This window comes from Paenibacillus sp. Y660, from assembly GCF_057221575.1.
In genome coordinates this window covers 115,344-205,727 of sequence record NZ_JBXBBJ010000008.1, presented here as the reverse complement: position 1 = coordinate 205,727, position 90,384 = coordinate 115,344, and the positions used below count along the sequence as shown (strand labels likewise).

The following is a 90,384-nucleotide window of genomic DNA, read 5'->3' as shown; positions in this document are numbered from 1 at the left end:
GATAAACTTCACCATAAAGGTGCTCCTCTCTTTTGGGTGATGTGTTCTAGACAAACACCATTCTACCAAAGATCAGGGCACTTTTTTACGTTTTTATAAGATTTCACTTTCGAAATTCAGGTTGAAAAAATTTATCTGAATTGAGTACTAGGATGTACAGAAAATGTATGGAAAATCATGATACAATGCTAAGGGATACTAATAAACTCACAATTTAGCGAAAAAATAGAAAACCACTCGAAGAATGAAGCTTCAAGCCCCCTCGCTAGGTCGGCACTTTTCTCGTAAAGCTGCCATGCATACATAGATGATCTTTTCCTTAACAGCATGCCGATCATGACATTTTATCCATATTACTGCGAAAGGAATGATTCAACGTCGCTAATCCGATACATGAAAGACATTACTGTACCCACCCGATAGACCAAACCAAGATGGAGGATTCCAAGAAATGAAAAAAAGAACAATCGCATTAATCATTGCATTTCTGCTGATTTTTCAGCATGTGAATTTCGCTGGTGTTTTGAGAACGGTAGAAGCTGCAGGAATTACTGGTAATATTATTACAAAAATGACGTTGACAGACAAGGATACGCCTAGTACCGTCATCGCCTCCGTATATGATTCCGTTTATTACGTGAATCCTGATATCCGCGTCGAATTGGACCAATTTCTGACTTTGAATTACGAGTGGGAGCTTCCTGCAAACCACACCTATGTGAACGGAGATACGTACACCTTCCAGCTTCCCCCTCAATTTGTACTGCACGGCGGGGATATTCCTGTAAGAGCTTTGGACGGTACGCCTTCCGTCGGAACTTATCAGGTTACGAATGGAACGGTAAAGCTAACCTTTAATGAAGAAATCGAGGGATCACCGGTAAGCGGAACGCTTAGCTTCTGGAACTACTTCACAGAGCAAAGCATTAACAATAAAACAGAAGTCCCTATTCAATTCAATATCGGGAACAGCATCACAATACCTATTGCGCCTAAGCCAGGAACCGCCCCAATCAACAAATCGGGTACTGCGGACAAGTCTTTCAATGCAGAAAATATCAAATGGACCATTGATGTAAATAAAGATTTGAAAAAAGTGAATGATGCCGTAGTCACAGACCTCATACCTGCGGGTTTAACTTATACACCTGGTACGTTGAAGGTATACAAAATGGATACGGATACGAACGGCGTTTTGTCCAATCCCGTTGCTGTTGCGCCTTTGATAACGACTCCAGCTGCTCCAGACTATGAAATGAAGGTCGAATTAGGACATATCGCTTCCTCTTATCGCATTGAGTATGAAACGGAAATTACAGATATTTCAAAAGCAAATTTTACGAATACCGCAATTTTAAAAGGCAGCAATATCAGCAATGTCTCCGATTCTGATACCATAACGAATACGCGCGGCAAGCTGATCGAAAAATCAGCAGCCTACAACGAATCCGCTCAGCTCATTGATTGGGAAATTAAATACAATTTCGGCGAGGATACGATCGCCAATGCTACCTTGACCGATATGTTCACCAAACCACATGAGCTTGTGCCAGGCTCTATTAAAGTGTTCCCTATAGCAGATCCTGTTTCAGGCACAGCGGGTGCTGAAATTGCAGCCACTAACTATTCATTAGACTACAATGTTAGCGGCCATCCTAACTATACGACCAGCAAGAGCGGCTTTAAACTGACTTTTACGAATCCTAATCCCATTACAGGCGCTTACAAAATCAAGTACCAAACTCGTCCGGCTTCGAACCTTTATGAAGATACGACGATTAATAACTCGGTGTTTTCTGACAATAAACAGAGTTCAGCCAACAAGCCAATCAAGCAGCACTTTATGCGTAAAACAAATTCCAATGCTAATTACGCAGCCAGAACGATCGACTGGAAAGTAGAGATTAACGCTGACAAATACAATCTGCATGATCTAAAATTCGAAGATACTTTTGCTAACTTATTAGGCTTAAAGCTTGTTCCTGGCAGTTTGGTCGTGAAGCAAAACGGCGTTACAGTCAGCAGCTCTGTTTATACGCTGACCTACAATCCGGTTGGGGATACAGCAACTACCAAGGGCTTCAGCCTTGAATTCCCAGATGGAAATGCTTCTTATACGATCACGTATAAGACTCTTTACGACTATATAGACACGTCTTATTTTGCCAATGCAAGCTTTTCTTTCACGAACAACGGCAAAGTGTTCTGGGCAGAGACTCCTGGCGGAACCATTTTACAGAAGACCGCCTCTTCAACCTTTACTCCCAACAAGTTTACACAGGATAATGGCTTCAAAACAGGGAGCTACGACGCAGCCAACAAGGAACTCACATGGAATATCGGTGTAAACTACAATAGCAAAACGATAGCTGACGCTAAAATAGTAGACCAACTGCAGTCCGTCCAAAACTATGTAGCTGGCTCTGTTGAAGTTCGAAGGCTCGTCATCAACAGTGATGGAACGACTGCCCCAGGCGCTATCGTGCCTGCAGGAGAATACAGCGTAACGAATCCAGACGCATCCAATTCGAAAACGCTGACCGTCGCTTTTAACCATACGATTACCGAGCCTTACCACATTACGTTCAAAACGAGTCTAGCGAACGAGTTCATTGACGATGCAAAAATGAATAATGATGCTCGCTTCAGCGGTACAGGGTTTAATGAAAAGATACTGCACGCTGAAGTTACTATCCCTAAAGCGGGCGAATATGTTGCCAAAACTGGCGTTCAAAGCGACGATTCGATTAATTGGACGATTTATATCAACCGCGGCCAATCAACCGTTTCCGGAGCCAAAATTAATGATACGCCAGGCAAAAAGCAAACGCTGGTCAAAGAGTCCTTTAAGCTTTATAACACTTCCGTAAGTTCAAACGGCACAGTTAGCAAGCTGGGACCAGTAAATACGACTGAATATGAGCTCGAGTTTAAGGTAAATACGAATCCAGCCATTATTAGCGATGAAACCTTTGAGCTGCGCTTTTTAAATACGATTACGAAGCCTTACATTCTTGAATATCAATCGATTATTGATGCCAAAGATGGCGAGAAGGTAACGAATACGGTTGATTTTACAGGAAATGGTGTAGGAACAAAGACGATCGACAATCCGACTGAGGTCAAGATCGCTTTGTCAGGCGGTGAAGGCAGCGGCAGCATCTATTTAGGATCTTTGAAGGTAGAAAAAGTTGATGCTGATGACTTGAGCCTTAAATTATTAGGTGCAGCCTTTGAGCTGACTCGCAATTCCAATGGCAAAAAAATGACCGGAATCCCGAACGGGACTGGCGGAATCGATTATAACGGCCTTCGGTATGGCAAATATACGCTAAAAGAGACGAGCGCGCCTGCTGGATATAATATTGAAGGTAACGGTATCTACGAGATAACGATTAATTCATCCACTCCGTTGCCTATGCCAATTAAAAATAAAAAGAAAACAGGAAACCTGGAAGTTACCAAGGTAGACAAAGACAATAACGCTATCGTTCTTGAAGGCGCTGTGTTCGAGCTATTCAATAGTGCGAATGTAAGCTTTGGACAAAAAACGACAGCCGCAAACGGCAAAATTACGTTTTCAGATCTTCCTTACGGAAGTTATGCGCTGAAGGAAATCTCAGCCCCTGCTGGCTACAGCATAGAGGGCAGCGGTCAAGTAAACGTAACGATCAATGCTGCCGCTGTTCCGCAAAAGGTTGAAAATAATAAGCTCCCTGTCATTTTACTTGGCAGCTTGGAAGTGACAAAGGTAGACAGTGCCAATACGGCTGCCGTTCTAGCTGGAGCCAAATTCGAGCTATTCAATAGCGCGAACGTTAGCCTTGGACAACAAACAACAGCCGCTAACGGCAAAATAGCTTTCACCGATCTCCCGTATGGCAATTATGTGTTGAAGGAAATTACAGCGCCTGCTGGCTACAGCATTAACGGCAGCGGCGAGGTTGCGATTACGATTCAATCAACAATCGCAAATCAGATTACCGTAAAAAATAGTAAATCGATAGTGCCCGTTGTGACGCCAAGCCCTACGCCCACTCCAGAGCCTACTATTGAACCGACAGTGACTCCTGTAGTGACGCCTGCAGTGACGCCTGCAGTGACGCCTGCAGTACCGTCTCCTACACCAACTGCTGCTGTTGCACCGTCACCTGCTGCATCGCCTGTTGTATCGGCTGCGCCGGCACCGACTGCTTCGACTGAAAAGGAAGCAACAGAGGTCGACAAGCCAATTGAAGGCGAAGTAGAAATTCCTGAGGACGGCACTCCGGTTGGCGGGGTTAAACCGGAACATGGAACGGTTACGATCACTGCCGACGGCAAATGGGTCTACACGCCCGATCCAGGCTACGTCGGCAAAGATAAGTTCTCAATCATCGTCATCGATAAAGATGGCAACGAGGAAGAAATTTTCTTTGAAATCGATGTTGAGGAGCCGCCAAAAGGTGGAGTTATCACATCGCCTGACGTAACGGTATTGCCTAAGACAGGTGAAAACAGCTATCTGCTGATGCAGCTTCTCGGCTTTTCCATGATTGCTGCAGGTCTCGCAACACTCGTTGTCAAAAGAAGAAGAAGACGCTAAAGACTATAAAAAAAGGTGGATCAGGATAAATTCCTGATCCACCTTTTTGCCTTTCCAATACCGCTATTCAGCTCTCTACTCGCTCCAGCTGAACATCGCGTCGATTCGACGTGCGTGAGCTCCGAAGCAGCCCCAGCAGCGAAGCCGGCCCGGAAGCCGCATAATAATTAGCCTGCTCATCAGGCGCGAGAATAACGCCCAGCTGATGATGCTCGCCTTCAAATCGCGCTCGCTGCACAAATTTTAATTCTCCATCTAAATTCAATACTTCCAGCTTGCAAAATGCAGAGTTTTGGACAAGCGCCTCATAAAGGTCTTCCTTCGTTCTAACCCGCACGCCATTAACTTTGTGCAGCACCTCGCCTGTAAGGAGTCCCATAGCCGCTGCCGGCGTTCCAGGCACAATGCCCAGAATGCGCAAGCCGCGCGAGTCATGGACGTACAGAGGTGATTGTGCAGCTTCTACAGTCCTGCTGCGCCATATGATGGCTTCATGAAACAATAAGGAGACCAGTGCCGCCAGCGGCAGCAGCATAGGCTGCCACCAGGCTAGAATAGCTGCACCCGCCAAGCAGATGCTGTACAAGAGCAGCCCTTTGGCTGCGTGCTTTGCTTTGTCTTTGGGCAATAATGATCGCGTCATTTCGGTAAAGCCGATAATCATGGGCAATGCGACAAATGTCCAGCCCTGCGACCAATCCGTCCCAAATAGCGGCGTCCATGGCAATGCAGACGTTGATGCGCCGGCTCCGGCGCTCGGTACGAGCATCAGAAGCGGTACTGGCCAAAAGCCCTGCAGCATATAGCCGCCGACCAGCTTGCCTCTCTTCCCTTCCAGAAATAACGGCGTAGACAACCGATCACCTTGCCAGCGTACGAGTACGGCTTCAGCCAGATGTAATAGTGCGACCAACACGAGCAGCCCTGCGGCATCGATGCTTGCCAGCGACGCTGCCGCGGATCCAATAAAGTCTGACCTCTCCGAGAGCGATGTCCAACCGAGCGCCCATTGAAGAAGCGTAATAACGCCAGCGCTATAAGCGAAGCATAAGTACCGAATTTTTGCGAGCATAAGAATGACAGCAACCGCCCATAGCCATATGACTGATTCGCCCGTTAACGACACGCCGACAAACGCCCCTGCGACCGACACTGCTATGCCAATCAACAATCCCGCCAGCAGAGCTTTAAAAACAAGACTTATCCAATTATGCAGCTTGACCGCAAACAATTGCCGCTCCATCCGTATTTGCCTCGTATACTGTAAAACAATAAATAAAACCGCAATATAATAAAATGGCTGTGCAACCAATTGGACAGCCGCTTTTCCGAGAATTGCCAGCAACTCCATCGCCGTTTCCAAAGCCAACACTCCTTTGCTCGTTCCACATGTCCTAATATGCGTAAAAAAATAAAAGGCCGACTCCGTTAAACAGAGTCAACCTCTTATTCATTCGACATGCTCGCATTATTTCCTGCCTACCGCCTTAATTGCTTCATGAAGCTGCGTATCGTTTTTCTCATCTTGAATCCATTTAACGACCGCTTTCTCAAGAGCTTCCCCGGTCTGCTTGTCGACCTGTCCCGTAGCCGGCAAGCTATGCTCCGTTTGGAATTTCTTAACGGCTATTGTTGTCTCCGTTCCGAAATAGCCATCCTCGCGTTTTGGCTCATAACCAAGCCCATGCAGCATAATTTGTACGCTTCGCACCTGCTCGCCAAGCATATCCTGCTTCAGCGTCTCAGGCAGCGTTAATCTGGCTACCGTGTAGAGATCTGGCGGCAGTACGGCGATATCCGGCTTAATGCCGTTTTCGTGAATCCAATTGCCCTTCGGCGTCAGCCATTTGGCAATCGTCATTTTCACCAAGCTGCCGTCACCTAATGCCTTGTTGTAGCTCACTTGAACGGTACCCTTGCCGAAGGAGGTTTCGCCAACGAGCTTCGCTCCCGCGCTCTCCTGCAAAGCGCCCGCCAATATTTCTGACGCGCTTGCGCTGCCGTTGTTCATGAGCACCGCAATCGGGTAGCTTTTGCTTTGACCTTTTGACAGCGTCTTCTCCCGGTTTCCGTTCCGGTCTTCTACCTGTACAACCGTCTCGCCTTTGACCAAAAAGGTTTGCGCAATCTCAACGACAACTGGCAGCACGCCGCCCGGGTTGTTGCGCACATCCAGCACAAGCCCCTTCATCCCTTGCTCCTCAAGCTTAGCGAGCTCTTCCTTAAAGCGCTCAGCCGTATGCAAAGAGAATTGTCTGATTTCTATGACGCCTGTCCCGTCAGGACGCAGGCTGCCGTATACCGTTTCCACATCAATATCATCGCGGATGAGCACAAGCTGAATCGGCTCAGAGAAGCCGGCACGCTGCACCTGAATTTTGGCTTTCGTCCCTTTGGGACCGCGGATTTTAGCTACCGCATCCTGCAAATTCAGCCCGTCCAGCTTCGCTCCGTTTACGGATAGCAGCACGTCTTTAGCGAGCAGGCCCGAGCGCTCAGCCGGCGAGCCCTTAATCGGAGATACGACGACGATACGTCCATTCTCAAGCGTTACCTCTGCGCCTATGCCCGTGAACGAGCCTTCAATCGATTCCGAAAAATGCTGCGCTACGTCCTTCTCCATATAGACGGAGTAAGGATCATCCAGCGAAGACATCATTCCGCTTACCGCGCCATCGAGCAGCTCGAGGCGATCGACCTTTTGATAATATTTTGTTTCAATTAATTCCAGTACCGCATTGATCTTCGTCAGCTCATCCTCTTTCAGCCTAAAACGCTCACCCTCATCGGCTGCCGAGGATGTGAGTGCAGGCTTTGACGGCTCGTCCGGCTTAATCATTTGGTCCGCGATCGTCAGCGTAACGAGTACGGATGCAATCATCGTCAGCATAACGAACGCGAACACCGTGCGTCCTTTGAAATGCACCTGTCTACACCACCTTCTCATCTTACACGGTCTTAAATTCAAGACCATTCTAGTATATGACATTTCACTTACAATTATTTGTATTTTAGGGTAAAGATGATCTTCTGCCAATTTGCAGGATATTATAGTTCAAACAAGGCAGCCACATGGGCTGCCTTTGGATGTCCTGGTATGAGTGAAGGATTGCTTATCTTATTTTAAATAGCTGCTTGGGTTAACTGGCGTTTCGTTTTTACGCACTTCAAAATGCAAATGCGGTCCTGTCGAGTTTCCTGTGCTGCCGACCTCGGCGATTTTTTCGCCTTTCTTGACCTTATCGCCTTTGTCGACCTTGATTCCACCATTCCGAATATGTCCGTATAGCGTCCATAATCCATTGCCGTGATCAATAATGACGCAGTTGCCATAGCTGCTCCACGATTGTGCAACGAGAACGACACCGTCCTCAGCCGCATAAATATCAGTGCCTTGCGGCGCGGCAAAATCAATTCCCGTATGGGTATGTCTCTTCCCAGAAATCGGATGGACACGCGTGCCGAAGTTGGAGCTTATCCGGTAGCTGTCCCTGATCGGCATGCCGAGCTTGCCCCCCGAATACGGGTTCGCAATTCTATTCTTCTCCGCATTCAGCTTGGAAACCTTGGCAGCAAGCGCCATAAGCAGATCCTCCTGCTCCTTGCTGATTCCCTCAAGCTCCTCGAGCTCGCTGTCGATTTCCTGAAGTTTGTTGTCAAGCTGTTTAATATTGCTCTTATAGCTTGCAATCATGACTTCCTTCTCTTGTTCCTTCTTCACAAGATGAGCTTCGTATAGCTTCAGCTTCTCATAAATCGCTTTCACTTCGGCAAACTGCTTCTCTACCTGTACTTTTTTGAGAGCGACAAGCTCCTTCTCTTCCCTCTGTTCTGCCAAAATATCGCGATCCTGCGACAGAATCGATTGGAGCGCATCAAAGCGGTCGATAAAATCAGTAAAGCTCGTCGCGCTGAGCAGTACGTCCATATAGGAAACAAATCCGTTCGTATACATAAGACGCATGCGGGACTGCAGAAGCTCATCGCGCGTTATCACACGCTCCTCTGCCTGATCCAGCTCAAGGCCCGTCTGGAGCAGCTCCTCTTCCTTCGCATCGCTCTGCGCTTGCATTTTCGTTTTGTTGATGACGACATTATCGATTTCAGCCATTAAGTTAGCGATTGACGCTTCCGCTTCCGTTTTCTTGCCCTCGATATCAACCTTCTCGCTCTTGGCATTAGATGCCTGTCGTTGTGCGCTAGCCGCCTCTTGCTCCGCTTGGGCTGCACGTCTCTCCGCTGCTCTCATTTCCGCTTTCGCTGCTGAAATCTGTTTCTTGATATCGCTAAGTGAAGCAGCTTCTCCTCCTGTTGGCTGCAACACAAATACAGTGAGCATCATCGTAACTGTGAATAGTAACCATTTTCTCTTCTTCACGTTCAATTCCACCTACACTTTCAAATACTTTCGTATCGAAATCGTGCTGCCCCAAATGCCGAGCAATGTGCCGAGCCCTATGAGCAGCGTGGCGGTCAGCAGGCCAGACTCCTCTATCGTGACGAGCTTTATCATCATGAGTGACAGTTCCATTTCCGTAAACTTTACGAGCTGTGAATAGCCAACCAAGACGGCTACCGTAGTAATGACCGAGCTGATGATGCCAATTAAGGCGCCTTCGATAAAAAACGGCCAGCGAATGAAGGAATTAGTTGCGCCGACCAGCTTCATAATGCCGATTTCCCGACGTCTTGCAATAATCGTCATTTTGATCGTATTGGAAATGAGGAACATAGCTGTTACTGACAAACCGACAACAACGACGATGCCTATGTAACGGACCGCATTTGTAATTTTGAACAGCGTTTCTACCGTGCCTTGTCCGTATTTGACTTTGGCAATCGGGATAAGCTCGTCTGCTTTATTGATCGCATCGATTTGCTTGGCTGCCGCCTCGATCGACTGCGGATCGTAAACCTCTACCGTAAAGGAATCCGGCAGTGGATTTTTTTCCTTCTCATAACCGTCAAGCAAATCCTTGTTTTCGTCGCCTAGGTTTTTGCGAAGCAGCTCAAGACCTTCTGCTTTGGACACAAACGTTACTTTGCTTACCTCGGTAAGATTGCCGATTTTATTTTGCAGCTCCGTAATCTTCGCTTTATCGACATTAAGCTGCAGGAATACGCGAATTTGCACCTGACTCTCGATCTGCGAAGCCATACTGTTCACGTTCAAGGCAAGCAATAAAAATATGCCAAGGATGAACAAGGAAATAAAAATGGAGCTCATTGAAGCAAATGACATCCAGCCATTTCGAATGATGTTTTTGGCGCCTTCCCGGAGATGACGGAGTATGGTTCTAAGCTTCATAACCGTACTCCCCTCTAGCCTCGTCGCGTACGATATTGCCGTCTTCGATAGCAATGACGCGCTTGCGCATGGAGTTGACGATATCTTTGTTATGAGTAGCCATTACGATTGTTGCGCCGCGGAAATTAATTTCTTCAAGGAGATTCATAATGCCCTGTGACGTTTCCGGGTCGAGATTGCCCGTAGGCTCGTCCGCTACGATAACCGAAGGGTTATTCACGATCGCCCGTGCGATCGATACCCGCTGCTGCTCGCCGCCCGATAGCTGGGCCGGCAGGCTTGCGTGCTTATGCTTCAGACCGACGAGATCGAGCACCTCCATCGTTCGCTTCTTGATCACGCGAGTCGGTGCTTCAATAACTTCCATGGCGAATGCGACATTTTCATATACCGTTAATTTGGGTAATAGTCTAAAGTCCTGAAAAATAACGCCTATATTACGTCTTACAAATGGAATTTTGCGCGGCTTCAGCTTGCCTATGTTAAATCCGTTAACTGAGATCTGTCCTTTGGTCGGTACTTCCTCGCGATAAATTAATTTCATGAATGTCGATTTACCTGCACCCGATGGTCCTACTAGATAAACAAATTCATTGCGATCTATACGAACAGAGACGCCTCTTAACGCATGCGTTCCGTCGATGTACGTTTTCCATATGTCTTGCATCTCAATCACATTATCACATCCTGTTAATAGTCAGTAGTACTATTTCGACAGTTTGTGCTGAATTCCTTCATAAGGGGATGGCTTTCCTCATTTTTCACAAATCTCATAAAAACCCAATTGTCGAATCGAGCTCATCCCGCGCAATAGACAAAATTACAGCATATGCAGCATATACATGTAAGACTGCCCTTGTTTAAACACGCAGGAAGGAGTGATTCGTATCGTAAAACGTATACATGTTGGTATCATCGTTATTGCTTCATTGCTTCTCGTTGCAGCAGTAGGCTGGGGCTTTGTCATGAATTACGCGCTGCAAAAGACCGTTCCAGGCGAGGTGGATGCTGGCGGCATCCCGATCGGTGGAATGCCAGTGGACGATGCTCTGAAGCTGCTTGAGAACTATGAGAAGTCTCTGCTTCAGCGGACGATTGCAATTCATGCCACGGCTGCAAATGGCGACAGCAAGCAATGGACCGTTGCCGAGCTTGGCTACAAGGCTGAATTCACGGGCGCTCGCGATGCTTTATTAAAGCTGGGCGACGGTGATATATGGGATCGTGCCGTTTATCGGTATCATTTCGCCAAAAAATACGAGCTGACGCAGGGCTGGAACCGCGATGTATTTGACGCCGCCGTTCGCAAGCAGTGGAGCTGGATAGAGAAAAGCGAAACCAAAAATGCAACCCGCACCATTACAAATGAAGACGAGGTTGTATATGAGCCCCATATCGACGCCTATCGTTTGGAAATTGGAAAACTACTCGATGAGGTTGATGACTTTATCGTGCTGAAAAAAGATCAGATTGGCGCAGCTGTCGAACCTGCTTTCGAAGCAGAGCTTCCGATTGCGGCCATTCATCCCGAGCTAACGCTGGAGAAGCTGAAGGACGAGGGGATCGAACGTAAAATTGCAGCGTTTTCCACCGATTTCAAAACGAGTGCCGAGGGCCGCGCCTATAATGTAACGGTAACCGCCGAGGCTTTGAATGACTGGGAGCTTGCGCCGGGCGAAGTATTCGACTACGGCAAGCTTATCGCAAGGGCCGAAGAGCTGTACGACTATCGCGAAGCACCGGTTATTTTGAACGGAAAGCTCGTGCCAGGCATCGGAGGCGGGATTTGCCAAGTATCGAGCACCCTTTATAACGCTATATTGCGAGCAGGATTAGAAATCGTGGAACGGCGCAATCATTCTCTGCCCGTCGCTTATTTGCCTATAGGCCAGGATGCTACTTATGCGGGAGGCGCTATTAACTTCCGTTTTAAAAATACGACAGGCAAGCATCTCATCATTCGCACCGTCGTCGAGGATCGCAAGCTCACTGTCAAGCTATTCGGTACGATGAAGGCGAATGAACGCTACGACATCGAGTCCGTAACGCTCAAGACGATTGCTCCATCTGTGCAGGAGAAAAGCAACGCCCGTTTATCTCCTGGCCAGAAGGTTACGGTGGAGAAAGGGAAGGAAGGCTTCGTGGTAGATACGTTCCGTACGCTTGTGCGTGACGGAAAAGAAGTGAAGCGTGACCGCATATCGCGCGATACGTACAAGGCGCAGCCTACAGTAATCGAGGTTGGTCCGATGAAGGGCGCAGGCGGCCCGTCGGCAACGCCAACTCCTGCGCCAGACACAACTGAGCCGCTGCTGGAGGATGGGGTTTAAGGGGACCTACGCTGCAGTTTCTACAACAGAAACAGCTTATTCTCGCCCAACCTTCGTCTACGCTGCAGTTTATGCATCAGAATCATCCTAGTTAGCTCATTTTGCAGAGTTTCCGAGCTAATCTGCTGCATTACTACAACGCAGCTTCCCCATACTCCGATCATGTGAGGTTTCTGTTGCACAAACTGCAGTAGAATTCCATCTCAGTTAGACACAGCTGCTAGAACCCAACTCCGCCAAACAAAAAAGCAGCTCAGCTGACTGCCTCCCCAAAGGCATCGCTGAGCTGCTTTTATAAAGCCCATAATAGGCTAGCTTTACTTATCTGCTGCGCTCTAGATACTCGGTTACCCAAGCAGCTGTTTGCTCAAGCGCTAGTTCGGCGCGGCCTATAGCGTCCTGCACCTGCGTTTTTGCCGTACCGCCGTAGACGTTACGCGCATTAACGACCTGCTCTGGCTGAAGCACCGCATAGATGCGATCGTCGAACAGCGTCGAGAACTGCTTGAACTCCTCAAGCGTCAGATCCAGCAGGTATTTGTTTTGCTCGATGCAATACAATACCGTTTTGCCGATAACCTCATGCGCTTGGCGGAAAGGCAAGCCTTTGCCGACTAGGAAATCCGCAATATCCGTTGCGTTCGAGAAATCCTGGTTAACCGCTTGACGCATACGGTCTTTGTTCACCTTCATCGTTGCGATCATCGGAGCGAACAATTGAAGCGCGCCTTGCAGCGTCTTCACCGTGTCGAACATGCCTTCTTTGTCTTCCTGCATGTCCTTGTTATAAGCAAGCGGCAGCGATTTGAGAACGGTCAGCAAGCCGACAAGATCGCCGTATACCCGTCCGGTTTTGCCGCGTACAAGCTCCGGCACATCCGGGTTTTTCTTTTGAGGCATAATGCTGCTGCCCGTACAGAACGCATCGTCCAGCTCAACGAAATGGAATTCCGTGCTCGACCATAGAATAAGCTCCTCGCTAAGGCGCGACAGATGCATCATGATTATCGATGCGTCAGCCAGAAACTCAACGATGAAGTCACGGTCGCTTACAGCATCCAGACTATTCTCGTAGACGCGGTCAAATTTCAATTGGCTTGCTACAAAATGACGGTCGATCGGGAACGTCGTTCCCGCCAGAGCGCCCGCTCCAAGCGGAAGCACGTTAATGCGCTTGTAGCTGTCCTGCAGACGCTCGATATCACGCCCGAACATCGACACATACGCCATCAAATGATGCGCGAACAGGATCGGCTGCGCGCGCTGCATATGCGTATAGCCCGGCACAATCGTATCGATATTCGCTTTAGCCTGCTCGATTAGCGCGGATTGCAGCTTGTACAGCATATCCACGAACTCAACAACGCGCTTGCGAAGCCACAAATGCATGTCCGTCGCAACTTGGTCGTTCCGGCTGCGGCCGGTATGCAGCTTGCCGCCTACCGATCCAACATCGTCGATCAGCGTCTTCTCGATATTCATATGAATATCCTCGTCGCCGATCGAGAATTCGATATCGTCGCGCTTGATGCGCTGAAGGACGCGGTGCAGGCCGTCTTTAATTTTCTCCACGTCGTCCGCCGGAAGAATGCCTTGCTTGCCGAGCATCGTGACATGCGCCAGGCTGCCTTGGATATCCTCTTCAGCAAGCTCCTTGTCGAACATGATCGAAGCCGTATATTCCTCTACCAATTGGTCCGTTTTTTTCGTAAAACGACCGCCCCATAATTTACTCACTGGTTCGTTACACTCCCTTGTAAACCTTATTTATTGCTGACAGCAGAGGACACTTTCAGACGCAAAGCGTTCAGACGAATGAAGCCTGTCGCATCGCCTTGATCGTACGCTTTGGATGGATCAGCTTCCATCGTTGCAATGTCTGGATTGTACAAGCTGACAGGGCTTTGCACGCCTGCTCCGATAACATTTCCTTTGTACAGCTTCAAGCGAACGACGCCGCTCACGTTCTTTTGCGATTCCGTAACGAGTGCCTGCAGCGCAAGACGCTCCGGCGCGAACCAGAAGCCGTTGTATACGAGCTGGCTGTATTTGGCAATCAACGAATCACGAAGGTGCATAACCTCGCGGTCCATAGTCAAAGATTCCATTTTGCGGTGAGCGGTGAACAGGATCGTTCCGCCCGGAGTTTCGTACACGCCGCGGCTCTTCATGCCGACGAAGCGGTTCTCTACCATATCTACGCGTCCGATGCCGTGCTTGCCGCCAAGCTCGTTTAGCGTATCCATCACTTCTAGCGGGCTAAGCTCTTTGCCGTTAATAGCCGTACAGTTTCCTTCTGCAAAAGTCAGCTCCACATATTCTGCTTTATCCGGTGCATTCTCAGGAGATACGCTCAGCACATACATGCTCTCGTTCTCTTCGGAGCTTGGATCGAACCAAGGATCCTCCAGCATGCCGCTCTCAAAGCTGATATGCAGCAGGTTGCGGTCAGTCGAATATGGCTTAGCTGCAGAAGCGGTTACCGGGATGTTGTGCTTCTCCGCGTAAGCGATCATTTCTGCGCGGCCCGGGAATTCCTCACGGAAAGCTTCAAGGCGCCAAGGCGCGATAACGCCGATCTCAGGAGCCAGAGCAGCAGCAGTCAGCTCGAAGCGAACTTGGTCGTTTCCTTTGCCTGTTGCGCCATGCGCAATATAAGCCGCCCCTTCCGCACGAGCGATATCAACCATACGTTTCGCGATAAGCGGACGTGCGATCGAAGTGCCGAGCAGGTATTGGCCTTCATAAAGCGTTCCTGCTTGGAACATCGGATAGATAAAGTCTTTAGCGAACTCATCGCGAAGATCGTCGATGTACACTTTGGAAGCGCCTGTCGCCAGTGCTTTTTCTTCCAAGCCGTCCAGCTCATCCTTTTGTCCGATATCCGCTGTGAAAGCGATAATTTCTGCGTCATATGTTTCTTTCAACCATTTGAGAATAACCGAAGTATCCAAGCCGCCGGAGTAGGCGAGTACGATTTTTTCTTTTGCCATAGTAGTGTTTACTCCCCTTCGAATGAATTCATATTGTTGGAGCGATCAAGCTAGGACATAATAGCTGCCATAATCGCTTTTTGCGCATGAAGACGGTTTTCAGCCTGGTCGAAAATAATCGATTGGCCGCCGTCGATAACTCCCTCGCTCACTTCTTCGCCGCGATGCGCCGGCAAGCAGTGCATGAAGAGATGATCCTTCTTCGCGTAGCTCACCAAAGCCTCGTTTACCTGGTAAGCGGCAAAAGCAACCTCGCGATCCTTCTGCTCCGCTTCCTGCCCCATGCTCGCCCACACGTCCGTGTATATGATATCGGCATCGGCAATCGCTTCCTTCGGATCGCGGCAAATATGAATTTGCGAGCCTGTCTCAGCAGCATGATCCTTCGTTTGCTTGATAATATCCGCATCCGGCTCGTAGCCCTCAGGCGTTGCCACGGACATATGCAGACCAAGCTTAGCCGCGCCCATAAGCAGGGAATGCGTCATATTGTTGCCGTCGCCGATATAGGCAATTTTCAACCCTTCCAAGCGGCCCTTGTGCTCAAGAATCGTTTGATAATCCGCTAGCGCTTGGCAAGGATGCGACAAATCCGTCAATCCGTTGATGACCGGAATCGTAGCTCCGCGAGCCAGTTCAACCACTTTGCGGTGAGCGAATGTGCGAATCATAATACCGTCCAGATAGCGGGACAGCGTCTGAGCTGTATCCCAGATCGTCTCGCCGCGGCCAATTTGCAGGTCGTTTCCGCTGAGGAAAAGTCCTTGCCCGCCAAGCTGATACATCCCAACTTCAAACGAAACACGCGTGCGTGTAGAGGATTTTTCGAAAATCATGCCAAGCGTCTTTCCTTTTAGCACATGGTGCGTTTCGCCTGCTTTTTGCTTTTGTTTAAGATCAATTGCGAGGTCGATCAAGTAGCGGATTTCCTCCGGCTTGAAATCAACCAGCATTAGAAAGTCGCGCCCCTTCAAGCTTTGCGCCAATTCCTCATTTACAGTTCCTTGCATGGTGAAGCCCTCCTTCAGGTTAAGCAATTTGCTTTTCTTATGTTGTTAAACGATAGGCCGCTTCGCTTCCAGCAAATCTGCTAAGATGGCTACAGCCGTATCGATTTCTTCATCCGTGACGAGTAAATTAGGCAATAGGCGAATAACGTTCGGACCTGCCGAGATCGCAATCAATCCGCGCTCCTGCGCCTGGTTCAAAATATCCGCAATCGGCTCCGCGCATACAATACCTACGAGCAGGCCAAGACCGCGCACCTCATGGACAAAAGCATTGCCAGCCAGCTTCTCGCGAAGCTGCGCCATCAAATACTCGCCCTTTTGCGCCGCGCGCTCAGACAAACCTTCCCCTACGATCGTCTCAAGCGTCGCTTTGACGACTGCTGTCGCAATCGGCGTTCCGCCGAACGTCGAGCCATGGCTGCCTGCCGTGAAGCCTTCGCGCAGCTTTTCCTTCGCCGCCATCGCCCCGACCGGGAACCCGCTGCCGAGACCTTTTGCCATCGTGAAAATATCCGGCTCAATGCCGTAATGCTCATAAGCGAACAGCTTGCCCGTACGGCCCATGCCCGTTTGAATCTCATCCACAATAAGCAGGATGCCTTGCTTCCCGCATAATGCGACAAGCTCTTTCATGTAGGCAGGGTCAACCGGATGAATGCCGCCTTCCGCCTGCACCATCTCCAGCATAATTGCTGCAGTCTGGTCCGAAACCGCCGCCTCAAGCGCAGCGAGATCGTTTAATGGTATCGTTTTGAACCCTTCAGGCAGCGGCGCAAAACCTTCCTTCACCTTCGCTTGGCCCGTCGCCGTAAGCGTCGCAAGCGTGCGTCCATGGAATGATTGCTCGAATGTAACAATTTCAAAACGGCCGTTGTTCAGCACCTTCTGATTATAACGGCGTGCCAGCTTAATAGCCGCTTCGTTCGCCTCGGCGCCTGAGTTGCAGAAGAACACAGCATCCGCGCAGCTATTATCCGTGATGAGCTTGCCTGCTTCCGCCTGGTTTGGAATATGGAACAGGTTCGATACATGCCACAGCTCATCCAACTGCTTGATTAGCGCTGCTTTGATCTGTTTTGGTGCATGACCGAGATTCGTAACGGCAATGCCGCTCATAAAATCAAGGTATTTATTTCCTTTGTCATCCCATAGCCAGCTGCCTTCGCCCTTTACCAAAGCCATCGGATATCTTGCATAGGTTGGAAACAACGACTGGTCAACAGCTGCTGCTGTATTTGTCTCGCTCATCTTTCCTTACACCCGCCCTTCATTCGTCTGAACAATACGCGTGCCTACTCCGCCTTCTCGGACAGCTCTCGTCAGCACGCCTGGCTCCTCGCCGCTTACGATAACAACCTCGCGCACGCGGCCTTGAATACACTGAATAGCTGCACGCACTTTTGGAATCATGCCGCCGTAAATTTCACCGCTTGCTATCATCTCTTCGATCTCGGCTACGGTTACGACCGGAAGCACCTGCTTCTGTCCATCCACCGTTTTCAAAATGCCCGGCACGTCCGTGACGACGATCATTTGCTCTACGCCAAGGTGTGACGCAACCGCGCCTGCTGCCGTATCCGCATTTATGTTGTAGCGCTGGCCTGCACCATCAATCCCGATTGGAGCAATGACTGGAATGTAGCCCATGCCCATCACGCCTTCGATAACCTTTGCATTCACATCGATGACATCGCCTACAAAGCCGATCTCCGCCGCGTTCGCAACAGGCTGAGCCTGTATGAGCATGCCGTCTACACCGGATAGACCAAGCGCCTTCGCGCCGTTGATCTGAATTTTACGAACGATTTCTTTATTGATCCGGCCCGCAAGCACCATCTCAACAACATCAAGCACCGCTTCACTCGTTACGCGCAGGCCATTTACGAAACCTGTCTCGATGCCAAGCTTGCCGAGCGTATCCGATATGGCAGGACCGCCGCCATGCACGATAACCGGGAGGACGCCCGCTTGCTGCAGCTCGCGCAGCTCTTCAAAAAAACGGCTCGGAAGCGCCGCCAGCGTGCTGCCTCCGCATTTCATTACAAATCGTTGCTCCGTCACTGTACCATACCCTCCAAGCGTGTACTTTCCTTACGTCCGATACGCCGCATTGATGCGGACATAATCATAGGTTAGATCACAGCCCCATGCCGTCGCTGTTCCTTCGCCATTATGTAGATCAACACGAATCACTACCGTATCGCCCTTCAAATATTCCAAGGCAACCTCTTCGTCGAACACGACTGGACGAGATTGCTCCAATGTCAAAATATCGCCTAGACGGATATCAACCGTTTCAGGGTTAACCGGCTGGCCTGCACGGCCCACCGCCGCAATAATGCGGCCCCAGTTCGCATCCGCTCCGAACACGGCCGATTTCACGAGCGACGATCCGATAACCGTCTTCGCAATCGCTTGTGCTGAATCGTCGCTTACCGCTCCGTTCACCTGTACCTCAACAAGCTTCGTCGCGCCTTCGCCATCACGGGCAATTGCCTTCGCCAGCACCTCGCATACATGACGTATCGCTGCCGCGAATGCTGCCCAGCCCTCATGCGCTTCTGTCAGCTCGGTATTGCCAGCAAGGCCGCTCGCCATCGCTACAAGCATGTCATTCGTACTCGTATCGCCGTCAACCGTAATCATATTGAACGTCAAATCCGTCGATTGGCGCAGCAATTGCTGAAGCGCCTCGCTGCCGATTGCCGCATCCGTCGTAACGAATCCGAGCATCGTGGCCATATTCGGATGAATCATGCCGGAACCCTTTGCCGCACCTGCCACATACACGGTTTTGCCATCCAGCGCAAGCTCAACGCATACCATCTTTTGCACCAAATCCGTCGTCAGGATCGCTTGGCAGAAGTCGTCCGCGCCTGCGCGATTGCCGGCAAGCTTAGCCGGAAGGCCGTCGATGCCCGTACGTACTTTGTCCATTTTGAGCAGCTCGCCGATAACGCCAGTTGATGCAACCGCTACTTGATTCGCAGCTACGCCGATCGACTCCGCAAATCTAGCGCTCATTTCATATGCGTCTGCTTCGCCTTGCTTGCCTGTACAGGCATTCGCGTTGCCGCTGTTTACCAGCACTGCGCGCAGCAAGCCGTCCGATCCGATGCTCTCGCGCGTTACTTGCAGAGGCGCAGCCTGAAATACATTAGTCGTATACACACCTGCTGCAACTGCTGGAACTTCACATACGATTGCGCCTAGATCGTGACGTGTCGTTTTTTTGAGACCGCAGTGCAATCCACCTGCTTTAAAGCCTTGGGGCGTTGTTATCGAGCCGTCCGCGACGACCGAGAACAAGGCTGCTGTATGATCCTGTCCCATCGTAAAATCGTATCTCCTTCACCTGTATGAGTATGAATAATCATTTCAAAAGATATATTTCGTTATTTACGGGTAAACGGGAACGAATTGCAGACCAAACGTCTCATCCCAGCCCATCATAAGGTTCAAGTTTTGAATCGCTTGCCCCGCCGCGCCTTTAACCAGATTGTCGATAACCGATACAATCGTTACACGGCCCGTGCGCTCATCAACCGCAAAGCCGATATCGCAGTAGTTGGAGCCCCATACTTCCTTCGTAGACGGCCATTGTCCTTCCGAGCGAATACGTACAAACTTGCGGCCTTCATAATAGGAGCGATATAGATCGATGAAATCGTTTGTGCTCCGCTCGCCTTGAACGGTCGCGTACATGGTCGACATAATGCCCCGCGTCATCGGTACAAGATGAGTCGTAAACGTCGTCACGACAGGCTTGCCTACCGCAGCAGACAGCACCATTTCGATTTCTGGAATATGCTGATGCTGATTCAGCTTATAAGCTCTCAAGTTTTCATTAAGCTCAGAATAATGAGTGCCCAGCGATGCGCCGCGTCCTGCACCGGAGACGCCCGATTTCGCATCGATAATAATGGTCGCCGGATCGATCCAGCCCTCTTTTACCGCCGGAACAAGTCCAAGCAGCGTCGCAGTCGGGTAGCAGCCTGGATTCGAAACAAGTGGAGCATCCAGCACCTGATCCCCATATATTTCCGCCAGTCCAAACACCGCTTGCTTCAAATAGGTCTCATCCGCAGCCGGCTTCTTATACCACTGCTCGTAAAGCGCTGGCGATTTCAAACGGAAATCTCCGGACAAATCGATGATTTTCAAGCCCGCCTCAAGCAAGGACGGAACCAGCTTTGCAGCCACTCCAGCAGGGGTAGCAAGAAATACAACATCTGCCTTCGCTTTAATCGCAGCTGGATCGACATCATCGAGCAGCTCCTCGCGAATGCCCGTCAAATGCGGATAACCTTCTGTAATCGGCGTACCTGCGCTGGATGACGAGATGACCGATGTCACCTCTGCCAGCGGATGGGATGCAAGCAGTCGAATGAGCTCTACACCGCCGTAGCCGGTTGAACCGATAATCGCTATTTTCACCTTTGTGCTCATATTAATCTCTCCCCGAAACTAGATGCTGCGCACGGTTTTCGCCTTGCTCGGACATGCATGCTGCAGCTTTATCTATTGTTCTTTCCGCATGCGGAAAGGTTGTCTTCTTCCTCAACTAATAATTGTACAACATTCGGCAGTTGATGGAAATACGCACATTGTTTCGTATTATTATACATTCGAATTCATAATAATACAACGAACAATTAAAGCGATTATATGAACAAAAATGCCCAACTCCAAGAGGCGGAATGCTGTACAACTTAACGCGCTTTATGTAAAAAAATAAGAGTTATGAACTTGCTGCATCAGCTGTTCATAGACTCTTATGCGGTGATGGAGCATCATCCATCAGCTCTCCAGCTTAAACCCCTGCCCCAGCACCTCTGCTGTATTGCTAATGATAACAAAAGCGCCGGGATCAATCGCCCGTACGAGCTGCTTCAGCTTCGACACCTCATTCTGCCCAACGACGACCATAAGCACCGTACGCCCTGCTCCCGTATAGCCGCCGTGGCCATCGAGCCGTGTCAAGCCCCGATCCAAATCATTTAATATCGATTCAGCGACAGCCTCAGATTGATCGCTTATAATAAAGGCCACTTTAGATAGCTGAAGACCGCTTTGCACAAAATCAATCGTCTTGCTCGTTGCAAACAACCCAATCAGCGCGTACAGCGCTACCTCGGGGGAAATAATGATACCCGCTGCCGCGATGACACATCCGTCAAAGCAGACAATAGCAATGCTTAGCGGAAGTCCGGTATAGCGATGCAAAATTTGAGCTGCCAAATCAAGCCCCCCGGTAGACGCTCCTCCTCGGAACACAAGGCCGAGGCCAAGCCCGACTCCAATACCGCCGTAAATAGCCGCCAGAAGCGGATTATCAGTTGGCGAGGGCCAACCGTCCGTTAAAAGTACAAACAGCGGCAGTATGACCGAGCCCAGCGCTGTTTTTACCGCAAACTTTTTACCGAGCAGCCATAAGCCAGCGATAAACAACGGAATATTGATTGCCCATTGCGTTAGCGCCGGCGTAATGCCTGTCATTCTTTGTACGAGAATAGACACACCGGATATTCCGCCTGAAGCAATTCCATTTGGCACCATGAACATATTGAAGCTTATCGCCACAATAACAGAGCCGATCAGAAGCTGGACAATGCTCCAGACCGACTGTGCCCGTGGATTTAAGGCTCGTCCTCCTCTTCTCCGTTTCACCGTGCCCTCACTGACCGCGCCTTCACTCATGCCTTCAATCTCCTTGCAAGCTGATTTTTCGCAAAAAGAAGAGCTCCACACTTTAGCCGTGTTGGAACTCTTCCCTATTTCTATTTATTAATCATGACGAATCTGGTGACGCAAATACCCGTCGATAAAAGCGTCGATATCGCCATCCATAACCGCGCCGACATTTCCGGTCTCCACCGATGTACGGTGATCCTTCACCATGCTGTAAGGATGGAATACGTAGGAGCGAATCTGGCTGCCCCAAGCAATCTCGGATTGCTCGCCGCGAATTTCCGCCAAATGCTTGATCTGCTCCTCGATCTTCCGCTCATACAGCTTTGAACGAAGCATCTTCATTGCCTTCTCCCGGTTCTGGATTTGCGAACGCTCCTGCTGGCAGGCGACTACAATCCCTGATGGAATATGCGTAATACGGATAGCTGATTCCGTCTTGTTGACGTGCTGACCACCCGCTCCGCTAGCCCGGTACGTATCCACTTTCAAATCCTCAGAGCGAATCTCAATCTCGATGCTATCGTCGATTTCCGGAACAACGTCACAGGAAGCAAACGACGTATGGCGACGGCCCGCCGAATCGAACGGTGAAATACGAACGAGCCGGTGCACGCCCTTCTCCGCTTTCAAATAGCCGTAAGCATTAAAGCCTTTGACCAAAATCGTCACGCTCTTAATGCCCGCCTCATCGCCAGGCAAGTAATCCAGCAGCTCCACCTTGAAGCCGCTCTTCTCTGCCCAGCGCGTATACATCCTGTACAGCATGAGGCCCCAGTCCTGCGACTCGGTGCCGCCGGCGCCGGGATGCAGCTCGAGAATGGCGTTCAGCTTATCGTAAGGCTGATTTAGGAGCAGTTGCAGCTCAAAATCGCTCACTTTCCGCATCAGCTTCTCTACGCCGCTCACGACATCCGCTGCAAGCGACTCGTCGCTCTCGTCTTCCGCCAGCTCCAGCATCATCTGCAGCTCTTCCTGCTCGTTGTTCAGTCCATCGTAATGATCGACGACCGACTTCACCGCATTGAGCTCGGAAATGACGCTTTGCGCTTTTTCATTGTCATCCCAAAAATCAGGCAGCGTCATCTTCTCTTCGAAATTCGCAATGATCTCCTGCTTAAGATCTAAGTCAAAGAGACCCCCTGAGCTCTTGGAGCCGCTTGGCCATTTCACGCAGGTCTTGTTTAACCGTAATGTCTATCATAGCTTCAGCTTCACCTCAAAATATTACTTCAATGCCTTACCGTATGCTGCGTCGATTAACGCCGTTCCTTACTTGCCGTGGCATTGCTTATACTTTTTGCCGCTGCCGCAAGGACATGCATCGTTGCGGCCAACACGCTCCTCGCGCTTAGCTGGACGCTTCTCAACCGCTTCTCCGCCGCCGCTTGTTGTGGTCGTTTGGCCTTGAGCTACCTCTTGACGCTCCAGGTTGCTCTCCACACGCGCCTTCATAATATATTTTGCAACTTCCTCTTGAATGCTCTCGATCATTTCCTTGAACATCTCGAAGCCTTCAAATTGATATTCGCGAAGCGGGTCTGTACCGCCGTATGCGCGCAAATGGATACCTTGTCGAAGCTGATCCATCGCATCGATGTGGTCCATCCACTTGCTGTCTACCGCACGAAGCACTACAACCTTCTCGAACTCGCGCATCGTATCCGCACCAAGCTCTTCCTCGCGCTCATCGTAAGAAGCAACGACCTCATTATAAATATAGTCGATGATCTCTTCCTTCTCTTTGCCCCAAATTTCTTCTTTGGACAAGGAGCCTTCTTGCAGGAAGTTTGCTTGCGCGTAATCAACGACTGCTTGAAGATCCCACTCTTCCGGAATATCCTCCGAGCAATGCGCTTCAACGATACGCTCAATAACCGGCTTGATCATATCCATAACTTCCTGGCGAATATTCTCAGAGCCCAAAATATCGCGGCGCTGCTTATAAATGACTTCACGCTGCTGGTTCATTACGTCATCATATTGCAAAACGACTTTCCGAATGTCGAAGTTGTTGCCCTCAACACGCTTCTGAGCCGATTCAATCGCTCTTGAAATCATCCGACTCTCGATCGGCTGATCCTCGTCTAGTCCTAGCTTATCCATCATGCCCATAATATTTTCAGAACCGAAGCGACGCATCAGCTCATCCTCTAGCGACAAATAAAACTGTGAGGAGCCCGGATCGCCTTGACGTCCAGCACGTCCGCGCAGCTGATTATCGATACGACGGCTTTCATGACGCTCCGTGCCAATAATATGCAGGCCGCCAAGTCCAGCAACAGAATCGCCCAGCAAAATATCGGTACCACGACCAGCCATATTCGTTGCAATCGTCACAGAGCCCGCTTGTCCAGCGCGTGAAATAATTTCCGCTTCCTCCGCATGAAACTTCGCGTTGAGTACCTTATGCGTCACGCCTCTGCGTTTAAGCATTTCCGATAGCTTCTCGGAATTCTCGATGGAAATCGTACCGACGAGCACCGGTTGGTTTTTGCTATGGCGTTCAACGATTTCTTCAACGACTGCCTTGAATTTGCCGAGCTCGGATTTGTAGACAACATCGGCAATATCCTTACGAATCATCGAGCGGTTTGTCGGCACTTGAATAACATCAAGCCCGTAAATACGCTTGAACTCTTCTTCCTCCGTCTTCGCCGTACCCGTCATACCTGCAAGCTTGCGATACATACGGAAATAGTTTTGGAACGTAATCGTCGCAAGAGTCATGCTCTCGTTCTGAACCTCAAGCTGCTCCTTCGCTTCAATTGCTTGGTGCAAGCCGTCGCTATAACGGCGTCCCGACATAAGACGACCCGTGAATTCATCGACAATTACAACCTCATCTTCCTCAACGACATAATCCACATCGCGCTTCATAATGAAGTTAGCTTTCAGCGCTTGTTGAATATGGTGGTTAAGCGTCACATTCGCATGGTCGAATAGATTCTCGATATGGAAAGCCTTCTCCGTCTTCTCTACGCCTGACTCCGTCAGCATAACGCTGCGCAGCTTAATATCAATCGTGAAATCCTCTTCAGGCTTCAAGCGGCTGATAAAGCGATCTGCTGCAAAATAAAGCTCTGTCGATTTCGCGGCTTGTCCGGAAATAATAAGCGGCGTCCGCGCTTCATCGACCAGAATCGAATCCACCTCATCAATGATTGCAAAATAAAGCGGGCGCTGCACCATTTGTTCCTTGTAAAGCACCATATTGTCACGCAAATAATCGAAGCCGAATTCATTATTTGTACCGTACGTAATATCGCAAGCGTAAGCCGCTTGCTTCTCATCATGCGACAAGCCATGCAGGTTACAGCCAACAGTCATGCCTAGGAAGCCATAAAGCTGACCCATCAGCTCGCTATCACGCTGTGCCAGGTAGTTATTGACCGTAATGACATGTACGCCTTTGCCTAGCAAAGCATTCAAATAAACCGGAAGCGTCGCAACGAGCGTCTTGCCTTCACCCGTTCTCATCTCCGCAATCTTGCCTTCATGCAGCACCATGCCGCCGAGAAGCTGTACGTCAAAATGACGCATGCCAAGCGTACGCTTGGATGCTTCCCTTACGGTTGCAAAAGCTTCAGGAAGAATTTCATCGAGCGTTGCTCCCTTTTCAATTCTCGCTCTGAATTCCTCCGTTTTCGCGCGCAGAGCTTCATCGGATAAAGCTGTAAATTTCGACTCTATTGCGTTTACTTCATCTACCGTCCGTTGGAGCCGTTTTACCTCGCGCTCGTTATGGTCACCAAATATCTTTTTCACTAGTCCGAGCATGGAATTCCCCTTTCGTAATGACGCCTCTTTGCATTAAATTGTATCAGTTTGTCGACACCGCCGCAACGAAGATGATTGGAAAAGAAAAAGCCTCTCTCCAAAAAGGAGAAAAGGCTCTTCGATCTAAGTATAATTGCTGCTAGCCCTGCTCGATCAAGCCATACTTTCCGTCGCTTCGTCTGTACACAACACTTACCTCTTTGTTGTCTACATTCGAGAATACGAAGAAGCTATGCCCGACCATATTCATTTGCAAGATCGCTTCTTCAACGTCCATCGGCTTCAGATCGAAGCGCTTGGTACGTACAAGCTCCAGATCGTCTTCTTCCTCCAGAACGCCCACTGCTGAGCCTTCTTCCCTGAATAAGGCGCGTAAGCCGCTACCTTGGCGGAACTTGCGATTAACTTTCGTTTTATGTTTACGTATTTGTCGTTCGAGTTTGTCTGCTACAACATCAATTGATGCGTACATGTCCTCGCTTTTCTCCTCGGCTCTCAGCAAAACGCCGGTGAGTGGAATAGTTACCTCAACTGCATGTTTTCCTTTGGTGACGGATAGTGTTACATTAATATCGGAGGTGATTGGTGCTTCGAAATATTTTTCCAATCGGCTGAGTTTCTTTTCGACGTAGTCTCTCAATGCGTCTGTCACTTGAAAGTGTTGACCTCGAATGTTGTATTTCATGGGGAACTCCTCCTTTACGTGGTCTTATTATAACATATGTAAGCGATCGAATCAAAATAGTTTTTGTTTTATTTAGAATTTTCAGATAATTAGTGCGATAGAACTAATAGTTTTGTCACAACAAAAAAAAGCCCCGGCTAGCCGGAGCTTTGTGTAATTTGCTTGTTTAGTGATCCAAATTATAGTTGGGCTGGATCAGCCGAATAATTACAGTTTGACTACGTTTGCAGCCTGTGGACCGCGAGCGCCTTCTACAATATCGAATTCGACGGATTGGCCTTCTTCAAGTGTTTTGAAACCTTCAGTTTGGATAGCGGAGAAATGAACAAATACGTCGCCGCCTTGCTCAGTCTCGATAAATCCATAACCTTTTTCCGCGTTAAACCATTTAACTTTACCTTGCATGTGCAAACATTCCCTTCATCTTCAAATACTGTGAGGCATCGCTTTGTATAACCCACAATTTGACTATAACACCCACTTAACGGAATTGTCAAACAATTTATTGTAAGCGAATTCATTTGAGGTTGGATGGGGGATTCCGCTTATTTACTGATGATAATTGTTAGCGTTTTCATCCCTATCGCATTTAACGCTTGGTGTCGAAAAAGAGACTATCGTCCCCATATGAGTTTGATTCATACATCGACTTGGAGCGCTTGCCTTTATTAATTTTCTCGATCTCCTGAGACGCTTGATTGCGTAGCTCCGTCATTCTGCCGGTAATGACGGTATCCATCTCTGCAATATGCAACACTTGAGGACGCATGAGAGCAGCTTCTTCAGGTGAAGGTGTTAGCTGCTGTAGCTCAGCAAAAATTGCATCCCTCTCCTGCATATAGGCTTCTACATCCTCAAGCTCACAAGTTTGAATCTGTGCAATAAGGTCAGACGACAGTAGAATGAGTTGCTTTAAGTGTGCTTCCACTAGATTGTCCCGCTAACTGATTGGTTTGTTTGGCAGCTTGAATCCATGTTTCCTTTAGATCAATAAGATGAGCTAATATTTCCTCGGCTGGTTCTATTTTTTTCTTCACATTTGCCTCAATAATGCGGGTATTGAAATATTCGTACAAGCTAAGCAAGTTGTTGGAAATAGTGGAGCTGCGATCTATTGTAATAATAAATTCATTGATGATTTCTTGAACTTTTATAAAGCTCGAGTTTGCATCTTGATAGTTTTTTTCCTTTATTGCTTCAATACCCTGACGGCAGTAGCGAATTGCACCATCATAAAGCATAACAAGCAGTTGCGCGGGTGAAGCCGTTTGGATTGTTGTTTCTAAATATTTATTGCGTTGCTGTAATTGCATGTTAAAGCCTCCTAGGAACTAGATTGCTTGGAAAGCCATGCACTCTGTGAGTTCATTTTGCTGAGATAGGTTTCCATCGCTGTGAACTGCTTATAGTAACGTTTTTCCAGATCATCTAAACGTTCAGCCAGGCTGGACAACTGCTTTTTTAAACGAATATTTTCTTTACCCATTAAATAAGTGGTTTCGACTGACTTTGTCGAGCCTGCTTTTTCTGTTATTTGATTGACGAGTGCAGAAGCTTTATCGTACAATCTGGTCGCAATACCGTCAGTTTCACTGGTTGCTCCGTTTTTGGTAAACAAAGCCATTACCTCATCCGGTTTATCTGTCAGTGCCTGTTTCAATTTTGTCTCGTCGATATACAACTTTCCTCGATCGGAGTAAGAACCCGTAATCGTAGAACTTTTAATATTAATATTCGATATACCAATTTCGCTAAGACTTTTCAATTGTCCCAATGCAAGTCCGCTAACAGAATCGGATAATGCACGGCGAAATGAAACGAGTCCACTAGTTAATATACCATCGTTCGCAAGCATGCCGTTTCTAGCATTCTCTTCCCACTTCTTAATCTCTTCCTCGTCCAGTTCTTTGCGTTCCGTCTCAGTAAGCGGTTGAAAGTCCCGATCTCGTTTTTCTATTACTTCTTTATTTACTTCATCAATAAGGGTATTATATTTTTCCACAAATGATTTAATCTTCTCAACGACAGTGTCGACATCCTGAGACACACCAATATTAACAGTAGTTCCACTTGCTTGCTTCGCGTTAAAAGTCATACCTAAAATTGAAAATGTGTTGGATTCGTATTCCGTTTCAATGCCATTAAAGAGAACCTTAGCATTTTCACCCTTCACACTCGTAATGGAATTATTAACTGTCATTGCATCGAGGCCAAGGGCATTTACTACAGCATTGCCTTGATCATCCGAGTAAAGGACTGTCTTGCTTGTATCTCTGTTATATACAGACAATTTCCCGCTGCTGTTTAAGTAGACATTAATTCCTTTGCCATTCAAATCATTATTCATTTGATCGACCAAATCTCCAACGGTCGTGGTATTCGTAACATTAAAGTCATAATCAATATTATCGTATTGAACCTTGAAAATTGCCGTACCAACCAGGGCGCCATTTACTAAATCATTTTTAGATGCAAAACTTTGAGCTCCATCCTTGGATTCTATACCGAGAATATTGTTTATACTTTCACCATTCACTAATTCCAAATTAATTTTAGAAGTCTCTCCCGTTTTCGAGGAGTTGAAAAACAGTCTATCCATTGTTGCATCATAGGAGGCTTTTATTCCTGTAGACGCGGATTCATTATTAATAGCCAAAACAAGCTGTTCAATCGTATCGGTAGTTTTTATAGCTATTGATTTCATACCCTTTTCCCCTGTGATTTTCAACTGGGTATCGGCGACTAAGCCTAAACTTCCAATCGTCTTAGCACTGCTAGAAGCGCCTGTCAAATCCCCTGAGGTTAAAGAAGCGGATTTCGCCAACTTCTCTATGTTGAGCGAATATTGTCCTTCATTTGCCGCTGCAGAACCTGTTACCGAAACGATGCTCTCTTGCGATGATGATACCTTCTTCGCTAAATAACTGGCCTCAAGCTTCATGTCAAAAGCTGTGTTGCGAAACTCCAATATTTTGTTATTCATGGTGCGGTAATCATCGCGTTTCCATTCAAGTATTTGTTTCTTTTGCGCCAGCTTATCCATAGGAATTCGCTGCGCCTTCATAAGCGATTTAATAATCTCATCCGTATCCATACCTGAAGCAAGACCACTTACACGCATGATTCACACTCCCTTCCTGAACTGGAAATTACCCTTTTTCATCAATTAATATCCCGGCCATCTCCCATAGTTTAGCAACAAAATCTAATGATTTCTCAGGCGGGATTTCACGGATGATCTCTCCTGATTCACTATCGAGAACTTTGACGGCGATCAGTTTCGTTTTCTCGTGTATCGAAAATTCTAGACTTGTCGATTTACCCTGCATTGCTTTAATAGCCCGCTCTATCGCTTTTACGATTTGTTCATCACTGACCGTATAGTTATCTCCACGCAGCTCTGCCTTCTTAAGTGCATCTACCTTCGTGAAAGTAGATATGGATTGTAGAGAATGAGGCACCGATACAGGAACAGGATCCGCGACTGGTTCAAAAGCTTTGCTTCCTGAAGCAACACGATCGACAGCTCCACTCATTCCTGGGCCTGCAGACGTTGTATTGATGTTCATCAAAAATCAACCTCCAACATGTCTTTTACTTTATATATCGGTTATTTACAACCAATTGATTAGAAAAAAAGAAAAGAGACCCTAGAAATTCCAGGGTCTCTCCTTGGTTGTTTAAGATTAACGAAGCAATTGCAGAACGCCTTGCGGCTGTTGGTTCGCTTGAGCCAGCATCGCTTGGGAAGCTTGAGCAAGGATGGAGTTTTTTGTTTGCTCCATCATTTCTTTCGCCATGTCTACATCGCGAACACGGGATTCAGCAGCAGTCAGGTTCTCAGCAGCTGTGCTGATGTTGTTGATTGTGTGGTCTAGACGGTTTTGGTATGCACCCAATTTTGAACGTTGAGCGGATACAGTATCAATAGCATTTTGGATCGTAGTCATAGCTGCAGCAGCTAGAACTGAAGTGGATACGTTAACTCCAGTAGTGTTCAAAGATGTAGCAGAGCTATCAACTTTGGAAATGGAAATACCAAGTTGTTGAGCACCTTGATCTTCAGAACCAATTTGGATTTTAACAGCAGCAGCAGCACCAGTAATTACTGTACCAGCTGCACCACCACCCGCTACGGAAGCTGCAACGCCAGCAGCCGTTTGCGAACCGTTAACAGCAACTTTGATGCCAAACTTATCAAAGTTTAGTACTCCAGCTGCACCATCTGCAACGTTAGTTACTGTTTGAGTACCTGTAGATCCAGTTGTGTCAGTCAACGTGTAGCTGCCTGCACCCGAAGTTGTAATTGTGTACGTGTTACTTCCTTTTGCACCGCTGATATCAATGGAAGTTACGCCAGCACTACCTACAGCAAGACCCGATGTTCCAAGCTGAACCCCAAAGTTACCAGACAAAAGTGTTTGTCCATTGAATTTGGTTGAAGTTGAAATACGGTCGATCTCACTGTTCAATTGTGTGATTTCATCGCCAATCGCTGTTCTATCTGTAGCGGATAAAGTTCCGTTAGCGCCTTGAGTTGCAAGTTCATTCATACGTTGCAAGATTGAATGTGTTTCATTCAATGCACCTTCAGCTGTTTGGATCAACGAGATGCCGTCTTGTGCGTTACGAGTTGCTTGCTCCAAACCGCGGATTTGTCCACGCATTTTTTCGGAGATTGCTAGTCCGGCAGCGTCATCGCCAGCACGGTTAATGCGAAGGCCTGAAGAAAGCTTCTCAATAGACTTGCTTTGGTTAGCTGTGTTAGTAGACAACTGACGGTGAGTGTTAAGTGCTGCAATATTATGATTAATACGCATTGATAATTCCTCCCTGAATTTTCGAATTTCCGCATCCTTGCGGAAGCTTACGGATGTAGGTCGGCCGCCCTATCTTCCGTGCTACTATTTATATCGGCATTTCATTCCATTTGTTTATAGTTCTTTTTAAAATTATTTTTAAATAATTAGGCTTCCTAGAAACCTTCTATGGTGATTGTATGCTTCGTACCCATAAAGAAAACAATCCTTCTACGAATTTATCTCTCAGCTATTTGCTATTTTACGAAATAAGTTCAGAACAGTATCTCTAGTAAGCAGGAAACCGAAAGAGAAGAAGGTTTTTGTCGTTATTAAGCTTTCAATCGGCAGAAGGACTATGCAGAACGAAACTTTCGCTTATGCTAAAGAGTCTCATATCCTTCTATCGTTCGTTAACGAAATTAATAATAAAAAAGAAAGCCTTAAAAGGCTTTCTCAACAATGTGATTATTTCTTAAATAATTTTGATACTTCATCAATTGCGATTGTTTTGGTCGCCGCTGCTCTGTTTTCCTCTTGAATTGCCATGTAAATTTCTTTCCGGTGTATATCCACTTCCCTCGGCGCCTTAATACCTAATTTGATTGTATCGCCTTCAACGCCGATTACGACAATCTCAACTTTTCCACCGATCATGATCGATTCGTTAACTTTTCGGGATAGAACTAACACTGCATACACTCCTTAGGCTCGAATAAGCGGGGCGCGCGAGCTGAAATGGTTCTCGTGAAGGATAAGCTGCTTCCCAATTTTTTTATTTTTGTTGAGAACAAGCGGAGCCATCAAATTAATTGTTGCTTGCAAAGGTTCTGAATGAATCGTAATAATTGACCATATCTCTATATCCGATTCTTCCTGAATGAATAGCTCTTGCTTTGAAGCTTCAGATAATTCCCACTCATATTCCGGATATATGAAGAATGGACTGACTATTACAAGTGAGACCTCTTCATCCTCAACGGATTTCATATGCTTCATCGGCAGCTCTCCTTCGATCTCAGAGAACTCGAACTGATGTAAATGCTCGAAGCCAGGTATGCCATTTTCGAAATGATACACGGTCGATTCGGTACTCAAAATAAAACCTCCTTATAATATAACCCTTTTCTCAAAAATAAAACTATAGACCACGTATACCAGATTGGTTATACAAATGGTCTATAGTCTTATCTGACTAGAATCCCTCTATTACATTAGCTCATCAATTTGAGGCGGCAGAATTTCCACCTTTGGATATTGGCTCATATAGATATCAAGCTTTCCACGTTCATAATGATGGGTAGGCCGATTTACTTCCACATTCATGTTGATTCGGCCTGGTGTTGTTTCGATTGACAACTCACCTGGTACGTAGGTGATATCAACATTATCATAAGAGGCTTCCCCGCGGAAATCAAATTCAGAGTACGTACGCTGCCAATCACCAGCCATTTCTGCAATGGGATTGCCGCCTAAATGAATGTCCGCCATACGATTTCCATTCTCGACGATTCGTGCGAGTCCGCGAAGCGCCATTTCAGAAGACATGGAATAAATTTTACTCATTGTCTTCAAATTACTCCCTAACGCGAGCGCATCCCATGCGAGATCCTGATTAATATCAAGCTGTCCTCTCGAATTGGTAATATGCTGCTCAGGCTTAATCTGTTCCATTTCCATAGCAGCTTTGGGCTGACGCTGCTCCTGTTTTCCGATATCTGCGTCTATATGTATTTTTGCGTGCTGCAGCCGAATTTGAATTTGTGGAATTTTCATTCTGCCCGCTCCTATCTCAAGAAATCAACGAGACTCGGACGAATAATTTGCGCACCTACTGACAAAGACGCTTGGTAAACATTTTCTTCCGTTTTCATGTTCGTGATGACTTTAGACATATCAGCGTCTTCTGTCTTCGATTTAACGGTTTGAAGATTAATATCGATATCCTTTAATCGGTTTTGAATGAGTTCTACACGATTCATCTTCGCACCTACTTCCGCGCGCTTCGTTAACATTGTGTTCATTCGGGTATCCACTTGCCCAATTAAATCAGATACCCCTTCTTTATCACCTGATGTTAATGTATCGTAAGCACGCCGCAAAAGCTGAAATATGTTGTCGCTTCCCGTATCGCTTTCACCGCTTATAGGACCGCCGAACACTTCATTCCCCGTAATGTTGACCGCCATACTCATCCCGGAAGACAATTCATATCTAACAGAACCAGTATCTGAGGCGACATGATATGCCTTAAGCTGTGGTGGAGTAGCTAGAGGATTAGCCGCTTCTTCTAGTGTCATCGTCGGATAAGGCTGCTTTACCGTTTTTTCGCCATTAAATATGTATTTACCGTTAAATTGGCTATTTCCAATTCCAACCAATTGGTTGTACAACTGAGAAATTTCAGTTTTTATCGCATCCAAGTTCGTTTGCTCCAAAGTTCCATTAGAACCCTGCACAAGTAACTCTTTGACACGCTGCATAACATCGCCAGCTTGGCCGATTGTTGTATCCGTATACTCCAGCATCGATATTGCTGAGCTTACGTTGTCTAAATACTGGTCATTGGAATCCAACTCACTTCGGTAACGAAGCGCAAAAGTAATGCCGACTGGATCATCTGAGGGCTTATTTATCCTCATACCTGTAGAGAGCTGGTTTTGCATATTATTCATGCGTCCCAAATTATTCGTTATATTACGCAGCATCTGCGTATTTACCATCGATTGTGTCACACGGAATGACATAACCTGTCACCTCCACATTATTATTGGTTAAAGACCTACGCGGCCCATACCATTTATTACTTTATCCAAAATTTCATCAATCATAGTCATATTTCTTGCGGCTGCGTTATAGGCGTGCTGAAATTTAATCATGTTGGACATTTCCTCATCAAGCGATACACCGCTAACGGACTGTCTTCGTGATTCCACTTGCTCGACTATAATTTGCTGATTTGATTGCATCCGCTTCGCCTCGGCTGTCTGGACACCAAGCTGTCCAACAACAGAACGGAAATATGAGTCAATTGTATTCAAGTTCTCGTCCGCTCCGGAATCAAAATCAAATCGAATGTCTCTCATTTGTGAAAACAGCACAGATAACGAATTGTTACCACTAATTACTGATTCTGAACCGTCCGCATTTATATTAACGCGCATTGAAGTAGCGATTAAGTTAGAATTAGCCACAATAGCTGGGTTTAGAGTAATGTTACTTGCCGTCAATCCACTTGTTTCACCTGCATTATCAGTGAAGAAAGGCAAACCACGATCTTGACCAGCCAATGAATAACCTAGTTGATGCAAGCCATTTAAGCCATTGACCGTTACGGTTAAATCTTCAGCAAGTGTACGATTTCCTGCAACTGTAGAATAGGTCACTCCGTTTAAAATCGTGCCATTTGGCAAAACCGATCCTTTTGGCAGCGTAACCTCAAACTCGCCATTTGCCATCGTTTGAACCATTTTATTAAGCTCGCTTATGTAGCCTTCAACGAATTTATCTCTGGATTGAATTGTACCGTAAATGGTTCCGCTATTCAGTTCACCTGTATCAAATGCGGTTTGCATAGCTTCCATATCTAATACATTCGAGGTTGTTCCTTGAACAAGCTCCGTATTGCCCATCGTAATCCTATACCCATTCGCTTGTTCCTCTACACGAATATTTACTAGTCCGGAAAGTTGATCCGTAAGCAGGTCCCGTTGGTCACGCATATCATTGGCATTGTCGCCAAGACCCTCGATCCTGCGAATCTCGCTATTTAATTGAGCAATGCTTTTAGTAATCGAATTGACGGTACTCAGATTGATCTCGGTATTTTCAGTCAAATCGCCTTTCAGATCACTAAGCTGCTTGGACGTATAATTAAAAGCGTCAACCATTGCCATCGTCTGCTCCATAACGACTTTCCGACCGTCAGCGTTTTCTGGGTTTTTGCTCAAATCGGACCAAGAATTCCAGAAATTCGAGATAACCGTCCTTAAGCCTGTGTCGCTCGGCTCATTCACGATGCCTTCCAGCTTTTCCAGCGTATCCAGCTGCACGGTGAAATTGCCGTGCGATTTATATTCGTTGCGGTACTGATTGTCGAGAAATTTCTCTCTTATGCGTGTAATCGAGCTTGCTTCTACACCTGTACCGAGCTGGCCTGCTGCCTCTGATTTAGAGAATCCAACCGCATCTATCGGTCTTGAAGCGGTCATATTCACGATCTGACGCGAGTAACCCTTCGTATTAGCATTCGCAATATTATGTCCAGTCGTATTTAGAGCGGACTGTGTCGTGAACAAGCTGCGCCTTGCTGTTTCTAAGCCATGAAATGTCGATCCCATTCGTAGATTGTCCTCTCTTGTTACGTCTTTATATTAAAGCGTCCATTACGATTATAGGCCATTCCTTGTACAGCGCGATGATAGGTCGCTTCGTCCTCGGTCGGTCCGAGCAGCAAATCCTGAGTGAAATGCAAATGCTCCAAAGTCATCCTGACAAGCTGCTGATTAAATTCATTGATGTCTTGGAGCTGCTTTAGCGCTGCCGATAATTGCTGCCACATGGCCTGCAGCTGCTGCTTCTCATTGGCATGATAGACAGCCTGGATGAGCTTCTCCATTTTGAAGGAACGATGGCTTGTCAGCTTTTGATCCAGCATATATTTTCCGATCAGAAAGATTCGCCGTTGCTCAAGTTCCAGTATACGCTGGAGACTCTTCTTTTCTTTGCTCGAAATGTACGAAAGGGTCTCCACATTGTTTACGGTAATTGCCGTTGTCTTCGCATTTCCGTATTCAATAAGCTGCTGGTGCTCATCTAATAGCTCTTGCAAAATCACTAATATCTGCTGGATGTACTCGTTCATTTAGAGGACTACTCCTTCAAGTAAGGAAGCAACTTCTCGGCAATTTTGCCGGCTTCCACATGATACGTGCCCGATGCTACCGAACGTTTAAGCTGCTCGATATGCTCTGTTCTGTCCGCTCCGCTCGTTTTGCTTGTTGTCAGCATCTCCTTGGCAGCCGCAGAAATCTGGACCTCGTCCTTCTTCTTTGTCTTGCCTTCTGCACTCACTCTTGCTTCATTTTGCTTATGGTACGAATTAAGCGCGCCAATACGATTCGTCTCGTTTATTTTCATTTTTATCCACCTCATTATTTACGGAAACTAAAAAAGCCGATTACCTTTACAAGTATTATCGGCTTCAGTCAAGTGAAATTTTATAGTCATGGGAAGATTAGCATGAATTCATTTATTTATCCTTATATCTGTCTAGTCCTCTGTATGCAGCATTTGAATTATGAGCGTTTTTCATTTCATCCTTCTTCGTCAAGTCTTCCAACATTTGCTTCTTATCCTTTTCTAAGCGCTGGCGGCAGCTATCGCAAAGGTTTTGATCGCGAATCAGCGTTCCGCATGACTCACACGGATAGGACATATTCGGAGCATTCACGATAGAAATGCGGCCTTCACGGATAAATTTCGTAATTTGTTTAACTGAAACTCCAGTTGCATCTGAAACCTCAGTTATGATTGAACCCCTATACTCACGCAAATAGTTTGAACAAAGCTCGTACTCTTTATCAATTTCACGCATGCACGATGGACATACATCTCTAAAATTTTTGGCAAAAAGCTTACCGCAGCGAGGACAATTATCTAAGTTCATCGCTTTAAGCCCCCCTTTTTTTGTAAAAATAATCAGATGATTAACTTTATTCTAAACGAAAGCGTTAACTTTTTCACTATGAATCTATTTTTCCGCCTTATGAATATTGGATTACTTAGGAACGAGCCCAGGTCAAAATATAAATTTCCAGAGGCCGCTGCGATTTTCGATGCAATTCTTGTGAGCAGGCCTCTGCCGTACTTCCCGTCGTATATATGTCATCAATAAGCAGAATGCGAATTGTTTCTCGAGCGGGCTGAACTTTACTCGCTTTACTGGCGGAGTTGCGTGTTTTTGATTGAAGAATGCGAAGCTCGCTTTCGTTTACGTCAAAAAGCGACCTAGTATCGCGCATTCGCTCCGAACGCGTCTTAAAGCTTTGCTTCTCCGAATGGCGGGAACGGATGAGCAGGCTCATAAGCGGCAGACGATAGCGCTGCGCTAAATGGCTTGCCAGCTGCTCCGCTTGATTGAAGCCCCTATCGCTTGCCCTCTCCGGGCTGATAGGGACATATGTGACCGCATCCCAGTAATCGGCTATCTTCCCTTTCGACTTAGAGAGGTTGCCGCTTGTAGCGTTGTACCGCTGGCGCCGGGCAATCACGCAAGTCATGGTATCAAGGACAGGCAGAAGCATGTCGCCAAGCAAAGGCGCAAGCCGCTCGTTTCCACGGTATTTGTACAAAGCGAGCATCGACCGCATTGCTGGATTGTAGGAGACCGCGCTGCGGTTGCATACGAATGCCCGTTGCGGACTGCGTATGCAGTCCTCGCATGCGATGCCGCGTCCGCATCTGGGACAGGCGATGCGGGTGAGCCATGGAATGGCGGAGAGGCATCCTCCGCAAAGCGATTTTCGAAGCCGGGGCGTCAGCTTCGATTGGTTGATGCTGCCCGCGCTGCGAGCCTCGGTTTGCGGTTTGCCGCATAGAAGGCATGCGGTGGAACGGGGAGCGAGCAGCTGCGCGCTAGTGGCGAAGGCGGATTGAAGACGCTGGAGCCATGCTTGAGGCGAGTAAGTCACTTTGACGAGCCTCCTTTGCTGGCGGGGAGCAAGTAGCCTTCCTTGCGGGCCATGCGGTTCATCTTTTGAATGTGGCGCACTGCCGCTAGCTGCGAGCGGTTGCGCTCACGGCTGCAGAAATAGACGCGGCCAAACGGGTCATCTGCAGACCGTCCTGCCCTGCCCGCCATTTGAACCAAGGAAGCCTCGTCAAAAAGCCGTCCGTCCGCATCTAAAATATAGACGTCGCTTCTCGGAATCGTGACCCCTCGCTCTAATATCGTGGTCGTGACCAGCACGCGAATTTCCCTTGCGCGAAAACGCTGCACCTTCTCCGTCCGCCCACCGTCCTGAGAGGAAGTTGCCGCTACTGCTGAAAGCTGAAGAACAGCCCTAAGCAAAGCAGCCATAGGCTCGGTCTGTGCAATTTGCTGCACGAATACAAACAGCTGGGCATCTCGCTGAATTGAGGCCTGCATAGCGGCCAACAGCTTGGATGGCAGCTTCCGCTGGTGAAGCATTTGTTTCACAGCTGGCGTTTGATGCATTTGCGGTACAGGCAGCGGATGACGATGGTAGCGCACGGGCACTCTCGCATGCGGAAGCTTGCCGCGCTTCGCCGCTCGCTGCAGCTCGCTCGGCGGCGTAGCAGAGAGCAGCAGCCGGGCAGCGCCAGGCGCGCAGCTTTTATCTGCGGCATAATGAAGAATAGGATCGCCGGCGTAGGGAAACGCATCAAGCTCGTCTACGACGACTAAGTCAAAGCCTTGATAGAAACGCAGCAGTTGATGTGTCGTGGCAAGCGTGATGTCGCCGCTCTCCCAGCGCTGCTCGCTGCCGCCGTATAAGGTGACAACCGAAGCTGCCGGGAACGCTTTGCGGATACGCGGATCTAGTTCAATGACAACATCGCGGCGCGGCGTTGCGATAAGTGCCCTTCCGCCTCGAAGCAGCACCGATTCCACCAGCGGGAAAATCATTTCGGTCTTGCCCGCTCCCGTAACCGCCCAAAGTAAAAAATCTCTCGTTTGCTTGGGTACACCCTTTGATAATTGAGGAGATTCCATCGTCTCATACTCTTCAACGAAACGGAGCGCCTTCGCAGCAGCAGCGGCCTGTGCCGGGCTAAGGCTCCATTTCTTAAGCCGCTGTTCTAACGGCAGCTGCATGAGCGGCCGCCGATCCGTCTTCATTCCAAGCAAAGCAGAATGCTGCATAGTAACGAGCAGCTCGCATTCCCGGCTCCGCCCCATCCCAATGCACGCCGTACAATAGGCGCACAACCGCCCGCACGCCGCACATGCCGTGCGGTGCATATGCGCCTCGCCGCTCCCGCAGCGCAAACAGCTGCGCTCGCGCCTGCGGCGCCCCAAAGCGTCCAATCGCCCGCCATCCCCGGCGGCGATCGCTCCGCTCAGGCGCACCCGCCCGAGCAGCGCGGCAAGCTGGAGCACTCCGCTCCAGCTCACCGCGGCGCCGGGCCCGCCCGCGCCAGCTAACAGGGCGTGCGCCTCGCTTCGCAATAGCGCACGTCCCTGCATCATGCCTGCGGCAAGCTTCGCCCCTGCCGCAATCTCTCCCAGCTCCGCATCGCCAAGCGCTCGCTCCGCTTCTCCGCCTTGCTTGCGCACCGCTGCACGCGACATACTCGCGCTCAGCTCTCCGCTTTTCACCTGCTCAATCGTCCCCCCTCCATCGCCGCCTACACTAGCTCCCTCTCCCTCACTCCACTTTCCATGTCGCCGTGCTCCAACACACTCCCAACGCTCCGCCAAACCCAGCAAGTTCTCTACCTTCAATGCCGATTTCCGTTTGCTTCTACTACCCAAATGCCACCACCGCCGGCTGCCTGCAGCCTTTCCGTCATTCAGCCCGCAACGCTTAGCCTCCGCTACACAAGAAAGCAACAGCTCTAACGCTTCGAACGATCTCGCTTGATATCCCATTTCATTGCAGCTGATAGTCAAGTCATCCTTTTTCTCTATTCTACGCCTCAGCCCATCCTCCCAAAGCCGAGCAGCGAGGCAAGCATCGCCAAGCGGCAGCAGCTCTTTTAAAAGCCAGCCCGAATCCGCAATTTTTCCGTTAAGCCGCCCTGCCTTGCCAAACTCCCCATTCATCCAGAATTGCTTGTCCACCTCTGGATGAATCGTTGCCGACGCCTGCCAATGCCCGTTAACCTCCACAACATACACTTGAGCCTTCATCCGCTTTCGCTCCCTTCCCCGCATTTCAATATCCATCGCGCTATCGCGCGTTGCCATAACGCCCGGACAAAAAAAAAAAGCACACCCAACAACGCAGCCGCGTCATTGAGTGTGCTTCACTCCGGATATTCAATTACGGAAAATTATATACTAAAATGGCATTTTCGACAAATCCGACGGGTTTTGCAAATCAACCAGCACCGCATGATCGGAATGCGACACGATTCCTTCTGCCTGAAGCAGCCACAGCAGCTGGGTTCCATCTACTCCACTCGTTTGTGAGCGCTTACTATCCTCGATTTCTGTTTGAGGCGCATTTTCTTTAGGGTGTACCCTAACCTCGTTGCCACCTCTAGCCAAACGTTCTACAATCGCAATCATCTCGTCTGTGACACCACGATCGATAATTGTCAGGCGAACATCTTTGCCCATTCTCCGCGAGAAAGAAAACAATGAACGCACATACCATTCCATATTTTTTTGCCGAACGTCCGCAACGAGTACATAATGCTTGCTCGATTGCTGCCTTCCGCGCCAAATTCGAAACGCCAGATGCACCGACAATGCAGCAAAAGCATAACAGCCAATCACTAAAAGTAGAAGCTCAAACATAGCGGCCACCTCCTCTTTGTGACACTATATGCCAAGAAGAGCCCACTGGTTCCGACAGCCGGGGACAAGATGACAAAATGTGCGACATGTCCAAAGACAGCCGTTTTCAACCTGTAATTAATAGTCAATTTACGACAAAGAAACACCCTTGAGCAATTCACTGTATGTGTTATCATCTTATTACATCCTGCATATATACGATATTCAAGCATAGATTACAGGGAGAAGATGGGCTCTGCAAAGCGTCAAAGCTAGGGAAGCGATGAAGTATAATCTGCATATGGACACTTGGATTATATGGAGCCAATAGTGTAACCGGCCCTCTTAGAACCACTACATACTCTAAGAGGAGAGTGAAAGATGCATTATGTGAAAAAGCAGTTTACTTTGAGCCTGGTCGTCTTATTATTTTTTTCGCTTACGCTTGGCTCCTTCGTCATGGCTGAGGGCCAAAGCAACGGTGACGCAGCTGCAGCCGTAACTGGTATTGAAAACAGCTGCCAGAGTTATTCAAACAGCAAAGCAGATGTCATAGCCAATCATTCCAGCATCACAGTCAATAGCAATGACACGGCAACAGCAACCTTTACGACCATAGTGGATTGTGTGAGAGTCAGTTTTTCCTCTTATGAAGGTGCAGCTGACTGGGTACCCGGTCCCAATGACACGACGATACCTTACCATAAGCAGAAGCATTTTAGCGGCCAATCCATTCCCGTTGATAAAGCGGGAACCTATTCCGCCACAATTGATATCCCGAAATGTCTGCCTTATCAATTGGATATATACAGCGGCAACGAGCTCTTCGATCTAGGCACAGGCGCTCATGGCGACAAAATTTTAGGCTGGAAGCTAAAGCTTAACAACACATGCACTGTGCCGTCTGCGACACCATCACCATCTCCTACACCTGAGATTACACCTACTCCAACACCGTCAGCATCCCCAACACCTGAGATTACACCTACTCCAACACCGTCAGCATCCCCAACACCTGAGATTACGCCTACTCCAACACCGTCAGCATCCCCAACACCTGAGATTACGCCTACTCCAACACCGTCAGCATCCCCAACACCTGAGATTACGCCTACTACACCGCCGTCAGCATCCCCAACACCTGAGACTACGCCTACTACACCACCGTCAACATCACCTACACCTGAGACTACGCCTACTACACCGCCGTCGGCATCCCCAACACCTGAGACTACGCCTACTACTCCGCCATCAGCATCACCGACACCTGAGACTACGCCTACTACACCGCCGTCAGCATCCCCAACACCTGAGACTACGCCTACTACACCGCCGTCAGCATCCCCAACACCTGAGACTACGCCTACTACTCCTCCATCAGCATCACCGACACCTGAGACTACGCCTTATACAACACCAGCATCGTCTCCAACACCTGTAAGTACGCCAACTTCAACTCCTGCAGCCTCGACGTCACCTGCTCCCACTCCATCACCAGAGATTACTACAATTGTTGAAATAGTCGATGAGGAGCCGCCAATAGGCGGTATTGAAGATAATCAAAATGGCGAGCCGCCTGCTGATACCGCTATCGATGTGGCCGAGGATCAAGTTCCGCTTGCCACGCTTCCAAAAACAGGCGATTCCAGTCCTGTTCCTTATTACCTCATAGGCGCCTTTGCCCTTTCAGCCGGCTTCCTCTCGCTTCGTAAGAAACGGCAAGGAAGATAAACGGCAGAATTAAAGCAACCGATCATTTTATCTTTATCTCCGGAGCAGCCTTAAAAAGGCAGCTTCGGAGTTTTTTATTTCACCTTTAGACGCGCATCAAAAAAATCCCGTATCATCCGATACGGGATTTTTGATGTTACCATATTAAAGCGTGACCCAACCATATTTGATCGATTGAATAACAGCCTGCGTACGATCATCAACTTCCATTTTTTGCAAAATACTGCTGACATGGTTTTTAACGGTTTTTTCGCTGATAAACAGAAATTCACCAATGAGCTTATTGCTCTTGCCCTCAGCCATAAGTCTCAGCACCTCTGCCTCACGCCGCGTAAGAGGGCTCTCATCGCCTGCAACGAACTTAACGCCCGGCTCTTGAGCAGCTGCTGCTCCTGAAACGATTCCCATCTCGTCCAAATAAGTCATGCGGCGTAGCTGGTTAATCAGCTTGCCTGTCACTTTAGGATGGATATAAGCATGGCCTTGAACGACAGAGCGAATAGCGTTAATTAGCGATTCCGCCTCCATGTCCTTCAGCAGGTAGCCGGTAGCCCCTTTGCGAAGCGTTTCAAATACATAGCTCTCATCGTCGTGGATAGATAGAATGATAACCTTTACGTCAGGGAACAAGCTTTTTAAACGCTCTGTCGCAACGACACCATTCTCGATTGGCATATTAATATCCATCAGAACAATTTCTGGAATCGTATGATTGCAAAACTCCATTACTTGAATGCCGTCTCCGCATTCGCCAATGACTTCAAGATCGTCTTCCATATTCAGAATCCGCTTAAGTCCTTCACGAAACAGCTGGTGGTCATCCGCAAGTAAAATTTTGATTGTATTTGCACTGCTTGCAGGTTTCTGGATCATCATCTTACTCCTTTCTAGATTCGGCTGTCGTTGGTATATCTATCATAATTTTCGTCCCTCTACCGGGATTTGAGTCTATATCCATCCTTCCCTCGATCAGCTCAATTCGTTCTCTCATCCCCACCAATCCAAAGTGTGCGTTATGGCCAGCATCCTGCTCAATTAATTCGCTATGAAAACCAACGCCATTGTCCTGAATAACGATAGAAATTTGTTGTGGCTGATAGTTAATTTCGAGCAAAACATGAGAAGCACTCGCATGCTTCAAAGCGTTGGTGAATGCTTCCTGAACCAAGCGGTATATAGCCGCTTCCATTGCAGAGGGCATCCGAACTTCTTTACCGATTAACTCGAATACAGTATGTATTTTCGTTTTCTCTTCAAAATCCTGCGTGAATTTACGAAGAGTCGGAACAAGTCCCAAATCATCCAGTGCCATCGGACGCAAATTGAAAATAATTTTGCGTATCTCTTCCAGACCGGAACGGACCTGACCTTTCAAATCTACTAATTCTTCCTGTACCATCACAAATTCCTGCTTGATAAGCATACGTTCTGCAATTTCAGTCCGAAGAACGATATTGGCAAGCGATTGAGCCGGGCCGTCATGAATTTCTCTAGCGATCCGTTTTCGCTCCTCCTCTTGCGCCAAAATGATCTTCAACCCAAGCAGCTGCCTTGTTTTGGCAGATTCAATGATCCGTGTAACCTGGTTAAGGTCACCCGCTAAATATTCAAGCACGACGTTTATTTGTGAAGCAATCGTTTCAGCACGCTCGATTGAATTTTCTACATTGCGGACGCGTTTTTGCAAATCATCCCGACGCGCCTTCAAGTAGGATTCTTTCTCACGGTAAACCATCAAATCCAATTGAATTTGTGTAGCCTTCTCATACGCTGACTTAATATCATCTTCCTTGTAGCGTACGAAATCCCGGCTTACTTCCGTCAATCGTATACGCGCACGGCGGTAGTCTAGCTCCAGCTGATCAACCTTATCGATCGTCTGCACCGTTTCCTGAAGAACGATCTCAAGCTCCTGCTCCAGCGACTCCAGCTCCGCGCGCGCCAATTCACATATTTCATAAATCTGATATTTGCTGTCTTCCATAACTTCGATTGCATTTTTTATAACTCGATTTATATCGACGGTTAAATGGTCCACGATAGATCGGCAACCTTTCTCTACTTAAAGGTTAATCTATTCTATCATAACACAGATTTTCGTCCATCGTTAATCGATGGTAATCTTTTTGGCCTTGCCGTCATAGCCAACTTTTAAGCCAAGCTTCTCCGAGAATAATCGCACCGGAATTAATGTGCGGTTATTGCGTACGATCGGAGTTACCTCGGAGGATTGATGCTCGCCATTTAAAATGAGATCCTTTTTCCCAAGCGTCATTTCCATCAGCTTATTGCCGCGAAGCACGGTCACCTGTCCCGTTTTACCGTTAAACAGCAGCTTGGATCCCATTGCATCCGACACGAATCGAACCGGCACATAAGTAATTCCATTCAACACGATTGGCGCCGAATCCAGCTTGATCGCTTTACCGTTTACAGAAGCTGCTGTCTTGCCAACGGTCATCACTACTTTAGTATTCGAATCAACTGCTGCTGCAGGCGGATATTGCAGCTTCATGTTGTCTAGTCCAATTGAACCAGATGCAACACGCTCATCCTGACCCTCGGCAATCGTAACCACATAGATCCGCTTTAGCTTAACCGGGAACTTCATCCCTGCTGACGATAGATTCACCTTCACGTTTTTCCAGCCTGTCCAATCGAGCTGCTTCGCAAGATCTAGAAGCTGTGCTTTTCCATCCGCATCAATAAACTCTGCCCGTACCCAGTTCAGGCTGTTATCCCCGTATAGGTCTACCGTCATTGAGGTTGGCGAGCCCTCTATGGCACGGCCGTTCGTATTAAATACCGCATAAGAAGCTTTCGTTCCCGTTCCATTCGTAAAATCATAATCCAGCTTCATCGCCTTGGCAGATGTTTGACCTGGGAAATCGGACACCAGATTTACGCTTCCTGTCGTCTCGGCAGGAGTAACCTGTGAAGTAATCGGATAGGTCGATTTCTCAAAATCCTCGAACGTACTGACCGCTTCCCCTTGTGTGAATGGAATCATAGCCGGATAACCGTCATAGCGAGCAATCGCATAACCTGTGCTTGTTCCGGCATTAACGGATTGAACCGTTAGGCTGTCGCCATTTTGAACGGCTGTGAAGCCAACAAATTCCCATTTTACGGAGTCGCCGCTTAGTTTATAGGTATTGCCGTTTTTAAGCTTCATTGTCAGTGGAACCGAGATCGTTGCTCCCTTTGCGAGTACGCCTGCTGCCGTATCGATGGAGAGCGAGGCAATCTGATCCTGGCCAATGACTTCAATATCCTGCTGCGTGGTTATATCGCCTGACTTCACGCTAAGCGTCGTTTTGCCGGCCTTTGTCGCTGTAAACTCGCTGCCCTGGAAGGTGCCAATCGCTTTCTCAGAGCTCCATATCGCGGATCCATTTTCGAATTCAAACGGATTGTAATATGTATCATATCCATTAATTGAATAAGATGACTTTTGTCCTATTAGCATGACTTTAGATCCACTTACAGATATGCCCTTAAGCGTACCTTTCGGAGCCGTTGTGAATACGCCTATTCCGTTCGATACGCTTCGCTGCGTTGATCCATATTGCGTTGAATGAGCAAGCTGCAGCGCACTGCTTCCAAGCGGACGCTCGATCATCGTCGTCGAACCGCCGCCATCGAGATTGACGCCTTTATACACGCCGAGCTGCACCATTATTTGTTGAAGCTCCTTCAGGCTGACACCCGTATTGCTTCCATAGCGTTCGCTTGTGATAAGATAGACCTTTGTTCCGTCCTGTGAATAGCCGATACCTGAGCGTGAGGTATACGAGTTGCCGCTAACCCCAGTAATATCGCGGGAATACGACGCAGCAGCACCGCCATTAACAAGCAGCGTATGTCCGCCAGCCATCATCTCGAAGGACGCAGGATCTACCTTTGATCCTGTGGTCTGAGAAACAAGAGAGTAGTCAGCAGCGATCGATTGTCCAATCTGCAAACGATCCTTTACATAATTTGCTGCAATGCCATGCGCGCGAAGAATGTATCCATCAGCGGGCGCTTGTCCGGCGATTGCTTTGTCAATCGAGATCTCTTCAATAATGCCGTTGCGTACCAATACCTCGGTAGGTGTGGAGCCCGAATTTTTCGGACGTTCTGCTCCGCCCCAAGCACTAGTATAGATATACATCTTATTGACATGACTAAATTTGGTGCCTGTCGTTTCAGGTACATAGGCCGATTGATTCAATCCCTCTAGCGGGAAGGTAGACCCATCCGCTGCTGTCACTAAGCCATCGAACGTATAATTATCGATCATCGGCTTGCGATCCTTCGAAAGCGAGAAAGCATACATCCCCTTCAGCTTGGCTGGGCTTGACATGAACATGCCGCTTGCGACCTGCCCGCCAAGCGGCGCACCCTCATTGCCCATTACGAAAACGTCAGCATTGATCGCAGCTACTGCTCCGTTTTCTTTTGTCATATTAAGAATGGTATTTACTTGACCAATGCTATTATTTCTCCCGCTCATCGCATTTAAGGATACGTAGGGATTCGTTAAATCGATTTCAATGACATGCACATCGGTTTGCGCCTTAGAGCTTCCGCGCGTCGTATGAAAGACGTAGTCAAGCCGCTTAGCTCCTGCAGTTATAAACGATTGCTGTGACAGCTTAAGCACTGGATCACTAGCAGCCGCCTGTGTGGACTCTATGAATGCGGTTTTCCCGACTCCAGGCAAGATTGATGCGATTGGCTGCACCAGCAACGCTCCGCCTAATACTACGATAATGACACGCTTCCCCAAGCTTCCCGTCTGCCGTTCGATGATTCTATGAACCTTACCCATTAGTTTAGCAACTCTCCCATCAATTCATCTAATAGTTATAGACTACAAGAGTAGTAGAAAAGTTACGTCTGATAAAAGAGTGCTATCGTATTATATAAACCGATAGATATCAGCTATGCAATCAAAAAGGCTCAGTCCGCATAAAAGATGCGCGGTCTGAGCCTTCGTATTTTATATTATGGGGTCAAAAACTTCACCTTTTGCAGCAAACGCAATAGCATAACCGATCCTTCTGCCCGGGTCGCATTGGTTTGCGGACTCAATGTCGTCGCTGTTTTACCGCTTATGACACCGATATATATCGATTTCGCTACATCGGTCCGTGCCCATGCGCCAACTTGACCCCGATCCGCATACTTCTGGAGATAGGAAGCTGCTGATTGAGGGAGCTGTACATTTAAGCCAGCTGCACTAGCGGCTCTAATCATCATAGCGGCCATTTCCTGGCGCGTAATCGGATTGTTCGGCTTAAAGGTGCCATCCGTGTTGCCTGCTACGATCCCCGCGGCTGAAGCCGCTCCAATATAAGCCCCCATTGCGGTACCCGTATTAATATCCTTGAATTTTGCAGCTGCTGCACTGTCGCTGTTCAGGCCAAGCCCTTTCGCTATATAGGTTGCAAACTCACCGCGCGTAATTGCTTTATTAGGCTCAAACTTTGTTGCTGTTCGGCCTTCTACGATGAATTTCCGAGACAACGTATGAATATTGGCTGCTGCCCAGTGCATAGTTAAATCCGAGAAGCTGGATGAATTCGCAACAAGCGCATAAGAGCTGTTGCCTTTCCGCTTGAACGCCGCTGTCGTCTTTTCTCCGGTTGTCGTTAGCTCAGTCGGAACATAGGATAGCTCCCCTAAGGCTGGGTCGAACCATACCACCGCTGCCCTGCTCGTGTCGACAGCTTGATTGGTTTGAATTGTGCGCGACACATAGCCGTTGAAATCATTCAAAGGCTTCTGCACAGAACCGCTCACAGCAGTAACATCAAAGTGATACGGGCCAGCTAGCATCGAGATATTGGAACTGTTTATTTTCGAGCTTAGATTGCTGGTCACCGTCGATAAACCTTGATCGATACGAATGAGCAATTGCCCTGATGAGGAACTACCATTAAGCAAAGTATTCATTTTCGCAAAATCCCTATCCGTCAACTGCAGCTCATAAGCAACATCGCCGTACTGAACAGCAAATACGGAATTAGCATATATGCGATTCGCCATATTCAGCGTGCTTATCGGTACAGAAACAATCGCCGCATTTTCTGATGCAGGCACTTTAAATGCTACTCGAGGAGTGGCTATGCCGGCTGTTCGAACGGTTTGAAAAGCTGTAAGCAACTTATCATACGGCAGCGTATAGCGGTTGGCTTGTACGCCAGCAGGCGAGGTATCCCTAGTCGCAGTCGCAGCGGACGTCTTTAGTCCAATTCCGCCGCCAGCGGATTCTTCATAATCGCCTGATAACCCATCCAGAATTGTGGTTTGATTAGCAGCGCTTATATTCGAAAAGCTATTGATCATCGTACCGCTATTCGTTCGAAGGCCGGTCGAATTTGAATGATAAGTTACGGTTACGGCCTCGCCTGTTGCAACTGGTGCGGCTAACCTTAATATTACGGATGACCCGCTTAACTCTACACGCGATACCAATCGTATGGCACTGTTAGCTTTCACTAGAAATTGAGAAATAGAAGGAACATATCCGCTATTCAACGATTCTGCAAAAGTCAAAGTAACGGTGTAGCCTTTTGCAATGACGCCATAAATCGTTCCGTTTTGTCCACCGCTGCTCCCGCCGCCAGAAGTAACATTCGTAAATGACGATGAAGCATTGCCTGCCAAATCCAAAATTAACGACATCGCGGCCAAATAGGATACGGACACCACTTGTCCATTAGTTATGACAGATGAAAGTGTTAATAGCACAGTATCGCCTGTAACATTGACTTGCTGAACAGGACGTACGCTGCTATCGACCATTACATTAAACTGACCAACGGCAGGCACGCTTTGTGTATTTAAGCTCTTGTTGTATTTTAATGTGACGATGTTACTGCTAACACTGATGTATTGCAGAGTCGGCGTACTCGTATCAGGCACACTATAAAGACTATAATTATTAAATGCAGCCAAGTAATTGCCTGACTTATCCCGTACCGGGTGAGAACCAGGTGCATAGGTTACATAAACATTTTGATAATTTTGAATCGATCCATTAATCGTAAGCAAAATATTGCTGCCCGTGCTTGAAATTGATGTCGTGCTGTATTTAACACCGCCGATGCTAACAGAAAATTGCAGATAGGCATAGCTGTTTACCGGTGATAATTCTTTATTAAAAGATAATGTAATTGAGCTGCCAGAAGCGTTGCCGCTTATGACTGAAGGTGCTGTGACATCTTTCGCGCCCGATACATCCTGATTAACAATGCTGACTGCTTCATTATCTGAGGTATCTTGAATCAGCCCTACTGTCGCCTTCGAGTAGGACAGCTTCACCTGCTGTCCAGCCACGATGGGACTTGATACCGTAAGCGTGACTGCTTCTCCTCGAACCTGGACGCCTGTCACCGATCGTGGTGCCCCATTAACCGTCACATAGAAGCTTCCCGTAGAAGGGATCTTATGTACATTCAGCTCTTCATTGTAGGTCAATGTAATCGTTGATCCACTCCACTCAAGCTTACTTAAGACAGGAGCCGTATTATCGGAGCCATATGTCTGAAACGTCCACTGATACTCATTAAGTATACCAGCAAAATTGTTTCCGGCCAGATCGGTCACCGCGCTTGCATCAATCGTCACATAATAGGTAGTTTTTGGATCAAAATTCTTTGTCGGCGTGATGACTAGAACATTATTATTATTGCCATCTACATAAAAGTTACCCGGAATCGGCTTCAACGTGCTATCGCCGATAGGATTAAACATAATCGAGCCTGTTGCGCCTTTCTTAATGGCTTCGCTGAACGTTGCCGTAAAGGCTTGACTAAGACTAACAGAAACTGCGTTGTTCAACGGATGCAATAACGATAGTGTTGGTCTTACCGTATCCTGTGAAACCGTGAAGGACCAAGTTGTAGATGCAGAAATTCCGGAATAGTAATTTTCTGCCGCATCGCGAATGGCACGATTGCCAATGGTGACATCATATTTGGTGTTATTTACGAACGCCTTCTCAGCCTCGCCGGTAATGGCTTTATTCGGATCAATCGTAATTTGATAGGTTCCGCCTCCCGTGATCCGCTCCGAAGTCACTGGAATCGACCGGAACAATGCCCCGGTTGCCGAATCCCTAATTTCGATCGCTCCGCTGTTCAGAAATACGGGTTCATTAAAAGTGATCTGCAAAAGTGAGTTCAAGCTGCTGATCGATCCACCGGCAGCCGGTGATACGGCTGTTGCAGCAGGCGGAATGTTCTCATAGCCGGGATTTGTACTGAAATTCCAAACGGATGCACCTGCAATCCCGTGATACCATTGATCTCCGCTCGGATCTGGTTGTGTAAAAGCACCCGCCTCGATTAATACATAATAAGCCGTATTTGCCTCCAGATTAGTGGCAGGTTTAATACTCACCTGATTATTCGTGATGGTTACTTTAGATGAAATAGCACTAAATCGCTCAAAGGTGGTATTATTGCTAACCCTGCGTATTTCGATAAATTTATCGGCACGCGGCTGAACGTTTTTGTCGAAAGTAATCGTGAGCGTCGCATCAGGCGCCACGGATGTCGCATTGTCTGAAGGAATCAACGCAGACACATTCACCGGTGCCGTATCTGTTGCAAAGCTCCACGTGATGCCGTTAAAAAGATTCCCTAACGCATCTTGAAATGCTGTATTCGGGATCGTCACGGAATACGCTGTGCTTGGCTGCAGCGCTGCCGGAGGCTGTATGACGATCTGGTTCGTGCCGCTGCCTCTTACCGCGTTTGAGGTAACCGCAATCGATCTATTATCCTCTGATGAATTCATTTGAATGTTTCCGCTTGCAACATACACCGGCTCGTTAAAGGTAATGATAATCGGAGTAGTTACTGCAATGGGTGACGCTGTAGGTACTACGCCAGTATGTACAGGCTTCGTTATATCCACTTCGGCAACCGTTCGAAAATTCCAGCTTGTAGCGCTATTGATTCCTGCATAGCCAGCAGCATTCGAAGCATTAACAAATGCACCGGCATCAATCAAAACATAATAATTCGTATTTAAAGCGAAAATATTAGTCGGATCAACGGTTACTGTACGCTGCGTTGAATCAATTGAGATACGATCAGATGACAAAGGAATCCTTTCGACCAAATTACTCGTTGCATAATCATAAATGGATATGGACGTCGTATTAATCCCTTTGGTGACATTTTCATCAAAGGTCATTTTCAGATCAGCCGTTATCGATACGTTAATTAGATCATCAGCTGGTCTGAGACTTAATACGACTGGTCCTGCAGGTGCGGCAGCTGCTTGCTGCGGGGATGACGGCCAGCCTGCCAAGCTTAATTGGAGAAACAGCATTACGGCGATAAAGGAAGACAGCTTGCTGGTTCGATTCATTTCAATTCACTCCTCAAAAAATTACACTCGTACATTATTTGTCGGTATGTACACATGAAAAATTTAGGTTATTCCCCTTTTTTGTTCCTAATAACAAACAAAAAGCTATCCACGAGTAGTCTAACTACTTTGTGGATAGCTTTTGGTCCATTTATAATATAAGCTTATATTCCGCTTTGAACGCCGGCGTCTGCTTTAAGCTTCTCTGCTTTGTCAACGCGTTCCCAAGGAAGATCAACATCCGTACGGCCGAAGTGACCATATGCAGCTGTTTGTCTGTAGATTGGACGACGAAGATCAAGCATTTTGATAATGCCAGCTGGACGAAGGTCAAAGTTGCTATTGATAAGGTCAACGAGCTTATCTTCGCCGATTTTGCCTGTTCCATAAGTATCTACGTTGATCGATACAGGTTGTGCAACACCAATCGCATAAGCCAATTGGATTTCGCATTTGTCAGCAAGTCCTGCAGCAACGATGTTCTTAGCTACATAACGAGCCGCATAAGCTGCTGAGCGGTCAACTTTTGTAGGATCCTTGCCGGAGAATGCGCCGCCGCCATGACGAGCGTAGCCGCCATACGTATCAACGATAATTTTGCGGCCAGTCAAGCCTGCATCGCCTTGAGGTCCGCCGATTACGAAACGGCCTGTTGGGTTAATAAAGTATTTTGTATCCGCATCAAGCCATTCAACAGGGACAACTGGTTTAATGACATGCTCAAGAATATCCTGTTGGATTTGCTCTAGCGTAATTTCTTCCGCATGCTGAGTAGAAACGACAATCGTGTCTACGCGTACTGGTTTGCCGTCTGCGTATTCGATTGTAACCTGCGTTTTTCCATCTGGACGAAGGTATGCAAGCGTTTCGTTCTTACGAACTTCAGACAAGCGGCGTGCAATGCGGTGTGACAAAGCGATTGGAAGCGGCATAAGCTCAGGTGTTTCATTCGTAGCAAAACCGAACATAAGACCTTGATCGCCTGCGCCGATATCTTCGTTCTCTTGCTTCATATCCTTGCCATCACGAGTCTCAAGCGCTGCGTTAACGCCTTGTGCAATATCAGCCGACTGCTCATTAAGCGATGTCAAAACCGCACATGTGCTGGAGTCAAAGCCGTATTTGGCACGTGTATAGCCAATTTCCTTAATTGTGCGGCGTGCGATTGCTGAAATATCAACATAATCCGCACGACTGCTGATTTCACCAATTACCAAAACAAGACCTGTAGCGACAGAAACCTCACAAGCGACACGCGCGAATGGGTCTGCCTCAAGGAATGCATCTAAGACAGCATCGGATATTTGATCACAGATCTTATCCGGATGGCCTTCAGTTACTGATTCCGATGTGAACAAATGGCGTCCTTTAACCGACATCCATATCAACCTCCTATAACCTTAATATGAAATAAGTGCGAACATTCTACACAAAAAATGAACCTTTTCCCGGAGGAAAAGGTTGTTTAACAACTCTTCTAAGACAGTATGATACCGAAAATGTCGCTTTGTGTCAATGGAAGTCGAGATTTCCAGTATTTGCTAGTATCCACCAAGCACAGATTCTGCTTTTGCAATCAACCTTCTTGTAATCTCTCCACCTACTGAACCAGCTTGTCGTGTGGAAAGTGATGACCAATGCACGCTTTGTCCAGAGCCAGAGGAAGCTCCAAGCTCACCCGCAAATTCAGTATCTGCGCCAGTGCCTGCATAGGCTCCGGACGTTAACCCAAATTCTGCTGCGATTTCATATTTCAATTGATTAAGCGCTGCTTTACTTTGTTGCACTACCACTTTATTCGAACGACTCATGAAATGACACCTCCAAATGAATGTAGAACACATATGTATTGTGTATCAAGCCATCATTTTCGAAGCGTATAATCTATTGTCAGTACGGGTAAAATGTAGAGCATCTATCCATATTATTGCAAAGTGTAGCTGCCTTTAACCAAAACCGTAAGACCGTTCTTCTGATTGGGATCAGGTAGAATGCCGCGGCCTGCACGTGGGAATAACAACAAGTGGTTTGTAGGGACAGCTTGTCCCTTAGTCAAATCAGTCCCGCCCGTAAGATCAGCAATACCGCTGGCATCAGAGCTGTATGCAATTGCTTTCCCTACGCGCACAATGACCTCAGCGCCTTGTCCTGCCATTAAAATCTTGCCTGCGGGTATCGATACGACTTCCAATGCTGAGTCTGTTGATGGCGCCGTACCGCCGCCTACAGAGCCTGCGCCCAATTTTGCCAACTGCTCGTCCACATAGCTTTTGGTAACAACTGGATCCTCTACAGAGCCTGGCGAAGTGTTAATTCCATCAGCTTCGATGGCATTAGAATTCATCATTCCAATTGCCAGTCCTGTTGATACTAATACAGCTCCAATAGCAAGCCTTACTATCATTTTTTTCAACTTATGAAACCTCCTAGCAAAAAAAGCGGATATCTCTTTACGATACCCGATTTTCGCCTCTTAAACTAGTAAAATTATTACATTACTTCACTGCTGGATCAGCCCAGTTTAGATAAGGAGACCATTTGATTTGTTTTGTAACTAGCCTTATCTTAAATCCGTTTATCTCTTCATAAATACTTACATTAAATGTTGGTGAAATCAACTTACTAGACATATTCTGAACAATATTCGTATAGTTGCTGCCGGATTTCCATACATACTGACCAGATGCTGCTTCAATTTCAAAAGGTACTTGCAGCATAACTAAATTAGTCGATATATCCTCGAAAAATATACTGAACTTCTTATTCGTGAATCCATCATAGCTAGTATCGCGTGTAACCGTACCGTTAAGATCCACATCAATTGTTGTATCATTTAAGAAAGCAATAATATTATCGATATTAATGGTGTAAGCACCAATTTTTAGATTATTGAAGATATTTGTCGTTTGCAGTGGCAATGGCAGGGCATAACGTGCTGCATTAACATATCCTTTGACAGTAGCATCCGTTGTTTTCACGATACCCTCGTCATTGTAGGCTAATCCCAATACGAGACTTGCGTTAGCAAGATCTACTTCCTTCGGCAACTCTGCAGTTACAAGCACTTGCTCTTTTTTCGATGCGTTGATTAAATTGTTCGTTTTAATAATAGACACCGTATACTTATTTCCTGCTGTCGTTTCTAGATAACCTGCCAATCTCGAAGTTGCATTTGCAGTCTCTTGATTGTTAGTTACATCCAAATATGCTGCATACAAATTATTCGTGGATCCTTCTAATACTTTAACTTCCGTAACCTTTGCAGTAAACTTCTGTCCAAACGTATCGATGATATTCTCTCCACCAATAGCAACGGTCTTATTCGTAAGAGGAGCGGGTGTATTCAATGAAGTTAGCTCACGCTGCGTTTCGCCTTCCTTCTCGAATAGCTTAAGCTTCAAATCAGTCAGAGAAGTGCTGGTTGGTACTGTACCCGTGTAATAAATTGAAATGGAACCGCCTGCAGCCAAGGATACCTGTGAATCCGATAAAATAGCTTTTGTAGGTATTTCTGCATTATTGCCTAAATACAGAGCACCTGAAATCTTAGGAACTGGCGCTGTTTTAGTTCCGGCATTTTTAATTTCCATTTTGCTAATAATATTAACTTCATTCAACCAAGAGTAACGTTCAATTGAACTTACTTTTACATTATAGGAGTAATCGCCACTCACATAAGCGTAATTATTCGCTGTTGTTGCTGATGCTGCATTCAAGCTCAAATGAAACTTCACCACAGGCAGCGTGATCGCAGTTGCTGCCTCACCAACTGACTGCGTAACGACCAGCTTTAAACCTGTGCTTGAAATGGCTTTAGGCAGCGAAACGGATAGTTTTACATTTTCCAATATTTTCGAACGTAATATAATACCTTGTGCAGCATCAGTGGTCGTCTTAATCTGATACATGGCACCGTTGTTCGCTTGAAGATAGAATGAAAGGTTCGACAAAGTCACTTCAAAATTTTCTGTATTTCTCATCGCCAATTCCACGTTAACGACATTATTATCTGTACCTTTGGAAATTGTCGATTTATTGATTCTCATGTTTATGACCGCATTATTTATTTTGGAGCCTTTATAACCATTAACTTTAACGTCATTGGAGTAAGATGTTGGGAATGTAAACGTGCCTAATTGTTTTTCATAGCCGGCAACCGAGAAGTCGAATTTAATCACATTTAAAACAAGATTACTCAATGAAACAGATGCTGGGACCTCACTGTAGAAAGTAAGTGTAACAGTCGACTTAGCAGGGACACTCTTTTTAGTCTTATCGCTTTCAATCAAATTCGCTACATACTTCGTGCCGCTTGTAGATTTCAAGCGAACCCAATAATCTCGCAAATTAATCGGAGCGCTGCCGCCATTGTAGAACGTAATCGCAAAGCTTGCCATTCTTCCTTTGCTGCTCGGAATAATATCCGCATTTTCAAGCTTCACATATGAGTTGCTCGTTATGTACACCGGTTTAAAGGCTGCTACAGCGGCTGCCGCATTACTGTTGGATGGTAAAGACGGCAGTAAAAGAGCCATTATCAACAATATGGCTAAAGCAAGCTGGCTCTTTAAAAATCTTTTTCTTGGTAAACTGTTCATAATTTTTAATCACTCCGTATCTTTTTTTATATAGACGTAAAAAGCATGCAATAGGTTTCGTTTTCTCAAAAACTATTTATTGTTCCCTCCAATCACTTCACTTTATCGCTCATTTATTATATCAAGAATATATGAATGATGTATGAACACACAAAAAAGAATCCGGTGAGTTTCCTCACCGGATTCCTTCATTTAGTATTAATTATTTCTTTTTAACAAGAACGATTGCTTTTGCAAGTGTGAAGTTACCATAGCTATCATCGCCAATTACAGCAATGGAGTATTTAGTAAGATCAGTTTCACTAGCATAAGCAGTTACATCTGCAAAGATACCATCAGTAGTCAATGTGTTATTAACTTTGTCATTGATGTAGATTGCAGTTGCGCTGTTTACATAGTATGGCTTAGTAACACCATCAAGTTTCAGTGTACCATCAGCAAGACTAGTTCCACCGAGTGTAACATCGATGTGTTTAACAGCATCGATTTTCTCTAGAGTATCATATGCATTGCTCGCTATTTCAAGTTCACCACCTGCGTCTTTTACCACAGAGTCTTTCAGTTGAACAAGAGTTCTGGAATCTTTGTGGTATACAGAGCTGCTAGCAGATGGGTTAGTATCTACAATTGCTTTGTAGATCGCTGCGCCTTCAGTACCAGTAAGTTTAAATGTTTCGTTTGTGCCTTTGATGTTAAGAACTACAGAGTAGTCGTCACCGCTTTTGTTAGCCGAAACGAATAGACCGTTTTTAGTTTCTTTAGCATCTTTAGCGCCTTTTTTAGTGATCAAAACGTACTTAGCAAATGTTGAGTTGTTCTCAGTAATGATATTAACGCTATTACCTGCAGACAGGTTAGCCAAGCTGCTTGTAGATACTCCACGATCACCAGCATCTTTTGTAAGGCTAGCTGCGTCAGAAGCATCCAAAACGATTGTGTTTTCGTTAATATCATAAGTTACATTTGAACCATTGTTTTTAGATACTTTCAAAGTTTTTTCATTCTTTTCAGTAACCAAAGTATCCGTAGTCAATTCAGTAACACTTGTGATACCAGAAATACTGTTATCAGTTTCTTTCAATTTCCAGATAACGATAGCTCCAAGGTCGTTATCAAATGGAGTCGTAACAACTGGAGTTTTGTCAACATCGTCACCAACAATGATAGTAGTACCGTTATCGGCATCAGGGTTGCTGTCATTCCAAGTTTTAACATTAAGTTCTACATTTTTAGTTGCATTTTCTTTAATAGAGTAGTATTTGAATACATCCTTAGCAGTTGAGAATGCATCGGATCCTTTCACATTACCTTTCACATTAAGAATAACGCCATACTTCGCATCAGAAGTTCCACCGCTCAACAAATCAGCGCCAGCAATTTTACCGTCTTTGTTCAAGAACAGTTTGTACGAAGCGTCTTTAGTCAAGTCTTTCGGACCAGTAGATGTAATTGCATAGGTTTTTCCGTCAACTGTGTAGCTAACAGTACCATCTGCTGTAGTTGTTTTGCTAGCGATTTTACCTTCAACAACAGTACGTGTTGCAGTGATTTTAACTGCTACTTTATCTTTGTTGTTAACAATGTCAAGAACATCGTTTTTAACAAGATCAGTTACAGCTTTCACTTCGCCATTGATTGTTACCGAAGTAGTATCAGCAATGTTTACAGAGTTGTTTTTAGTAAGAACGCGTGCTTTAGTTGTAGCAGTTGCTGCAACATAAGAATCAAATAGTGCATTAGAAGTGTTTACTTTTGTAAATGTAACTGCGCGAATTTTACCAACAACACCTGCAGTAACGTTTGCAGTTGTGTTGTCATACAAGAACACAGAAACTGCAGTGTCCTTAGCAACCGGCAAATCACCAGCTACAACAGAATCGCTGTTTACATAGTAAGCAGAAGATGTTACTGTGTCATACTTGCTTACAGCTGAACCGATTTTAACTTCAACTTGGCTTGAAGTGCTTTTGAATTCAGCGTTAAGTGTACCAGAAACTACATTGTCAGCAGTTTGGTTATCCGTAATAGCGCGGATTTTACCGTCTTTATCAGTAAGAACTGTCAAGTTGTGAGCAAGAAGGTCAGACAAAGTTTTGCCGCCAGTAATGATAAATTTAGCTGCCAATGTTTTTGGAACGTTGTTCAAAACGATACGGCCGTTTGAATCAAGAACTGCAGAGTTCAAAACTTGCTCCGAAGTTGTTCCAAGACGTGAAATCAGCAATTTACCAGTGTTGCTGTACAATTGTGCGTCAGCATTCCACTCAACTAGGTTTTCACCAAGTGCGTTGCTTACTAGTTGTGCAACTACACCACGTGTAGTAACAGTTCCTTGTGCAAGCGTTGTTTTGTCGAATAGGTTAAGTGATTCAGCTTTCAACAAAACATTGTATGGCCAAGCGCCAGTCAAGTTTTTGTCTTGGTAGCCAAGAGCACGAACAATGATAGCTGTTACTTCTTCAAACTTGATGTTGTCGCTAGGACGGAATTTTCCAGTTCCTTTGTCGCCAAGCAAGAAGCCTTTACCAGCAGCTACGTTTATGTAGCCAGTGTACCATTCGTTTGTTTTAACATCTTTAAATTGCGATTTAACGTTTTGAAGTGCTTTAGCAGCAGATTCGCTACCAGTTGCAGAAACGATTACTTTTGCCAATTCTGCGCGAGTAATGTTGTTTTCTGGTTTGAAAGTACCATCTGCGTAACCTTGAAGGATATCAAGTGCTGTAAGCTCTTCGATTGCGGATTGGTTTGGTTTACCTACCACATCAGATGGCGTTGTAGTTGCTGCAAAAGCTGTAAGAGATGTTGGAAGTACTAACGCTGCCGATAGTACAAATGCTGCTATTTTTTTCTTCATAACCTTTATTTCTCCTCCTCTAAATACATGCGGTTGTTGAGAGTTTTGTTTAAATAGTGAATTGCTCTTTTCCCTCATAGCTGATTCACCCCCTTTCCAGAGTTGAGCATAGATTTGATATAAATGATGTCCACGATCATGATAAACCCATTTGTAAAATCATGTCGTAGAAACTTGTAAAAAAGGCTAGAAAATTGCTAGAGTAGCGGCACCACTATAACATTATACAATGGGCAACTCATACCGTAAAGAGGAAGTTGAGAATTCATTCCAAATGGCAACCAGCAAGAGTAGGTCTAGCGCATCAAATCATGCGTTCGTTTCGACTTCATGTATTTAAACGCATGTGAGTGTGAAAAGTTGCGATGTTCTGAAAAAAACTTTTAAATTTTTTTCATTCGCGTTTTTCTCACCTTATGTATTCGCCTGCGCGTACTCTGTTTAGTACTTTGCTAGTATAGCTTGTTTTCATAGAGCTCGTCGATGCAAAACATTTTCCATGGATAATGTTTCACTTTATTTATTGACACAAAAACAGACCGACTCAACTGCCGGTCTGTTTTTGCTGCTTATTTGCTATAAATCTTAGGTAATTTCTTCAGATCAGTCATCACTCTAGCCATTATTATGGCTGCATCGCTGCGCAACAGCTTTGCTCTTGGTTCAAACACAGATCCAGACTTTGGATTATTAGAATCAGTTAATGAACCTTGGATAAAGCCTTTTTTCTGAATGGCCAAAACGGAAGGTATCGAATAATAGTCAAAGCTCCCGGAGTCCTTAAATTCCTTATCAAGTGCCGACTTTGCTTTTTTCGCGTCCGTCTCCATCTTCAGGTTCAATGCTCTTGCCAGAACAACGGATGCGTCTTGGCGAGAAAGCTCTACATCTTCATCGAAGAAGCCTGGTCTTGTGCCTCGAACAAAGCCTGCACGTGCTGCCGTCTCAATAAAACGATAGTCATAAATGGCATTTGCGTTATTAGCGTTAGTAATTGTCTCTGGGAAATAAGAGAAATGCATCGCTCCACCGTAGTTCATTGGAATGTCTAGCATACGAATGATCATACGCGTGAATTCACCGCGAGTTACGTAACGATCAGCTCCAAAGAAGCCAATAGGATCAATTGCGTTCATAACGCCCTTCGAATAGATAGCTTCCATAGCTTCTCGTGCATAAGGGTGGTCGTTAATGTCGTTATAACCGCGTGTAAGCTTAACGGCAACATAATATCCGAATTTTGTAAACGGCACAGTCACCGTATGTTTCTTATCATCTACGACACCGCCAATATTTTCCCATGTGCTATTGTAAGGATCAAAGCGGAATACCGTGATTGTCGTTCCCGCGCTTAGCGATACATTATTGTCATAGGCTAACGTAAGCTTGCCTGGCGCGGTTGGAGCAAGCTCAAGTCCAAATTTATTCCACCGTTTGGCAAAGCTATCGGTTGGCTTGCCAACTACGTTCGGAAACGGGAACGGATCTGTTCCTGTCGTCACGGGATCAAACGCCAGAGACGTTGGATCTGGATTATCTGCTTGCCCGCCATCTATCCAGTATAACGGACTTGCCTTTATGAATTGTCTAGCTTGATCTAGGAATCGAAACCCAATATGCAGGTTGCCTTCTGCCAAGCTATTTGCCGAATAGTTTGGCGGCTGGCTTTCAAATTCATGACGATCGACAATGCCGTCATTAGGGTTTGCGATAGCAAACAAAATATTGTTGCCGCTATATACTTGTCCTGAAAAATCCGTAGAAGAATTATAAGAAGGACGAACCAGCTTGCTGTTCTTCGCGAATGCTAGGACAAGCTTGCCGTCAAATACCTTATGCGAATTTTGCATCGTTTGCAAATATTGAGCGCCAGGAATATTTGCCGGCTGGTACACCATTTTAAAGGAGTCGTTAATTTTATCCTTGCCCCGCGTAATGGTAAATTTAATGTCATTTTCCTTATTCGGCTTGAGATCCTTAACCAACACGCTGAATGCATCTAAAATTAACGGCGTGCTCTGATTGTAATCTATGAATTTCACTTTCTTGGCAGCCTCTTTACCAACTGTTAGTGTGTCAGCGCCAGGTGACGAAATGATTACTTCGACAAAATTTTGGTTAGTCGTGCGTTTCTCAACTAGCGGCGCCAAGATCGAGAAAGGAATCGATGTCGCATCAATCTCCATTCGGTAGGCTGCCCGCGGGCCTGCCTCTCCGCTATTGAAGACGGTCATCACATAGACCTGGGAGCTGCCGTCTTCCGGCATCTTTTGCCTAGCAATATTAAAGTAGAAATATTGTTTCTCTACATCATAATAGAAATCAATTTGAGCATCTGGCGTCGAGACAACTTTTCCGGAATTGATTGGAGCTGCTCCGGTTAGTGGCACGCCCTTCTTTGTAGCCGTAAACTCCTTCGTAAGATCCCATTTGATATCGTTGCTCCAATTTGGCGATGAGATGCGGACAATATATTGCTCTTTGTCAGCCAAATTGGAATGTCCATTCCCATAATTGAATTCTCCGCCAAGATCAACGAAATCAAATGTACCATGAATCTTTAACTGAGCTTCTTTTGTCGTATAGATGCTGCCCTGTTTCGGGAAATTAGCATCGTTGGGAACCGGCTGCGACAGATTAGCGCTGTACGGGTAGACGCCGTCTGTATTAGGAGCCGGGATAACCGGCAAATTCGTAGGTGCAACACTAAATTTAAACGTATTTTCATAGTTGTTCTTTGCGGTACGGAAAACGAATTTTACAGTGTTCTCCCCCGCTTTGTTGAGTATGCTGAATATGGAAGCAGCTGTCCCCTTAGGCTTAAACGTTGTATTTGTTGTGTTTTTTTCCAAAGGAATTTCGACGTTATTAATGTAAAGGAATACCGTTTGTCCGGGATTATCATAATCGACTTCTGCCTCATTGGCTACATTAAATAATTGACCGTTAAAGAGACCAAGTTTATTTAATAAAATTAATGGATCTGTCTCTCTTACCGAATCGTAATCGACCTTCATCCCTGCAACAAGGGTATTGAATTTCACATAAGGTCCGTACAATAATTTTGCAATGATTGTTTTCACTTCATCTGAACCAAGTTGACCCGCATTTAATTTAAAAGTAATGGGGTTTGTACCCGATGTTGGCAGCTTATTGATCTCAACGAATAAGCGCAAAAACGGCGTCAATTGATTATTAACGGTGCGATAAACAATCTCGGTATGATTGATTTGCGTGAAGCCTGAATCTGCATCCGCTTGAAGCTTGCCGTTAATTTTCAGCAGATTCGTGAGGTTAGCACCAAGACTCGTATAGTTGCCGATCAATACCTCTACACCCATTGGCATGGAATATACATTTACGCCATCGCTTGGAATGTCTGTCCCTTGCAAGCCTTGAAGGCGGCCAGCGTTAGGCGGCGTCGTGTTCATGGATGCATCATAGCCTGACAAATAATTGATATCATGAATATAAGAAATGCTGCTGTTGCGTATGACAAAAGGGATCGCATCCGAGCTTTGGAATACTAATCCGTTAGGCGCAACCAATCGAAGCTGATTGGATTCGTCGAAAGCAAGTAAAGGCAAACTAAATTTATAGGACACCGTTATAAATTTAGTGGTGCTGACTATAGTTGCAGGTGAAAAGGTAACGGAACCCGGGATCGCAGAGATTGGTACTGAGGCAGCCGCACCCTTCTTCAGCTCCAAGCTTAACAAGGTTTCAAGATTTGCAGAACTAACAGGAATCTCTTCAGCCTTATTTCCATCATTATCAACATCCGACAAGTCATGCAATGGAAGAGGCAAGATTACATTACCCGATACTTGGATCGTATTTGCAGCAAACGAGTTTGTCGAGAAGTTCATATTCGGTTCTATTGCTGCAGTTTTAGGCGTTGCTGGCGCTATCGCTGACATCTTCAGATCGTAAAAAGTGACTTCCCCGTTATAAAAAGCGACCTCGCGCGTTGTCTCCACGATTTGCCCGTTATTGTGCACCTTCAGCACAATCGTATTGATCCCCTTCTCAATACTAAGCAAGGAGGTGCTGAACCTGCTGTCGCTTGTTGAGTTTGAAACATTAAAATCATAGCTTCTGCCGTTTATAACGACTGAAATCTTCTGAGCATTTGGCGCTTTACCCGAAATAACAATTTCTCCGTTTTGCTGTACGACAGGAGATGATGAGTAAAGCATCGTCGGTTGATCTTCCGGCATAGCATAATCTTTATTCTCAAATGTAGCCTTTAAATCATATAGCATTGGACTGTTGCGATATTCAATATAAATGGATTCGCTGACTGTTGAGGTGCCGGCTATCCCTTTAAACGTGATTTTGTTCAGACCAGGGAAAAGAGTAAGGTTAGCTATTACAATGCTGTTATCGCCGGCTGAAATGGAGATTCCAGTAGTAATCTCTTCGGTCGTATTCACTTCTCTTTCTATGGAGCCGTTCAATGTAATTTGTTTCACATTATAACTAATTGAATTTCCGACTACTCCGTTAATTTTTCCCTCAAGTCTTACCGATTGGCTGGATACAATACGAGCGCTTCCTGCAGATGCATTTTCATTTGAAAATAAGAAATATGAGCCTGCGGCCGAAGCTGGCTGTGAATTGCAGAACGGCGGCAACAATGTAATCAACAATGCCAGCGTGAGCGCCAATGAAAGTAATCTTTTCAAAACAATGTTCCTCCTTTATGTATATGACAAGCATGGGTATTAGAATATGAGATGGACTAGCGACTGTACAGCAAGCTTCCGAATAAACCTTCCTCCCTTTTCCTCTTTAGTCAGCTTTCGATCATTGCAGTTAGACACGCTGACTGCAGAAAAGTTCTGTATTGTTGTTATCGGTTTTTGGCTGCCATATTTTTAGTGAAAGGAGCAATTTAGCACAAAAAAAAGAGCTCTGAATCCCTCGCGGGAATCAAAGCTCTTGTTTATTTCGAACGGGATTCGGCGTCAACCTTGAGCCTAAGCCTCATTCGGTTTAAGAAGTTAATTAGCGGCCTGCGCGTTTTGTCTACGATCCCTGTTACTTCTGCGCCGATTTGCAGGAAGAACATCAGCAAGCAAATGACGGCGAAAGTGATCCAGTTCGCAGCGCTAGATTGCACGACTGCTGATTGCACGATAGCTAGTGCACCGAATATTGCAGCCACACCCCAAATGATCAATACCGTACGGCGATGGCTAAAGCCGAGGTCGCGCAGCCTGTGATGCAAATGGCCTTTGTCCGGCGCAAAAATCGGCCGCTTGTTCACCCACCGGCGAACGATGGCGAAGAAGGTATCCGAAAGCGGTACGCCGATAATTAGCAGCGGCGTTACGAATGATACGATCGTTACTTGCTTGAATCCAAGCATTGAAAGCGTTGCTAGGCTAAAGCCGAGAAACAGCGACCCCGAGTCGCCCATAAATATTTTTGCGGGATGAAAGTTGAATACGAGAAAACCTACGATTCCTCCAAGCAGCAGCGTGCTTAGCAGGATAACCGGTTGAAAGTCCATCAGAGATGCCATCACAACGATCGTTGCGATCGCAATGCCGGATACGCCTGCAGCGAGCCCGTCCAAACCGTCGATCAAGTTAATCGCATTCGTTACGCCAACGATCCATAGAATCGTAAGCGGAATGCTGATCCAGCCGGCAACCGGCTGCATCGATTCGCCGAACGGAATGTTCAGCAGGTCGATCTTTACATCAAAGCCGAATACGACAACGCATGCCGCTGCGATTTGGCCTAGAAGCTTAACTTTCGCCGAAAGCTCGAAGCGGTCATCGAAGGCTCCTAAAATAATGATCATCGTACCGCCGACCAGCAGCGCATTGATCATGTTTGAATCTTGAGGACGGAGCAAGCCGTCTGGAATAAACGGCGACAGAATAAAAAATGCGCCCACAAATGCAATATAAATAGCTAGACCGCCAAGACGCGGCATAATGCGCGTATGTACCTTGCGGTGGTTTGGTTTGTCTATTGCGCCTACTTTGAATGCGAATTTCTTAACAAGCGGCGTCATCGCAATGGCAAGTACTAAAGCGATTATGAACCCAATTGAATACAGCAAGCCAACAGGCATGTGTGCAACTCCCCTTTTTTCTCTACCGAAGTGAATTATACTCCGATTGAAAAAGAAACTCCAACTCCGTTTTTAACCAATTTTCATGGTTTTAACGAGATTTTCACGGTGTAGGCCTAGGTTTTGTTACGTTTTCTTTGTCGCGAAGCACTTTCACTACGAATTTCGGCAAAACAAGCATTCTTTTGTATCTTTTTGGCTCTTGAAGCAAGCGATAAAACCATTCCAAGCGAAGCTTTTGGAAAAGAATGGGAGCTCGTTTCAACTTGCCCGATACAACGTCAAAGCTTCCGCCGACGCCCATAATAAGAGGCACGTCTAATCTTTTCTTAAATTTAACAATCCATGGCTCTTGCGTATCCGCCCCGCGAGCAACGAACAACAAGTCCGGCGCTGCCTCGCGAATCGCTTCTACCACTTCCTCGTCCTGCTCCGGTCCAAAAAATCCGTTCCGATAGCCAACGATTCGCACCTGCGGATACTGCAGCTGCAGCTTCTCGGCCGCCGCTTCGATAACCTCCTGCGAGGTTCCGAGCAGATAGGCCTTCCATTTGCGCGATTCTCCCTGCTGAAAGAGGCGGTGCATCAGATCAAATCCCGTTACACGCTCAGCTACCGGATTGCCTACATGCTTAGCAGCCCATACGACACCTGCGCCGTCAGGAACAATGAGATCCGCGCGGCGGATCATCGCACTGTAATTCGAATCCTCGACCGCAGACATGATCATGATCGGATTAGCAGTAATGACGTGTGTTACGCGTCTCTTTTCAATAGCTTCTGTTAAATAATTAACCGTCTCATCCATGCTGGCCTTAGAGAACGGAATGCCGTATATCGGCACTGTCGGTATTTGTTTCGACAAGAGGAGCTCACCTCGATATGATATGACGCAATAAATGTACGATTTGTTGCGCCGGTTTTTGCGATTGTTGTTTTAACAGGTCGATTGCAGGCTTGTGCTTCGCTTGCCAGCCAGCTTTGTCCTCCAGCAGCGAGCACGCCGCGTCTGCAAATGCTTCGGCATCGAGCGCCTCCGTCGTGCCGATCGCACTTAGCCCTAATCGATTCAGGAACTGATCGATTTTGGGGTCGTAGGAGAGGCCAAGCATGGGAACCATTTGGCCTGCTGCATAGATGAGCGCATGGAGGCGCATGCCGAACAAAGCGTCGCACCGGCTGACCGCCAGCAGCATTTGCTGGGGGTCGTCGCCGGGCGCGGCCAGCTCGGCGGTGGAGCCGGAGCCGAGCCTGCCGCGCAGCCGTTCCATCACCTGCTCCGACGCCTGCGTGTCGGAGGGGGTGTGGAACGGCAGGAAGCGCAGCCGCACAGGCATGCGCTTCGAGAGCGCGACTAGCGCTTCGGCGGCGCGGGCGAGATCGCCGCCGTCGCTGCGCCAATGGCGCAGCGATACGCCGATAATCGGCGGCTCATTCGCGCTTAGCGAGTCTGCGGCTTGTCCAGCCGGCAAACTGCGCTGAGCTTCTTCATGCGCTTCTGCCGGGAGCGGCAAGCCCATAACTGGATCGGGAACGACATCGATCCGCTCTGCCGGTACGCCAATCCGCCCAAGCAATGCAGCGGATTCAGCATCGCGCACCGATACGTATGCGCTGCGCTTCATCACGCTGCGGATAAGCGGGTCCATCCAGCGGCGGTTCACAGGACCAATGCCCTGCGAATATGCAAAGGTTGGCTTGCCTAGCATCTGCGCCAGCTTCATGACTCCCGTATAATAAGGAATCGTCTTCGCGCTTGTTGCATCCTGCAGGAGGCTGCCGCCTCCGCTAATCAAGCCGTCGCTGCCTCGCAGCGCCTTCCACAAATCCGCAGGATGCATCCGCCTAACGGATTCAACCCCGTACATTTGGCTTGTCCAAGCCGGATCGGCCGACAAGACGATCGGCACGATCTGAACGCCCTGCGCCTCTCCTTCTTCCTCCAATGCAAGCAATATCGATCTGAGCACCGCTTCGTCACCGCTATTGCGAAAGCCATAATAGCCCGATATTACTATTCGACGAATTTGCGAACGATTGCCGGTGCCCATTTACGTATTGCTCCTTCCACTACCTGCCATGCCACGATCAAAATACAGCCTATAATTGCGCCTGCACCCAATCCGAGCAGCACTCGAATGATTGAAATGTAAAGCGGCGTATGAAGATGCGCAAACGTATCAACCATCGACAGCTGTCCTATCGAGCCGATAATGATAAACAGCCATGCTGCTCGGTATCGAAGCGATAAGAAAAGCCCCAGCAGAAATAGCGGATGCGCGAGCAAAAACTCCTTGAAACGCGGCCGAACGCCAAATGTCGATTCCAAAAAACGGCGGATAACCAGCTCAATCGAGGATACTTGACCGCTGTTGCCTGTACGAGACAGGTAGTAGTAGCCAATGATTCCGATCACTGCCGCCAAAATAATCCAAGTAAGCGTGATTGGCTTGGAAAGCAATGCTTTCAATCTGCCCATTGTGATCTGACTGTTGTAAAGGAACACATAAATGGCAACCAACGCAATTGGAGCCAAATGAAGCAAGCCTACTCCGCGGAATTGCTCCAGCTTCAAATAATACGTGATGTTGTTCAACAATCCGAATACAATCGGTACTGCCATAAGCGAGATCAACGTCGCTACGATAAACCAATTCAACGCGAGTCCAAAGCGTCTTCCGATGGACAATGCCGGGAAAAGCCATTTCATGCGGTTTCCATTCTCATATACAGCACCTGGCTGATGCGGGACCTGTCCTTGCTGACTGCGGCCCACGGACCAATCTGTTCCGCCAATGACTCGCCGTTCGCCAACCGTACGAGAATAGATCCGATTCATAACCCACACAAGCGCGAGCGTAGGCGCCGCGATTGCCGCACCTAGAGCAAGCCCCTGCTCCATAATCGAGCTGTTGAGCTTGTACAAGCCTGCGCTTCCGACAAGTCCGATAGCAAAGACCGGAATGTAAACGCCGGGTACAAACGCGCCAACGAGCAATGCTATAAGAGCGACAGCTCCTAAGGCAACGACCGCACGAACCGGTTTATTCCATGAAGGCTGCTCATAATCGAATGGCTTCGGCGTGCCTGGCGTAAAGCCTTCCTTCGCAAGCTTCGGGACAACGCCATCTTCTTCGCTCATCGCTTCGGCGAGCCTGTCCAAAGAATGAACAACCTTAGCTTTCTCGGTACTCGACTCTACCAATCCGTTGATGAAAAACATCCGGATATTGCGGTCCTTCGCCGCCAAAAGAAACCGATCCGAGATGGCGCTTGTTGTCATGGTCATCCCATCTTGTTCCGACAAGGAATATAACCTTACTGCATTATAGTTTGTAATATATGCTAATTTATTTATGCCTTCTTGCGGTTTTTTTAAATTTTCGATCACTGCGACGCCCATATCGTACTTATTCAGCAGCTCACCGAATTTATCCAGGCTATTGTCCATCGCTTGATCTGATGCGCCCTTTACAGAATCGCCATCAAATAACACGCGATTAATGCCGTAGCCCTTTAATTTTGCAAGAAGCGCATCTGTTGCTGATTGATCGTATGGCTTAACGCGGTCAGATAAGCGCGGCAGTATGCCAAGACCTGCGTCATGAATCGTTTGCAGCGACATCGGGTCAAAAGCCAATGTTTTCATAACCGCATCCGCGATTGGAATTTCGACAACCATACCGTTGCGGCCGCCGAATGACCAGTCGCTGTACGGAGCCTCCTCACGATCAAACACCTCGCGTAAAACCGGTCCTATCATCTCTTCTTCTTTGGAGCCATTAAATAAAATATAAGTAAAATTTTGGCCGGAAGCTTCGAACTTGCCTTGCAGCATCGCTGCATCCCTTGAGCTGTAATAAGTTAACCTGCCCGATAACTGCAGTTCCTTAAGCGAGCTCTCATAGACGGCCATCGTCGTAATGCCGGATTCCTTCAGCATCGCCAGCTTCTCTGTCAAGAAAGATTGCGGCCTAGCCTGCTTTTCCGCGACCTCTATAATATCGCGATAATCAAATACATATTCCACTTGCTTTGATGATTTTTCCGTTTCCAAACGAACGGCGCCGAGCGGCATTGCTGCCGCCACCCCGATTATTGCAATGACCCATAGTACAAACCTTGCTCGCCGATTCCATTGCTGCCAACGTAAAAACACGTCATTCCTCCGTTCTAAACAGGCTGATTATCGTTCTATTCGCTTTTGTCTACCCGTTCCATAACGGTTGTCTTCAACGTTTGCAGTGCAGCAGCGGCAGCATCCTTCGATTCGCCCTCGACAGCAAAATAAACCTTGATCTTCGGCTCTGTACCGGAAGGACGCAAGCAGAACCATGAGCCGTCCTCAAGCATATATTTCAATACGTTTTCTGGACGAAGTCCATCATGACCCTTGCCGTAATCAAGGACTTGCTCTACCTTCACGCCGCCAATTTCAACAGGCGGATTTTGACGCCAATCATCCATAATCGCACCGATTTTTTGTACGCCGTCAAAGCCTTTGAGCGTACGTGATTCCAAACCCTCTAAATAGAAGCCAAATTCAGCATAAAGCTCGAGCAATACATCATACAACGTTTTTCCTTGGCTGCTATAGTATGCCGCAGCCTCCGAAATCAATAACGCAGCAACGATAGCATCTTTATCACGCGCATAGGTTCCAGTTAGATAACCATAGCTCTCTTCATAGCCAAACAAGAAAGTGCGCTCGCCTGTTTGCTCATAGCTTGTCATTTTTTCTCCGATATATTTGAAGCCGGTCAGCGTATTCTCAACCTCTACCCCATACGAACGGGCAATATCCGCTCCCAATTCACTTGTGACGATTGTTTTAACCACAACGCCATTGTCCGGCAGCTGGCCGCGTTCCTTCAACTGACTAAGCACATAATGAACCATTAATGCACCGGACTGGTTGCCGGTAAGCACGACGTATTCGCCCTCGTTGTTCTTCACGACTGCACCCATACGGTCGGCATCAGGATCCGTACCAATAATGATATCGGCATCAACCTGCTGCGCGAGCTTGATCGCGAGCGTGAACGCTTCGCGCTCTTCAGGGTTGGGAGATTTCACCGTACTGAAATAGCCGTCTGGCTGCTCCTGCTCCGGCACGATGTGAACGTTGTTGAAGCCGACCTTTTTGAGCACTTCCCGAACTGGCATATTGCCTGTCCCGTGCAGCGGCGTAAAGACGACGCTGAACTTCTCGCCAATTCCACCTTTAATCAGATCTCCGTTCAAGCTTTGAGCAACTATCGTATCAATAAACTGTTGATCAGCTTCCTCGCCTAGCCAGCGAAGCAAGCCTTGAGCTTCTGCTTCCTCGCGGGATAGCCTTTTTACTTCATCGAAGCCGGCGATTTGACTGATAGCTGAAATAACCTGTTCAGCCTCCTCAGGAATAAGCTGGCAGCCGTCGGAGCCGTATGCTTTGTAGCCATTGTATTCAGGCGGATTATGGCTTGCCGTAATGACGATACCGCTGGAGGCCTTTAGCTCACGCACCGCATAGGAAAGCTGAGGTGTCGGGCGAAGCGCAGAAAACAAATAAGTAACAACGCCGTTGCCTGCAAGCACAAGCGCGGCATCCAGCGCAAACTCAGGCGAATAATTACGGGAATCATGAGCAATGACAACCGATGGGCTAGCCTCAGCCGATGCGCCAGCAAGCAGCCAGTTAGCAAGCCCTTGTGTCGCTTTGCCAACCGTATATGCGTTAAGACGGTTCGTTCCTGCGCCCATCACGCCGCGCAAGCCGCCTGTACCAAACTCAAGGTCACGATAGAAACGATCCGTAATTTCCTTCTCTTGCCCTTCAAGCCCGCGAAGCTCTTCCTTCGTCGCAGCATCGATAAGCGGATCATTAAGCCAAGCCTCGTATTTAGCAATAACGGTATCATTTGTTGGAGTTGTCATAATTATCAGCCTCTCTCATTCATGAATTTTAATTATGAAGGATTTGATAAAGCAAACATTAGCTCGCCTTCGGCAACGATTTGATCACCTACTCTTGCTGTCCCTTGCCCTTTTCCGATTGAACCTTTGAGCCTTGTAATTTGCACCTCTAGCGTCAGCGTATCCCCAGGCTTAACTTGACCGCGGAAGCGGAAACCGTCAATGCCCGCAAAAAAGCCCAGCTTGCCGCGATTGGCTTCAATCATGAGCATCGCAACAGTACCGACCTGCGCTAGCGCTTCAACAATAAGAACGCCAGGCATTACCGGATAGCCGGGGAAGTGACCCACAAAATAAGGCTCATTCATCGTTACATTTTTCAGACCGACAGCCCTAACGCCTGGCTCAACCTCCAAAATACGATCGATCAGCAGAAACGGCGGACGGTGCGGAATAATTTCTTGAATTTGATTAATGTCCAACATGTTAAAAAAAAGCCCCTTTCAAAGTTTGAGTAGTATAAAAACGGTGTATTTGTACGACACTAATCATATCCCTCATAAAACTGCAGTTTATGAAGGTTAAGATAAGGGGCTTGGCTGCTTGGACCAGATGTGTCCTTCGCCAAGCCTCTTTGTTCATATGTAGAAGCTTTGATAAATCATGAATGCCCGGTCGGCATTCCCGGGACTGCTTTATTAAGCGCCTTAAACATGACGATATACACAATGGAAGTGATGAACGAAAAGGCAATGACCGCCCACAAATACGAATGTGCATTTGGCGCTTCAAAGAAGATGAGCATAATCGCCGCATAGAACAGCACGGTTGTCAGCTTCCCCATCCAATTGGCAGGCACCGTCTTCTTTCCTCGAAAATGGAAATACAATCCTCCAGCTATCATGCCAAGATCGCGCAAAAACATCGCTGCTGCTGCCGCCCATGAAATATGACCGGAAATGAGCAACGATACAATTACAGTGATGAGCATCAGCTTGTCAGCGAGCGGATCGAGCATAATGCCAACCATCGTAACCTTGCCGCTTCGGCGCGCAATATAACCATCAAGCACATCTGTTATGCCCGCAGCGACCATAATCAAGAAGGCAGGAATCATATGTCCTTTAACGAATGCCGCTATGTAGACAGGAATCAATACAAAACGCAATGATGTTAATAGATTCGGCAGATTCAAACTCGCACGCTCCTCTACCTATTGCTTACTGTCCATCATGGTTCCAAACTATTATACAACTACCACCCCTAAAAATAAAACCTTCGCTGGTCCGAGAAAGCCGAGTTTTTATGCATCCATCGTTCCATGCCGGCATTTAAAAAACTTTATTACCATATTATACCTTCGTTCTTCATTTTCGCCATCTCTTTACCGTTAATTAGTAGAAGGACAATTACTTTTACAAAGAGAGGACAGGGATGTAGTGAAATTTAGTTTACGTATCGGTACGTCGTTCAAAGAAACTCGTAGGTGGTTTGCAGCTGCTCTTGCATTCGTGATCGTCATGACTTCGTTAACAGGAGTTGCGATTGCTGCAGAAGATAATGTAACTGGCATCGAATTTAGTTATGATTCATCGGATTACAACAGCAGCACATCATCTCTCGCAACATTCATTGAGGATGACAAAGTGAATTTAACTGTTTTCGCCTCCATTTCAGGCTCGGCAAACAAGAAGGACGTCACAGCGGACGCGATATGGAAATCGTCCAACACAGCATTTGTAAAAGTGGAAAAAGGCGTATTAACCGGTGTCGGCAAGGGAACGGCGACGATAAGCGCTACTTATAAAGGCTTCACCATTTCCATCAAGGCGTCATCTGATTACATTTACGATTCCGTTGTTCTAAAATATCTAAATGGAACGGAAGCACCGACTACGCAAGATATTGATATCGGTCAGCCTTTAATCTTCGCACTTGACGGTACAAAAACAAATACTAGCAGCAAGAATGTGACAAGCGAAGCCGTTTGGACATCTTCAAACGCTGCAATCGCAACTGTTGATGAAGGTACGATTACGTTGTTGGGCGTTGGAGCCGTTACCATTACAGCCAAGCTGAAGGGCAAATCCGATTCCATTACAATCCATGTATCCTCACCGTACAAAACGATCTCGATCGATTCGGGAGCTTCAGGTCATTTAGTCGAGCTCGATATTGGTTCTGATGACAAAAAGTTAACGGCATCCGTCGTTTCCAAGACAGGCGAAACACTTCCTCACGTCACAGATACAGCCAAATGGGTTAGCGCCAATGAGAAGGTGGCGATGGTTAAAAAAGGCGTCGTCACCGCGGTGGCTGCCGGCAAAACGACGATTACCGTATCCCATAGAGGTGTATCCACCTCTATCGATGTAATCGTTCGTACAGCTTTCCAATCGATTAGATTGTCTCCAGAGAAAGAATATCACCTGCTTCTGCAAGATGATTCTCTTCAGGTAACAGCAGAAGTATTAGATAATTCTAATGTCATCTCTCCTGTGACAAATAAAGCGGAATGGACGTCCTCCAATGTCGCAGTCGCTACGGTCTCAGCCGGCGGCCTTGTTACGCCTAAGGCTGTTGGAACTACTAAAATTGCGGCAAGTTACAAAGGAGTTAGCCGCAGCATCGATATTACGGTGTACCCAAGCGTAAGCGACATTAGCGTAGAGACTGAAACCATCGACGGCTTTAATGGGATCAGCGGTGATCTACCTAAAGTAACGGCAAAAACGTTTGACGGTTCAAAGGTCGATGTTTCGAAAATCGCGACTTGGACTTCCAAGGATGAGAAGGTCGCTGTCCTTAAAGACGGACAATGGATAGCCAAAGCCATTGGCGAAACCTTGCTTACTGCGACCGTTCAAGGAAAAAAAATCGAAGTAAAATTATTTGTTCATGTGAAGCCGTTGAAGCTAATCGCAAGCGTAAAGGATCTTAGCATTATTTTAGGAAAGGAAACGCCATACCCTTCTGTAACCGTCGTTAATGAGGATGGGGAAGAAGAGGACATCTCAAGCAAAATCAAATGGAAAACCACGTCAGAGGATATCGTGCTCAAGGATGAGGTAATGAAGGGCCTTGAGGTGTCCAGCATTACACTCACAGCCACTTACCTGACGAAGAGCGTATCTGTGCGCGTGAAGGTTGAAGAAGAGATTGTGAAGCTCGTAGTTGAGCCTGCTGCACTGGATCTTAATCCAGGCCGATCCAAATCAGTTAAGGTAACTGGCTACTACAAGAGTGGCACGCAGGTTTCCCTCGGTTCAAAAATGAACTGGGAGTCCGGAAATCCAAACATCGCGAGCGTAAGCAGCACAACCGTTAAAGCAGCAGCTGTCGGAACAACAAAAATTACAGGGTCATACCAAGGAAAAACGGTCGTTGTACCTATCGTTGTATCGCCTAAGCTCAAATCACTTGTTCTTTCGAGCAAATCGGTGCAGCTAACAGCTGGCGGGACTTATCTCGCTAAACTGCAAGCTAATTTCACGACTGGAGATTCCTCTAACGTGAATGATGCTGCAGTTTGGACTTCGTCCAAAGCTAGCGTCGCAACCGTAGTAGGCGGCAAAATCGTTGCTGTCAGCAAAGGCACTGCATCCATTAAAGCAACCTATGCTGGAAAAAGCGTAACCATACGGGTAACGGTAAAATAGTTCATGCAGCAATAAAAAATTCGTGTAAGAAATAAAAAGCAGGTCGAGGCCATAAGCCTTGATCTGCTTTTTTTCGGGTCCATTGCAAGTTGTTCTTTCCTTGCAAAAAAGCTGTCCGTCAAGCCGCTAATGCCGCTAGATAGACAACCTTTTTATCCTATGATTATTAAGATTCAGCGAATACCAGGTCATAAAGATGCTGCCATGTGGACCAGCTAAATACTTCTTCGTTAGGCTGCTTGCCCACTACGACATAACCAACATATAAACCTGTAACAAGCATAATAACCATTATGAGCGGTACGATGCTTTTGCGTAAAAACCACAGCAGCATCCTTACCCCTTTGGGCCGTTGCTTCTTATCGGAGCTCCCGTCAGTCTTCGCGCCAATATTGCGCTTCTTCTTCCCAGAGCCGCTCTCTTCTGCTTGACTCCCGACCCCGCTTGCGCCGCGGTCGATTCGTTCATCGGCCATACTCATCTACATCATCCTATCCTTATGCGCGCAGTCCGTTTGTCAGGCTCATCATCGTATCGCTTGACGATAACGCTCTAGCTGCCAATTGATAAGCACGCTGCACATTAATAAGCTCGGTCATCTCATCCGTCAGCTCAACATTTGATTGCTCCAAGTATCCTTGGCGCAAAGTAATAAGATTTTCCGAATTAGGTACAATCTGCTGCACCACATCGCCCGCGTCTATGCCATTAGCCACAACAAACAGGTTATCGTTAACCGCAGTCAGTGCTGATGGACGTGAAGCCTGAAGCAGCTTTATGCTGCCAAGCTCAATGGTACGATTAGGGGATACCCCAAGCACAGAACCGTCTGAATTAACGCGTAGACTATAGCCTTGAGGCACAACGATATTGCCCTCAATGATGTCCCCAGTCAAAGGATCCTTAACATTAGCAACGACTGGATATCCGTCTTCCGCTGCCAAAATCGTATCACCGTTTCCGCCGAGCGTCAACTGAAAGGCGCCATTGCGCGTGTATCCGCGATTGCCGGCGTCGTCCACCTCGACCTCAAACAATGCATTTCCTTCGATCGCAATATCCGTATCTTTATTCGTTCCCTGCATAGGGCCTTGGGATAGATTCGGCTGAACCAACGTCATCCGAGAGCCCCAGCCTTGCGTATAGTCCATCGGCGTAAGACGACCAGGCTGATTAAACGCATCGGGCTGGCTTCTTAAGTTCGTAAGAAGATCCTCAAAGGTTGCTTCCTTGCGTTTGTAACCAACGGTGTTCACATTAGCAATATTATCTGCAAGCAAATCCAGCTTTTTTTGAAGTCCATTCATCGATACCATAGCGTTGATCATTGAACTGTTCATACTTCGTGCACCTCCGCTGCTTTACGCCTGTTGTTATACGCGACCTACATCATTAACTGCTTTATTCAAGCTTTGATCATAAAATTGAATGACCTTCTGGTTCGCTTCATAAGCGCGGAGCGCTGACATCAGATCAACTGCCGCTTGCGCAGCATCAACATTGGAGCGCTCTACGTAGCCTTGTCTCACCTCAACGCGCTCATCTGGAGCAATTGCAACCGCTTCTCCATCCTCAGTGGCAAATCTAAAGCTTCCGTTCCCTTCACGCACGAGCAGATTCGGATTATCGATTCGGCTAACCAGCAGTTGAACGCCTATATCCTGTCCATCTATATCTTGAAAGCGTTGATTCCCTGTCAATTTGAGGTTCTCAAGGCCTACGCCTACTGGCATTTGAATAGGTTGTCCATCCGTGCCGAGCACGTTCGAGCCATCGTTTGCCATGAGAAAGCCTTCCTCGGTAAGCGTAAACTTACCACTTCGCGTATAACGAATTTCGCCATTTTGATCCTGAATGGTAAAGAAAGCTTGCGGCTGGAAAGTCACCTCTCCGTCTGGACCAACATTTTTGCCGGATGCGTCAAAAGAAAGGCCGTCCATTTCAATGTTCGAAATCAACGCAAAATCAGACGAGTTGTTCGTCTGCGATAAATCGCCCTGCAAATGGATAGACAAGCTTTCTTCCGCAAATACGCCGGTTGTCAGCTTCCCGATCTTGTTGATGCTCTCGGAGCCCGCTCCAGTTAATGACAGCATCAGTTCCGGAAAAGAACGGGTTACCGCATTGGTCTGCTTGTAACCAGGCGTGTTTATGTTTGAAATATTATTCGTTACCGTATCATGTCTTCGCTGCTGTGAAATCATGCCCGACGCTGCGGTGTATAAGCCTCTTAACATCGTTGTTACCCCCTTGGCCGCTTCCAATCCAACTTCCTATATATGTTATCGGTTGAAAGCAAGGCTGCCTGTATAGCTTGTCCTGCGACCAATGGCTCATTTACGCCTCGGCTGCGCCCCCCTAAGGCTCCCTACCCGCGCAAATGATTTGTTCACGGCCGCTTCTGCCCTTACTTCTTCCCGAGCTTGTCCAAGTTATCTAGAAGGATACCGGTCCCTTTGACGACGCAGTGCATAGGATCTTCCGCAATCAATACCGGAACCTTAAGCTCATCTGCAAGCAGCGCATCAAGTCCGCCGAGCAAAGCGCCACCGCCTGTCAAAATAACGCCGCGGTCAATGATGTCCGCCGACAGCTCCGGCGGCGTGCGCTCAAGGACGGCCTTAGCTGCAGATACGATGGACATGACTGGATCCCAGAGCGCCTCGCGGACCTCTCCGGAACGAATCGTTAACGTAAGAGGAAGACCCGAAACCATATCTCGGCCGCGGATGTCGATCTCCTCTTGGCGTCCGCCCTCAAGCACGGTACCGATCTTAATTTTAATATCCTCGCTCGTTCTCTCACCAATCAACAGCTTGTATTTATTCTTAATAAATTTCATGATTGCATCGTCGAACTTGTCCCCTGCAACTTTAATAGAAGAGGCGGTCACAACATCGCCCATAGAAAGAACGGCCACATCCGTTGTGCCCCCGCCAATGTCTACGACCATGTTGCCGCTAGGCTGGAAAATATCCATTCCAGCCCCTATAGCGGCAGCTTTGGGCTCATCCTCAAGAAATACTTCTTTAGCGCCGCTGCGCTCTGCAGCCTCGCGAATAGCCTTCTGCTCAACTGATGTAATGTTCGTTGGCGCGCAAATAAGAATGCGGGGACGGCTAAACCACTTCCGTCCCTCGACGCGATCAATAAATGCTTTTAGCATAATTTCCGTAATTTCAAAATCCGCAATAACCCCATCACGCAATGGCCGAATTGCAACAATATTGCCTGGCGTCCGGCCTACCATTCTATGTGCTTCCTCGCCAACTGCCAGCACTTTCTTAGAATCTCTTTCAATCGCAACGACTGAAGGCTCATCGAGTACGACGCCTCTTCCTTTTACATGAATGGAAACATTGGCTGTTCCAAGATCGATCCCAATATCCTTGCTCAACATAAGGCTTAAGTCCCCCAACGAATAATAATTACAAAACGTACATTTGGTTCCCTTGACATGGAAACCGCTAACGTTTATTATTCGCCAAAAAAGACAAATTTCCTCTATAATTCGAGAAAAAACTTCACAGCTTTCCAGCGGCGAGCACTTCACGCTTTTTTGTACCCGTTTTCTTATATTTAATCTTGGTCGCTTCTCCTCCCCTCAGATGCCGAATGGATTTGTGGTATTCGAGAATGTGCTTAACCTGATCGGCCAGATCGGGGTTTATTTCAGGAAGCCGCTCAGTCAAGTCCTTGTGCACCGTGCTTTTGGATACACCGAACTCCTTGGCAATCGTACGCACCGTGTGCTTCGTTTCTACGATGCAGCGGCCTATTTTAATGGTTCGCTCCTTAATGTAATCGTGCACGTTCCCGCCTCCCTACTCGAGATAGTTTGGTACATTATATGAGTAGGCCACGTATATATTCGTTATGGTCAAGCCTGACAAGCCTGAATGTGAATAAATTTTCATAAAAACGTAAAACAGGCAGGGAATTACTCCCTGCCTGTACGTCTAAAGTCCTATTTTTCAGGAAAAGTTAATCTCCAGCCGCCCTTATTCTGTAATCAACGAGCTTGGGTTAATGGGGTTGCCGTTGTTGCGTGTTTCATAATGAAGGTGAATGCCCAGATCGCGTTCCAGATCGTTGCGGCCCGCTTTTGCAATGACCGTACCTTGTGTAACATCATCGCCTTCAGCCACTTGAATGTCCGTCACGCTTTGGTAAATGGTAACCAGACCGCCTTCATGCGTAATTTCAATAACGTTGCCGTTTGTTGGTTCTGTCTTCACATAAGTGACTTTACCGGAGAGTGCGGCTTGCACATCGAAAGTTTTGCCGCTTGGATCAACAAAGTCGATGCCCATGTGCGGTGAGAACGTGTCTCCCACTTGAACGAGTGCAGCTTCGCGCTCCGCGTCGCTTGATTTCTCATCATAGAACGAAATCTCTTCCTTCAGTGCCGCTTTGTCAGCGATTGGCCATTGCATCAACTCGTCGCCAAGTACAACTTCAGGCGTTTCATCGCCTTTGCCTTCCGGTGCTGTAGTTCCCCCTTGTGAAACTTCAGTAGGATCGACTTTTCCTGTTGTAGATTTCGATTGATCGGCCCCCTGATAGATCCACATTAAGGTTACGATAATTGCTGCCGCGGCCATGAAGATTGCTGGAGATACCCATCGCTTTGCAAAAAGGTTCTTCCATCCACTGCTAGATTTGGCGGCAGACGTTCCTCCCAGAACAGTTTTGGGAGTTTCTTCTGGTTTTTGCTTCGGTTTACTTTGATTTTGATCATTCATTTTCTATCACCTCACTAGCCATTGTTGCCAGATCTGCTAGGTTTATACGTGAGGCATGCGAAAAGTTGAAAGAGTTTAAATTACGAGCGGCGAGAGAGCTGCTTCGCAAGCTTTAAAGCTTGCTCCACTTGAACACTAGAGTAATAATGTTCCAATATTTCTTCTGCGCCTGCCCCTGTTTGAGCCATACCATTCGCACCCCATTGGCTCATTCCAACGCCATGTCCGTAGCCATAGGTCGTAATCGAGATGGCATTTCCTTTTATGCTCCAGATGAATTGAGAGGATGCAAGACCTAGCGCCTCTCTCACTTCCCGCCCCGTAAAAGCGTTATCTCCTATCGTAATCTTGCTGATGCGATTGCCTTCCGTTTTCTCTATTACGCGGATTGAAGGTTTAACAGAGCCCTTCTTCCTCACACCGAGCTTGCTGTAAAACTCATTTAACGAGAGCTTCACCGTTTCTTTATAGCGAGGGGAGATCGCTTTATCCCACGGGCTTGCCACACTCCGCAAATAAGGAATTTCTTGGTTCCAATAGTCCTCTGAATTTTCCGTATAACCGTTGCTGGTTGAGAAAAATGAAGCCTCTATCGGCTCGCCTTTATACGTTATTATTTTTCCATTTGTCTGAGCGATTACTTCGTCCAGCTTGCTCATGTTCTTCTTCTGCTTGTTCTTGGGCCATTTTCGCGCGAGCTCCGCCAAAGAGACATATACCTGATGCTCAATAGTATCGGTCACATCCGCTCCCGCTACAGGCACTCCGCTATCATTTCCTTGAACGATTCGCCGAACCATATACGTACGTGCGGCAATCGCTTGCGCCTTCAATGCTTCAAGCTCGAAGTCGATCGGCATTTCCGCAGCCACAACGCCGCGGACGTAGGTTTCCAGCGGAACCCTCTCAATCCGTTTTTCCTTCGTCATATAAACACGGATGGTGATATGATCAAGTGCATTTGAAGTTTCCGCATGCGATTCCTCACTTAAGGAAGGCTTGGCCGCAGGCTTTGGTTGATCTCTACTTACTGATGGCTTAGTTCCTTCTGGCTCATTTGCAATGTCTGCCGAGGCATCTGCTTGAAAGCCGTCTTTCACTCCGCTAGTATCTGTTAATACACGAGCAGCCTGCACATTTTTCAGCTCATTCAGCGACAGCCTTACTAGCAGGATGGACGCCCCCAGCATAGCGCCAATTGCAAATAGCGCCATCCATCTGCTTTTCCGCAAACGGTCGACTATCGAAACTATTGAAAACTTCCCTATCCCTCGACTCATGAGCTCTCCTTCCACCTTGGCGGTAAGGGAAAACAGGAATCAGCTCGCGCCGGCTGATCTCTCTTAAACCGCTTGATGGTTCATTCTATGAGCCTAAATGATAGGGTAGAACTTCAAATGGCTAATCGTGGCGAAGCACGTCAACCGGCCAAAGCTCGCCGCTTTATTCGCAGGCAAAAAGCCGAACACCACGCCGACGAATGCAGAAAAAGCAAATGCCAACAATACGGTGTCGATTGGAACCTCTGTCTCGGACTGGATAAAACACCTATAACGATAGAGGCAGCATAGCCTAGCCCGATCCCTAGCGCGCCTCCCAAACCGCTTATACAAACAGCCTCTACTAGAAACTGGAGATCGCTACATAAATAAGCTGCTTGAAATCATACATATTGCGCTGAAGCTCCCTAATTCCCATGTGATTGAATTTTGTAAGCACGTATGCGTGCTTATAGACCACTGCCCACTCTAGCTGCTCTTTCACTTTATTAGCTCGCACATGCGATATGAACTAACTAATTTCCCAGCTTGGATGAAGAAAAGAATGCAACAAAAAAAGAGCATCATTCCTTCTCAGCCCCAAGAGGCGAAGAAAAACAATACTCTAATAGATGTTTTTTACAAAGGCGGCAGCTCTTTCAACATAGGCAAGGAAGAAATCGCACCCGCTCTGGTCGTCGTCAGGGCTGCTGCGGTATTGGCGAATGAAAGAATCCGTTCCGCCTTTTGGGCCTCAATCGTCTCTAATACGCCCTCGTTTAATTGAAGCTGATATAACAGTGCCCCAATAAAAGCATCACCGGCACCAGTCGTGTCAACGACCGCTACCTTTTGGCCGGGCACAGATACGTCGTAGGATCTCATATACCATGCCGCTCCATCGGAGCCCCGAGTATAGACGACAGCCTGTACATCGCCGACAAACAGCGAAGAAATAGCCTCCTGCTCGTCCTCGATTCCTGTAATAAAAGCAAGCTCATCCGAACTTATTTTGACAAGGTGGCTAAAAGGTATAAATTGAAGGATCGTCTGCCTGCACTGCTCGTGATCGTCCCAAAGCGGAAGACGCACATTGGGATCAAAGCTGATAAGGCCGCCCGCTGCCTTCATCGCCGCAATCGCTTTGAGATGCGCATGCTTCACTGGAGCCTCTATGAGATCAACGGAGCAATAATGCAAAATATCCCCTTTTGCGAACCATTCCTCACCGATCTCCTCTTCCGCTAGCAGCATGTCCGCACTCGGATTGCGATAGAAGGAAAAATCTCTGTCGCCGTCTGCCTTTAGGCTTACGAAAGCAAGAGCTGTATTCGCTTCCTTCGTTCGGAGCACGTAACGTGTATCGACACCTGCGGCATCCATCGTTTCTACGAGAAAGTCGCCAAAAGCATCCAAGCCCAGCTTGCCGATGAATGCGCTGCTGCCGCCTAGCTTCGCTACTGCACAAGCGACATTCGCCGGAGCTCCTCCGGCTTCCTTCTTAAAGCCGACAACGTTCTTCAACTCAACTCCGCGTGCATCAGGTATAAAGTCTATTAGTGCTTCACCAATTGTATATAGTTTAGACAATTTAAGTCCCTCCTGGATTCAGGTTCCGTTTGTTAAAGAATACCACAGAACAAACAGCCATGGGCATACGCTTGAAATGCCTATCGAACCGGCACCTGCATGTGGATGAACGAAAAGAAGCTGTTTCAGATAAGCCCAGGTCGGCTTATTTGAAACAGCTTCTTCATTAAAATGAATGACGTTATGCCCAGGTCGGCTGTATTTTGAGAACGGCAACTTCTTTCTCACGCTTGTAGGAAGCAGCCGATTCACCGTCAGACGATGCGGAAATCGCAACCACGGCAGCGATATCCCGAGCCGATACCACATGGCTGCTTGAAGTTTGCTTGCTTGGCGAAGCCATAGCTGCAGCAACTTCTTGCTCAACACGATGGATATCAGCACCCAGTGCTGCAAGCTTGCCCGTAATATTGACATAACCGCGATCCACATGATGCAGACCTGTTACTTCCGTCTCGCCGTCAGCGCGCAATGCCGCACAAATAAGTGCTGCTCCTGCTCTCAAATCGGTTGCACATACTTTCGCACCTGTAAGCGGCAGGCCGCCGCTAACGATAGCTGTGCGTCCATCCACCTTGATTTGAGCGTTCATTTTCTGAAACTCCTCGACGTGCATGAAACGATTCTCGAACACCGTTTCCGTTACGACGCTTGTTCCTTCTGAAACAAGCAAAAGCGCCATCATTTGAGATTGCATATCTGTCGGGAAGCCTGGATGCGGCAAGGTTTTGACGTCAACCGATTTCAGCACAGCGCTGGATTGCACGCGAATGCCGTTATCGCTCTCTGTAATTTCAACGCCCATTTCCTGAAGCTTAGAAATGACCGGCGTCAAATGATCAGCAATTGCGCCTTCAACGAATACGTCTCCGCCCGTAATGGCGGCAGCGATCATATAGGTTCCTGCTTCAACGCGGTCAGGAATGACATTATGCGCTGCGCCGAACATTTCATCCACGCCCTCGATACGGATCACGCCTGTGCCTGCACCGCGCACTTTACCGCCCATGGCATTAATATAGTTCGCTAAATCAACGATCTCAGGTTCTTTGGCAGCATTTTCAAGAATGGTTGTACCCTCAGCCAAAGCCGCTGCCATCATAATGTTTTCCGTTGCGCCTACGCTGGCTACGTCCAGGTAAATCTTCGCGCCTTTAAGACGAGTCTTCGTACTCGCTTCAATGAAGCCTTGCCCAAGCGTAATTTCTGCGCCCATCGCTTCAAAGCCTTTCAAATGCTGGTCAATTGGACGAGTGCCGATCGCGCAGCCGCCTGGCAGCGAAATTCTAACCTTGCCTATACGGCCCAAAAGAGGCCCCATGACAAGAAAAGAAGCCCGCATTTTACGAATTAGTTCATAAGGTGCCTCGAAAGACGTAATCGCCTGCGCTGTAATGCGCATCGTTTCATTGTTATAAGTTAATTGTGCGCCCAAAGAGGCAAGCACTTTCTGGATCGTCATAACGTCGTCGAGGAGGGGTACGTCATAGATGACGCTGTCTCCTTCTGTCGCCAATAATGAGGCCGCTAAAATGGGGAGTACTGCATTTTTTGCTCCGCTAACACGGACCGTACCCTTTAAACGCTGGCCTCCGCGGACGATAATTTTGGTCATCTTTTGGTTCCCTCCGCGAACTGCAATTTCTATTTCCTATTCGTGAATAATCTGGAATAGCTCAGTTTACCCAAACTTCATCTTATCACTCAATTACACAAATCGACAAGCGTTAAATTATTACTACTTTTTGCATACGCTTCCCTCGGCAATTTATGACTTTTTTCACTAGAAACGGCGCTTTTTTTCGAAAACAAGCATGTTTCCGCTCCGCAAATAGGTCCTAATTAATACCTATTCGCACGCCATTTTCTTTTTGAGTCCGTCATGTATTACCCATTGTTGACATGTTTCGCTTTTGTTATTCGACAAAGCTTTTGAGAAGCACGGTATAGCCCCAATATTCCAAAATAAATTTGGCCAATAGATGGCCCATAATGATGGCGACGATGACTTGAAACAAGCGCGCTTTCGGGCTTCGCGGAAAACGAAAAAAAGTATCCCACTTTACCTCCTGAAGCACGAACCAAACAAATATAATGCTGAGTATGACAATGACAATTGAAAACAAACCCGTCATGCCTGTATAGGTTTGCATGTCATTGTAGAGCTCGTTGTCGACGTTCATGATGCCTCCCTGGCTTTCGCAGCTTATTACATATCAAACGGAATTCGAAGCAAAAATGTTTTATGCAAATATTAGGCCATGACGCGGTGCAAAAGCACGGTGAATTCAGCCCTGCTTGCCTGCTGCTTCGGTTTATAAAGATTGGACTGCATACCTTCGATTTGACCATTAAGCCTCATTGCAAACAGCATGGGAGCCGACCAATGCGATTTGGTTACATCCTCGAACGGATCGAAGGTAGGGAGCCGCGGCTGAACGCCGTCGGCATAGCCGATTATCAACGCCATTTCCGCTCGCGTTATCGGCTTATCCGGCCTAAATGAATCATCAGGGAACCCTTTTATCCAGCCCTGATTAATCGCGATGGCTATGGCTCCATTTGCCCAGTGACTCGGTTTAACATCCTTAAAACGCTTCGCTTTCGCTGTGCCAGGCGATATCGGCTTATAAGACTTGACAACCATCGCTACCGCCTCTGCCCGTGTAATCGCACGTTTTGGCTCAAACCGATTGTCACCTGTACCATTTATGATACCCCTTTTGTTTAAGGTGATAATTTCGTTTTGCGCCCAATGCTCCTTAATATCGCGGAATCCGGCTACCAGCTCCTCTGACTTTATTTTCAAACGATAATACTGCTGGTCAAAGGGTGCGTCTGCCGTCAGCTTTACATAATACAAGCCCGGCTGCAGCTGCAGCTCATTTGTCTGAAGCTCCCCGCTTGTGCCGGTTCGGCTGGCTGCCAGTGATTTCATCCGCTTGTCATACACTTGAAGGCTCAAATCAATATCGGGCGGAGCACCGTTTACAGTCATGTTGACGATGCTTGCCTTCGTAATCCGGTATTGAAACCAATCCACGTCAGAGTAGCTGCCGATCACCCCAAGGTACTCCGTGCTTGGATTAATCATGAAGGCCTCATACGATTTATTGTTTGGTTCATTCGGATCATCATATTTAGGCGTATAATTCATCTTGAGCGTATAGATGCCTATAGTCGGACTCGCTTCTGAGGAGATCGCATTATGAACACGAATATAATATTTGCCGGGAGTCACAGTTATGACTGGTGATTGCTCTGTTTCCCCTTCTCCTTCATCGTCGTACACGAGCAGCTGCTGGCCAGCTCTTTGGAGCGCAAGCCCTGGATCAATACGCGCCGTATTCGTGCTGAGTACGAGGCTCAGCTTTCCGCTTTGTGTAAAGGTAACGGCAAACCAATCCCGATCGGCGGTCTGATGGAAGTTGCCCGTTATCGATTGAGACCTTGGCTGTAGTGTAGAGGCCTCATAGGACTTATCGTTTTTTTCGTACTCGTCCTGCTTTATGGTAAAAGTCGACGTAAGCAGATAGGGCAGGTCATCATCGCTGCTCTGATTGATTAGCTCCAACTGAATCATTTGCGGACCTTTTTTGACCTCAATGTCGATGGATCTGCTTGCAAGCTTCGTATCACTCACGCTCTGCTCCACACCGCTCGTGTAATGGGTAAGCCGAACAGGCGGCACGATATTTCCAATAGGTACAAGCCCTTCATAGTGAACCGTCAGCGTACCGTCATACGGCGCATCAATTCGATACCAATCGCGGTCGGCGGTTCCTTGCAGCATAGCTGAAATGTTCGAGTTAAGCGGAAAACGAGCTGCAGTCGAAAAAGTGTCATTAGGCTCGGAGACATCCTGCTGCAAGGTGGAGCTAACCGCTTGGTCGATTTGCAGCACGCCATAGCCTGATGTGCGGTCAGCACCGGGTGCTCCGATATCGATAGCCGTTTGACGCAGCAGCATGCGTATTTGGTAAGCCTTCAAGTCCTTATAACGCGCCCATACGAGCGCTGCTGCCGCAGCAACCTGCGGAGCGGCCATGGACGTACCCTCTTCCGACTTATACAGTCCGCCGATTGCCGTCGTATATACATGCCAAGGTGCGACCAAGTCGAGCTCCGTGCCCCGATTGGAGCGGGCATCTACCGTATTGTCGGACTTAACGCCACCAACGGCGAGAACAGTCGGATAAGCTGCCGGGTATTTTACCTCCGCCTTCTGGCCGAGAGAAACTCCGTCATTTCCCGCTGCTGCTACGAGCAGTACATTTTTGCTTTCTGCATACTTGACGATATCGAGCATGTAAGGGGAGTAGCGATGCAAGCCTACCGAGAGCACAACGATGCTGGCGCCGCTGCGAACCGCGTACAAAATCGCATCGCCAAGCTCCTGCTCCGTACCGTCGCCGCTATGGTCAAGCGCCTTGATTGGCATTATTTTGGCTTTCCAGACGATGCCTGATACACCAATGCCATTATTCCCTGCTGCGGCTATTACACCCGCCACGCTCGTTCCGTGACCGTTATCATCATCCGGCTGCTTGCCCGGACTTACCAGATTAGCACCGGGAACGAGATTATCCTTCAAATCCGGATGGTCCAAATCGACGCCCGTATCGACGATCGCAATCGTTAGCTGCTCCTGCTCGCGAACGGTCTCCCATGCTTTTTGCGCGCCGATCTGGGTAAGATACTGCTGCTTAGACAGCATGGGATCATTAGCCGGCAGTGTAACAGCCGCAGCTGCTCCTGCAAGCTTCGCTGACGGCGAGGGCGATGCTTCTTCTGCCACTTGCGAAGGCTCTGACTGAGATGGAGCCAGCGGCTTAATAGCTGGCTCCGCAGCTGCAGGCGCATCGGCTTCAGCCTCGCCCGCAGGCAAAGACAAGGCGTGCACCCGATAATTCGGGTGCACATATTCCACGCCCGGCAAGCTTTGCAGCCGGCGCAGCCACTCCTGCACGTCCGCGCCTTCGGCGGCCGGACGCACGAGCATGACCGCCGCCTCATTCTGGCGGCGCAGCACCTCTGTCCCGCGCGGCACATGCGCTAGCGCGGGGTCACGCCATTTGAGCAGCCAGCTTTGCGGCTGCTCTTCGCCTGCGCCGGCGGCGTCAGCAGCCGCGCTGGCTGCGGCGGGAGCGAGCCCTGCGGGGGCTATGCCCCCGAGGGTGACGCTCGCGAGCAAGAGCGCGAGCAGCGCGCGACGCAGGAGCTTGCGCGTGGTTAGCGTTGCCTTTGCGGCAGCCCGTTTGTGCGGGCGCGCTATATTATTTTTGATCGCAGATGACTGGCCTGCATTCGCTGACTGATCGCAGTCCATTTGCGATTTTCGTGCACGTCTTGATGCTATTCGATTAATCATCATATTCTGCCTTTTCGTATCGGAACGGTTATAGTTTGTTCCTACTTTCAAATTGAAAATACTATCCCTATCATTTCTCTTTACAGACATCATTTCCCTTGTTTGAAGCAGACAAAAGGACAAAAGACCTATGAGTCTGCCATTTCGTATGTACGAAATACGGTTTCCCGACGCAATACGATGATTTCTCGGTTACTTCGAACTAGAATGATCAATACATGCAGCAGCTCTGCGCATCTCCAATACTATGAATATGAATCTTTACTCCCCTGCTGCTCCTTACCCATATCGCATATGACTGAATCAAGCGCAGCCGATAAATTAGTTTCGATATGGTCCGTACACCTTCCACGCGCCAGCTTGAAGCTTTGTTGTACGTTGTGCTACAGAACAGCCACTCATTTTTTAACTTAACCTGCTGCTTCACTGTGCTTCGCAAAATGTACTCCCGATTCTTTCTTAGGTCACTCTGCTGCGCTTTACTTCGCACAATCAATCAACTCCCTTTACTTCGCTTTCACGCACTATGCTTTACATCGCACAATTGAATTCTCTTACACAACCCGCTACGCTGTACTTTGTACAACAGAATCCCACTTTTTCTTCAACTCACCCTACTACGCTGCAGTTAGTGCAACAGAATGCCCCGTATCCTCATCAATCTTCACCATGCAGGCTATTTCTGCTGCATTTCTGCAACGTAGCCAGGCAATTAGCTTGCCATGTCAGCTTTCTGCTGTATCCCCCATAAAAAAAAGCAAGGCGCCCACCCTCCTCCGCAGACTTTACGTCGTCGAGAGAGCTTCGCCTTGCCTTTTACGCTTTTTCAACTAGCCGCCCGCTGCTTATCCAACCATCAAATCCGCTTTAATAGAGAACACAGCATCAATCCATTCCATTAGCGGTCCAGGGAATAGGCCTAGCGCAATCGTCGCCGCTGCGCAAATCCATATCACGGTTCCCGTTCCGCCTGCAATGCGGATCTCGCTCTCGTCAGTCCCGCTCCGCATGAACATTTGGCGTATGAGCCCGAAGTAGAAGTAGTAGGAGATGACGCTGCTGAGAACCATAATGGCGACCAGCCAATACGCTTTGGCGCTTGCTGCTCCAAGCAGGATAAACAGCTTGCCAAAAAATCCGCCGGATACCGGCAAGCCTGCCAGCGACAATACGAAGATGACCATCGCAACAGCCGTCCAAGGCGACCGGTAGTACATACCTGCGAAGCCTTTAAGCTCTTCGTGCCCGGAAGCTCTGCTCACGACCGTAAGCACCGCGAATGCCCCTATCGTCATAAATAAGTAAGCGACTAGATAATAAACAAACTCCGAGAAATTGCTGCTGTGCACCACGGTGATCGAAATGCCAATCGGCACAAGCATATAGCCAGCATTAGCCACGCCTGACAAGGCGAGCAGCCGTTTTGCATTCTTCTGCTTTAGTGCCGTCGTCGTACCGACTAGCATCGCTGCCGCGGCCAGCACCAGCAGCGTAAAGAAAATATCTTTGAATACTTCGGCACCCTCGCCCGTCACTTGGATGAGGGCGGTGCTGTATATAATTCTAAATATAGCCGCAAGCGCTGCTCCCTTGGCGATAACCGCTAGGAAGGCAGACACCGGAGTAGGAGCTCCTTGATACACATCGGGTGCCCATGCGTGAAACGGCGCAACGGCAATTTTAATGCCGAAGCCGGCTATCATGAAGAAGAAGCCTACATAGGCAAGCGCCTTAAAGTCGTTCAAAGCACGCGGCAAAGCCTCCGCGATAGCGCCCAGATCAACCGAGCCCGTAATTCCGTATAGGTACGACATTCCGAACAGCACCATTGCGGAGGAAATGCCGCCCGTTACCACATACTTGAATGCAGCCTCTGCAGACAGCGACGATTTGCGTCTCAAACCGACTAGCACATAGCTCGTTAAACTTAGAAGCTCCAGCCCGATATACAGCGTCACCAAATTGCCCGAAGAAGCCATCATCATTGCGCCTATAAGGGCAGGGAGCAGCAGATAGAAATATTCCGACTTCTCCGTTATCGCTTCCTCTTCGCGCGCCGATCCGAGAGCAAGCAGCAAGATAAGCGCCGTCCCCGTCAAAAACACGATTTTCAACAAGCTGGAGAAATCATCGATTCTATAGCTGTTGCCGAGCAGCTGGATCGCTTCAGCAGATGCCCCTCCAACGTTCATGTCCAGCATCCTCAGCACAACGAGCAGCAGCGACACAAGTATGCCAACTAGCGACAACCAGCCAATCGCAAGTCTGCTCACACGCTTAGGCAATAGCAGATCCAGTACGATCAATATCAAAAAAGCGGCTGCAAGCGAAAATTCCGGGGCAAGGTAGAACGTATCCGTCCATGTCAGTGGTATGAATGAAACGCCTTCGTACATGGTCTAACCCCCCGCCCTTGTTGCAAGTAATGGTTTGAACAGCCCGTCGACGCTATGCTGTACCGTATCCGTCAGGATAGATGGATAGCAGCCAAGCAGCACGATAAACGCAAGCAGCACGATCATCGGAACCGCTTCGATAAGCCTCGCATCCTTAAGTGCGCCAA

Annotated in this window: 67 protein-coding genes and 1 riboswitch (1 of these 68 cut by a window edge); of the genes, 4 read left to right on the top strand and 63 right to left on the bottom strand. The window is 47.4% G+C overall.

Annotated features, from left to right (window positions below):
* Positions 1-451: 451 nt before the first annotated feature.
* Positions 452-4,585 carry a collagen binding domain-containing protein gene (locus AC2TDN_RS12465; RefSeq protein WP_484688198.1) on the top strand — a complete coding sequence of 1,378 codons (4,134 nt, stop codon included), beginning with the start codon at positions 452-454 and terminating at the stop codon, positions 4,583-4,585.
* A 67-nt stretch (positions 4,586-4,652) separates the two neighbouring features.
* On the opposite strand, the gene AC2TDN_RS12460 is transcribed toward AC2TDN_RS12465, so the two are convergent.
* The 5 genes from AC2TDN_RS12460 to ftsE form a co-directional block, all read right to left on the bottom strand.
* On the bottom strand, positions 4,653-5,948 hold the full coding sequence (locus AC2TDN_RS12460; protein ID WP_482068243.1) for a PDZ domain-containing protein: 1,296 nt from the start codon (positions 5,946-5,948) through the stop codon (positions 4,653-4,655).
* Positions 5,949-6,053: 105 nt separating this feature from the next.
* Complete coding sequence (locus AC2TDN_RS12455; protein WP_484688197.1) at positions 6,054-7,511, bottom strand: S41 family peptidase; 1,458 nt, start codon at positions 7,509-7,511, stop codon at positions 6,054-6,056.
* 192 nt (positions 7,512-7,703) lie between these two features.
* On the bottom strand, positions 7,704-8,963 hold the full coding sequence (locus AC2TDN_RS12450; RefSeq protein ID WP_482068241.1) for a murein hydrolase activator EnvC family protein: 1,260 nt from the start codon (positions 8,961-8,963) through the stop codon (positions 7,704-7,706).
* Positions 8,964-8,975: 12 nt separating this feature from the next.
* Entirely contained in the window at positions 8,976-9,893 is a 918-nt protein-coding gene (gene ftsX / locus AC2TDN_RS12445; protein WP_482068240.1) for a permease-like cell division protein FtsX, read from the bottom strand.
* Complete coding sequence (gene ftsE, locus AC2TDN_RS12440; RefSeq protein WP_169084641.1) at positions 9,883-10,569, bottom strand: cell division ATP-binding protein FtsE; 687 nt, start codon at positions 10,567-10,569, stop codon at positions 9,883-9,885. Before ftsE ends, ftsX begins: the two co-directional genes overlap by 11 nt.
* Before the next feature lie 202 nt (positions 10,570-10,771).
* Between ftsE and AC2TDN_RS12435 the strand changes: the two genes are divergently transcribed.
* Complete coding sequence (locus tag AC2TDN_RS12435) at positions 10,772-12,223, top strand: VanW family protein (protein ID WP_484688196.1); 1,452 nt, start codon at positions 10,772-10,774, stop codon at positions 12,221-12,223.
* A gap of 321 nt (positions 12,224-12,544) precedes the next feature.
* Here the strand turns inward: AC2TDN_RS12435 and argH are convergent, their stop codons facing one another.
* The 28 genes from argH to AC2TDN_RS12295 form a co-directional block, all read right to left on the bottom strand.
* Positions 12,545-13,960: an argininosuccinate lyase gene (argH, locus tag AC2TDN_RS12430; protein WP_484688195.1), complete on the bottom strand. Its 1,416-nt coding sequence runs from the start codon at positions 13,958-13,960 to the stop codon at positions 12,545-12,547.
* A gap of 26 nt (positions 13,961-13,986) precedes the next feature.
* Entirely contained in the window at positions 13,987-15,216 is a 1,230-nt protein-coding gene (locus tag AC2TDN_RS12425; protein ID WP_482068238.1) for an argininosuccinate synthase, read from the bottom strand.
* A 50-nt stretch (positions 15,217-15,266) separates the two neighbouring features.
* On the bottom strand, positions 15,267-16,226 hold the full coding sequence (gene argF / locus AC2TDN_RS12420; protein ID WP_484688194.1) for an ornithine carbamoyltransferase: 960 nt from the start codon (positions 16,224-16,226) through the stop codon (positions 15,267-15,269).
* A gap of 45 nt (positions 16,227-16,271) precedes the next feature.
* Positions 16,272-17,474 carry an acetylornithine transaminase gene (gene argD / locus AC2TDN_RS12415; protein WP_484688193.1) on the bottom strand — a complete coding sequence of 401 codons (1,203 nt, stop codon included), beginning with the start codon at positions 17,472-17,474 and terminating at the stop codon, positions 16,272-16,274.
* Positions 17,475-17,480: 6 nt separating this feature from the next.
* Positions 17,481-18,266, bottom strand: a complete 786-nt coding sequence (gene argB, locus AC2TDN_RS12410) for an acetylglutamate kinase (protein ID WP_482068256.1) — start codon at positions 18,264-18,266, stop codon at positions 17,481-17,483.
* Between the two features lie 51 nt (positions 18,267-18,317).
* A complete protein-coding gene (gene argJ / locus AC2TDN_RS12405; protein ID WP_482068235.1) occupies positions 18,318-19,559 on the bottom strand; it encodes a bifunctional ornithine acetyltransferase/N-acetylglutamate synthase in 1,242 nt (413 codons plus the stop codon).
* A gap of 66 nt (positions 19,560-19,625) precedes the next feature.
* On the bottom strand, positions 19,626-20,675 hold the full coding sequence (gene argC, locus AC2TDN_RS12400; RefSeq protein ID WP_484688192.1) for an N-acetyl-gamma-glutamyl-phosphate reductase: 1,050 nt from the start codon (positions 20,673-20,675) through the stop codon (positions 19,626-19,628).
* Between the two features lie 351 nt (positions 20,676-21,026).
* A complete protein-coding gene (locus AC2TDN_RS12395) occupies positions 21,027-21,926 on the bottom strand; it encodes a YitT family protein (RefSeq protein ID WP_482068233.1) in 900 nt (299 codons plus the stop codon).
* Positions 21,927-22,013: 87 nt separating this feature from the next.
* Positions 22,014-23,121, bottom strand: a protein-coding gene (gene prfB, locus AC2TDN_RS12390; RefSeq protein ID WP_482068232.1) for a peptide chain release factor 2 whose coding sequence is annotated in 2 segments (ribosomal slippage) — positions 22,014-23,048 and positions 23,050-23,121 — 1,107 coding nt in all. Because the reading frame shifts where the segments join, the coding sequence is not laid out codon by codon here.
* 68 nt (positions 23,122-23,189) lie between these two features.
* Complete coding sequence (gene secA, locus AC2TDN_RS12385) at positions 23,190-25,697, bottom strand: preprotein translocase subunit SecA (RefSeq protein ID WP_484688191.1); 2,508 nt, start codon at positions 25,695-25,697, stop codon at positions 23,190-23,192.
* Between the two features lie 139 nt (positions 25,698-25,836).
* On the bottom strand, positions 25,837-26,382 hold the full coding sequence (gene hpf, locus AC2TDN_RS12380; RefSeq protein ID WP_482068230.1) for a ribosome hibernation-promoting factor, HPF/YfiA family: 546 nt from the start codon (positions 26,380-26,382) through the stop codon (positions 25,837-25,839).
* 207 nt (positions 26,383-26,589) lie between these two features.
* A complete protein-coding gene (locus AC2TDN_RS12375) occupies positions 26,590-26,787 on the bottom strand; it encodes a cold-shock protein (RefSeq protein WP_028608231.1) in 198 nt (65 codons plus the stop codon).
* A 184-nt stretch (positions 26,788-26,971) separates the two neighbouring features.
* Positions 26,972-27,310 (bottom strand): flagellar protein FliT, encoded by a 339-nt coding sequence (gene fliT / locus AC2TDN_RS12370; protein WP_482068229.1) that lies wholly within the window; start codon positions 27,308-27,310, stop codon positions 26,972-26,974.
* Positions 27,270-27,695: a flagellar export chaperone FliS gene (fliS, locus tag AC2TDN_RS12365; RefSeq protein ID WP_482068228.1), complete on the bottom strand. Its 426-nt coding sequence runs from the start codon at positions 27,693-27,695 to the stop codon at positions 27,270-27,272. Before fliS ends, fliT begins: the two co-directional genes overlap by 41 nt.
* Before the next feature lie 11 nt (positions 27,696-27,706).
* A complete protein-coding gene (gene fliD, locus AC2TDN_RS12360) occupies positions 27,707-29,503 on the bottom strand; it encodes a flagellar filament capping protein FliD (protein WP_484688190.1) in 1,797 nt (598 codons plus the stop codon).
* 28 nt (positions 29,504-29,531) lie between these two features.
* Positions 29,532-29,951, bottom strand: a complete 420-nt coding sequence (locus AC2TDN_RS12355; protein WP_482068226.1) for a flagellar protein FlaG — start codon at positions 29,949-29,951, stop codon at positions 29,532-29,534.
* Positions 29,952-30,068: 117 nt separating this feature from the next.
* Positions 30,069-31,202 (bottom strand): flagellin N-terminal helical domain-containing protein, encoded by a 1,134-nt coding sequence (locus AC2TDN_RS12350; RefSeq protein ID WP_482068225.1) that lies wholly within the window; start codon positions 31,200-31,202, stop codon positions 30,069-30,071.
* A 447-nt stretch (positions 31,203-31,649) separates the two neighbouring features.
* Positions 31,650-31,874 carry a carbon storage regulator CsrA gene (gene csrA / locus AC2TDN_RS12345; RefSeq protein WP_482068224.1) on the bottom strand — a complete coding sequence of 75 codons (225 nt, stop codon included), beginning with the start codon at positions 31,872-31,874 and terminating at the stop codon, positions 31,650-31,652.
* Positions 31,875-31,886: 12 nt separating this feature from the next.
* A complete protein-coding gene (gene fliW, locus AC2TDN_RS12340) occupies positions 31,887-32,279 on the bottom strand; it encodes a flagellar assembly protein FliW (RefSeq protein ID WP_484688189.1) in 393 nt (130 codons plus the stop codon).
* Between the two features lie 111 nt (positions 32,280-32,390).
* Positions 32,391-32,957: a DUF6470 family protein gene (locus AC2TDN_RS12335; protein WP_482068222.1), complete on the bottom strand. Its 567-nt coding sequence runs from the start codon at positions 32,955-32,957 to the stop codon at positions 32,391-32,393.
* 11 nt (positions 32,958-32,968) lie between these two features.
* Positions 32,969-33,928: a flagellar hook-associated protein FlgL gene (gene flgL / locus AC2TDN_RS12330; RefSeq protein ID WP_482068221.1), complete on the bottom strand. Its 960-nt coding sequence runs from the start codon at positions 33,926-33,928 to the stop codon at positions 32,969-32,971.
* 27 nt (positions 33,929-33,955) lie between these two features.
* Complete coding sequence (flgK, locus tag AC2TDN_RS12325; RefSeq protein WP_484688188.1) at positions 33,956-35,521, bottom strand: flagellar hook-associated protein FlgK; 1,566 nt, start codon at positions 35,519-35,521, stop codon at positions 33,956-33,958.
* Positions 35,522-35,541: 20 nt separating this feature from the next.
* Positions 35,542-36,045, bottom strand: coding sequence for a flagellar protein FlgN (locus tag AC2TDN_RS12320; protein WP_482068219.1), 504 nt, complete (start codon positions 36,043-36,045; stop codon positions 35,542-35,544).
* Between the two features lie 8 nt (positions 36,046-36,053).
* Positions 36,054-36,320 (bottom strand): flagellar biosynthesis anti-sigma factor FlgM, encoded by a 267-nt coding sequence (gene flgM, locus AC2TDN_RS12315; RefSeq protein ID WP_482068218.1) that lies wholly within the window; start codon positions 36,318-36,320, stop codon positions 36,054-36,056.
* 112 nt (positions 36,321-36,432) lie between these two features.
* Entirely contained in the window at positions 36,433-36,849 is a 417-nt protein-coding gene (locus tag AC2TDN_RS12310) for a TIGR03826 family flagellar region protein (protein ID WP_484688187.1), read from the bottom strand.
* Positions 36,850-36,964: 115 nt separating this feature from the next.
* The gene (locus AC2TDN_RS12305) at positions 36,965-37,873 is read right to left on the bottom strand and encodes a ComFC family protein (RefSeq protein WP_484688186.1); all 909 of its coding nucleotides are present in this window, start codon (positions 37,871-37,873) and stop codon (positions 36,965-36,967) included.
* Complete coding sequence (locus AC2TDN_RS12300) at positions 37,870-40,059, bottom strand: ATP-dependent helicase ComFA (protein WP_484688185.1); 2,190 nt, start codon at positions 40,057-40,059, stop codon at positions 37,870-37,872. Before AC2TDN_RS12300 ends, AC2TDN_RS12305 begins: the two co-directional genes overlap by 4 nt.
* 150 nt (positions 40,060-40,209) lie before the next feature.
* On the bottom strand, positions 40,210-40,671 hold the full coding sequence (locus AC2TDN_RS12295) for a hypothetical protein (protein WP_484688184.1): 462 nt from the start codon (positions 40,669-40,671) through the stop codon (positions 40,210-40,212).
* Between the two features lie 246 nt (positions 40,672-40,917).
* Positions 40,918-40,999, top strand: a riboswitch (cyclic di-GMP riboswitch).
* Between the two features lie 32 nt (positions 41,000-41,031).
* On the opposite strand from AC2TDN_RS12295, the gene AC2TDN_RS12290 reads away from it, so the two are divergent.
* Positions 41,032-42,381 carry an LPXTG cell wall anchor domain-containing protein gene (locus AC2TDN_RS12290; RefSeq protein ID WP_484688183.1) on the top strand — a complete coding sequence of 450 codons (1,350 nt, stop codon included), beginning with the start codon at positions 41,032-41,034 and terminating at the stop codon, positions 42,379-42,381.
* 144 nt (positions 42,382-42,525) lie between these two features.
* Here AC2TDN_RS12290 and AC2TDN_RS12285 read toward each other — a convergent pair whose 3' ends face one another.
* The 17 genes from AC2TDN_RS12285 to AC2TDN_RS12205 form a co-directional block, all read right to left on the bottom strand.
* Positions 42,526-43,254, bottom strand: coding sequence for a response regulator (locus AC2TDN_RS12285; protein ID WP_482068255.1), 729 nt, complete (start codon positions 43,252-43,254; stop codon positions 42,526-42,528).
* A gap of 4 nt (positions 43,255-43,258) precedes the next feature.
* Positions 43,259-44,419, bottom strand: coding sequence for a sensor histidine kinase (locus AC2TDN_RS12280; RefSeq protein ID WP_482068212.1), 1,161 nt, complete (start codon positions 44,417-44,419; stop codon positions 43,259-43,261).
* 69 nt (positions 44,420-44,488) lie between these two features.
* Entirely contained in the window at positions 44,489-47,197 is a 2,709-nt protein-coding gene (locus AC2TDN_RS12275) for a stalk domain-containing protein (RefSeq protein WP_484688182.1), read from the bottom strand.
* Positions 47,198-47,373: 176 nt separating this feature from the next.
* Positions 47,374-51,753, bottom strand: coding sequence for an Ig-like domain-containing protein (locus AC2TDN_RS12270; RefSeq protein WP_484688181.1), 4,380 nt, complete (start codon positions 51,751-51,753; stop codon positions 47,374-47,376).
* A gap of 164 nt (positions 51,754-51,917) precedes the next feature.
* Positions 51,918-53,132, bottom strand: a complete 1,215-nt coding sequence (metK, locus tag AC2TDN_RS12265) for a methionine adenosyltransferase (protein ID WP_482068209.1) — start codon at positions 53,130-53,132, stop codon at positions 51,918-51,920.
* 162 nt (positions 53,133-53,294) lie between these two features.
* Positions 53,295-53,564, bottom strand: coding sequence for an alpha/beta-type small acid-soluble spore protein (locus AC2TDN_RS12260; protein ID WP_482068208.1), 270 nt, complete (start codon positions 53,562-53,564; stop codon positions 53,295-53,297).
* A 113-nt stretch (positions 53,565-53,677) separates the two neighbouring features.
* Positions 53,678-54,157, bottom strand: a complete 480-nt coding sequence (locus tag AC2TDN_RS12255) for a hypothetical protein (protein ID WP_484688200.1) — start codon at positions 54,155-54,157, stop codon at positions 53,678-53,680.
* A gap of 91 nt (positions 54,158-54,248) precedes the next feature.
* The gene (locus AC2TDN_RS12250) at positions 54,249-56,351 is read right to left on the bottom strand and encodes a hypothetical protein (protein WP_484688180.1); all 2,103 of its coding nucleotides are present in this window, start codon (positions 56,349-56,351) and stop codon (positions 54,249-54,251) included.
* A gap of 202 nt (positions 56,352-56,553) precedes the next feature.
* Positions 56,554-59,286: an S-layer homology domain-containing protein gene (locus AC2TDN_RS12245; RefSeq protein ID WP_484688179.1), complete on the bottom strand. Its 2,733-nt coding sequence runs from the start codon at positions 59,284-59,286 to the stop codon at positions 56,554-56,556.
* Between the two features lie 491 nt (positions 59,287-59,777).
* The gene (locus tag AC2TDN_RS12240; RefSeq protein ID WP_484688178.1) at positions 59,778-63,896 is read right to left on the bottom strand and encodes an S-layer homology domain-containing protein; all 4,119 of its coding nucleotides are present in this window, start codon (positions 63,894-63,896) and stop codon (positions 59,778-59,780) included.
* A gap of 260 nt (positions 63,897-64,156) precedes the next feature.
* The gene (locus tag AC2TDN_RS12235) at positions 64,157-65,299 is read right to left on the bottom strand and encodes a glycosyltransferase family 4 protein (protein ID WP_484688177.1); all 1,143 of its coding nucleotides are present in this window, start codon (positions 65,297-65,299) and stop codon (positions 64,157-64,159) included.
* Positions 65,300-65,402: 103 nt separating this feature from the next.
* Positions 65,403-66,107, bottom strand: a complete 705-nt coding sequence (locus AC2TDN_RS12230) for a WecB/TagA/CpsF family glycosyltransferase (RefSeq protein ID WP_484688199.1) — start codon at positions 66,105-66,107, stop codon at positions 65,403-65,405.
* A gap of 64 nt (positions 66,108-66,171) precedes the next feature.
* Positions 66,172-67,350, bottom strand: coding sequence for a polysaccharide pyruvyl transferase CsaB (gene csaB / locus AC2TDN_RS12225; RefSeq protein WP_482068203.1), 1,179 nt, complete (start codon positions 67,348-67,350; stop codon positions 66,172-66,174).
* Entirely contained in the window at positions 67,314-69,458 is a 2,145-nt protein-coding gene (locus AC2TDN_RS12220; protein WP_484688176.1) for a DUF5693 family protein, read from the bottom strand. The genes csaB and AC2TDN_RS12220 overlap by 37 nt, the downstream gene beginning before the upstream one ends.
* Positions 69,459-69,493: 35 nt before the next feature.
* A complete protein-coding gene (locus AC2TDN_RS12215; protein ID WP_484688175.1) occupies positions 69,494-71,218 on the bottom strand; it encodes a phospho-sugar mutase in 1,725 nt (574 codons plus the stop codon).
* A gap of 32 nt (positions 71,219-71,250) precedes the next feature.
* Complete coding sequence (gene fabZ, locus AC2TDN_RS12210; protein ID WP_056631018.1) at positions 71,251-71,682, bottom strand: 3-hydroxyacyl-ACP dehydratase FabZ; 432 nt, start codon at positions 71,680-71,682, stop codon at positions 71,251-71,253.
* A gap of 176 nt (positions 71,683-71,858) precedes the next feature.
* Entirely contained in the window at positions 71,859-72,392 is a 534-nt protein-coding gene (locus tag AC2TDN_RS12205) for a CDP-alcohol phosphatidyltransferase family protein (protein ID WP_484688174.1), read from the bottom strand.
* Between the two features lie 244 nt (positions 72,393-72,636).
* Between AC2TDN_RS12205 and AC2TDN_RS12200 the strand changes: the two genes are divergently transcribed.
* Positions 72,637-74,856 carry an Ig-like domain-containing protein gene (locus AC2TDN_RS12200; RefSeq protein WP_484688173.1) on the top strand — a complete coding sequence of 740 codons (2,220 nt, stop codon included), beginning with the start codon at positions 72,637-72,639 and terminating at the stop codon, positions 74,854-74,856.
* Between the two features lie 166 nt (positions 74,857-75,022).
* Here AC2TDN_RS12200 and AC2TDN_RS12195 read toward each other — a convergent pair whose 3' ends face one another.
* From AC2TDN_RS12195 to AC2TDN_RS12135, 13 genes are all read right to left on the bottom strand, one after another.
* Positions 75,023-75,337 carry a DNA-directed RNA polymerase subunit beta gene (locus AC2TDN_RS12195; protein WP_482068198.1) on the bottom strand — a complete coding sequence of 105 codons (315 nt, stop codon included), beginning with the start codon at positions 75,335-75,337 and terminating at the stop codon, positions 75,023-75,025.
* A 16-nt stretch (positions 75,338-75,353) separates the two neighbouring features.
* The gene (locus AC2TDN_RS12190; RefSeq protein ID WP_482068197.1) at positions 75,354-76,196 is read right to left on the bottom strand and encodes a flagellar hook-basal body protein; all 843 of its coding nucleotides are present in this window, start codon (positions 76,194-76,196) and stop codon (positions 75,354-75,356) included.
* A gap of 33 nt (positions 76,197-76,229) precedes the next feature.
* The gene (locus AC2TDN_RS12185; RefSeq protein ID WP_482068196.1) at positions 76,230-77,093 is read right to left on the bottom strand and encodes a flagellar hook-basal body protein; all 864 of its coding nucleotides are present in this window, start codon (positions 77,091-77,093) and stop codon (positions 76,230-76,232) included.
* A 170-nt stretch (positions 77,094-77,263) separates the two neighbouring features.
* Positions 77,264-78,256, bottom strand: coding sequence for a rod shape-determining protein MreB (gene mreB, locus AC2TDN_RS12180; protein WP_482068195.1), 993 nt, complete (start codon positions 78,254-78,256; stop codon positions 77,264-77,266).
* Positions 78,257-78,380: 124 nt separating this feature from the next.
* On the bottom strand, positions 78,381-78,668 hold the full coding sequence (gene spoIIID / locus AC2TDN_RS12175) for a sporulation transcriptional regulator SpoIIID (protein WP_482068194.1): 288 nt from the start codon (positions 78,666-78,668) through the stop codon (positions 78,381-78,383).
* A gap of 189 nt (positions 78,669-78,857) precedes the next feature.
* Complete coding sequence (locus AC2TDN_RS12170; protein ID WP_484688172.1) at positions 78,858-79,601, bottom strand: peptidoglycan DD-metalloendopeptidase family protein; 744 nt, start codon at positions 79,599-79,601, stop codon at positions 78,858-78,860.
* An 80-nt stretch (positions 79,602-79,681) separates the two neighbouring features.
* On the bottom strand, positions 79,682-80,881 hold the full coding sequence (gene spoIID, locus AC2TDN_RS12165) for a stage II sporulation protein D (RefSeq protein WP_484688171.1): 1,200 nt from the start codon (positions 80,879-80,881) through the stop codon (positions 79,682-79,684).
* A 618-nt stretch (positions 80,882-81,499) separates the two neighbouring features.
* Positions 81,500-82,450, bottom strand: coding sequence for a carbohydrate kinase family protein (locus tag AC2TDN_RS12160; RefSeq protein ID WP_482068190.1), 951 nt, complete (start codon positions 82,448-82,450; stop codon positions 81,500-81,502).
* Between the two features lie 181 nt (positions 82,451-82,631).
* Positions 82,632-84,065, bottom strand: coding sequence for a UDP-N-acetylglucosamine 1-carboxyvinyltransferase (gene murA, locus AC2TDN_RS12155; protein WP_484688170.1), 1,434 nt, complete (start codon positions 84,063-84,065; stop codon positions 82,632-82,634).
* A 301-nt stretch (positions 84,066-84,366) separates the two neighbouring features.
* On the bottom strand, positions 84,367-84,633 hold the full coding sequence (locus tag AC2TDN_RS12150) for a DUF1146 family protein (protein WP_482068188.1): 267 nt from the start codon (positions 84,631-84,633) through the stop codon (positions 84,367-84,369).
* 71 nt (positions 84,634-84,704) lie between these two features.
* Complete coding sequence (locus AC2TDN_RS12145; RefSeq protein ID WP_484688169.1) at positions 84,705-87,872, bottom strand: S8 family peptidase; 3,168 nt, start codon at positions 87,870-87,872, stop codon at positions 84,705-84,707.
* A gap of 794 nt (positions 87,873-88,666) precedes the next feature.
* Entirely contained in the window at positions 88,667-90,217 is a 1,551-nt protein-coding gene (locus AC2TDN_RS12140) for an NADH-quinone oxidoreductase subunit N (protein WP_484688168.1), read from the bottom strand.
* Between the two features lie 3 nt (positions 90,218-90,220).
* Positions 90,221-90,384, bottom strand: the 3' end of a protein-coding gene (locus AC2TDN_RS12135; protein ID WP_484688167.1) for a complex I subunit 4 family protein. Its footprint extends 1,468 nt past the window's final position; the window shows 164 of its 1,632 coding nt (coding positions 1,469-1,632); its start codon lies off the right edge, out of view; the stop codon is at positions 90,221-90,223.

Excerpts from the sequence above, each read along its gene's own strand:
- mreB (WP_482068195.1), bottom strand. The coding sequence starts at position 78,256 with ATGTTGAGCAAGGATATTGGGATCGATCTTGGAACAGCCAATGTTTCC.
- AC2TDN_RS12250 (WP_484688180.1), bottom strand. The coding sequence starts at position 56,351 with ATGAACAGTTTACCAAGAAAAAGATTTTTAAAGAGCCAGCTTGCTTTA.
- AC2TDN_RS12185 (WP_482068196.1), bottom strand. The coding sequence starts at position 77,093 with ATGTTAAGAGGCTTATACACCGCAGCGTCGGGCATGATTTCACAGCAG.
- argC (WP_484688192.1), bottom strand. The coding sequence starts at position 20,675 with ATGAGCACAAAGGTGAAAATAGCGATTATCGGTTCAACCGGCTACGGC.
- flgM (WP_482068218.1), bottom strand. The coding sequence starts at position 36,320 with ATGAAAATAAACGAGACGAATCGTATTGGCGCGCTTAATTCGTACCAT.
- AC2TDN_RS12170 (WP_484688172.1), bottom strand. The coding sequence starts at position 79,601 with ATGAATGATCAAAATCAAAGTAAACCGAAGCAAAAACCAGAAGAAACT.
- fliD (WP_484688190.1), bottom strand. The coding sequence starts at position 29,503 with ATGCGTGTAAGTGGTCTTGCTTCAGGTATGGATACGGATGAGATTATT.
- AC2TDN_RS12275 (WP_484688182.1), bottom strand. The coding sequence starts at position 47,197 with ATGGGTAAGGTTCATAGAATCATCGAACGGCAGACGGGAAGCTTGGGG.
- AC2TDN_RS12300 (WP_484688185.1), bottom strand. The coding sequence starts at position 40,059 with ATGAAGGCTCAAGTGTATGTTGTGGAGGTTAACGGGCATTGGCAGGCG.
- AC2TDN_RS12310 (WP_484688187.1), bottom strand. The coding sequence starts at position 36,849 with ATGAACTTAGATAATTGTCCTCGCTGCGGTAAGCTTTTTGCCAAAAAT.
- argF (WP_484688194.1), bottom strand. The coding sequence starts at position 16,226 with ATGCAAGGAACTGTAAATGAGGAATTGGCGCAAAGCTTGAAGGGGCGC.
- AC2TDN_RS12230 (WP_484688199.1), bottom strand. The coding sequence starts at position 66,107 with ATGGATGAGACGGTTAATTATTTAACAGAAGCTATTGAAAAGAGACGC.
- spoIID (WP_484688171.1), bottom strand. The coding sequence starts at position 80,881 with ATGAGTCGAGGGATAGGGAAGTTTTCAATAGTTTCGATAGTCGACCGT.
- argJ (WP_482068235.1), bottom strand. The coding sequence starts at position 19,559 with ATGGGACAGGATCATACAGCAGCCTTGTTCTCGGTCGTCGCGGACGGC.
- AC2TDN_RS12465 (WP_484688198.1), top strand. The coding sequence starts at position 452 with ATGAAAAAAAGAACAATCGCATTAATCATTGCATTTCTGCTGATTTTT.
- flgL (WP_482068221.1), bottom strand. The coding sequence starts at position 33,928 with ATGTCATTCCGTGTGACACAATCGATGGTAAATACGCAGATGCTGCGT.
- AC2TDN_RS12350 (WP_482068225.1), bottom strand. The coding sequence starts at position 31,202 with ATGCGTATTAATCATAATATTGCAGCACTTAACACTCACCGTCAGTTG.
- murA (WP_484688170.1), bottom strand. The coding sequence starts at position 84,065 with ATGACCAAAATTATCGTCCGCGGAGGCCAGCGTTTAAAGGGTACGGTC.
- AC2TDN_RS12245 (WP_484688179.1), bottom strand. The coding sequence starts at position 59,286 with ATGAGGGAAAAGAGCAATTCACTATTTAAACAAAACTCTCAACAACCG.
- AC2TDN_RS12295 (WP_484688184.1), bottom strand. The coding sequence starts at position 40,671 with ATGTTTGAGCTTCTACTTTTAGTGATTGGCTGTTATGCTTTTGCTGCA.
- flgK (WP_484688188.1), bottom strand. The coding sequence starts at position 35,521 with ATGGGATCGACATTTCATGGCTTAGAAACAGCAAGGCGCAGCTTGTTC.
- secA (WP_484688191.1), bottom strand. The coding sequence starts at position 25,697 with ATGCTCGGACTAGTGAAAAAGATATTTGGTGACCATAACGAGCGCGAG.
- AC2TDN_RS12285 (WP_482068255.1), bottom strand. The coding sequence starts at position 43,254 with ATGATCCAGAAACCTGCAAGCAGTGCAAATACAATCAAAATTTTACTT.
- AC2TDN_RS12335 (WP_482068222.1), bottom strand. The coding sequence starts at position 32,957 with ATGAAAATTCCACAAATTCAAATTCGGCTGCAGCACGCAAAAATACAT.
- metK (WP_482068209.1), bottom strand. The coding sequence starts at position 53,132 with ATGTCGGTTAAAGGACGCCATTTGTTCACATCGGAATCAGTAACTGAA.
- AC2TDN_RS12195 (WP_482068198.1), bottom strand. The coding sequence starts at position 75,337 with ATGAGTATGGCCGATGAACGAATCGACCGCGGCGCAAGCGGGGTCGGG.
- argB (WP_482068256.1), bottom strand. The coding sequence starts at position 18,266 with ATGAAATGCGGAGGCAGCACGCTGGCGGCGCTTCCGAGCCGTTTTTTT.
- hpf (WP_482068230.1), bottom strand. The coding sequence starts at position 26,382 with ATGAAATACAACATTCGAGGTCAACACTTTCAAGTGACAGACGCATTG.
- AC2TDN_RS12255 (WP_484688200.1), bottom strand. The coding sequence starts at position 54,157 with ATGATAGTAAGGCTTGCTATTGGAGCTGTATTAGTATCAACAGGACTG.
- AC2TDN_RS12235 (WP_484688177.1), bottom strand. The coding sequence starts at position 65,299 with ATGCCTGTTGGCTTGCTGTATTCAATTGGGTTCATAATCGCTTTAGTA.
- AC2TDN_RS12190 (WP_482068197.1), bottom strand. The coding sequence starts at position 76,196 with ATGAACAGTTCAATGATCAACGCTATGGTATCGATGAATGGACTTCAA.
- AC2TDN_RS12140 (WP_484688168.1), bottom strand. The coding sequence starts at position 90,217 with ATGTACGAAGGCGTTTCATTCATACCACTGACATGGACGGATACGTTC.
- AC2TDN_RS12270 (WP_484688181.1), bottom strand. The coding sequence starts at position 51,753 with ATGAATCGAACCAGCAAGCTGTCTTCCTTTATCGCCGTAATGCTGTTT.
- AC2TDN_RS12320 (WP_482068219.1), bottom strand. The coding sequence starts at position 36,045 with ATGAACGAGTACATCCAGCAGATATTAGTGATTTTGCAAGAGCTATTA.
- AC2TDN_RS12215 (WP_484688175.1), bottom strand. The coding sequence starts at position 71,218 with ATGACAACTCCAACAAATGATACCGTTATTGCTAAATACGAGGCTTGG.
- csaB (WP_482068203.1), bottom strand. The coding sequence starts at position 67,350 with ATGGGCACCGGCAATCGTTCGCAAATTCGTCGAATAGTAATATCGGGC.
- AC2TDN_RS12355 (WP_482068226.1), bottom strand. The coding sequence starts at position 29,951 with ATGAACATCAATACAACGTCTGCAGGCCCAGGAATGAGTGGAGCTGTC.
- fabZ (WP_056631018.1), bottom strand. The coding sequence starts at position 71,682 with ATGTTGGACATTAATCAAATTCAAGAAATTATTCCGCACCGTCCGCCG.
- AC2TDN_RS12395 (WP_482068233.1), bottom strand. The coding sequence starts at position 21,926 with ATGAGTGAAGGCGCGGTCAGTGAGGGCACGGTGAAACGGAGAAGAGGA.
- AC2TDN_RS12290 (WP_484688183.1), top strand. The coding sequence starts at position 41,032 with ATGCATTATGTGAAAAAGCAGTTTACTTTGAGCCTGGTCGTCTTATTA.
- argD (WP_484688193.1), bottom strand. The coding sequence starts at position 17,474 with ATGAGCGAGACAAATACAGCAGCAGCTGTTGACCAGTCGTTGTTTCCA.
- AC2TDN_RS12375 (WP_028608231.1), bottom strand. The coding sequence starts at position 26,787 with ATGCAAGGTAAAGTTAAATGGTTTAACGCGGAAAAAGGTTATGGATTT.
- ftsX (WP_482068240.1), bottom strand. The coding sequence starts at position 9,893 with ATGAAGCTTAGAACCATACTCCGTCATCTCCGGGAAGGCGCCAAAAAC.
- fliS (WP_482068228.1), bottom strand. The coding sequence starts at position 27,695 with ATGCAATTACAGCAACGCAATAAATATTTAGAAACAACAATCCAAACG.
- AC2TDN_RS12260 (WP_482068208.1), bottom strand. The coding sequence starts at position 53,564 with ATGAGTCGTTCGAATAAAGTGGTAGTGCAACAAAGTAAAGCAGCGCTT.
- AC2TDN_RS12425 (WP_482068238.1), bottom strand. The coding sequence starts at position 15,216 with ATGGCAAAAGAAAAAATCGTACTCGCCTACTCCGGCGGCTTGGATACT.
- AC2TDN_RS12150 (WP_482068188.1), bottom strand. The coding sequence starts at position 84,633 with ATGAACGTCGACAACGAGCTCTACAATGACATGCAAACCTATACAGGC.